The organism is Actinacidiphila guanduensis, assembly GCF_900103985.1.
GTDB lineage: Bacteria > Actinomycetota > Actinomycetes > Streptomycetales > Streptomycetaceae > Actinacidiphila > Actinacidiphila guanduensis.
In genome coordinates this window covers 57,327-172,669 of the sequence record NZ_FNIE01000006.1, presented here as the reverse complement: position 1 = coordinate 172,669, position 115,343 = coordinate 57,327, and the positions used below count along the sequence as shown (strand labels likewise).

Annotated in this window: 91 protein-coding genes, 3 tRNA genes and 2 pseudogenes (2 of these 96 cut by a window edge); 64 read left to right on the top strand and 32 right to left on the bottom strand. The window is 73.3% G+C overall.

Annotated features, from left to right (window positions below; genetic code table 11):
* A protein-coding gene (locus BLR33_RS14935; protein ID WP_093784943.1) for a penicillin acylase family protein crosses the window boundary here: on the top strand, nucleotides 1-662 show its final stretch. The gene continues 2,053 nt to the left of window position 1, outside the view; only the last 662 of its 2,715 coding nucleotides appear in the window; its start codon lies beyond the left edge, outside the window; the stop codon is at nucleotides 660-662.
* On the opposite strand, the gene BLR33_RS14930 is transcribed toward BLR33_RS14935, so the two are convergent.
* On the bottom strand, nucleotides 652-1,269 hold the full coding sequence (locus BLR33_RS14930; RefSeq protein ID WP_093784942.1) for a 5-formyltetrahydrofolate cyclo-ligase: 618 nt from the start codon (nucleotides 1,267-1,269) through the stop codon (nucleotides 652-654). The genes BLR33_RS14935 and BLR33_RS14930 overlap by 11 nt on opposite strands.
* Before the next feature lie 81 nt (nucleotides 1,270-1,350).
* Here BLR33_RS14930 and galU point away from each other — a divergent pair, with 81 nt between their 5' ends.
* From galU to BLR33_RS14885, 9 genes are all read left to right on the top strand, one after another.
* Complete coding sequence (galU, locus tag BLR33_RS14925) at nucleotides 1,351-2,259, top strand: UTP--glucose-1-phosphate uridylyltransferase GalU (RefSeq protein ID WP_093784941.1); 909 nt, start codon at nucleotides 1,351-1,353, stop codon at nucleotides 2,257-2,259.
* Entirely contained in the window at nucleotides 2,256-3,575 is a 1,320-nt protein-coding gene (gene glp / locus BLR33_RS14920; RefSeq protein WP_093784940.1) for a molybdotransferase-like divisome protein Glp, read from the top strand. The genes galU and glp overlap by 4 nt, the downstream gene beginning before the upstream one ends.
* Before the next feature lie 87 nt (nucleotides 3,576-3,662).
* On the top strand, nucleotides 3,663-4,145 hold the full coding sequence (gene moaC / locus BLR33_RS14915; RefSeq protein WP_093784939.1) for a cyclic pyranopterin monophosphate synthase MoaC: 483 nt from the start codon (nucleotides 3,663-3,665) through the stop codon (nucleotides 4,143-4,145).
* Nucleotides 4,142-4,687 carry a MogA/MoaB family molybdenum cofactor biosynthesis protein gene (locus BLR33_RS14910; protein WP_093784938.1) on the top strand — a complete coding sequence of 182 codons (546 nt, stop codon included), beginning with the start codon at nucleotides 4,142-4,144 and terminating at the stop codon, nucleotides 4,685-4,687. The genes moaC and BLR33_RS14910 overlap by 4 nt, the downstream gene beginning before the upstream one ends.
* On the top strand, nucleotides 4,684-5,304 hold the full coding sequence (locus BLR33_RS14905) for a GNAT family N-acetyltransferase (protein WP_093784937.1): 621 nt from the start codon (nucleotides 4,684-4,686) through the stop codon (nucleotides 5,302-5,304). Before BLR33_RS14910 ends, BLR33_RS14905 begins: the two co-directional genes overlap by 4 nt.
* Before the next feature lie 117 nt (nucleotides 5,305-5,421).
* Nucleotides 5,422-6,468 (top strand): divisome protein SepX/GlpR, encoded by a 1,047-nt coding sequence (gene sepX, locus BLR33_RS14900; protein WP_093785186.1) that lies wholly within the window; start codon nucleotides 5,422-5,424, stop codon nucleotides 6,466-6,468.
* Nucleotides 6,469-6,567: 99 nt separating this feature from the next.
* Nucleotides 6,568-6,641 (top strand) — tRNA-Ala (locus BLR33_RS14895).
* Nucleotides 6,642-7,334: 693 nt separating this feature from the next.
* Nucleotides 7,335-7,970, top strand: a complete 636-nt coding sequence (locus BLR33_RS14890; RefSeq protein WP_218136656.1) for a GTP cyclohydrolase II — start codon at nucleotides 7,335-7,337, stop codon at nucleotides 7,968-7,970.
* Between the two features lie 220 nt (nucleotides 7,971-8,190).
* Complete coding sequence (locus BLR33_RS14885; protein WP_176930285.1) at nucleotides 8,191-8,766, top strand: TetR/AcrR family transcriptional regulator; 576 nt, start codon at nucleotides 8,191-8,193, stop codon at nucleotides 8,764-8,766.
* 50 nt (nucleotides 8,767-8,816) lie between these two features.
* On the opposite strand, the gene BLR33_RS14880 is transcribed toward BLR33_RS14885, so the two are convergent.
* The 5 genes from BLR33_RS14880 to BLR33_RS14860 form a co-directional block, all read right to left on the bottom strand.
* Nucleotides 8,817-9,335: a methylated-DNA--[protein]-cysteine S-methyltransferase gene (locus tag BLR33_RS14880; protein WP_093784934.1), complete on the bottom strand. Its 519-nt coding sequence runs from the start codon at nucleotides 9,333-9,335 to the stop codon at nucleotides 8,817-8,819.
* Nucleotides 9,332-10,918, bottom strand: a complete 1,587-nt coding sequence (locus tag BLR33_RS14875) for an AlkA N-terminal domain-containing protein (protein ID WP_407639678.1) — start codon at nucleotides 10,916-10,918, stop codon at nucleotides 9,332-9,334. The genes BLR33_RS14880 and BLR33_RS14875 overlap by 4 nt, the downstream gene beginning before the upstream one ends.
* 52 nt (nucleotides 10,919-10,970) lie before the next feature.
* Nucleotides 10,971-11,285: a GNAT family N-acetyltransferase gene (locus BLR33_RS14870; RefSeq protein ID WP_407639677.1), complete on the bottom strand. Its 315-nt coding sequence runs from the start codon at nucleotides 11,283-11,285 to the stop codon at nucleotides 10,971-10,973.
* On the bottom strand, nucleotides 11,282-11,548 hold the full coding sequence (locus BLR33_RS14865; RefSeq protein ID WP_407639676.1) for a DUF2630 family protein: 267 nt from the start codon (nucleotides 11,546-11,548) through the stop codon (nucleotides 11,282-11,284). The genes BLR33_RS14870 and BLR33_RS14865 overlap by 4 nt, the downstream gene beginning before the upstream one ends.
* A gap of 80 nt (nucleotides 11,549-11,628) precedes the next feature.
* A complete protein-coding gene (locus tag BLR33_RS14860) occupies nucleotides 11,629-12,450 on the bottom strand; it encodes a MerR family transcriptional regulator (protein ID WP_093784932.1) in 822 nt (273 codons plus the stop codon).
* Between the two features lie 201 nt (nucleotides 12,451-12,651).
* On the opposite strand from BLR33_RS14860, the gene BLR33_RS14855 reads away from it, so the two are divergent.
* The 4 genes from BLR33_RS14855 (at nucleotide 12,652) to BLR33_RS14840 (ending at nucleotide 16,369) form a co-directional block, all read left to right on the top strand.
* A complete protein-coding gene (locus tag BLR33_RS14855; RefSeq protein WP_093784931.1) occupies nucleotides 12,652-14,175 on the top strand; it encodes a flavin-containing monooxygenase in 1,524 nt (507 codons plus the stop codon).
* Nucleotides 14,172-15,137: an alpha/beta fold hydrolase gene (locus tag BLR33_RS14850; protein WP_093784930.1), complete on the top strand. Its 966-nt coding sequence runs from the start codon at nucleotides 14,172-14,174 to the stop codon at nucleotides 15,135-15,137. Before BLR33_RS14855 ends, BLR33_RS14850 begins: the two co-directional genes overlap by 4 nt.
* Entirely contained in the window at nucleotides 15,134-16,027 is an 894-nt protein-coding gene (locus tag BLR33_RS14845) for an SDR family oxidoreductase (RefSeq protein WP_093784929.1), read from the top strand. The genes BLR33_RS14850 and BLR33_RS14845 overlap by 4 nt, the downstream gene beginning before the upstream one ends.
* A 117-nt stretch (nucleotides 16,028-16,144) precedes the next feature.
* A complete protein-coding gene (locus BLR33_RS14840; protein WP_093784928.1) occupies nucleotides 16,145-16,369 on the top strand; it encodes a hypothetical protein in 225 nt (74 codons plus the stop codon).
* A 227-nt stretch (nucleotides 16,370-16,596) separates the two neighbouring features.
* On the opposite strand, the gene BLR33_RS14835 is transcribed toward BLR33_RS14840, so the two are convergent.
* On the bottom strand, nucleotides 16,597-20,265 hold the full coding sequence (locus BLR33_RS14835) for a S41 family peptidase (protein WP_093784927.1): 3,669 nt from the start codon (nucleotides 20,263-20,265) through the stop codon (nucleotides 16,597-16,599).
* A gap of 196 nt (nucleotides 20,266-20,461) precedes the next feature.
* The gene (locus BLR33_RS14830; protein WP_093784926.1) at nucleotides 20,462-22,153 is read right to left on the bottom strand and encodes an FAD-binding dehydrogenase; all 1,692 of its coding nucleotides are present in this window, start codon (nucleotides 22,151-22,153) and stop codon (nucleotides 20,462-20,464) included.
* A 562-nt stretch (nucleotides 22,154-22,715) separates the two neighbouring features.
* Here BLR33_RS14830 and BLR33_RS14825 point away from each other — a divergent pair.
* The 3 genes from BLR33_RS14825 to BLR33_RS14815 all read left to right on the top strand — a co-directional run bounded on the left by BLR33_RS14825 (nucleotide 22,716) and on the right by BLR33_RS14815 (nucleotide 26,845).
* Nucleotides 22,716-24,569 carry a glycoside hydrolase family 6 protein gene (locus tag BLR33_RS14825; protein ID WP_093784925.1) on the top strand — a complete coding sequence of 618 codons (1,854 nt, stop codon included), beginning with the start codon at nucleotides 22,716-22,718 and terminating at the stop codon, nucleotides 24,567-24,569.
* Nucleotides 24,570-24,744: 175 nt separating this feature from the next.
* Nucleotides 24,745-26,037 (top strand): serine hydrolase domain-containing protein, encoded by a 1,293-nt coding sequence (locus BLR33_RS14820; protein WP_093784924.1) that lies wholly within the window; start codon nucleotides 24,745-24,747, stop codon nucleotides 26,035-26,037.
* 4 nt (nucleotides 26,038-26,041) lie between these two features.
* On the top strand, nucleotides 26,042-26,845 hold the full coding sequence (locus BLR33_RS14815; protein ID WP_093784923.1) for an SDR family NAD(P)-dependent oxidoreductase: 804 nt from the start codon (nucleotides 26,042-26,044) through the stop codon (nucleotides 26,843-26,845).
* Nucleotides 26,846-26,949: 104 nt separating this feature from the next.
* Here BLR33_RS14815 and BLR33_RS14810 read toward each other — a convergent pair whose 3' ends face one another.
* Complete coding sequence (locus tag BLR33_RS14810) at nucleotides 26,950-28,593, bottom strand: penicillin-binding transpeptidase domain-containing protein (RefSeq protein WP_093784922.1); 1,644 nt, start codon at nucleotides 28,591-28,593, stop codon at nucleotides 26,950-26,952.
* 486 nt (nucleotides 28,594-29,079) lie between these two features.
* Here BLR33_RS14810 and BLR33_RS36120 point away from each other — a divergent pair, with 486 nt between their 5' ends.
* Entirely contained in the window at nucleotides 29,080-29,559 is a 480-nt protein-coding gene (locus BLR33_RS36120; protein WP_245771411.1) for a DUF6193 family natural product biosynthesis protein, read from the top strand.
* A gap of 149 nt (nucleotides 29,560-29,708) precedes the next feature.
* Nucleotides 29,709-29,984, top strand: a pseudogene (locus BLR33_RS14805) (XRE family transcriptional regulator); the annotation flags it as partial.
* A 165-nt stretch (nucleotides 29,985-30,149) separates the two neighbouring features.
* On the opposite strand, the gene BLR33_RS14800 reads toward BLR33_RS14805, so the two are convergent.
* Nucleotides 30,150-31,874: a dolichyl-phosphate-mannose--protein mannosyltransferase gene (locus BLR33_RS14800; protein WP_093784921.1), complete on the bottom strand. Its 1,725-nt coding sequence runs from the start codon at nucleotides 31,872-31,874 to the stop codon at nucleotides 30,150-30,152.
* 116 nt (nucleotides 31,875-31,990) lie between these two features.
* On the opposite strand from BLR33_RS14800, the gene rsmI reads away from it, so the two are divergent.
* From rsmI to galK, 10 genes are all read left to right on the top strand, one after another.
* The gene (gene rsmI, locus BLR33_RS14795; RefSeq protein ID WP_093784920.1) at nucleotides 31,991-32,851 is read left to right on the top strand and encodes a 16S rRNA (cytidine(1402)-2'-O)-methyltransferase; all 861 of its coding nucleotides are present in this window, start codon (nucleotides 31,991-31,993) and stop codon (nucleotides 32,849-32,851) included.
* 282 nt (nucleotides 32,852-33,133) lie between these two features.
* The gene (locus tag BLR33_RS14790) at nucleotides 33,134-34,048 is read left to right on the top strand and encodes a TatD family hydrolase (RefSeq protein WP_093784919.1); all 915 of its coding nucleotides are present in this window, start codon (nucleotides 33,134-33,136) and stop codon (nucleotides 34,046-34,048) included.
* A 136-nt stretch (nucleotides 34,049-34,184) separates the two neighbouring features.
* The gene (gene rsmA / locus BLR33_RS14785; protein WP_093784918.1) at nucleotides 34,185-35,045 is read left to right on the top strand and encodes a 16S rRNA (adenine(1518)-N(6)/adenine(1519)-N(6))-dimethyltransferase RsmA; all 861 of its coding nucleotides are present in this window, start codon (nucleotides 34,185-34,187) and stop codon (nucleotides 35,043-35,045) included.
* Between the two features lie 107 nt (nucleotides 35,046-35,152).
* The gene (locus tag BLR33_RS14780) at nucleotides 35,153-36,067 is read left to right on the top strand and encodes a 4-(cytidine 5'-diphospho)-2-C-methyl-D-erythritol kinase (RefSeq protein WP_093784917.1); all 915 of its coding nucleotides are present in this window, start codon (nucleotides 35,153-35,155) and stop codon (nucleotides 36,065-36,067) included.
* Between the two features lie 444 nt (nucleotides 36,068-36,511).
* The gene (locus BLR33_RS14775) at nucleotides 36,512-38,320 is read left to right on the top strand and encodes an ABC-F family ATP-binding cassette domain-containing protein (RefSeq protein ID WP_093784916.1); all 1,809 of its coding nucleotides are present in this window, start codon (nucleotides 36,512-36,514) and stop codon (nucleotides 38,318-38,320) included.
* Between the two features lie 173 nt (nucleotides 38,321-38,493).
* Nucleotides 38,494-40,356, top strand: a complete 1,863-nt coding sequence (locus BLR33_RS14770) for an outer membrane protein assembly factor BamB family protein (RefSeq protein WP_093784915.1) — start codon at nucleotides 38,494-38,496, stop codon at nucleotides 40,354-40,356.
* Nucleotides 40,357-40,688: 332 nt separating this feature from the next.
* A complete protein-coding gene (locus tag BLR33_RS14765) occupies nucleotides 40,689-41,366 on the top strand; it encodes a helix-turn-helix transcriptional regulator (RefSeq protein ID WP_093784914.1) in 678 nt (225 codons plus the stop codon).
* 481 nt (nucleotides 41,367-41,847) lie between these two features.
* The gene (galT, locus tag BLR33_RS14760) at nucleotides 41,848-42,891 is read left to right on the top strand and encodes a galactose-1-phosphate uridylyltransferase (RefSeq protein ID WP_093784913.1); all 1,044 of its coding nucleotides are present in this window, start codon (nucleotides 41,848-41,850) and stop codon (nucleotides 42,889-42,891) included.
* On the top strand, nucleotides 42,888-43,895 hold the full coding sequence (gene galE, locus BLR33_RS14755) for a UDP-glucose 4-epimerase GalE (protein WP_093784912.1): 1,008 nt from the start codon (nucleotides 42,888-42,890) through the stop codon (nucleotides 43,893-43,895). Before galT ends, galE begins: the two co-directional genes overlap by 4 nt.
* The gene (galK, locus tag BLR33_RS14750; protein ID WP_093784911.1) at nucleotides 43,892-45,043 is read left to right on the top strand and encodes a galactokinase; all 1,152 of its coding nucleotides are present in this window, start codon (nucleotides 43,892-43,894) and stop codon (nucleotides 45,041-45,043) included. Before galE ends, galK begins: the two co-directional genes overlap by 4 nt.
* Nucleotides 45,044-45,239: 196 nt before the next feature.
* Here the strand turns inward: galK and BLR33_RS14745 are convergent, their stop codons facing one another.
* Nucleotides 45,240-45,842 carry a TetR/AcrR family transcriptional regulator gene (locus BLR33_RS14745; RefSeq protein WP_093785183.1) on the bottom strand — a complete coding sequence of 201 codons (603 nt, stop codon included), beginning with the start codon at nucleotides 45,840-45,842 and terminating at the stop codon, nucleotides 45,240-45,242.
* A gap of 97 nt (nucleotides 45,843-45,939) precedes the next feature.
* Nucleotides 45,940-46,956, bottom strand: a complete 1,017-nt coding sequence (locus tag BLR33_RS14740) for an acyl-CoA desaturase (protein WP_407639686.1) — start codon at nucleotides 46,954-46,956, stop codon at nucleotides 45,940-45,942.
* A 267-nt stretch (nucleotides 46,957-47,223) separates the two neighbouring features.
* Between BLR33_RS14740 and BLR33_RS14735 the strand changes: the two genes are divergently transcribed.
* The 6 genes from BLR33_RS14735 to BLR33_RS14710 all read left to right on the top strand — a co-directional run bounded on the left by BLR33_RS14735 (nucleotide 47,224) and on the right by BLR33_RS14710 (nucleotide 52,223).
* Nucleotides 47,224-47,295, top strand: a tRNA-Gln gene (locus BLR33_RS14735).
* A 72-nt stretch (nucleotides 47,296-47,367) separates the two neighbouring features.
* Complete coding sequence (glmU, locus tag BLR33_RS14730; RefSeq protein WP_093784909.1) at nucleotides 47,368-48,813, top strand: bifunctional UDP-N-acetylglucosamine diphosphorylase/glucosamine-1-phosphate N-acetyltransferase GlmU; 1,446 nt, start codon at nucleotides 47,368-47,370, stop codon at nucleotides 48,811-48,813.
* Nucleotides 48,814-49,032: 219 nt separating this feature from the next.
* Nucleotides 49,033-50,010 (top strand): ribose-phosphate diphosphokinase, encoded by a 978-nt coding sequence (locus BLR33_RS14725; RefSeq protein WP_093784908.1) that lies wholly within the window; start codon nucleotides 49,033-49,035, stop codon nucleotides 50,008-50,010.
* A 307-nt stretch (nucleotides 50,011-50,317) separates the two neighbouring features.
* A complete protein-coding gene (locus BLR33_RS14720; RefSeq protein ID WP_093784907.1) occupies nucleotides 50,318-50,935 on the top strand; it encodes a 50S ribosomal protein L25/general stress protein Ctc in 618 nt (205 codons plus the stop codon).
* Between the two features lie 107 nt (nucleotides 50,936-51,042).
* Nucleotides 51,043-51,636: an aminoacyl-tRNA hydrolase gene (pth, locus tag BLR33_RS14715; protein WP_093784906.1), complete on the top strand. Its 594-nt coding sequence runs from the start codon at nucleotides 51,043-51,045 to the stop codon at nucleotides 51,634-51,636.
* 116 nt (nucleotides 51,637-51,752) lie between these two features.
* Entirely contained in the window at nucleotides 51,753-52,223 is a 471-nt protein-coding gene (locus tag BLR33_RS14710; RefSeq protein WP_093784905.1) for a hypothetical protein, read from the top strand.
* A gap of 67 nt (nucleotides 52,224-52,290) precedes the next feature.
* Here the strand turns inward: BLR33_RS14710 and BLR33_RS14705 are convergent, their stop codons facing one another.
* A complete protein-coding gene (locus BLR33_RS14705) occupies nucleotides 52,291-53,109 on the bottom strand; it encodes a trans-aconitate 2-methyltransferase (protein ID WP_093784904.1) in 819 nt (272 codons plus the stop codon).
* A 166-nt stretch (nucleotides 53,110-53,275) separates the two neighbouring features.
* Here BLR33_RS14705 and BLR33_RS14700 point away from each other — a divergent pair, with 166 nt between their 5' ends.
* The gene (locus BLR33_RS14700) at nucleotides 53,276-53,773 is read left to right on the top strand and encodes a MarR family winged helix-turn-helix transcriptional regulator (protein WP_093784903.1); all 498 of its coding nucleotides are present in this window, start codon (nucleotides 53,276-53,278) and stop codon (nucleotides 53,771-53,773) included.
* Here BLR33_RS14700 and BLR33_RS14695 read toward each other — a convergent pair.
* Both BLR33_RS14695 and ppc read right to left on the bottom strand, forming a co-directional pair.
* Complete coding sequence (locus BLR33_RS14695) at nucleotides 53,732-54,535, bottom strand: response regulator transcription factor (RefSeq protein WP_093785182.1); 804 nt, start codon at nucleotides 54,533-54,535, stop codon at nucleotides 53,732-53,734. The genes BLR33_RS14700 and BLR33_RS14695 overlap by 42 nt on opposite strands.
* A 305-nt stretch (nucleotides 54,536-54,840) precedes the next feature.
* Nucleotides 54,841-57,573, bottom strand: a complete 2,733-nt coding sequence (ppc, locus tag BLR33_RS14690) for a phosphoenolpyruvate carboxylase (protein ID WP_093784902.1) — start codon at nucleotides 57,571-57,573, stop codon at nucleotides 54,841-54,843.
* A 519-nt stretch (nucleotides 57,574-58,092) separates the two neighbouring features.
* Here ppc and BLR33_RS14685 point away from each other — a divergent pair.
* Nucleotides 58,093-59,493, top strand: a complete 1,401-nt coding sequence (locus tag BLR33_RS14685; protein ID WP_093784901.1) for a sensor histidine kinase — start codon at nucleotides 58,093-58,095, stop codon at nucleotides 59,491-59,493.
* A gap of 414 nt (nucleotides 59,494-59,907) precedes the next feature.
* Here the strand turns inward: BLR33_RS14685 and BLR33_RS14680 are convergent, their stop codons facing one another.
* From BLR33_RS14680 to BLR33_RS14660, 5 genes are all read right to left on the bottom strand, one after another.
* The gene (locus tag BLR33_RS14680; protein WP_093784900.1) at nucleotides 59,908-60,804 is read right to left on the bottom strand and encodes a DivIVA domain-containing protein; all 897 of its coding nucleotides are present in this window, start codon (nucleotides 60,802-60,804) and stop codon (nucleotides 59,908-59,910) included.
* A 180-nt stretch (nucleotides 60,805-60,984) separates the two neighbouring features.
* A complete protein-coding gene (locus BLR33_RS14675) occupies nucleotides 60,985-63,705 on the bottom strand; it encodes an SUKH-4 family immunity protein (RefSeq protein ID WP_093784899.1) in 2,721 nt (906 codons plus the stop codon).
* 9 nt (nucleotides 63,706-63,714) lie between these two features.
* Nucleotides 63,715-64,725, bottom strand: a complete 1,011-nt coding sequence (locus tag BLR33_RS14670; RefSeq protein ID WP_093784898.1) for an SMI1/KNR4 family protein — start codon at nucleotides 64,723-64,725, stop codon at nucleotides 63,715-63,717.
* A 194-nt stretch (nucleotides 64,726-64,919) separates the two neighbouring features.
* A complete protein-coding gene (locus tag BLR33_RS14665; protein WP_093784897.1) occupies nucleotides 64,920-65,633 on the bottom strand; it encodes a sensor domain-containing protein in 714 nt (237 codons plus the stop codon).
* 183 nt (nucleotides 65,634-65,816) lie between these two features.
* A complete protein-coding gene (locus tag BLR33_RS14660; protein WP_093784896.1) occupies nucleotides 65,817-66,608 on the bottom strand; it encodes a hypothetical protein in 792 nt (263 codons plus the stop codon).
* Nucleotides 66,609-66,914: 306 nt separating this feature from the next.
* On the opposite strand from BLR33_RS14660, the gene BLR33_RS14655 reads away from it, so the two are divergent.
* The 5 genes from BLR33_RS14655 (at nucleotide 66,915) to BLR33_RS14635 (ending at nucleotide 72,443) form a co-directional block, all read left to right on the top strand.
* Nucleotides 66,915-67,424 carry a YwqJ-related putative deaminase gene (locus BLR33_RS14655; protein WP_093784895.1) on the top strand — a complete coding sequence of 170 codons (510 nt, stop codon included), beginning with the start codon at nucleotides 66,915-66,917 and terminating at the stop codon, nucleotides 67,422-67,424.
* A gap of 8 nt (nucleotides 67,425-67,432) precedes the next feature.
* Nucleotides 67,433-67,918: an SUKH-3 domain-containing protein gene (locus BLR33_RS14650; RefSeq protein ID WP_093784894.1), complete on the top strand. Its 486-nt coding sequence runs from the start codon at nucleotides 67,433-67,435 to the stop codon at nucleotides 67,916-67,918.
* A gap of 144 nt (nucleotides 67,919-68,062) precedes the next feature.
* Nucleotides 68,063-68,662 (top strand): TetR/AcrR family transcriptional regulator, encoded by a 600-nt coding sequence (locus BLR33_RS14645; protein ID WP_245771409.1) that lies wholly within the window; start codon nucleotides 68,063-68,065, stop codon nucleotides 68,660-68,662.
* 437 nt (nucleotides 68,663-69,099) lie between these two features.
* Nucleotides 69,100-69,876 (top strand): ABC transporter ATP-binding protein, encoded by a 777-nt coding sequence (locus tag BLR33_RS14640; protein WP_093784892.1) that lies wholly within the window; start codon nucleotides 69,100-69,102, stop codon nucleotides 69,874-69,876.
* Nucleotides 69,873-72,443, top strand: coding sequence for an ABC transporter permease (locus tag BLR33_RS14635; RefSeq protein ID WP_093784891.1), 2,571 nt, complete (start codon nucleotides 69,873-69,875; stop codon nucleotides 72,441-72,443). The genes BLR33_RS14640 and BLR33_RS14635 overlap by 4 nt, the downstream gene beginning before the upstream one ends.
* A gap of 239 nt (nucleotides 72,444-72,682) precedes the next feature.
* Here BLR33_RS14635 and BLR33_RS14630 read toward each other — a convergent pair whose 3' ends face one another.
* The gene (locus tag BLR33_RS14630) at nucleotides 72,683-74,662 is read right to left on the bottom strand and encodes an N-acetylmuramoyl-L-alanine amidase (RefSeq protein WP_143031691.1); all 1,980 of its coding nucleotides are present in this window, start codon (nucleotides 74,660-74,662) and stop codon (nucleotides 72,683-72,685) included.
* A gap of 265 nt (nucleotides 74,663-74,927) precedes the next feature.
* Here BLR33_RS14630 and mfd point away from each other — a divergent pair, with 265 nt between their 5' ends.
* Complete coding sequence (gene mfd, locus BLR33_RS14625) at nucleotides 74,928-78,503, top strand: transcription-repair coupling factor (protein ID WP_093784889.1); 3,576 nt, start codon at nucleotides 74,928-74,930, stop codon at nucleotides 78,501-78,503.
* 6 nt (nucleotides 78,504-78,509) lie between these two features.
* On the opposite strand, the gene BLR33_RS14620 is transcribed toward mfd, so the two are convergent.
* A complete protein-coding gene (locus tag BLR33_RS14620) occupies nucleotides 78,510-80,069 on the bottom strand; it encodes a DUF2079 domain-containing protein (protein WP_093784888.1) in 1,560 nt (519 codons plus the stop codon).
* A 421-nt stretch (nucleotides 80,070-80,490) separates the two neighbouring features.
* Here BLR33_RS14620 and BLR33_RS14615 point away from each other — a divergent pair, with 421 nt between their 5' ends.
* The 13 genes from BLR33_RS14615 to BLR33_RS14555 all read left to right on the top strand — a co-directional run bounded on the left by BLR33_RS14615 (nucleotide 80,491) and on the right by BLR33_RS14555 (nucleotide 94,273).
* Nucleotides 80,491-81,213, top strand: a complete 723-nt coding sequence (locus BLR33_RS14615) for a hypothetical protein (RefSeq protein ID WP_093784887.1) — start codon at nucleotides 80,491-80,493, stop codon at nucleotides 81,211-81,213.
* Complete coding sequence (locus BLR33_RS14610) at nucleotides 81,210-82,781, top strand: serine/threonine-protein kinase (protein WP_093784886.1); 1,572 nt, start codon at nucleotides 81,210-81,212, stop codon at nucleotides 82,779-82,781. The genes BLR33_RS14615 and BLR33_RS14610 overlap by 4 nt, the downstream gene beginning before the upstream one ends.
* A gap of 213 nt (nucleotides 82,782-82,994) precedes the next feature.
* The gene (locus BLR33_RS14605) at nucleotides 82,995-83,708 is read left to right on the top strand and encodes an HNH endonuclease family protein (RefSeq protein WP_093784885.1); all 714 of its coding nucleotides are present in this window, start codon (nucleotides 82,995-82,997) and stop codon (nucleotides 83,706-83,708) included.
* A gap of 132 nt (nucleotides 83,709-83,840) precedes the next feature.
* Entirely contained in the window at nucleotides 83,841-84,524 is a 684-nt protein-coding gene (locus BLR33_RS14600) for a SurA N-terminal domain-containing protein (protein WP_093784884.1), read from the top strand.
* Between the two features lie 176 nt (nucleotides 84,525-84,700).
* Nucleotides 84,701-85,780 (top strand): nucleoside triphosphate pyrophosphohydrolase, encoded by a 1,080-nt coding sequence (locus BLR33_RS14595; protein ID WP_265737035.1) that lies wholly within the window; start codon nucleotides 84,701-84,703, stop codon nucleotides 85,778-85,780.
* A 3-nt stretch (nucleotides 85,781-85,783) separates the two neighbouring features.
* On the top strand, nucleotides 85,784-86,512 hold the full coding sequence (locus BLR33_RS14590; protein WP_093784882.1) for an endonuclease V: 729 nt from the start codon (nucleotides 85,784-85,786) through the stop codon (nucleotides 86,510-86,512).
* A 235-nt stretch (nucleotides 86,513-86,747) separates the two neighbouring features.
* Nucleotides 86,748-88,010 (top strand): cytochrome P450 family protein, encoded by a 1,263-nt coding sequence (locus BLR33_RS14585; RefSeq protein WP_176930271.1) that lies wholly within the window; start codon nucleotides 86,748-86,750, stop codon nucleotides 88,008-88,010.
* A 215-nt stretch (nucleotides 88,011-88,225) separates the two neighbouring features.
* On the top strand, nucleotides 88,226-89,278 hold the full coding sequence (locus BLR33_RS36935) for a LysM peptidoglycan-binding domain-containing protein (protein WP_093784880.1): 1,053 nt from the start codon (nucleotides 88,226-88,228) through the stop codon (nucleotides 89,276-89,278).
* Nucleotides 89,279-89,781: 503 nt separating this feature from the next.
* Nucleotides 89,782-90,477 (top strand): LysM peptidoglycan-binding domain-containing protein, encoded by a 696-nt coding sequence (locus BLR33_RS14575; RefSeq protein WP_093784879.1) that lies wholly within the window; start codon nucleotides 89,782-89,784, stop codon nucleotides 90,475-90,477.
* Between the two features lie 205 nt (nucleotides 90,478-90,682).
* Nucleotides 90,683-91,963, top strand: a complete 1,281-nt coding sequence (gene eno / locus BLR33_RS14570; protein WP_093784878.1) for a phosphopyruvate hydratase — start codon at nucleotides 90,683-90,685, stop codon at nucleotides 91,961-91,963.
* 156 nt (nucleotides 91,964-92,119) lie between these two features.
* Nucleotides 92,120-92,614, top strand: coding sequence for an FtsB family cell division protein (locus BLR33_RS14565; protein ID WP_093784877.1), 495 nt, complete (start codon nucleotides 92,120-92,122; stop codon nucleotides 92,612-92,614).
* 139 nt (nucleotides 92,615-92,753) lie between these two features.
* Complete coding sequence (locus tag BLR33_RS14560) at nucleotides 92,754-93,290, top strand: DUF501 domain-containing protein (RefSeq protein WP_093784876.1); 537 nt, start codon at nucleotides 92,754-92,756, stop codon at nucleotides 93,288-93,290.
* A complete protein-coding gene (locus tag BLR33_RS14555; protein ID WP_093784875.1) occupies nucleotides 93,287-94,273 on the top strand; it encodes a Ppx/GppA phosphatase family protein in 987 nt (328 codons plus the stop codon). The genes BLR33_RS14560 and BLR33_RS14555 overlap by 4 nt, the downstream gene beginning before the upstream one ends.
* Nucleotides 94,274-94,316: 43 nt before the next feature.
* Here the strand turns inward: BLR33_RS14555 and BLR33_RS14550 are convergent, their stop codons facing one another.
* Nucleotides 94,317-94,586: a type II toxin-antitoxin system RelE family toxin gene (locus BLR33_RS14550; RefSeq protein WP_093784874.1), complete on the bottom strand. Its 270-nt coding sequence runs from the start codon at nucleotides 94,584-94,586 to the stop codon at nucleotides 94,317-94,319.
* Nucleotides 94,583-94,855, bottom strand: coding sequence for a type II toxin-antitoxin system Phd/YefM family antitoxin (locus BLR33_RS14545; RefSeq protein WP_093784873.1), 273 nt, complete (start codon nucleotides 94,853-94,855; stop codon nucleotides 94,583-94,585). The genes BLR33_RS14550 and BLR33_RS14545 overlap by 4 nt, the downstream gene beginning before the upstream one ends.
* 283 nt (nucleotides 94,856-95,138) lie before the next feature.
* On the opposite strand from BLR33_RS14545, the gene BLR33_RS14540 reads away from it, so the two are divergent.
* Both BLR33_RS14540 and BLR33_RS14535 read left to right on the top strand, forming a co-directional pair.
* On the top strand, nucleotides 95,139-96,359 hold the full coding sequence (locus BLR33_RS14540) for an acetyl-CoA C-acetyltransferase (RefSeq protein ID WP_093784872.1): 1,221 nt from the start codon (nucleotides 95,139-95,141) through the stop codon (nucleotides 96,357-96,359).
* Between the two features lie 339 nt (nucleotides 96,360-96,698).
* Nucleotides 96,699-97,604 carry a hypothetical protein gene (locus BLR33_RS14535; RefSeq protein WP_093784871.1) on the top strand — a complete coding sequence of 302 codons (906 nt, stop codon included), beginning with the start codon at nucleotides 96,699-96,701 and terminating at the stop codon, nucleotides 97,602-97,604.
* 175 nt (nucleotides 97,605-97,779) lie between these two features.
* Here the strand turns inward: BLR33_RS14535 and BLR33_RS14530 are convergent, their stop codons facing one another.
* Nucleotides 97,780-98,124, bottom strand: a complete 345-nt coding sequence (locus BLR33_RS14530) for a hypothetical protein (protein WP_093784870.1) — start codon at nucleotides 98,122-98,124, stop codon at nucleotides 97,780-97,782.
* A gap of 124 nt (nucleotides 98,125-98,248) precedes the next feature.
* Between BLR33_RS14530 and BLR33_RS14525 the strand changes: the two genes are divergently transcribed.
* Complete coding sequence (locus tag BLR33_RS14525; protein WP_093784869.1) at nucleotides 98,249-98,482, top strand: DUF4287 domain-containing protein; 234 nt, start codon at nucleotides 98,249-98,251, stop codon at nucleotides 98,480-98,482.
* Nucleotides 98,483-98,533: 51 nt separating this feature from the next.
* Here BLR33_RS14525 and BLR33_RS14520 read toward each other — a convergent pair whose 3' ends face one another.
* Nucleotides 98,534-100,492, bottom strand: coding sequence for a tetratricopeptide repeat protein (locus tag BLR33_RS14520; RefSeq protein ID WP_143031690.1), 1,959 nt, complete (start codon nucleotides 100,490-100,492; stop codon nucleotides 98,534-98,536).
* A 281-nt stretch (nucleotides 100,493-100,773) separates the two neighbouring features.
* Between BLR33_RS14520 and BLR33_RS37135 the strand changes: the two are divergent.
* Nucleotides 100,774-101,304: pseudogene (locus BLR33_RS37135) on the top strand (bifunctional DNA primase/polymerase); the annotation flags it as partial.
* Nucleotides 101,305-101,629: 325 nt separating this feature from the next.
* Here BLR33_RS37135 and BLR33_RS14510 read toward each other — a convergent pair.
* From BLR33_RS14510 to BLR33_RS14495, 4 genes are all read right to left on the bottom strand, one after another.
* Nucleotides 101,630-101,716 (bottom strand) — tRNA-Leu (locus BLR33_RS14510).
* Between the two features lie 359 nt (nucleotides 101,717-102,075).
* Nucleotides 102,076-103,413: an SAM-dependent methyltransferase gene (locus BLR33_RS14505; protein ID WP_093784867.1), complete on the bottom strand. Its 1,338-nt coding sequence runs from the start codon at nucleotides 103,411-103,413 to the stop codon at nucleotides 102,076-102,078.
* Nucleotides 103,414-103,638: 225 nt separating this feature from the next.
* On the bottom strand, nucleotides 103,639-105,018 hold the full coding sequence (locus BLR33_RS14500) for an NAD(P)/FAD-dependent oxidoreductase (RefSeq protein ID WP_093784866.1): 1,380 nt from the start codon (nucleotides 105,016-105,018) through the stop codon (nucleotides 103,639-103,641).
* Between the two features lie 428 nt (nucleotides 105,019-105,446).
* Nucleotides 105,447-106,655, bottom strand: coding sequence for an SGNH/GDSL hydrolase family protein (locus tag BLR33_RS14495; RefSeq protein WP_176930270.1), 1,209 nt, complete (start codon nucleotides 106,653-106,655; stop codon nucleotides 105,447-105,449).
* A 240-nt stretch (nucleotides 106,656-106,895) separates the two neighbouring features.
* Here BLR33_RS14495 and BLR33_RS14490 point away from each other — a divergent pair, with 240 nt between their 5' ends.
* A complete protein-coding gene (locus BLR33_RS14490; RefSeq protein WP_093784864.1) occupies nucleotides 106,896-108,284 on the top strand; it encodes a cystathionine beta-synthase in 1,389 nt (462 codons plus the stop codon).
* Nucleotides 108,285-108,609: 325 nt separating this feature from the next.
* Here BLR33_RS14490 and BLR33_RS14485 read toward each other — a convergent pair whose 3' ends face one another.
* The gene (locus BLR33_RS14485) at nucleotides 108,610-109,020 is read right to left on the bottom strand and encodes a hypothetical protein (RefSeq protein WP_093784863.1); all 411 of its coding nucleotides are present in this window, start codon (nucleotides 109,018-109,020) and stop codon (nucleotides 108,610-108,612) included.
* Nucleotides 109,021-109,108: 88 nt separating this feature from the next.
* Between BLR33_RS14485 and BLR33_RS14480 the strand changes: the two genes are divergently transcribed.
* The 3 genes from BLR33_RS14480 to BLR33_RS14470 all read left to right on the top strand — a co-directional run bounded on the left by BLR33_RS14480 (nucleotide 109,109) and on the right by BLR33_RS14470 (nucleotide 114,714).
* On the top strand, nucleotides 109,109-110,440 hold the full coding sequence (locus tag BLR33_RS14480) for an AMP-binding protein (RefSeq protein ID WP_093784862.1): 1,332 nt from the start codon (nucleotides 109,109-109,111) through the stop codon (nucleotides 110,438-110,440).
* A gap of 252 nt (nucleotides 110,441-110,692) precedes the next feature.
* Nucleotides 110,693-112,873 (top strand): MMPL family transporter, encoded by a 2,181-nt coding sequence (locus BLR33_RS14475; RefSeq protein WP_093784861.1) that lies wholly within the window; start codon nucleotides 110,693-110,695, stop codon nucleotides 112,871-112,873.
* A 1,028-nt stretch (nucleotides 112,874-113,901) separates the two neighbouring features.
* Entirely contained in the window at nucleotides 113,902-114,714 is an 813-nt protein-coding gene (locus BLR33_RS14470; protein ID WP_093785181.1) for a MurR/RpiR family transcriptional regulator, read from the top strand.
* 87 nt (nucleotides 114,715-114,801) lie between these two features.
* Here BLR33_RS14470 and BLR33_RS14465 read toward each other — a convergent pair whose 3' ends face one another.
* A protein-coding gene (locus tag BLR33_RS14465; RefSeq protein ID WP_107408882.1) for an LPXTG cell wall anchor domain-containing protein crosses the window boundary here: on the bottom strand, nucleotides 114,802-115,343 show its final stretch. 1,060 nt of this gene lie beyond the right edge of the window; 542 of the gene's 1,602 nt are visible here — the last part of the coding sequence; its start codon lies off the right edge, out of view — the gene reads right to left on this strand; its stop codon occupies nucleotides 114,802-114,804.

Here is a 115,343-nt window from a genome sequence, read left to right as displayed (position 1 = left end):
GGCAGACCGGGCCCGTCGACGACCTGACAGGCAAGGCCAAGACCGTCGAGGAGTGCGGTGAGCGCGACGCCGACGAGGCACAGCCCGACGGTGGGGACCGCTGGTTCGAGGTCGTCCGCAACATCCTTCCCGACGAGCACAACCCCTGGTGGACGATGTCGACGACCGCGTTCTTCGGCAGCGACACCAACAAGGCCGACCACAGCACGCGCGACCAGTTGCTCGCACAGGCCATGAAGGATGCCCGCTACGAGCTGACCGCCAAGCTCGGCAAGGACATCAACACCTGGAGCTGGGGACGGCTGCACAAGCTCACTCTGAAGAACCAGACCCTGGGCACCAAGGGGCCGGGCGTCGTCAAATGGCTTCTCAACCGTGGCCCCTATGAGCTCAGCGGCGGCGAGGCCGCCGTGGACGCCAGTGGCTGGAACGCGGCCGGCGGCTACGACGTCGAATGGGTCCCTTCGATGCGGATGATCGTCAACCTCCAGGACTTCGACAAGTCCCGGTGGATCAACCTCACCGGAGAGTCAGGGCATGCCTACAACGCCCACTACACCGACCAGACGGACAAGTGGGCCGCCGGCGAACTGCTGCCCTGGTACTTCAGCGACGAGCGCGTCGACAAGGCGGCCAAGGCGAAGATGGCGCTCACGCCGTAGCCGCGCCGCCGAGGTGGCGGAAGCGGTGGACGGCCCCAGGGGTGACCACCGCGTCGACGAGGTGGTCGTGCGGTTCGCGAGGAACCGTGTCGACCACCTCGTGCGCGTAGAGGAGCACCACGAGCATGGGATGCGCACCCATGGCCGCCAAGCGCTCCAGCACCCTGTCGTACGAGCCGCCCCCGCGCCCCAGGCGTGCACCTGTGGCGTCGACAGCCAACCCTGGCAGCAGGACGGCCTGCGCCTGGGCGACGGCCTCGACACCCAGGCGTACACCTGCGGGCTCCACGAGGCGTCGGGGACCGGGCACAAGGGCGTCGGGGCCCTCGTAGGCGGCCCAGTCCAGATCGTTGTCGGCGCGGAGCACCGGGAGGAGCACGCGGGTGCCCTGCGTGCGCAGAGCGTCGATCAGGTCGCGCGTCCCGGGCTCGCTTCCTGTCGACACATAGGCGGCGACCGTCCCGGCGGTTGCAAGCGGCGGCAGGTCCCGTACTCTCTCTGCCAGCGCTCTGCTCGCCTCCTGCCGTTCACCGGTGGTCAACCCGCGCCTGGCCTCCAGGAGACGAGCTCGCAACTGTGACTTCTGTTCGCGGATGTTCCCGCTCATACCGTGCGCAACCATTCTTTACCAGTCACAATCCATCAGTTCTTCACCTTGCGGACATTCGCGGCCACTAGGGTGCATGCCATGACGAGTTCACGTACACGGGTCTCCAAGGCTGTCATCCCCGCGGCCGGCCTCGGCACCAGGTTCCTGCCGGCGACCAAGGCAACTCCCAAGGAGATGCTGCCGGTGGTGGACAAACCGGCGATCCAGTACGTGGTCGAGGAGGCGGTTTCCGCCGGACTGTCGGATGTCCTGATGATCACCGGGCGCAACAAGCGCCCCTTGGAGGACCACTTCGACCGCAACTACGAACTGGAGGAGGCGCTCACCCGCAAGGGCGACGAGTCACGCCTCGCCAGGGTGCGCGAGTCGAGCGACCTGGCCACGATGCACTATGTGCGCCAGGGCGACCCCAAGGGTCTCGGGCATGCCGTCCTCTGCGCCGAACCGCACGTCGGCGACCAGCCCTTCGCCGTCCTCCTGGGCGACGACCTGATCGACCCGCGCGACCCCCTGCTGTCGCGCATGATCAGCGTCCAGGAGCAGTACGGCGGCAGCGTCGTCGCGCTCATGGAGGTCGACCCCGAGAGCATTCACCTGTACGGGTCGGCGGCGATAGCGCCCACCGCAGATCCCGATGTCGTACGCGTCACCGACCTCGTCGAGAAGCCGACCACCGACAAGGCCCCGTCCTTCTATGCGGTCATCGGACGGTATGTCCTGGACCCGGCAGTTTTCGAGACGCTGAAGAAGACCCAGCCCGGCCGCGGCGGCGAGATCCAGCTCACCGACGCCCTTCGCGAGTTGGCGCTGCGCGACGACGACGGCGGACCGGTGCACGGCGTGGTCTTCACCGGCCGCCGCTACGACACCGGCGACAGGGGTGACTACTTGCGTGCGATTGTCCGACTGGCATGCGAACGTGAAGACCTGGGGCCCGACTTCCGGACCTGGCTGCGTGAGTATGTCGCTGAGGAGATGCAAGAGTGAGTCATGACGCCGACCGCGTGTGGTCCGTCACCGAACATCTGGAAAGCATCCTGGGGCAACTGTCCCCCCTTGAGCCGATCGAGTTGCAACTTCTCGACGCCCAGGGGTGCGTGCTTGTCGGGGACGTCACCGTGCCGACGTCCCTGCCGCCCTTTGCGAACAGCTCGATGGACGGCTACGCGGTCAGGGTCGCCGACGTCAAGGCGGCCACCCCCGAGCACCCCGCCGTCCTAGAGGTGATCGGGGACGTGGCGGCCGGCAGCGGCGAACTCCCCACCGTCCGCCCCGGCCAGGCCGCCCGCATCATGACCGGTGCGCCCCTGCCGCCAGGTGCCGAGGCCGTCGTCCCCGTCGAGTGGACCGACGGCGGCACCGGGCAGGGCCCGGCCGACACCATGGCGGCGTTCTCCACCGACCCGGCCGGCTCCGGCGGCGAGGTGCTTGTGTACCAAGGTGCCGAGGCGGGCCAGTACGTCAGGGCGCCCGGCAGTGACGTCGGCGCCGGGGAACTCGCTCTTTCCGCCGGCACCGTGCTCGGGCCGTCCCAGATCGCGCTCCTGGCCGCCATCGGGTGCCCCACCGTCACAGTACGGCCGCGCCCCCGGGTCGTGGTCGTCTCCACCGGCAGCGAACTCGTGCCGCCCGGCGAGCCCTTGGCCCCAGGACGCATCCACGATTCCAACAGCTTCGCCCTCACCGCCGCCGCTGTGGAAGCCGGGGCGGTTGCCTACCGCGTCGGTGCCGTCCCCGACGAGGTCGAGACACTGCGCGCCGCCATTGAGGACCAGTTCAGTCGCGCGGACGTCATCGTCACCAGCGGGGGAGTGAGCGTCGGGGCGTACGACGTCGTCAAGGAGGCGCTGTCGTCCCTGGGCGAGGCATTCGGGGAGGGTGCGGACGACGCCGGGCACGTGGAGTTCCGCAAGCTCGCGATGCAGCCCGGCAAGCCGCAGGGATTCGGCAGGATCGGCCCCGACCGCATCCCCCTGCTGGCCCTGCCCGGCAACCCGGTGAGCGCCTATGTGTCGTTCGAGCTGTTCGTGCGCCCCGTCATCCGTACGCTCATGGGCGTCGCGCCCGTTCATCGTGATGTCGTACGAGCCGTGTGCACGCAGGCGATCGACAGGTCGCCCGAGGGCAAGCGGCAGTTCCTGCGGGGGCGGTACGACAAGCGTTCCGGTACGGTCACTCCTGTGGGTGGCTCCGCGTCCCACCTGGTGAAAGCCCTGGCCCACGCAGACGCTCTGATCGTCGTACCGGAAGAGGTGACGTCGGTCGCCGCCGGAAGCGACGTCGAGGTGATCTCGCTGGGCTAGCGCCCGGCGCTCCATGTCGCGGACCGGCGCGCCGGGCCCGGGTACGGGCCGGTACGGTGTCTGCCCAACGGACCGCACGGGAGAACGATGAGCAGCGCGCACCAGCACCTCACCCACATCGACGAGGCAGGCGCCGCCCGCATGGTCGACGTCTCCGCCAAGGACGTCACCACTCGCACTGCCCGAGCCACCGGTCGTGTGCTCGTCGCGCCGCGCGTTGTCGAACTCCTCCGCGGCGAGGGCGTGCCCAAGGGCGACGCCCTGGGTGTCGCCCGCGTCGCGGGCATCATGGGCGCCAAGCGCACACCCGACCTCGTCCCCCTATGCCACCCGCTGTCGATCTCCGGAGTGACCGTCGACCTCGAGGTCGCCGACGACGCCGTCGAGATCACCGCCACGGTGCGCACCAACGACCGCACAGGTGTCGAGATGGAGGCGCTCACCGCCGTCGCCGTCGCCGCGCTCACCGTTGTCGACATGGTCAAGGCCGTCGACAAGGGCGCGGTGGTCACCGACGTGCGGGTCGAGGAGAAGACCGGCGGCAAGTCCGGTGACTGGCACCGGCCGTGACCGCGCAACCGCCCCGGGCACTGGCCGTCACCGCCTCCAACCGGGCCGCCGCAGGGGTGTACGAGGACCGGGGCGGGCCCCTGATCGCTGCAGCCCTCGCGGAGCTGGGCTTCGCCGTGGACGGCCCGCGGGTCGTCCCCGACGGGGACCCGGTCGCCAAGGTGCTCAGGGAAGCCGTCGCCGCCGGCTACGACCTCGTGGTGACCACCGGTGGTACCGGCATCTCGCCCACCGACCGCACCCCCGAGGTGACCCGCGCGGTACTCGACTACGAGGTCCCCGGTGTCGCCGAGGCGATCCGCGCCGCCGGTCGCGCAAAAGTACCCACCGCTGCGCTCTCCCGTGGCGTCGCAGGGGTCGCCGGCCGCACCCTGGTGGTGAACCTTCCCGGATCGACCGGAGGCGTGAAGGACGGCTTGGCCGTCCTGGCGCCGATTGTCGTCCACGCCGTCGACCAGATCCGCGGCGGCGATCACCCGAAAGAGCAGTCGGATCATCACTCGGACGATGATCCGCATTCCGATACTGGGAGACCGAGCTGAACGGGTCCTGGCCGGTTGAGCTGGTGGACGGTGACATCACCCTCCGCCCGATCCGGATGCGCGACCAGCGCGCATGGCGCGAGGTCAACCGCCGTAACCGGGAGTGGTTGCGCCCCTGGGAGGCGACCGTGCCGCCCGCCCCTCCCGGACATGTCGCCCAACGCCCCACCTACCGCCAGATGGTGCGTCACCTCAGGCGCGAGGCGAACGCCGGGCGCATGCTGCCGTTCGTTATCGAGTACCAGGGGCGGCTGGCGGGTCAACTGACCGTCGCGGGCATCACCTGGGGCTCCATGTGCTCGGCGCACATCGGCTACTGGGTGGACGAGGCGGTCGCCGGACGCGGGGTGATGCCCACATCCGTCGCCTTGGCCGTCGACCACTGCTTCCGCCGGGTCGGCCTCCACCGGGTGGAGGTGTGCATTCGCCCCGAGAACGCGCCCAGCCGCCGGGTGGCGGAAAAGCTCGGCTTCCGCGAGGAAGGGCTGCGGCCGCGCTATCTGCATATCGACGGGGGATGGCGCGACCACCTCGTATACGCGCTCACCGTGGAGGAAGTACCCGACGGACTCCTGCGCCGCTGGCGGCAGGCGAGGCCCGAGGCGCAGCAGAAATAAAACTATTGTTCGATGGTAAAGGTGATCGCACAAAAATCTGGCCCTATCAGCCAGATCGTGCGACACACCGAGCCGAATTGCCAATGGCGCGACTCGATCACCCCTACCGTGTACGTCGTGAGCAGTAGCGGCCTCATCTACGCAGTCATTGTCGGGGCCTGGGCTGCCTACCTGGTGCCGATGTGGCTCCGTAGGCAGGACGAGCTCAACGAGGTGCGTCCGACGGAACGCTTCAGCACCGCCATCCGGCTCCTGTCCGGACGTGCGGCGATGGAGCGGCGCGTCGCGAAGGCGCGCGGTGAGAGCGTCGACCCCTCAGCCGACGAACCGGACGACGAGACCGACCTCGGGGAGGCGGTGGACGTCCGGGGCCTTGCCGTGCCCGTCACCGAGGTGCGCCGTCCCCCTGCGCGTCCGGCGCCCGCCGCCATTGCGGCGTCCTCACCCCGAAGCAGCCAGCGCGCCAGGGTGCTCGCCCGCCGCCGCCGTACGACGACGCTGCTCTTCCTCGCGTTCACCGCCGGCGCCATTGCGGCGGCAGTAGGCGGCGTCGTCCTGCTCTGGGCGCCTGCCGTTCCCGCCGTCCTGCTCACGCTCTACATCGGGCAGATGCGCCGCCAGGAGCGCAGGCGCTACGAGGTGCGCCTCGACCAGCGCCGCGCGGCAGAGGCCGCTCGGCGCCTGCGTGCGCCCCGTCCCGGAAAGCCCGCCGCCATGGCGGCGAACCATGACGAGCCTGCCGCGCCCCAGGCACCCAGGCCGGCGCTTCCCGCCGGTCCCGCGTCCTCTGCGCGCAGCGCCGACCGGCGTGCTGTGGTCGAGCAGACCGACCACGCCGAGTGGGTGGACCAGCAGCGTGCGCAGCAGACCGCGGGTGACGGCTGGGAGCCTGTACCGGTGCCCCTGCCCACTTATGTGACCGCCCCTGTTGCGCCCCGTACCTCCAACGGCATCGACCTCGGTGCCCCGGACACCTGGAGTTCGGCTCGTTCCGGTACGACGCCAGGGGAGCGCACCCATGGGCGTGAGGCGCGGGAGGAGCAAGCGCCGCGCGACCAGCCTCGCGAACAGCAGCAGCCGACCGCCCGACGCTCGCGCAGCACCCGCACGCCCCTCTTCGACCAGTACGCCGACCCCGACCGCCCCCGCGCCGCAAACGAGTGACCGGGAGGGCTGCCACAGTGGGCGGCGTGCTCCCGTCGACCTGCCGATATCCCGTTCACGACCACCCTCGCCGGGATGCTAGAGTTTCCTTCGTTGCAAGGGCCTGTGGCGCAGTCCGGTAGCGCACCTCGTTCGCATCGAGGGGGTCAGGGGTTCGAATCCCCTCAGGTCCACAACAGAGCATTCTCGAAGCCTGTGCGGGAATGATTCGCGAGATCCCGGTTGACTGTGACAGTCGGCCGGGATTTGCCGTTTCCGACGTGTGCTCGGAGCGGATCGAGGCCGACGAGCCGCTGCTCGGGGTCGGTTCGCCAGTGGTGCGGGCTGTTGCGGCGAGGCGTGGCGCCGGCCGATAGGGCTCAAGCGCTCGAGTGGGATCCCGTACGCCCTGCACCTGTGCGGCAGTTGGTACGCGGTCCCGAGCGTCGGCCAGGACGCTGCGCTGGAAGCCTTGGGCCTCAGCGAGCGCGAGCCGGTGACTCTCCGTGCGGGTGAACTCGTCGTGTCCCTGGCGCCGGGGAGTTGGGGCCGGGCAGTCGGGTGTCCGGCCACTGCGTCGTCGCCCGCACGGTGTGCGGCAGTGAGTACTTGCCACCTGGCCGGAGTGATACCGGTGTGACGGTCGGCTCGTCGCACCGGGATCGCCGATCGACTCCCGACGCAGGTGTTTTGCGCCCGCATGCGGTCCCTGCGAAGGCAATTGCAGTCTCCTGCTCGTCGTCGCCCGAGCTGCCGTCGCGCGATACCTGCGCACGCAGGGTCACTCGTTCGGGTGGCGTGTGGCGTGAGTCACGGTCCGGGCTGCGGAGAAATAAACGCATCGTCGCGAGAGCTTGAGAGTTCAAGATCTTATGAAGGGGGTCGCGATGACGGTTGACTCGAGCGGGGCACTGCCGGCCGCGAGCGTGCGTACGCAGGTGAGCGTTCCGGTCCGCTTCTCGGACGGATGGTCGACGACCGCCGACGTTTTCACGTTCACCGGGCTGGTGGACGGCAAGGAGCACATCGCTCTGGGGCTGGGCGACTACCGTGAGGCGGATGTTCCGTTGGTGCGACCACACTCGGAGTGCCTTACGGGTGACGTCTTCGGCTCCGAGCGATGCGACTGCGGGCCGCAGTTGAGGGAGGCCGTCGAGCGTATCGCTGCCGTCGGCGGCTACCTGCTGTACCTGAGGCAGGAGGGACGCGGCATCGGCCTCTACGCGAAGCTGGACGCCTATGCGCTCCAGGATCAGGGCCTGGACACCTATGAGGCGAACCTCGCGCTCGGCCGCGGCGAGGACGAGCGCGACTACACGGCCGCTGCCCAGATGCTGGCGGCACTCGGCACCAGCAGGGTGCGGCTGCTGACCAACAACCCTGACAAGTCGCTGCAGCTCGGCGCTCTGGGAGTCGAGGTCGCCGAGCAGGTGCCGACCGGCGTGCACGTGTCGGACTCCAACGTCCGCTACCTGCGGGCGAAGGTAGAGCACACCGGGCACAGCCTGGCGCTGCCCGCCTGATGGACGGCTGTACGGCAGCTGTGAGGGGCGGCAAGCGGAACGTGATGGGGCCCACGATCGAAACGGTGGCGTTTCGATCGTGGGCCGTTTACTCTCTAGGTGTACGGCATCGTTTCGACACAGTCATACAGATGGCCCAGCGCAGCGCCCTGACGATCGGGCGCGATCGGGCCGGTAGGCCAGGAGGGATCAGGACATGTCGCCGGAGACGAGCAGCACCGTGCGGCGCACCCGTCTGACCCCGGAGCGTGAGCAGGAGCTGTACGAGGCAGTGGTCGACCTCCTGCGTGAGGTGGGCTACGAGGCGCTGACCATGGACGCCGTCGCCGCGCGTACGCGTTCCAGCAAGGCGACCCTCTACCGCCAGTGGAAGGGCAAGCCGGAACTCGTCGCGACCTCACTGCGGCAGTGCAAGCCGGTGTCCGTGTCGGACATCGACACCGGCTCGCTCATCGGCGACCTCCACGAACTCGTGCGGCTGCACGACGAGGCCGAAATCAAGCGCGACCAGGAGCTGATGCGCGGGCTGTCGCACGCGGCATTCCAGAACGAGGACCTCTTCCGGGCGCTGCGCGAACTGCTCATCGAACCGGAGCTCGCCAACTTCGCCGAACTCGTCCAGCGCGCCGTGGACCGCGGCGAGTTGGCCCCGGACTGCCCCGCGCGCGACTTCGTCCCCCACATGCTCTTCGGCGGCGCGCTGACCCGCCCGATCATCGAAGGCGTCGATCCCGATCCGGAGTACACGCACCGGTACATCGACGCCGTTGTCGTGCCTGCGCTCGGGCTGTCGTAGCAGACGTCCGATCATCTGCTCGGCGGTGGCCGGCGCCGCGGGGTGCGGGGTCAGATCAGCGTCTGCTGGCCCGTGCCGCGTTCGAAGTCGAGCAGCCACTGCTTCCTGGCCAGGCCGCCGCCGTATCCGGTGAGGCTGCCGTCGGCGCCGATGACGCGGTGGCAGGGGACGATGACGCTGATCGGGTTCCTGCCGTTGGCCAAACCGACAGCGCGTGAGGCGGTGGGCCGGCCCATGGCCTCGGCGAGTTCGCCGTAGGTGACGGTCTTGCCGTAGGGGATGTGCCGGAGGGCGTCCCATACCTGCAGCTGGAACGGTGTGCCCTGGGGGCGCAGCTCGACGTCGAAGGTGGTGCGCTCGCCGGCGAAGTAGGCGGTCAGTTCCTCGATCGCCTGGTCGAACAGGGGGAGGTCGGAGCGTGGGCCGAAGGACTCCTCGGGTGGGCGGTGCCGCTGGCCGGTCATATAGACGCCGGCGAGACAGCCGTCCCTGGCGACCAGGGTGAGTAGGCCGCAAGGGCTGTCCATCGTCGTGTGGACGGTGTCGACCGTCGTCGGGTGGGGGTTCATCGTGTGGTGGTGCCTTCCGCGGGTGACATGCGTTCCGTATGGGCGGTCCGTCGGGTGGGGTGGTCGCTGGGGAGTGTGTTGATCGGATGATCACCTGTCGCCCATAGGTACTGGGTCGCGTAGGCGCGCCATGGCTGCCAGGCGGCGGCGTGGCGGGTGAGGGCGGCAGGGGTGGCCGGCAGGTCCAGGGCCCGCGCTGCGTTCCTGACGCCCAAGTCGGTGGGCAGGAAAGCGTCCGGGTCCCCGAGCGCGCGCATCGCGATGGCCTCCACGGTCCAGGGGCCGAAGCCCGGAAGGGCCGCCAGACGGGCGCGGGCCCGCTGCCAGTCGCTGCCCACGTCCAGGTCCAGGCTGCCGTCCAGCAGGGCGTCCAGGAGCCCCGCCAGGGTGTTCCTGCGGGTCTGCGGCATCGCCAGTGCGGACGGGTCGTGAGCGGCGAGCTGCTCCGGCGACGGGAACAGGTGGGTGAGGCCGCCGTCCGGGTCGCTCACCGGCTCCCCGTGGGCGGCGACCAGGCGGCCGGCGTGGGTGCGGGCGGCAGCCGTGGAGATCTGCTGCCCCAGGACGGCGCGGACGGCGAACTCAGGGCCGTCGGCGACGCGCGGTACCCGTCGCCCAGGCGCCTTGGCCACCAAGGGCGCGAGCCGGGAGTCGGCCGACAGAAGGGCGTCCACCGCCTGCGGGTCCGCGTCGAGGTCGAGCATGCGGCGGCAGCGGCTGATCGCCTGCCCGAGGTCGCGCCAGTCGGCCAGCCGCAGCCGGCAACCGATGTGCTCGGGTTCGGGCCGCAGCTCGACGATTCCGGGGCCGTGCGGCAGCCGCAGCGTGCGGCGGAAGGCGCCGCCCCGCCACTCCTCGACGCCGGGCACCGCGGTGGCGGCCAGGTGGCCGAAGAGGTTGTCCGGGGTGAGGGGGCGGCGGAAGGGAAGCCGCAGGCTCAGTACGCCCGCGGCGGCGCTCGGACGGCCCTTGGCGACCCTGGAGCGCAACTCGCCCGGCGCCAGGGCGAAGACCTCGCGCACCGTGTCGTTGAAGGCGCGGATGCTGGAGAAGCCCGCAGCGAAGGCGACCTCGCCCATCGGCATGGTCGTGGTCTCGATGAGCAGGCGGGCAGTCTGGGCGCGTTGGGCGCGGGCCAGCGCCAAGGGGCCCGCGCCGAGTTCGGCGAGCAGCTGGCGCTCCACCTGGCGCGCGCTGTAGCCGAGCCTGGCGGCGAGTCCCGGCACGCCCTCGCGGTCGACGACGCCGTCGCCGATCAGCCGCATGGCGCGTGCGACGAGGTCGGCGCGCTCGTTCCACTGCGGCGATCCGGGGCTCGCGTCCGGGCGGCAGCGTTTGCACGCGCGGTACCCGGCCTGCTGGGCGGCCGCCGCGCTCGGGTAGAAGACCATGTTCTCGGGTCTGGGCGGCACGACCGGGCAGCTCGGCCTGCAGTAGATGCGGGTGGTCAGCACCGCGGTGAAGAACCAGCCGTCGAAACGGGCGTCCTTGGACTGCACGGCGCGCACACAGGCGTCGAAATCCGTTTGCACCCCACCAGCATCGCCGGTCGTCAGGGTGCCGGTCTGGCGAGAATCCGACATCGAGGTCGGCGCCCCCGGCGGCGGCCCAGGGAAGGGCCCGCCGCCAGGGAGGCTAGTCCGTCACCTTGCTGTCGGGCTCGTACCTCAGGTCCTCGTACTCGGGGTGCTTGGTGATCCAGCCGTCGATGAACGGGCAGATCGCCAGGACGCGCAGGCCCGAAGCGCGGGCCTCGTCCAGGACACCGCGGGCGAGCGCCGAGCCGACACCGCGCCCCTCGTAGGCCGGCTCCACCTCGGTGTGCACCAGGGCGATCAGCTCCGGAGCCCTGAGGTAGGCGACGAAACCCGCGAGGTCGGTGCCGGACCTGGCCTTGTACCGGTGGGCGTCCGGGGCGTCGGTGACGACGATGTCGCCCGCAGCGGTCACGAGCGGTATCCCTCGACGGTGGAGGAGGGGCGTACGCGGGCGCCGCCGGGGTCCTCGCCCGCTTCGGACAGGGCCCTGCGCTGACGCAACAGGTCCCAGCACTGGTCCAGTTCGCGTTCGAGCGCCGCCAGGCGGTCGCGTTCGCTGCCACCGTCGCCCGCCCCCGAGGCGAGCAGGTCGCGCAACGTCTTCTCGTCGGCGACCATCTTGCTGATCCGCCCGAGGATTGCGTGCTCGGCGTCGGCGTCATGGGGTTGCTGCACGGGGCACCTCCTGATCGTTCCTGCGTATCCACTCTCTCAGGTCGCGGGGTGTGATGCGCGCGGGATCCGCGCTTTGACGCTCACGCCTGCGCCGGGGGTTCGTCGCGCGCCTCCATGGGCGCGTGAGGCGCGTCCTCGGCCGCGGTGCCCTGGCTGCCGGCCCGCTCGCGCATCCAGGCATCGACCTCCGCACGCATCCTGCGGTCCATCGCAAGCGACATCTCGGCGTCCACGATGTTCTTCGTCAGCGGCCGCAGCCGCTGCAGCAACTCGGCGGCGCGGTGCGCCTCACCGGGCGGCATGTCCGCAAGGGAGCCCAGCACGTGGGTCTTGATCACCTGGGTGAACAGGTCGGCGATGGCGTCGACGTGGACGCGCACCTCGCGGCCCGCGGCCAGGACGGCGGCCAGGGGGACGCCCTCACGCACCAGGGCGGCGGAGGCGTCCAGGAGGCGGCGGCTGATGTGGACGACCTGCTCGCCGTCGACGGCGATGTAGCCGATCTCCAGGGATGCCGTCAGGTTCTCGGGGCTGACGTCCTCGCCGAAGTAATCGGCGAGCTCCTGGGGGGTGAGCCTTACCGGTGTCTCCTGCGACCAGGGGCCGCCGAGAGCGCCCTCCAGACCGAGCAGCCCCGCGACGCCGTCAAGGGTGCGGCCCTGCTCCCAGGCGGCGATCAGGTCGGCTATGCCACCCAGGGTGTGGCCGCGCTCCAGAAGCGCCGCAATGGTGCGCAGGCGCGCCAGATGGTCCTCGGAGTACCAGGCGATGCGCCCCTGGCGGCGGGGCGGCGGAAGGAGGCGGCGCTCGCGGTAGAAGCGCAGGGTCCGGACGGGGATGCCGGCGGCCTTCGCCAGTTCCTCGACGCGGTACTCGCGCCCGGGGCTGCCGTTGTCGTCCACAACGCCAGCCTATGGGGTGGCAGAACCGTTCTTCCCGCCCGCCGCTCGTGCTGCCTCGCCACCATGGTCGCCAGGGGACGCAGCCGACCTCCCGCGGGGAATCTCCGTACCGACCCCTACCCGAGGTAACCCCTCGTGTCCTACAGTCCGATTGTGCCAGTGATTGCTGGCGTGATTGATCGGCGAACGGAGGGCGGTGCCATGGACGACGGTGTCGAACACGTGCGGGTCGCGGTCATCGGGTCCGGATTCGGCGGCCTGGGAGCCGCGGTGCGGCTGCGGCGGGAGGGGATCACCGACTTCGTGGTCCTCGAGCGCGCCCAGGCCGTCGGCGGCACCTGGCGCGACAACAGCTACCCGGGGTGCGCCTGCGACGTGCCCTCGCACCTGTACTCGTTCTCCTTTGCGCCCAACCCGGACTGGCCGCGCGCCTTCTCCGGTCAGCAGCACATCCGCGCCTACCTCGAGCGGGCGACCGACACCTTCGGGCTCCGACCGCATCTGCGCTTCGGGGCCGAGGTGCGGCAGGCACGCTGGGACGCCGGCGCACGCCGCTGGCACCTGAGCACCGCCGCCGGCGAACTCACCGCCGATGTCGTGGTCTCCGCCACCGGCCCGCTGTCCGACCCGAAGATCCCCGAGATCCCCGGTATCGAGGACTTCCCCGGGCGCGTCTTCCACTCCTCGCGTTGGGACCACGACTACGACCTGCGGGGCAAGCGCGTCGCCATGGTCGGTACGGGCGCCTCGGCGATCCAGATCGTGCCCTCCATCCAGCCGGTCGTGGAGCAGCTGACCGTCATCCAGCGCACGCCGCCCTGGGTGATGCCCCGGGTGGACCGGCCGATCGGCGCCGCCGAGCGGTGGCTGCACGCCGTGGTGCCGGCGACGGCCAAGGCACGGCGCGGACTGCTGTGGCTGATCAGGGAGTTCCAGGTCGGCGCCTTCGTCAAGCGGCCGAAGCTGATGGAAGCGGCCGAACGCATCGCCAGGGCGCACCTGAACCGGTCGGTGAAGGACCCGCAGTTGCGCGCACGGCTCACACCGGACTACACGATCGGCTGCAAGCGCATCCTGCTGTCGAACACCTACTATCCGGCGCTGGTCCAGCCCAACACCGAAGTGGTCGCTTCCGCGCTCACCCAGGTGCGCGGCTCGACCGTGGTGACCGCCGACGGGACCCGGCGCGAGGTCGACGCGATCATCTTCGGAACCGGCTTCCACGTCACCGACATGCCGATAGGCGACCGGGTGATCGGCGCGGACGGCCGCACCCTCAGCGAGCACTGGAAGGACGGCATGGCCGCGCTGCGCGGCTGCACGGTGGACGGATTTCCCAATCTTCTGTTTATCATCGGACCCAACACGGGCCTGGGAAACAGCTCGATGATCCTGATGATCGAATCATCGCTCAACTACGTCGCCGACTACCTGCGCACCCTGGCGCGCACCGGGGCCGCCGCCCTGGATGCCAGGCCCGACGCGGTCGCCACCTGGAACCGCGAGGTGCAGAGCCGCGCCGCCCGCACTGTGTGGAATACCGGCGGCTGCCAGAGCTGGTACCTGGACGCCAACGGCCGCAACACCACCGCCTGGCCCGGCACCACCGCGGAGTTCCGGCGGGCCACGCGGCGGATCGAGCTCTCGGAGTACGACCTGATCCCGCCGCCGGGCGAGGACGAGGGCGCCGAGCACGCGGCGGCGGCGACGGGAGCGGCGTCGTGAGCGCGCCGTACGGGAAGGTCGCCCCGCGCCTGGTCCGCACCGCGGTCTCCGCCGACGGGACGCGGCTGCACGTCGAGGAGTACGGTCCGGCCGACGGACCGGCGGTCGTCCTGTCGCACGGGTGGACGTGCTCGACACTGTTCTGGGCCCCGGTGGTACGCCAACTCTCCGCCGATCATCGGCTGATCGCATACGACCAGCGCGGTCACGGCCGCAGCGCACCGCCCGCCACCCGTGCGGGTTACTGCACCGACGCGCTGGCCGATGATCTGCAAGCCGTACTGGAGGCGACCGTCCCCGACGGCGAGCGCGCGGTGCTGGTCGGACATTCCATGGGCGGTATGACGGTCATGGCGGCCTCCGGGCGGGAGCCGGTGCGCGCCCGTACGGCCGCGGCGCTGCTGGCGAGCACCGGCAGCGGGCGGCTGCTGGGCGCCACCGAGGTACTGCCGCCGCGGATCTCCGCCAAGCGGCTGCGCAGGGCCGTACACCGCGCCCTGCTGGTCTCGCGGATGCCGCTCGGCCCGGTAACACCTCTGTCGAGGGCCGCGCTCAAATACGGGGTGCTCGCGGCCGGTTCCACGCCCGAGCAGGTGGACTTCGCCGCGCGGATCATCCACGCCTGCCGGCCGCGGCATCGTGCGGCCTGGGGCCGGATGCTGACGGTGCTCGACCTGGACGCCGAACTGGCCGCACTGCGCGCGCCCACGGCGGTCCTGGTCGGCACCGCGGACAAGCTGACACCCAGGGTGCACGCCCGCGGCATGGCGGCGGCGCTGCCCAACTGCGTCGGGCTGACCGAGCTGCCGGGCCTCGGCCACATGACGCCCATCGAGGGCGCGCCCGCGGTCGCGGCCGCGATCCGCACCCTGGTCGCCGAATACCTTGAGGCCGGCACCAAGGAGCCTGCCGGTACGACAAGCGGGCCGGAGACGGCCACCGTCGAGGAGAAGAGCGCATGAGCGGATCATCGTTGGACGGGCAGGTCGCGGTCGTCACCGGTGCGGCCAGGGGCGTCGGCGCGCTGCTGGCCCGCAAACTCGCCGCGCGAGGTGCACGGGTGGCGTTGGTGGGCCTGGAACCGGGCGAGTTGGCGCAGGTCGCCGACTCCATCGGCAAGGCGGCGGCCTGGTGGAGCGCCGACGTCACCGACCGGGCGGGGATGGCGCAGGTCGCAGCGGAGGTGGCGGACCGCTTCGGGCGGATCGATGTGGCGGTCGCCAACGCCGGTGTGGCGACCGGCGGTCCGTTCCTCGACTCCGACCCCGATGCCTTCGACCGGGTGATCCACGTCAATCTGCTGGGCAGTGTGGCGACCGCGCGGGCGTTCCTGCCCGCCCTGGTGGCCTCGTGCGGCTATTACCTGCAGATCGCCTCCCTGGCGGCGATCACCCCGGCGCCCTTGATGGCCGCCTACTGCGCGAGCAAGTCGGGCGCGGAGGCGTTCGCGCACAGCCTGCGCGCGGAGTTCGGGCACAAGGGTGTCGGGATCGGCGTGGGGTACCTCAGCTGGACCGACACCGACATGGTGCGCGGCGCCGACGAGGACGAGGCGCTGCGGCAGTTGCGCGGCCGGCTGCCGTGGCCGGCCAACCGCACCTACCCGCTGGAGCCGGCCGTGGAGCGGATCGCCGCGGGGATCGTCCGGCGATCACCCCATGTGTACGCACAGTGGTGGCTGCGCGGGATGCAGCCGGTGCGCGGCATGCTGCCCTCGCTCATCGGCGGCGCGCTCGGCAGGCGCGAAATGCGGCGTGCGGAACCGGCGCTGGCGCGCGGAGCGGGTACGCGGCGAGGGCTGGTCGGCCGCGGCGGCGCCGCCGACGAGTCGTCACGGGCCCACTCTTCGTAACTCTCCGTATCTGTAATCACTTGCTGACCTGGGGTTATTCTCCCGAGATGCGACGGTTGTCGGGCCGTGTCAACCTTGTCGAGGCCCCATCCCCACAAAACTCCAGGAGGAGTAACCATGGGTGCTTTCGATCAGTTCAACGACAAGGCCAAGGACTACGCCGAGCAGGCCAAGGGCTCGATGGGCAACAAGCGGAACAAGTCCGCCGACGGCCAGGGCCAGGAGCGTGCCGAGCGCGGCGTGCAGCAGGAGGGCCGCGAGCGTCGCTCCGGCGTCGAGGACCAGGCGCGCGAGCGCATGGACCGCGAGTCGCACGACGAGTCGCAGGACGACTGGGCCTGACGTCGACTTGAGCTGACCCGGGTGCGACGCACAGGCGTTGCGTAGGCGCCGAGCACGCACCGGACGCGGAAGGGGCGTTCCCGCAAGGGGCGCCCCTTCTGGCGTGCCGTCACCCTCGCCGCCATGGAGGCGGACGCACCTCGCCGCAATGGGCGCCAGGCGCACAGCGCATCCATGGCGGCGAGGTGAGCGTCCGGGGCCAGGGGCCAGGGGCCAGGGGCCAGGCGTCAGCGGCGGGGCCGGGACCGCGGGGGCAGGGGCGGACGGGCCCGGTCGGGGCGCGTGGCGAGGTCCGGCGGAACGGCCGGCGGGTGCTCGTCGAGCAGAGCCAGCGCCGTCCGTACGGCGACGGCGAGTTGGCCGTGGCGGCCCTCCGCCCAGTCCAGCGGGGTGCGCAGGCACTCGATGTCCGGCGGGACGCCCCGGTTCTCCACCGACCACCCGTACGCCTCGAACCAGGCGGCGTTCATCGGAACGGTGATGACGGAGTTGTCGCCCAGGCGGTGGCGGCCCGTCATGCCGACCACACCGCCCCAGGTGCGCAGCCCCACCACCGGCCCCAGGCCGAGGAGTTTGAAGGCGGCGGTGATCATGTCGCCGTCGGAGGAGGTGGCTTCGTCGGCGATGGCGACCACCGGCCCGCGCGGGGCGCTGCCGGCGTAGGAGACCGGTTGCGCGTTGCGTGTGACGTCCCACCCCAGCACCGTGCGGGTGAGCTTCTCGATGACGAGTTCGCTGATGTTGCCGCCGGCGTTGCCGCGCACGTCCACCAGCAGGGCGTCGTAGGCGACTTCCTTGCGCAGGTCGCGGTTGAACTGCGCCCAGCCCGAGCCGCCCATGTCGGGGATGTGCAGGTAGCCGCAGCGCCCGCCGCTCAGGCGGCGCACCACCCGGCGGCGCCGGGCCACCCAGTGCTGGTAGCGCAGCGGCCGCTCGTCGACCAAGGGGACGACGGCGATGCGGCGGGGCGCGCCGCGGCCGCCGGGCGGGGTGAACGTCAGCTCCACGGTGGTGCCGCCGGCGCCCGCCAGCAGGGGGGCCGGCCCGGTGTCCGGGTCGACGCGGCGGCCGTCGATGTGGGTGAGCACCGCACCCTCGCGGATGCCGGTGCCGGCCAGCGGGGAGCGCGCCTTGGAGTCCGAGGACTCGCCGGGCAGGATGCGCGCCACCGTCCAGGTGCCGTCCTTGTTGTGCCGGAAGTCGGCACCCAGGAGGCCGATCGGGCGCTGGTAGTGCGGCGGGCCCTCGTTGCGGCGGGCGGGCTGCACGTAGGCGTGCGAGGTGCCCAGCTCGCCGAGGACCTCGCGCAGCAGGTCGGCGAACTCGTCCGGGGTGGCGACCCGTTCGACCAGCGGCCGGTACTGCGCGAGGATGGCTGGCCAGTCCACGCCGCACATGTCCGGTGCCCAGAAGTAGTCGCGGATCAGGCGCCCGGCCTCTTCGTAGGACTGGCGCCACTCGGCGGCCGGCTCCACCTCGTGCAGGATGCGCCGCATGTCGACGTAGACGGTCGAGTCGTCGTCGCCGCGCTCGGTGGCGGGCAGGACCGCCAGTTCGCCCTCGTCGTAGACGGCCAGGCGGCGGCCGTCGCCGCTGACCTCGTACCAGTCCATGTGGCGCACGAGTTCGGTGCGCTTGGACTTGCCGAGGTCGAAGTGCTCCAGGGTGGGGCGGGCGGAGGGGTCGGCCGGGTTGACGAAGGTCTCGCCCAGGGCGCCGGAGATGGGCCAGCGCAGCCACACCAGGCCGCCCTGGACGGGCTGCAGGGAGCTGTACTTGGACGCCGCCACGGGGAAGGGCGTCACCCTGCTGGGCAGGCCCTCGGCCTCCACGACGACGGGGCCGTCGCCGCCGCCCTCGCCGGGGTCCAGGCCCGCGCCCACGGGGCTGCCGTCCACGCGCAGGGCGAACGGCGAGGGCGTCGCCGAGTTGAGCGGCACCAGGTAGGGCCGGCAGCCGAGCGGGAAGGACAGGTCGCCGGTGTGGACGTCGTACACCGGGTCGAAGCCGCGCCAGGACAGGAAGGCCAGGTAGCGGCCGTCGCGGGTGAAGACCGGCTGCTCGTCCTCGAAGCGGCCGTTGGTGACGTCGATGATCGTACGGTCGACCAGGCGCGCGATCTTGATGGAGCGCAGGGAGCGGCCGACGCCCGGGTGCGACCAGGTCAGCCAGGCGGAGTCGGGAGAGAAGGCGAGGTCGCGGACGGGGCCGTTGGTGGAGCGGATCAGCTCGTCGACGGCGCCGGCCCTGGCGTGCGAGGGGCGCGCCTCGAAGCCGCCGTCCGGATCGCCCATACCGGTGGCGACCAGCAGCAGCCGGCCGTCGTGGGACGCGACGGCGAGAGTGCTGCCGTCGGGGGACGAGGCCATCTCGGTGACGCGTCCCAGGCGGCCGACGCCGAGGCGGGCGTGCGGGGTGTCGGGGAAGACGTCGTGAGGTGCCTGGCCGTTGCCGTCACCGTCACCCGATCCGGTGAAGCGGCCGGTGATCTCGGAGGACAGTCGGACAAGCCGATCGGAAGGGGTGACATCCTGCGCATCCGCCGGTTCGCCGACCATCGCGTCGCCGTCCGACGAGTCACCCCTGCCCGCACCGCTGTCGGTACCGTCACCCGTACGGGTGGCCGGGTCGCCGGCCGGTCGGTGACCGGCCGCCGAACGGGTGCCCGCACCCACCGGTACGGCGTCGGTGTCGGCGTCCGCCTGGGGGGCGAAGCCGAGGTCGGCGGCGAAGTCGCGCGGTACGTCGCCGGTCTCCTCCGGGCCGCGGGTCAGGGCGCGTGAGGCGCGGCCGGGCAGGTGGGCGAGTTCGATGCCGTCCTCGCCCTCCGCGTCCGTCACATAGGCGACCAGGCCGGTGTCGCCCAGCATCTCCGGGAGGCGGACGCGCGCTCCTGGGACGTCGCTGATGGTGCGGGCCGGGCCGTCGCGGTGGGTGAGCCAGTAGAGGCTGCCGCGCACGCACACCGCGCTGGCGCGGCCGGTGCGGTCGATCGCCAGGCCGTCGAGGTTGGCCGCGGCCGGGACCTGGTAGGGGCGGCGGCCGCTGCGGGGGCCGGCCAGGAGGACGTCCAAGCGGCGGGGCCGCGCGTCGAAGGAGGCGAGGTCCTCCACCAGCCACAGGTCGCCGCCGCACTGGTAGACCACGCGCTGCCCGTCGGTGGCGGCGTTGCGGGCGTAGAAGTCGGCGTGGTCGGTGTGGCGGCGCAGGTCGGAGCCGTCGGGCAGGCAGGAGTACAGGTTGCCGACGCCCTCGTGGTCGGAGAGGAAGGCGATGCGCCCGGCGGCGAACATCGGCGAGGACAGGTGGCCGCCGATGCCCGGCACCAGGCGGATGCCGTGCAGCCAGAGGCGGCCGGTCGCGCCGCCCCGGTAGCGCTTCCAGGCATGCGGCTCGTGCGGCGGGGTGCCGGTCAGCAGCAGGGTGCGGCGCTCACCGTCGTCGCAGTCCTGGACGGCGATGTCGGAGACCGGCCCCCAGGGCAGCGGACCGCCCGGGCCGCCGGAGGCCGGGACGCTGTGCGACCAGGTGTGGTAGGCGAAGGGCTGGCCGTGGGAGGAGACGGCCAGGACGTCGCCGTCGGGCGTCCAGGAGCACACCCTGGTGTCGGTGCTGCCCCAGTAGGTCAGCCGCCTGGAGGCGCCGCCGTCGACGGGCACCAGGTACACCTCCGGGTCCAGGCTGCGCCAGGAGGTGAAGGCGATGGTGCGGCCGTCGGGAGAGAAGCGCGGCGCACCCACGCGCGTACGGTCGGCCGTCACCCGCCACGCGCGCCCCGCGGCGCTGCCGGCGGCGCCCAGGGGCGCCACCCAGATGTCGTCCTCCGCGGCGAAGCAGAGCAGGTCGCCGTGCAGGTGGGGGAACCGGAGGTACGCGCCGTCGCTCACCCCTCCCATGGTTCGGCGCACCCGGGGGGCCAGCAACTTTTCACGCCGCCGCAAGCCCCCCGATGCGCCTTTGCGCCCCTGGGACGGAGCCCCGCGCCCTTGTGGCGGTGGAGTTCGCGCCCAGGCGGCGGCCGCAAGTGCCTCGCCGCCTTGGTGTCGAGGGCGGCATCCCTGGAAGTCGGGGCGACCGCCCTCGGCGTGGCCGTTACGCCGTCGCGCGGGCCGCCGCGCGCCCTGCCGTGCGGCCCGAGAAGATGCAGCCGCCCAGGAAGGTGCCCTCAAGGGAGCGGTAGCCGTGCATGCCGCCGCCGCCGAAGCCCGCCGCCTCGCCCGCCGCGTAGAGGCCGGGCAGCGGTTCCCCGCGGCCGCCCTCGCCGCCTGCCTCCCCGGAGGGCGCGGGCCCGGCGAGGACCCGCCCGTCCAGGTCCGTCTCCAGACCGCCCAGCGACTTGCGGGTCAGGATGTTCAGCCGCACCGCGATCAGCGGGCCCGCCGCGGGGTCCAGCAGGCGGTGTGGGGCGGCGATGCGCGCCAGGCGGTCGCCGAGGTAGGCGCGCGCCCCGCGGATCGCGGTGACCTGCAGGTCCTTGGTGTACGGGTTGGCGATCTCGCGGTCGCGGGCCTCGATCTCCCGGCGCAGCTCCGCCTCGTCGATCAGGTCCTGCCCCGTGAGGGCGTTCATGCCCCGTACCAGGGCCGGAAGGTCCCGCTCGACCACGAAGTCCGGGCCGTGCCGTTTGAACGCCTCCACGGGGCCGGGAGCGCCCGGCAGGGCCCGCTTGACGACCTCGCGCACGCTCCTGCCCGTCAGATCCGGGTTCTGCTCGGAGCCGGAGAGGGCGAACTCCTTCTCGATGATCTTCTGGGTGAGGACGAACCAGGTGTACCCGTGGCCGGTGCGCATGATGTGCTCCAGCGTCCCCAGGGTGTCGAAGCCGGGGAAGTACGGCACCGGCAGGCGCCGGCCGGTGGCGTCGAGCCACAGGGAGGACGGTCCGGGCAGGATGCGTATGCCGTGGCGGGCCCAGATCGGGTTCCAGTTCTCGATGCCCTCGGTGTAGTGCCACATGCGGTCGCCGTTGACCAGGTGCCCGCCCGCCGCCTCGGCGACGCCCAGCATCAGGCCGTCCACGTGCGCGGGGACTCCGGACAGGAGCTTGGCCGGCGGTGTGCCCAGGCGCTCGGGCCACGCCGCGCGCACCAGGTCGTGGTTGCCGCCGATCCCTCCGGATGCGACCACCACCGCCTGGGCGCGCAGTTCGAAGGAACCGGCCACCTCGCGGGAGCTGGCCCGGCCCCGCTCGGCCGTACTGGGCGCCAGCACCTCGCCGGCGACGCCGTCCACGGCGCCGTCGGTCGTCGTCAGGGCGGTCACCCGGTGGCGGAAGCGCAGCTCCACGCGGCCGCGGGCGACGGCCTCGCGCACCCGCTGCTCGAAGGGCGCGACGACGCCGGGGCCGGTGCCCCAGGTGATGTGGAAGCGGGGCACCGAGTTGCCCGGCCCCGTCGCCAGGAAGCCGCCGCGCTCGGCCCAGCCGACCAGCGGGAAGAGGCGCAGGCCGCGCTCGCGCAGCCAGGCGCGCTTCTCCCCGGCGGCGAAGTGGACGTACGCCTCGGCCCAGCGGCGCGGCCAGTGGTCCTCGGGACGGTCGAAGCCGGCGGTGCCGAGCCAGTCCTGCCAGGCCAGGTCCGCACTGTCGCGGATGCGCATCCGGCGCTGCTCGGGGGAGTCGACGAGGAACAGCCCGCCGAAGGACCAGAACGCCTGGCCGCCCAGGGACGCCTCCGGCTCCTGGTCGACGAGGATCACCTTGCGGCCGGCGTCGGCCAGTTCCACGGTGGCGACCAGGCCCGCCAAGCCCGCGCCCACCACCACGACGTCCGCGTCCAGCGCCATTCGGCCCAGCTCCTCACCCGTCGTTACCCGTCGGTAAAAGTCGTGGGCAGCACGTTACGTCAGGCGGGGCCCGGCGGGTCAGGGGTCTGCGGGGTGCTCTTCGCCGCCCTGGCGACGGATCGGAGCGTCGTCCGAGGCGCCGGGGCCGCGGTTCGCCGTGTGTCGTCGGTGCCGCAGGAGTCTGCGCTCCCTGGTGGCGCCTCGCGCCCTTGGCGGCGGCCTCGCCTCCCAGGAGGCCGCATACGGCACCCAACAGGCACCGCCTGCACGCCTTGGCGGCCGGCAGCCGTCCAAACACCGCCCCTCGTACATTTTTTGACGGCACGTCACTTCGGCGGACACCGCAGTCGGCCCTGCGCTGCGAGGTATTGCCACGAACGAGCGGCCGCCAGGAGGCATCCGGCTTGTCGTGCTTCAAGCATTGACAGGAGTGGGGGGACTCCCCACTATGGGAGCGCTCCCACATTAAGAGCGTGTAACTGAACAGTGACTCTCTGCACCACCTCCCATGACCGCCCGGAGCACTTCGGCGGTCCATCCCCCCAATGGAGGTCGTTCGCACATGGCAGTCCCGAAACTCCGACGCAGAACCGCTGCGCTCTCGGCAGGCGCGCTCGTCGTCGCCTCCGGCGCCGTGGCGGCCGCGCTGAGCACCACCACGGCCGAGGCGGCGACCGCCGGCTGCTCGGTCAACTACTCGATATCCACCCAGTGGGACAGCGGCTTCACCGCCTCGGTGACCGTCACCAACACCGGCAACGCGCTGACCAGCTGGAAGCTCGGCTGGTCGTTCGCCGGCAACCAGAAGGTGACGCAGGGCTGGAACGCCGCCATCAGCCAGTCGGGCGCCGCTGTCACCGCCTCCAGCCTGTCGTACAACGGGACGGTCGCCTCCGGCGGGACCTTCAACTTCGGCTTCAACGGCAGCTACAGCGGGACCAACGCGGTTCCGACGTCGTTCACGCTGAACGGCGTGGCCTGCGGCGGTGGCAGCACCACCGGCGGCAGCACGACGGGCGGTAATACGACCGGTGGCAGCACCACTGGCGGCAGTACGACGGGTGGCAGCACCACCGGGGGCAGTACGACGGGTGGCAGCACCACCGGCGGTAGTACGACCGGGGGCAGCACCACCGGCGGCACCACCCCGCCGCCCAGCGGCGGCAGCCGGGTGGACAACCCGTACGTCGGAGCCAAGGGCTACGTCAACCCGGAGTGGTCGGCGGAGGCGGCCGGCGACGGCGGCTCGGCGATCGCGAACCAGTCGACCGCGGTCTGGCTGGACCGGATCGCCGCGATCAACGGCGTCAACGGTGGCATGGGCCTGAAGGACCACCTGGACGAGGCGGTCGCCCAGTCCAACGGCCAGCCGCTGACGGTGGAGTTCGTCATCTACGACCTGCCCGGCCGCGACTGCGCCGCCCTGGCGTCCAACGGCGAACTCGGGCCGAACGACCTGGCGACGTACGAGAGCAGCTACATCGACCCGATCGCCTCGATCATGTCCGACCCGGCCTACGCCAACCTGCGGATCGTCAACGTCATCGAGCCCGACTCACTGCCGAACATCGTCACCAACGCCAACGGCCAGGCCGGCGGGACCGACGCGTGCGCGACGATGAAGGCGAACGGCAACTACGAGAAGGGCGTCGGCTACGCGCTGGCCAAGCTCGGCGCGCTGCCCAACACCTACAACTACATCGACGCGGGACACCACGCCTGGCTCGGCTGGGACAGCAACTTCGTCCCCGCGGCCCAGGAGTTCCTGAAGGCGGCGACCACCAGCGGCGCCACCGTCCACGACGTCCAGGGCTTCATCACCAACACGGCGAACTACAGCCCCACCGTCGAGCCCAACTTCAAGGTCACCGACACCGTGAACGGCACGACGGTGCGCCAGTCGAAGTGGGTGGACTGGAACAACTACGTGGACGAGCAGTCCTACGCCGTGGCGCTGCGCAACGAACTGGTCAGCGTCGGCTTCGACAGCAACATCGGGATGCTCATCGACACCGGCCGCAACGGCTGGGGCGGCTCGGCCCGGCCGACCGGCCCGGGTGCCACCACCAGTGTGGACACCTATGTCGACGGCGGCCGCATCGACCGCCGGGTGCACGCCGGCAACTGGTGCAACCAGTCCGGCGCGGGCATAGGCGCCCGGCCCACCGCGGCTCCGGCCGCCGGCGTCGACGCCTACGTGTGGATCAAGCCTCCGGGTGAGTCGGACGGCGCGAGCCAGCCCATCGACAACAACGAGGGCAAGGGCTTCGACCAGATGTGCGACCCGAACTACGGCGGCAACGCGCGCAACGGCAACAACCCGACCGGGGCGCTGCCGAACTCGCCGCTCGCCGGCCACTGGTTCTCGGCCGAGTTCCACCAGCTGGTGCAGAACGCATACCCGCCGCTGTCGTGACCTCGCACACATAGGCGCACAGCGGATCCCCCCACCGGGCCCGTGACGGGGCCGCCCCTGGTCCACCCCGGACCAGGACGCGGTCCCCGTGACGGGCCCGCACCGCGCCCGGGGAAAGGATGTTCGTACGATCGGGTGGGTACGAACGGCAGGGGGCGGTCAGGAGGCGCGGCGGATGGACGGCGGGGAGCGCGCACAAGAGGCGCGCGGGCAGGACGCGGGGCAGCCCGGGGCGCTCGCGGGGTCCGGGGAGGCCGGCATCCAGGGTGACGCCCAGGACGGCGTCCAAGGTGGTGCCGAAGCCGACGTCCAGGGTGACGTGGCCGACGGCTGGGAGCAGGTCCGCGACGCCTTTGCCGACAACTTCGCGCTGCGCGGCGACGTGGGTGCCGCAGTCGCCGTCTACCACCAAGGGCGCAAGGTCGTGGACCTGTGGGGCGGCCGGGCGGAGTACGACGGGCAGGCACCCTGGCGGCGGGAGACCGCGCAGACCGTGCGCTCGGCGGGCAAGGGCGTGGCGGCGGCGTGCCTGCTGCTGCTCCACCAGCGCGGGCAGCTCGACCTGGACGCGCCCGTGGGGGCGTACTGGGCGGAGTTCAAGGCGCGCGGCAAGGACCGCGTGACGGTCCGCGAGGCGCTGGCCCACCGGGCGGGCGTGCCCGCGCTCGACGTGCCGCTCACGCCGCAGCAGGCGCTGGACGGCGTCTCCGGCCCGCAGGCGCTGGCCGCGCAGGCGCCGCAGTTCCCGCCGGGGGCCGCGCACGGCTACCACGCCCAGACCTACAGCTGGCTGCTGGGCGAACTGGTGCTGCGGGCCTCCGGGCGCTCGCTCGGCCGCTTCGTCGCCGAGGAGGTCGCACGACCGCTCGGGCTGGACCTGTGGCTGGGCCTGCCGCCGGAGGAGGCGCAGCGGGTGGGGCGCATCGGCGAGGTCCCCACTCCGGAGCCCCCGGCGTCGGGCGGGCTGCGCGCGCGGCCCAAGCCCAGCGTCCAGCAGGCGTACGCCGATCCGGAGTCGCTGACCAGGCGGGCCTTCGGCGCGATCAGCCCGCTGCCGGACGAGAACGACGCCGCCTACCGGGCCGGCGAGCTGGCCGCCTCGGGGACGATCGCGACGGCCCGCGCCCTTGCCCGCTTCTACGGCGCCTTGGTGGGCGATGTGGACGGCGGGGCGCGGTTGTTCGCGCCCGCGACCCTGGCCGCCGCCCGCACCGCGGAGTCCGAGGGCCCGGACCGGGTGCTGGTGGTCAACACGCGCTTCGGCCTGGGCTACATGCTGCACGGGTCAGCCTCGCCGCTCCTGGGGCCCGACTCCTTCGGGCACCCTGGTCGCGGGGGCTCGCTGGCCTTCGCCGACCCGGGCAGCGGGGTGGGGTTCGGCTACGTGACCAACGGTCTGCAGCGCAGTGTGACGGCCGATCCGCGCGCCCAGGCTCTGGTCAGGGCGGTGAAGCGCTGCCTAACCTGACGCGATGACAGGACGCTTCGACACATACGGCGTGGTGGTGACGGGCGGTGCCCGGGGGATCGGCGAGGCGATAGCGCGCAGATTCGCCGCAGAGGGAGCGGGGGTGCTGATCGCCGACCTGGACGCCCAGGCGGCGGAGCGTACGGCCGCCTCCATTGCGGCGGACGGCGGCAGAGCGGTCGCGGTGGGGTGCGACGTGGCGGACCGGGTGTCCGTCGATGCCGCGATCGCGGCGGCCGTGGACGCTTTCGGGTCGCTGGACGTACTGGTGAACAACGCGTACTCGTGCAGCGAGCACCAGGACGACTTCACCCTGGAGAGTGACGAGGCGTGGGCGCGCGACCTCGACATCACCCTTACCGGTGCGATGAGATGCTCGCGCGCGGCCCTGCCGCATCTGGCAGCCGCACCCGACCGCCGAGGCGCAATCGTCAGCATCGGGTCGGTGAACGGATTGTCCTACTTCGGCAACCATGCCTACAGCGCCGCCAAGGCGGGCCTGGTCTCCCTGACGCGCGGTTTGGCCGTCCAGGCGGCACCCCTGGGGGTGCGCGTCAACCTCGTGGCACCGGGCACCATCCGCACGCCTGCCTGGGCCGGACGCGAGGCGGTGCTGGCGGTGGTGAAGCGCTCGTATCCGCTGGGGCGGGTGGGCGAGCCTGAGGACATCGCGGCCGCGGTGGCGTTCCTGGCGTCCAAGGACGCGTCCTGGATCACGGGCGTCACCCTGCCGGTGGACGGCGGCATCCTCGGCAGCAACCAGGGGTTCCTCGAGGCGCTCGCCGAAGGGTACGAGAAGCTCGGGTGACGGCCCTGTAGTGCGCGGCCCGCAAGGATGACAGTAAAGGCGGTCGGTCCGCACCCATGCTGCCGGCACGGATGCGGACCGACGGTCCGACAAGTGAGGGGCAGTCAGGATGTCGAGGCGAGCACCGAGGCCACGATCGGGCCGGCGGAGTCGACGCCCTCACCACCGTTGAGCACCATGGCGGCGGCCGCCACGTGGTTGCGGTAGCCGGTGAACCAGCCGTTCGTCGTACCGGTGCCGTGCTCGGCCGAGCCGGTCTTCGCGCCCACGGTGCCGCTGAGGGTGTGCATCGCCGCATAGGCGGTGCCGCTGGTGACCGTCTTGTGCATCATCAGCTTCAGGTCGTACTGCACGCCCGCGGGCAGCGGTGAGGTGCCGATGTCGGCGCGGTTCTTTATCAGCCGGGTGTCCTGAAGGATCGTCGGCTGGTGGAAGCGGCCGTCGACGACGGTGGCGGAGACCGACGCCATGTTGAGGGTGGTCATCACGACCTGGCCCTGTCCGATCATCTCCGAGGTCTTCTCGTCGCCCGTGCCCCCGGGGATGGAGCCGTCCGAGGTGGAGACGCCGGTGTACCAGGTGGCGCCGAGGCCGTAGTAGGTGCGGCCGGTGGAGGTCAGGCTGCTCGGGGTCAGATCGTCCGAGAGCCGGATGAAGCCGGTGTTGCAGGAGTTGGCGAAGTCCCAGGCGAAGTCGGCGTTCCGGTTGTCCGGGGTGACGTTGTGGTATGGCTTGCCGCCCTTGGCCGCATAGCCGTCGACGCACTGGGAGTGCGTCGAGGGGGTGACCTTGCCGGTGTTGAGCAGCGCGGTGGCCGTGACGACCTTGAACGTCGAGCCGGGCGCCTCAAGGGACTGCAGGGCGAGGTTCTGGCTGCCGGACGGGTTGAAGGCGACGGCGAGGATGCCGCCGGTGCGGGTGTCGAGCGCGGTCACCCCGGAGTTGGGGTGCGCGGTCACGGCTTTTTCCGCGGCGGCCTGCGCGGCCGGGTCCAAGGTGGTGCGCAGATGGGCGCTGACGCCCTTGCGCAGGGTCACCAGCGCCTTGTCGGGGGTGCCGTCGCCCGCGGCGATGTACGTCTCCACCGGGGGCGTCCCCTGGCCCTTGAGGGTGGCCCCGTAGCGGCTGCGCAACTGGTCGGCGATGTCGCCGAGCGAGGGGTAGGCGGACAGGTCCATCACATGGCCGTTGCGGTCGACGATGTCGACGTCCGGCAGAGAGGCGACGCCCGTCACGATGCTCTCGCCGGGCCCGAGTTCGGGGTGGAGCACCGACGGCTGCCACTTCACGACGACCTTGTTGCCGTAGGAGCGCACCGCCGTGAGAGTCGCGGTGTAGCTCCAGGGCTTCGTGATGCCCTGGGCGGAGACGGTGGCGGCGACGTCGTAGCTCACCTGGTCGCCCGACTCCGTGGTCGGGGTGATCTTCAGGGAAGTCACGTGGCCGTCGCTGCGGTACGACGCAAGGGCGGCGCCGGCGGTCTGCGGTGAGTCCGTGAGGGCCGACGCCTTGGTGTCATCACCCGACGCCCAGGCGGCGAGGAAGGCGGTCGCCGCTGAGTGGACCTCCTTGGCGGAGGGAGGAGCGGAACTGATGGGCGAGTTCATGGCCGAGGGCGAGTTCGCCCCCGGGCCGTCGTCCTTCCCCAGTGCCGACCAGATGTTGTAGGCGCCGTACCCGGCGACCACCAGCATCACGGTGAACACCGAAGCCACGATCCCGGTCTTCGTGCCTCGTGACAGGGCCACGAGAACACCCCCCTCCCCAGTTGAACGCGTTCAAATAAGCGCGCTCCCGGCACTGTAGGTGAAGCGCCTGTGGGGAAGGTCTCGGACCGGGCACGGCTTCGTACTAAAACCACATGACCGAAACCCGCCGCTCGCCCGGCGGCCCACACCGGACCGACCGTACGAAAAGCCGCCCGGCGGCGGCAGCGGCAGCGGCACGTACCGCCGGTCCCAGGCGTCAGATCCAGCTGTCCAGCCACATCCTGGCCTGCCAGGATGGGGCTGGGGATCGTCATGCCCGTGTAGATCGGGAAGAAATGGATGAAGTTGTGACAATCCGGCCTGAGGTGTCAGTGACCGGGAGACTTACCATCGCCAGGGGGCGTATACCCCTCGTAGGCCGTCCGTGGGCCGTCGCTGGCACACCGCTGGCGCCCCCGGACAGGCGTTCTTGATCCTTTTGCCGTCAGAGCACCTGTTCCAAGCTCCAGCCGCGACACTACGACAGTGGACTCGAACAACACGCTCTCCGGGCAACGGTCGCCCCTACCGCCAAGACCGGTTCTACCGGACATCGCCGCGGCCCGCGGCCGTGGGCCCGCTGATGCCGTCGAGGCTCATTGGCAGAGTCTCCGACTCGCCTGGCAGTGGAGACAAGCCGTACATCAGATTCGCTCTCCCGGGCGCCCGTACCCGGGCATCGTTCCACTGCTTGAGGCTGCTGCTGCTCAACCACGGCTCCGGCGGCTGTACCCGTTCACCAGCCACTTCTCCCTGTTCTTCAGCAGCTCCACCAGTTACCCCTGGAGTGTGCAGGCCGGATCGGTAGAGCCTATGGTCACTGGACGGTTCAAGGTGCGCCGGCACAATCCCTCTGTCGTGACCGGCGAGGTCGCTACCGCCGAAGAGGCTGTGCTTCTCGTTATTCAACTCCTGCCCATCAACTCCGAGCCCGTAATTACCGCACACGCCGACAAGCCTGTGTGATCCCCATCAACACGGCACGGTTGGAAACACCCTGTCTACGGCCTTGCGTGTACGCGCAGGGTAAAGCCAGGGCCACTGTGGCCAATGAGAGGGGTGCGCGCGGTTTCGGGTCGAGGTACTGCCGCCTTTCATGCCCGCCCGGGCCTTCGCCAAGTGCGAGAGAGCTGATGGCGATCGCGCTGGCGGATGCCTCAACACTTGCTGCGTGGCAGGCACTCCATACGGGCGTGGTGGAACGAGCCTGGCGGCTCTACGAATTGGCCAAGCGGGCAGCGCAGGATGCTGACGCTCCCATGTACCTGGCTCACGCGATGGCTGAGCGGGCGTACGTGCTGTGCGAGGTCGGACGGCCGGCATTGGGGCTCGATCTCGTCCGAGATGTCCGGCGCGCGGTCGAGGGACGGGAATCGCCACGCTTGACGGCCGGGCAGAGGTTGGTCTGACTTTGATCGCTCTTTCTGCAAGCGGGCCAAGGCACAACTCGGGGCCGTTCCTGGGCCGTCTGCTGACGGCCCACGCCCACCGACAACGACCGAGGGGCCCCGCGCATGCCTTCCGGCGCGGGGCCCCTCGTCATGCTGCAGACCTGGCTAGATCCAGCTGTCCAGCCACATCCTGGCCTGCCAGGAGTGGTAGGGGATCGTCATGCCCGTGTAGATCGGGAAGAAGTAGATGAAGTTCCAGACGATGAGGAGCACCAGGGTGCCCGCGCCCACCGCGCCCCACATCCGGCGGCTTTCGGTTGCCTCCCTGGGGCCCAGGAACGCGCCGATCATCATGGTGACGGCCAGGCACAGGTAGGGCACGAAGGCGACGGCGTAGAAGTAGAAGATCGTGCGGTCCTGGTAGTGGAACCAGGGCAGGTAGCCCGCTCCGGCCGCGCACAGGATGGCGCCCGCCCGCCAGTCGCGCCGGGCGATCCAGCGGTACAGCAGGTACACCAGGGCGAAGCACGCCGCCCACCACAGCAGCGGCGTGCCCAGCGCCAGGATCTCCCGCGAGCACCCGGAAGCTGTGCGGCAGCCGTCCTGGCCGTACTTGGGCGACTCGAAGTAGTACGACACCGGGCGCCCCAGCACCAGCCAGCTCCACGGGTTGGACTGGTACGGGTGGGAGGCGTGCAGGTTCACGTTGAACTGGTAGACCTGGTACTCGTAGTGCCACAGGCTGCGCAGCGGCGCGGGGATCCACGACCAGGTGCCGCCGCGGCCGTCGGCCCAGTGCCGCCCGTATCCGTTGCTCGACATGAACCAGCCGGTCCACGTCAGCAGGTACGTCACCAGGGCGGTCGGCAGCATCGTCAGCAGCGACCAGCCCAAGTCCTTGCGCAGCACCGCGAGGCGCGGCCGCCTGGCGCCCGCCACCCGGCGCGAGCCGACGTCCCACAGCACCGTCAGGATCGTGAAGAACGCCAGGAAGTACAGGCCGTTCCACTTGCTGGAGGCGGCCAGGCCCAGCATCACGGCGGCGGCGATGCGCCAGGGGCGCCAGCCCATGCCGGTGCGCGAGCCCACCGTGTCGTCGGGCCGGGCGAAGCCGTCCTCGTCCACCGGCAGTGCGGCCGCCAGGCGCGCCCGCGACCAGTCGCGGTCGATGAGCAGGCACCCGAAGGCGGCCAGCGCGAAGAACATGATGACGAGGTCGAGCAGCGCGATGCGGCTCATCACGTACTGCAAGCCGTCCACCGACATCAGCAGGCCGGCGATGCAGCCCAGCGCCGTGGAGCGGAACAGGCGGCGGCCGATGCGGCAGAGCATGAGCACCGACAGGGTGCCCAGCACCGCCATCATGAAGCGCCAGCCGAAGGGGTTCAGGCCGAACATCCACTCACCGACGGCGATGATCCACTTGCCGGTCGGCGGGTGCACCACATAGCCGCCCACGTTGGACAGCGGGATGACCTGCGGGTGGGCGAGGATCTCCGGGTTGGACACCTTGCCGTCGGGCCAGGTGCCCTCGTAGCCGTACTGGAGCAGCGCCCAGGCGTCCTTGGCGTAGTACGTCTCGTCGAAGACGACGTCGCGCGGGCTGCCCAGGTGCCAGAAGCGGATCACGCCGGCGAACAGGGACACCAGGATCGGGCCGAGCCAGCCGGACCAGCGCGCCAGGCGCAAGGAGAGCGCCGGGCCGAGGCCGAGCATCTGCCACACCCGGGTGCCGGGCTCGGGGAACGGCGGGACGAGGCGCTCGCGGGTGTCGGTACGCGCGCTCTCGGCGTATCCGAACCGGCGCAGCCTGCGCGCCCAGGCGCTCGGCTCGGCCTGCGCCCCGGTGCCCGTCTCGGCACGTTCCTCGGCCACGGTCTCACTCGTCACCGGGCCATCGTAGGGAAACCGTCTGAGATTGCGATGAGGTGCGCGCCCCGGGGGCGGCTTTGTCCGGTATTCCGGCGGACGGCCGCGGCGGGTGCCCGCGCACCTAGACTCGACGGGTGACCAGCGCAACCGAAGGCGTCCTCATCCTGGCCGGCACCCCGATCGGCGACGTGGGGGACGCGCCCCCGCGGCTGGCCGCGGAACTCGCGGCGGCCGACGTGGTCGCCGCGGAGGACACCCGCCGGCTGCGCCGCCTCACCCAGGCGCTGGGCGTGGAGGTCGCCGGGCGGGTGGTGTCGTACTTCGAGGGGAACGAGGCGGCGCGCACCGGGGAGCTGGCCGACGCCCTGGCGGGCGGCGCGCGGGTGCTCCTGGTGACGGACGCCGGCATGCCCTCGGTCTCCGACCCCGGCTACCGCCTGGTGGCCGCCGCGGTGGAGCGGGGCGTGCGAGTGACGGCCGTACCCGGGCCCTCCGCGGTGCTGACCGCGCTGGCGGTCTCCGGGCTGCCGGTGGACCGCTTCTGCTTCGAGGGGTTCCTGCCGCGCAAGGCGGGGGAGCGGTTGGCGCGCCTGAAGGAGGTCGCCGCCGACCGGCGCACCCTGGTGTACTTCGAGGCCCCGCACCGCATCGACGACACCCTCGCCGCCATGGCGGCGGTCTTCGGCCCCGACCGCAGGGCGGCGGTGTGCCGGGAGCTGACCAAGACCTACGAGGAGGTGCGCCGCGGCCCCCTGGAGGAGCTGGCGCGCTGGGCGGCGGACGGGGTGCGCGGGGAGATCACCGTGGTCGTGGAGGGCGCCCCGGCACCGGGGCCGCGGGATCTGGCACCAGGGGAGCTGGTGCGCCTGGTGGCCGCGCGGGAGGCGGCGGGGGAGCGCCGCAAGGAGGCGATCGCCGCGGTGGCCGCCGAGGCGGGGGTGCCCAAGCGGGAGGTCTTCGACGCAGTGGTGGCGGCCAAGCACGGCACCGCCTGAGCGGCGGGCCGCGCGTCCTGGGGCGCGGCCTAGGGTGTGTCTGGCAAATAGCGGCGTCCGCCCGTGAGGGCGGGGTCGGCGGGGTTTGGTGCGTGCGATCGCAAGGCGGAGGGTGGGGGTACCTCCCGGGCCGCAAGGCCCAGGGGGAGAGAGCGCTGGGGGTACCTCCCTGGCCGCAGGCTCAGGGGGAGGGCTGCGCCGACGACCGACAACGCGGCGAGCGTGCGTGCCAAACCCCGCCGACCAGGCGGGATTTGCCAGACACACCCTAGGATCGGAGCCATGGCGACCGATCAGTCCGAGAAGACCGTGCAGCCCGGGAAGCAGGGGCGCGGCTCCAAGGAGGCGCCGCCCGCACCCGAGCCGCTGCGCGTGCCCGTCGCCGACTCGCACACCCACCTGGACATGCAGTCCGGCACCGTGGAGGAGGCGCTGGCCGCGGCCGCGGCAGTAGGGGTGCGGACCCTGGTCCAGGTCGGCTGCGACCTCGCCGGTTCGCACTGGGCGGCGAAGACGGCCGCCGACCACGAGGACATCTGGGCCGCGGTCGCCCTGCACCCCAACGAGGCACCCAGGATCGTGCACGGCGACCCGGACGGCTGGTCGCGCCAGGGGGAGCGCCCCGGCGGCGGCCCCGCCGCCCTGGACGCTGCCCTCGAGGAGATCGACGCCCTGGCGGCGCTGCCCCAGGTGCGCGGGGTCGGCGAGACGGGCCTGGACTACTTCCGCACCGGCCCGGAGGGCGTCGAGGCCCAGCAGCTCTCCTTCCGGCGGCACATCGACATCGCCAAGCGGCACGGCAAGGCGCTGGTGATCCACGACCGCGAGGCGCACGACGACGTGCTGCGGATCCTCCTGGAGGAGGGGGCGCCGCAGACGGTGGTCTTCCACTGCTTCTCCGGGGACGCCGCCATGGCGCGGGTGTGCGCCGAGCGCGGGTACTACCTGTCCTTCGCGGGGAACGTCACCTACAAGTCGGCGCAGAACCTGCGGGACGCGGTCGCCGCCGCCCCTGTGGACCGGCTGCTGGTGGAGACCGACGCGCCCTTCCTGACGCCCGTCCCGCACCGCGGCCGGCCCAACGCGCCCTACTTGATCCCGGTGACCCTGCGCGCCATGGCGCAGGCCCGCGGCCAGGACGAGGACACCCTGGCGGCGGCGGTGGCGCAGAACACGGCCCGCGCCTTCGGGTACTGAGGCGGCCGAGGTCGCCGAGGCGACCGGGACGACGGTCGCAGGCGGGCGCGTACGCCGAGCAGCCGGGGCGCGTCCGGCGGATGCCGCCCGCCTCGCGCGTACCGGGCCGCTCCGGGCTGCGGATAGCCTTGCCGGTGTGAGTACGACAGACCCCGGCGCCCTGCTCGGGCCCGCCGACGTCCGCGAGCTGGCGGCGGCGCTCGGGGTGCGGCCGACCAAACAGCGCGGCCAGAACTTCGTGATCGACGCGAACACCGTGCGGCGGATCGTGCGCACCGCGCAGGTGCGGCCGCAGGACCACGTGGTCGAGGTCGGCCCCGGGCTCGGGTCGCTCACGCTCGCGCTGCTGGAGGCCGCGGACCGCGTCACCGCGATCGAGATCGACGACGTGCTCGCCGCCGCCCTGCCCGGCACCGTGGCCGCGCGCCTGCCGCAGCGCGCCGAGCGTTTCACCCTGGTGCACAGCGACGCCATGGCCGTGGACGCGCTGCCGGGGCCGCCGCCCACCGCCCTGGTGGCGAACCTGCCGTACAACGTGGCCGTGCCGGTGCTGCTGCACATGCTCGCCGCCTTCCCGAGCATCGAGCGGACGCTGGTGATGGTGCAGGCCGAGGTGGCCGACCGCCTTGCCGCGCAGCCCGGCAGCAAGGTGTACGGGGTGCCGTCGGTGAAGGCGAACTGGTACGCCGAGGTGCGGCGGGCGGGCGCGATCGGGCGCAATGTGTTCTGGCCCGCGCCCAACGTCGACTCCGGCCTGGTCTCCCTGGTGCGCAGGCAGCCGCCTGCCACCACCGCGGCCAGGAAGGACGTCTTCGCCGCGGTGGACGCCGCCTTCGCGCAGCGCCGCAAGACGCTGCGGGCGGCGCTGGCCGGGTGGGCCGGCTCCCCGGCCGCGGCGGAGGAGGCGCTGCTCAGGGCGGGCGTCTCGCCGCAGGCGCGGGGCGAGGCGCTCACCGTCGAGCAGTTCGCCGCCATCGCCGAGCACCGGCCGGTGTGAACGGTGGGGGACCGGTGCGAGCCCGGAAGGGCCGCGCGCGTCCGTAAGGTGGCGCACGTCCGGGCGGCCGGCCGCCCGGAAGGACCGTACGAACCGAGGAGAATCTGATCGTGACCGCCGTCACCGTACGTGTGCCCGCGAAGGTCAATGTGCAGCTCGCCGTCGGCGGGCGGCGGGCCGACGGGTTCCATGACCTGGCGAACGTCTTCCTGGCCGTCGGGTTGTACGACCATGTGACGGCGACGCCCGCCGACCGGCTGACGATCACCGGGGAGGGCCGGGACATCGCCTCGGTTCCCCTGGACGAGAGCAACCTGGCCGCCAAGGCGGCGCTCGCGCTGGCCGCGCACGCGGGTGTCGCGCCGGACGTGCACCTGCACATCGCCAAGGACATCCCCGTCGCCGGGGGCATGGCCGGCGGCAGTGCGGACGGCGCCGCGGCCCTGCTCGCCTGCGACGCGCTGTGGGGACTGCACACCCCGGCCGAGCGGCTGCTCGAACTGGCCGGCGAGCTGGGCAGCGACGTGCCCTTCCCGCTGCTGGGCGGGGCCGCGCTCGGTGTCGGCCGCGGCGAGCTGCTGACCCCGCTGGAGGTCGGCGGCGGCTTCCACTGGGTCTTCGCGGTCGCCGACGGGGGACTGTCCACGCCCGCGGTGTACGGCGAGTGCGACCGGCTGCGGCGGGCGCGCGGCACCGGCGACGGCGTGGCCGACGTACCCGCGCCCGAGGCCGACCCGGCGCTGCTCGCCGCTCTTGCCGACGGCGACGCGGAGGCACTGGCCGCGGCGCTGTCCAACGACCTGCAGGAGGCCGCCCTGTCCCTGCGGCCCGACCTCGCGCACACGATCGAGCGGGGTCTGGGCGCGGGAGCGCTCGCCGGCATCGTCTCGGGCTCCGGCCCGACGGTGGCGTTCCTGACCGCCGACGCGCAGGGCTCGGCGAAGGTCGCGGCCGAACTGGGCGCCTGCGCGCGGGTGGCGGAGGCCCCGGCGGGAGCGGCGGCGGTCCTGGCGCAGCCGTAGCCGGAGCCGTACGAGTCGGCGGGCCGTACGACGTACGGGGGCCGCACGGGCAAGGCGCCGGCGGGCGGGCGGCCGCAGCGGGCGAGGGGCTGCGCCGCCCGGCACCGCGCCCGGTCCCGCGTCCCGCCTGGGCCGTGGGGAGTTATCCACAGGCCGGACCGGGCCCGCCACCCCGCCGTGCGCCACCCCACTACGCTGGAAGCACGGCCGGGCACTCCCGTTCGGCCCCTGGCCCACCGCCCGCACGACCCCTGCCCAGCCACGCCCCTGCCCAGATCCCGCCCCAGACCGGGTGCCGAGCCCCGCCCCGACCACGAACCGACCACCGACCGACAGCCGCCGACCGCCAACCGTTCCGAGCCTTCGAACACCCCGGGACCGGCACCCCCGCCCGCCGCTCGCCCCGACCCACCGCAGTTTCCGCACCCACAGAGAGATCCGTCCGTGGCCGTCAACCTCGTCAACGTCGAAGCCGTCAGCAAGACCTACGGCACGCGGACCCTGCTCGACTCCCTCTCGCTCGGGGTGTCGGAGGGGGACCGTATCGGGGTGGTGGGCCGCAACGGCGACGGGAAGACGACGCTGGTGCGGGTGCTGGCCCGCCTGGAGGAGCCCGACTCCGGCCGGGTCACGCACCAGGGCGGCCTGCGCCTGGGCGTGCTCACCCAGGGCGACTCCCTGGACCCGCTGGCGACCGTGCGCCAGGAGGTCGTGGGGGACCGGCCCGACCACGACTGGGCGGGCGACGCCCGGATCAGGGACGTGCTCACCGGGCTGTTCGGTGCGCTCGACCTGCCGGGCTTCCCCGACGGGCTGGACACGGTGATCGGCCCGCTGTCCGGCGGTGAGCGGCGCCGGATCGCCCTGGCCAAGCTGCTCATCGGCGAACAGGACCTGATCGTGCTCGACGAGCCGACCAACCACCTGGACGTCGAGGGCATCTCCTGGCTCGCCCGCCACCTGCAGGCCCGCCGCTCGGCGCTGGTATGCGTCACCCACGACCGCTGGTTCCTGGACCAGGTGTGCACCCGCATGTGGGACGTGCAGCGCGGCACCGTCTACGAGTACGAGGGCGGCTACAGCGACTACGTCTTCGCGCGCGCCGAGCGGGAGCGGATCGCGGCCACCGAGGAGGCCAGGCGGCAGAACCTGGTGCGCAAGGAGCTGGCCTGGCTGCGCCGCGGCGCCCCCGCCCGCACTTCCAAGCCGCGCTTCCGGATCGAGGCGGCCAACGCGCTGATCGAGGACGTCCCGCCGCCGCGGGACAGCGCCGAGCTGATGCGCTTCGCCAACTCCCGGCTGGGCAAGACCGTCTTCGAGCTGGAGGACGTCACCATCACCGCGGGCCCCAAGGAGCTGCTGCGGCACATCACCTGGCAGCTGGGCCCCGGCGACCGGTTCGGTTTGGTGGGGGTGAACGGGGCGGGCAAGACCTCGCTGCTGCGGGCCCTGGCGGAGGCCGCCCGCAGCGAGGGCGAGGTGCAGCCCGCGCAGGGCAAGGTCGTCGTCGGGCGCACGGTCCGGCTGGCGTACCTCTCCCAGGAGGTCGCCGAACTCGACCCGGAGCAGCGGGTGCTGCAGGCGGTGGAGTCCGTGCGCCAGCGCGTCGACCTCGGCAAGGGCCGGGAGATGACGGCGGGTCAGCTGTGCGAGAAGTTCGGCTTCACCAAGGAGAAGCAGTGGACGCCGGTCGGCGACCTGTCCGGCGGCGAGCGGCGCCGGCTGCAGCTGCTGCGGCTGCTGATGGACGAGCCCAACGTGCTGTTCCTCGACGAGCCGACCAACGACCTCGACATCGAGACGCTCACTCAGCTGGAGGACCTGCTCGACGGCTGGCCCGGCTCCATGCTCGTCATCAGCCACGACCGCTACTTCCTGGAGCGCACCACCGACCGGGTGTTCGCGCTGCTCGGCGACCGGACCCTGCGGATGCTGCCGCGCGGTGTGGACGAGTACCTGGAACGGCGTCAGGCGGCCGCCGAGGCCGCGGCACCGGAGCGGGCGAAGCCGAAGGCGGCCCCCGAGCCGCGCCAGGCCGCCGCCCGCGACACCAGGGCGGCGAAGAAGGAACTGCAGCGGATCGAGCGGCGGTTGGACAAGGTCGGCACTCGCGAGGCAGAGCTGCACGCGCAGATCGCCGAGCACGCCACCGACTTCGAGAAGGTGACCGCTCTGGACGCCGAACTGCGCACGCTCCGCGAGGAGCGCGAGGACCTGGAGACGCGCTGGCTGGAGCTCGCGGAGGACGTGTAGCGGCCCGGTAACGGTACAGCTGCGGACCGGGGTGACAATTGCACCGGGTGATAGAAAGAGTTCCCGCTTGACCGAACTTCCTTTGATCATCCGGTACGAAGAAGGACCTCCTGATGTCGCAGCCGCCCCCGCCCCCCGGTAACCCGCCACAGTACGGGCCATCGGACGGCGCGGTGCCGCCTCCTGCGCCGGGCGCCCCTTCGCCGGACCAGCAGCACAAACAGCAGCAGAGCCCGCAGCACAGTCAGCAGCCCCATCCGCAGCAGGGCCCGCCGCCTCCGCCGTACCCGCAGCCCAACCCCGCCCCGCCCGCGGGCGGTTACGGCCAGCCGGCCCCCGTACCCCCGCCGCCCGGGCCCGCGCAGCCGCCGGCCCCCGGCGACAACCCGTACGCGTCCCCGCCGCCGCCCGGGCAGAACCCGTACGCCTCGGCGCCGACGCAAGCCGCTTTCCCGCCCGGCCAGTTCCCGCCGGGCCCGCCCCAGGCCCCGCCGCCGCCCCCGGGCCAGGCCGCGGCCCCCGGCTACGGCTACCCCGCCCCCCAGGGCTACGGCCAACCCGGTTACGGGCAGCCGCAGTACGGCCAGACCCCGCCGCCTCCACCCGGCCAGTACGGCTACCCGCAGCAGGCCGCCTCGCCGTACGGGCAGCAACCGCCCTACGGCCAGGCCCCCTACGGCGCTCCGGGCGCACCGGGCGGCGGCCGCAACAACAAGATGATCGTCATCGTCGCGGCCGTGGTCGCCGCGGTGCTCGTGGTCGGCGGTGGCGTGTGGTTCGCCACCAAGGGCGGCGGCGACAAGCCGGACCCCAAACCGCAGGCGGACGCCGGAGGCACGGGCGGCCCGACCGCCAAGCCGACCCACAACAGCGCGCTGGCCTTCAAATACGACAAGCCCGCCGACACGGTTGCCCAGAAGGACAACCTCAAGGACGCGCTGGGCATCTGGTTCACCGACAAGTACGTGGTGAAGAACCAGATCGGACAGGTCGTCGGCTACGACATCACCACCGGCGCCAAGGCGTGGTCGATCCCCGCGCCCGGCGGCAGCGAGTGCACCGCGGCCCGCGACACGTACGACAACATGACCGCGATCCAGTACGGCGCCGACTGCGACAAGGTGATGGCGATCGACCTGGCCGCCGGCAAGGAGCTGTGGACGCAGGAGCTGCCCAGCTCCGGCACGGTCAGCAGCAGCACCTTCGACTTCACCGAGATGGCGATCAGCGGCGACGCGGTGGGCGTGGACTGGACCGAGGGCTCGGTCGCCTACAAGCTCAGCGACCACAGCGTGCTGTGGCGCTCGGGCGACGGCGACTGCGAGGACGACGGGTACGCCGGCGGCAAGCAGTTCGTGGGCGTCGTCAACTGCAACTTCGACACCTACAAGGTGCAGGTGATCGACCCGGCCAAGAACGGCGCCGCCAAGTGGTCGTGGACCGCGCCGACCGGCACCGAGGTCAACGCGATCGTCTCCACCGACCCGGTGGTCGTGCTGCTGGGCACCGAGAGCCAGACGTACACCGACGTCGCCGTGCTCGACAACGGGCGGCTGAAGTCGCGGATCTCGCTCGGCACCGACAAGTACCGCATCGACGACGACGGCACCGAGAAGCAGGCCGTGCACAACGTGCTGGTCGACCAGGACAACGTCTACCTCACGCTGGACAGCCAGTCCGACAGCGGCGGCCGCGTGCTCAGCGGCATCGCCGCCTTCGGCCAGGCCGACGGCAAGCAGAAGTGGGTCGCCAAGCCGACCGGCAACTACGACATCACCGGCATCGCCATCCAGGACGGCAAGGTGCTCGCCCTGGAGCCGCCGGACTACGAGAAGCAGGGCCGCATCGTCACCCTCGACCCGGCCACCGGGGCCATCTCCCCGTACGCGACCCTGGGCAGCGACGCGTACGACAAGCTGGAGTCCGGCGGCGGCCTGCACGACTACTACGTCTGGCACGACGACCGGCTCTACCAGGTGACGAAGACGGTGTACGCGGGCGAGAAGGGCCAGACGTACTTCATCTGCTACGGCTGAAGGCGCCTGCGGCCGGACCCCGTCCGGCTGCTCCCGGCGGCCGCGGACTCGCCGGACGCGGCCGTCGGGGGAACCGCCGGGGAACGGCCCGGCGGCCGGGAGGACCGGTTGCCGGGCGGTCGTCCACGGAGCGCCGCCGGCGCGGCCGGAATCGGCCGGGACGGTGGGAGGTAACCACCGGTAGGGGGCGCGCGGGACGGCCGCGAGCGGTATTTTCGCCGCGAGCGCGTGGTCCCGCCCACGGGCGCGGTTGGGACCGGCCCGGCCGCGGTATGGACTGGGGACCGGGACCGGCGGCCGGCCGGACCCCGGGGGGATGGGGGAGACCCGAGATGGGTGTACGGCTCGTCGTGGTCGACGACCACCGGCTCCTGGCCGAGGCGCTCGCCTCGGCGTTGAGACTGCGCGGACACCGGGTGCTGGCGGCGACCGCGCCGTCCGGCGGCGCCGCCGACCTGGTGCTGCACCGGGCGCCGGAGGTCTGCCTGTTCGGCACCGCGGCGCCGGCCGAGCCGGGGGCCTTCGACGCGGTGGCGCGGATCAAGCGGGAGCGGCCCACGGTCGCGGTGGTGGTGCTCGGCCCGGTACCCGACCCGCGCGGCATCGCCGCGGCGTTCGCGGCCGGCGCCTCGGGCTACGTGCGGCACGACGAGCGGATCGAGGGCGTGGAGCGGGCCATGGCCAAGGCCAGGACCGGCGAGGTCGCGGTCGCCCAGCCGCTGCTGCAGGGCGCCTTCGCCGAACTGCTCAACCCCGCCCGTCAGCCCGACGACGAGGGCGCCCGGCTGCTGGACATGCTCACCCCGCGCGAGGTCGAGGTGCTGGTGCGGGTCGCCGAGGGCGAGGACACCCGGGTGATCGCGGCGGGCATGCGCATCGCGCCGAGCACCGCCCGCACGCATGTGCAGCGGGTGCTGATGAAACTGGGCGTCGGCTCCCGGCTGGAGGCGGCCGCGCTGGCCGCCCGCACCGGCCTGCTGGAGCGCGCGGCCGCCGAACCGGTCGAGTAGCCCGCCGGCAGCCCTGCCGTACGGACCCCGCCGACCCCCGCCGACCCCCGCCGACCCCCGCTGACCTCCGCCGATCCCGTGCCGCCCCTGCCGGCCCCGCCGTCCCGCCCACCCCCGCCTTCGGCGCCCCGCGCCCGCAGGCCCGTGCCCCGCTCCGTGCCCCGTCCCGAAGCCGCGTCTCTACGGCCTCGACCCCCGCCGCAACCTTGCCCGCACCCCGCTCCGAACCCGGCCCCGGCCCCCTCCGCAGCCTCACCCGCAGCTCCCGCCCCGCGAACTGTTCGGCTTTGTTTGGTTGTGCCCCACCGTGTCGGGCTGTGTCGCTGTGTCGGGCTGTACCGCGCTGCGCCACGGCGACCCATCGACTCCTCCCTTCACCGAAACCTTCAGGAGTTCATACGGCCCGCGCATTGACTGTACTGTTGCCTCGTGATTCATTGTGTTCGGTTCTGTTGGATGCGTGTGGTGTGAGGTGCCGTAGGTGAAGAAGACGCCGACCCGGCTTGCGGACGGTCGCGAGCTGATCTACTACGATTCGGCCGACTCCGTGGTCCGCGAGGCGGTGGACGAGCGTCCGCTCGACCCCGTCGCCACCACCTCCGAGACCCGCTACGACCGGCTGCTGGGCGACACCGTGGCGATCGCCTCGCACCGCCAGGGCCGCACCTACCACCCGCCCGCCGACCAGTGCCCGCTGTGCCCCTCGCGCGACGGCCGGCACACCGAGATCCCCGCCTCCGACTACGAGGTCGTGGTCTTCGAGAACCGCTTCCCCTCGCTCGCCGGCGACAAGGGCCGCTGCGAGGTGGTCTGCTTCACCTCCGACCACGACGCCTCCTTCGCCTCGCTCACCCCCGAGCGCGCCCGCCTGGTGCTCGACGCCTGGACCGACCGCACCCGGGAGCTGTCCCAACTCCCCTCCGTGGTACAGGTCTTCCCGTTCGAGAACCGCGGCGAGGAGATCGGCGTCACCCTCGGCCACCCGCACGGGCAGATCTACGCCTACCCCTTCGTCACCCCCCGCACGAGCCTGATGCTGCGCTCGCTCGCCGAGCACCGTGCCGCCACCGGCCGCAACCTCTTCGACGACGTCCTCGCCGACGAGCGGTCCGACGGCAGCCGGATCGTGCTGGCCGGCGAGCACTGGACCGCCTTCACCCCGTACGCGGCCCACTGGCCCTACGAGGTGCACCTCTACCCCAACCGCCGGGTGCCCGACCTGCTGGCCCTCGACGAGGACGCCCGCGCCGAGTTCCCGCACCTCTACCTGGACCTGCTGCGCCGCTTCGACCGGATCTTCGGCGACGACCAGCCGCCCACCCCGTACATCTCCGGCTGGCACCAGGCCCCCTTCACCGCGCCCGAGCGGCGGGACTTCGCCCTGCACCTGGAGCTTTTCACCATCCGCCGCACCTCGGGCAAGCTGAAGTTCCTCGCGGGCTCCGAGTCCGGCATGGGCGCCTTCGTCAACGACGTGCCGCCGGAGGCCGCCGCCGCACGACTGCGAGAGGTGGCCGGCCAGTGACCGACTCCCCGATCTCCCCGGAGAACCCGAAGAACACGAAGAAGCTGCTGGTCACCGGCGGCGCCGGCTACGTCGGCGGGGTGGTCGCCGCCCACCTGCTGGCGGCCGGCCACCGCGTCACCGTGCTCGACGACCTGTCCACCGGGGTGCGCGAAGGCGTCCCCGAGGGCGCCGAGTTCGTCGAGGCCCGGGTCCAGGACGCCGCCAAGGTGCTCGACTCCTCCTACGACGCGGTGCTGCACTTCGCCGCCTCCTCGCAGGTCGCCGAGTCGGTGGCCGCCCCGGAGAAGTACTGGCGCAACAACGTCGCCGGCACCATGGAGCTGCTCGCCGCCATGCGCGAGGCGGCCGTGCGCACCCTGGTCTTCTCCTCCACCGCCGCCGTCTACGGCGAGCCGGTCACGGTCCCGATCACCGAGAGCGCGGCGACCGCCCCCACCAACCCCTACGGCGCCAGCAAGCTCGCCGTGGACCACATGATCACCGGCGAGTGCGCCGCACACGGCCTGGCCGCGGTCTCGCTGCGCTACTTCAACGTCGCCGGCGCCTTCGGCCGGCACGGCGAGCGCCACGACCCCGAGTCGCACCTGATCCCCCTGGTGCTCCAGGTCGCCCAGGGCCGCAGGAGCGAGGTCGCGATCTTCGGCGACGACTACCCGACGCCCGACGGCACCTGCGTGCGCGACTACATCCACGTCGCCGACCTCGCCGAGGCGCACCTGCTCGCCCTGGACGCGGCGGGCAGCGGCGAGCACCTGGTCTGCAACCTCGGCAACGGCAGCGGCTTCTCGGTGCGCGAGGTGATCGACACCGTCCGCGAGGTGACCGGGCACCCGATCCCGGCCGCCGTGCGCCCGCGCCGGGCCGGCGACCCCGCGGTCCTGGTCGCCTCCGCCGAGCAGGCCCGTACCCGGCTCGGCTGGCAGCCGCGCCGCACCGACCTCGCGGAGATCGTCCGCGACGCCTGGATGTTCACCCAATCGCTCGGGGAGGGCGACGCATGACGGACACCGCGGACACCGCCGCATTCGAGGCCGCGTTCAAGGACGTCTTCGGCCGCGCCCCCGAGGGCGGCTGGGCGGCCCCCGGCCGGGTCAACCTGATCGGCGAGCACACCGACTACAACGACGGCTTCGTGATGCCTTTCGCGCTGCCGCACACCACGCGCGCGGCCGTCGCCCGGCGCGAGGACGGCCGGCTGCGGCTGCATTCGGCCGACATGGACGGCGGCGTGGTGGACCTCGCCGTCGCCGACCTCGCCCCCGGCACCACCGAGGGCTGGGCCCGCTACCCCGCCGCCGTGCTGTGGACGCTGCGCCGGGCCGGGCACGCCATCGGCGGCGCCGACATCCACTACGACAGCACCGTGCCGGTCGGCGGCGGCCTGTCCTCCTCGGCCGCCCTCCAGGTCGTCACCGCGCTCGCGCTCACCGAACTCAACGGCGTGCGGGGCATCAGCCGCCAGGACCTGGCGGTGCTCTGCCAGTCCTCGGAGAACACTTACGTCGGCGCGCCCGTCGGCGTCATGGACCAGACCGCCTCCGCCTGCTGCACCGAGGGCCACGCCCTGCACCTGGATGTGCGCGGCCTCGCCCAGCGCCAGGTGCCGCTGGACCTGGCGGCCGACGGGCTGCGGCTGCTCGTGGTGGACACCCGCGTCAAGCACGCCCACGCCGACGGGGCCTACGGGGAGCGGCGTGCCGGGTGCGAGGCGGCCGCCGCCGCGCTCGGGGTGCCCGCGCTGCGCGACATCGCCTTCGACGCCCTGGACGACGCGCTGGCCGCGCTGCCCGACGACCGGCTGCGCCGCCTGACCCGGCACGTGGTCACCGAGGACCAGCGGGTGGCCGAGGTGCTGGCACTGTGCGAGGCCGGCCGCACCCGCGAGATCGGCCCGGTGCTCACCGCCGGGCACGCCTCGCTGCGGGACGACTTCCAGGTCTCCTGCCCGGAGCTCGACCTCGTGGTGGACACCGCGCTCGCCAACGGCGCGCTGGGCGCCCGCATGACCGGCGGCGGCTTCGGCGGCTCGGCGATCGTGCTGGTGGACGCCGAGCAGGAGGAGCCGATCGCGGCGGCCGTCACCCGGGCGCTGCCCCAGGCGCGGCACTTCTCCACCACACCCGGCCCGGGGGCGCACCGCCTGTGGTGAGGCGCGCGCGTCCCTGACGGCAGTGCGGGCCGACCCTCTGGGGAGAGGGGCCGGCCCGCACTGCCGTACGGCGGCAGGTGCGCCGGACGCCCGGCCGCGGCCGGGATGGTCGAAGGGAAGGGGTGTGCCGGATTCGGGCGGCGGCCCCGGGCGGGGCGGCCCACTGGAGGCGCCCGGCCTGCGCCCGGTCACCCGTTCAGCTCTTGCGGTGGCCGATCAGCCGCGGCCTCGGCTCCAGGCCGGACAGCCCGTTCCAGGACAGGTTCACCAGGTGCGCGGCCACCTCGGCCTTGCGCGGGCGGCGGGCCTCCAGCCACCACTGGCCGGTCAGCGCCACCATGCCGACCAGCGCCTGCGCGTAGAGGGGGGCGAGTTTGGCGTCGAAGCCGCGCTGGGAGAACTCGTGCCCCAGGATGTCCTCGACCTGGGTGGCGATGTCGCCGATGAGGGAGGCGAAGGAACCGGTGGACTGGGCGACGGGGGAGTCGCGTACCAGGACGCGGAACCCGTCGGTGTGCTGCTCGATGTAGTCCAGCAGGGCGAAGGCGGCCTGCTCCAGCAGTTCGCGCGGGTGGCCGCCGGTGAGGGCGCCGGTGACCATGTCGAGCAGCCGCCGCATCTCGCGGTCGACCACCACCGCGTACAGGCCCTCCTTGCCGCCGAAGTGCTCGTAGACGACCGGCTTGGAGACCCCCGCGGTGTGCGCGATCTCCTCGACGGACGTGCCCTCGTACCCCCGTTCGGCGAACAGGCCCCGGCCGACGTCGAGGAGCTGCTCGCGCCGCTCCTTGCCGGTCATCCGGACCCGCCGGGAGCGCCGGGCCGGGTCCGCCGGCGCGGTGCGCGTGGCCGCCCGAGGGCCTTCGCCGTCTGTGCTGCCGTCGCTCACGCGCCCATCATGCCGCTTGCCGCACCTTGCCCTCGGTCTCGGCGGCGTTCTTGGCGTTCTTGGACTCGTCCCTCTCCTGGCGCCGGGCGGCGATGCGGTCGGCGGTGGGCCAGCGCACGTCGGTCGCCCAGCCGGCCATCTCGAACCAGCGGATCAGCCGCGCGCTGGAGTCGATCTGGCCGCGCAGCACGCCGTGCCGGGCGCAGGTGGGGTCGGCGTGGTGCAGGTTGTGCCAGGACTCGCCGCAGGAGAGCACCGCGAGCCACCACACGTTGCCCGAGCGGTCGCGGGACTTGAACGGGCGCTTGCCCACCGCGTGGCAGATGGAGTTGATCGACCAGGTGACGTGGTGCAGCAGAGCCACCCGGACGAGTGAACCCCAGAAGAACGCGGTGAACGCCCCGTACCAGCTCATGGTGGCCAGGCCGCCGACGAGCGGGGGGAGCAGCAGGGAGATCGCGGTCCACAGCCAGAAGTCGCGGGAGATGCGCCGGATCGCCGGGTCCTTGACCAGGTCGGGGGCGTACTTCTGCTGCGGGGTCTGCTCCTCGTCGAACAGCCAGCCCATGTGCGCCCACCACAGGCCCTTCATCAGGGCGGGGACGGTCTCACCGTAGCGCCAGGGGCTGTGCGGGTCGCCCTCGGCGTCGCTGAACCGGTGGTGCCTGCGGTGGTCGGCGACCCAGCGCACGATCGGGCCCTCGACGGCCATCGAGCCGGCGATCGCCAGCGCGATCTTCAGCGGCCGGTTGGCCTTGAACGCGCCGTGCGTGAAGTGCCGGTGGAAGCCGATGGTGATGCCGTGGCAGCCCAGGAAGTACATGCCCACCATGAGGCCGACATCCAGCCAGCTCATGCCCCGGCCCCAGGCCAGCGGCACCGCGGCGGCCAGTGCGAGGAAGGGGATGCAGATGAACAGCAGCAGGGTGATCTGCTCGATGGACCGCTTGCTCTCCCCGCCGAGCGTGGCGCGGGGCAGCGGTTCCTTTCCTGACGGCCGGGGGTCGCGGGACCCCGTGATCATGTCGGTCTGTGTGGTCATATGTGTCCCTTGCGTCGGAGTGGGTGGGGTGTCGGTCCGCAGAACCTACGGCTCCGTAAGTTCCGTCAGTATTGCAGCGGCTCCCGGTCGGGAACAGGACCAGTCGGGTAAGGGTTGCCTTCCCCGCGTCGGGGCGGACTACCCGTGCGGCCGCCCGCGGATCACCGTCGCGCCCGCGGGGTCCCGTACGGCATGATGGGGGCGTCCGGCCCGGCCGGCCTCCCGAACGGGCGGTCGGAGCGGAGTCGATCCGCCGTGGTGTAATTGGCAGCACTGGGGCTTTTGGTGCCTTAAGTCCGGGTTCGAGTCCTGGCGGCGGAGCAGACGGGGAGAAGTCCACGCCCCCTCGGTAAGCTGCGGATGTCCCAGATCCGAAGCCGAGGAGTCTCCCGCGTGAGCGCCATCCGCCCGGCCGCCGTCGTCATCCTCGCCGCGGGTGAGGGCACCCGCATGAAGTCGGCGACCCCCAAGATCCTGCACCCGATCTGCGGCCGGACCCTGGTCGGCCACGCCGTGGCGGCCGCCCGGGCGCTCGATCCGGAGCACCTGGTGGTCGTCGTCGGCCACGGCCGCGAGCAGGTCGCCGCGCATCTGGCCGAGGTGGACCCGCGGGCCCTGACCGCCGTCCAGGAGGAGCAGTTGGGCACCGGCCACGCGGTGCGCACCGCGCTGGAGGAGCTGGGCCGCAAGGGTGTCGAGCTCGACGGCACCGTGGTCGTCACCTACGGGGACGTGCCGCTGCTGACCGCCGCCACGCTCGCCGACTTCACCGCCGTCCACCGCGCCGAGGGCAACGCGGTCACCGTGCTCACCGCCCAGGTGCCCGACCCCACCGGTTACGGGCGGATCGTGCGCGGCTCGGACGGCCAGGTCACCGCGATCGTCGAGCAGAAGGACGCGAGCGAGGCACTGCGGGCGGTCCGCGAGGTCAACTCCGGTGTGTACGCCTACGACGCGCGCCTGCTCGCCGAGGCCCTGGGCAAGGTCACCACCGACAACGCGCAGGGCGAGGAATATCTCACCGACACCCTGGCGATCCTGCGCGAGGCCGGCCACCGGGTCGGCGCCCATGTCGCCGCCGACCACCACGAGATCGCCGGCGTCAACGACCGTGTGCAGCTCGCCGCGGCCCGCCGGGCGCTCAACGACCGGCTGCTGCGGCAGGCGATGCTGGACGGCGCCACCATCGTCGATCCCGCGACCACCTGGCTGGACGTCACGGCGACGCTCGCCCCCGACGCCGTGGTGCACCCCAACACCCAGCTGCTGGGCGCCACCAGCATCGGCGAGGGCGCCGAGGTCGGCCCCAACTGCACGCTGACCGACACCGTGGTGGGGGAGGGGGCCCGGGTCCGCGACGCGGTCGCCGAGCAGGCCGAGATCGGCCCGCAGGCCACCGTCGGCCCCTACGCCTACCTGCGGCCGGGCGCCCGCCTGGGCCGGGCGGCGAAGGCGGGCACTTACGTGGAGATGAAGAACGCCTCCATCGGCGAGGGCACCAAGGTGCCGCACCTGAGCTATGTCGGCGACGCCACCATCGGCGACCACACCAACATCGGCGCCGCCACCGTCTTCGTGAACTACGACGGCGAGCACAAGCACCACACGGTGATCGGCAGTTACTGCAAGACGGGCGCGGACAACATGTTCGTCGCGCCCCGGGTGATCGGCGACGGCGTCTACACCGCGGCCGGCTCGGTGATCACCAAGGACGTGCCCTCGGGCTCGCTGGCCGTCGCCCGCGGGCAGCAGCGCAACATCGAGGGCTGGGTGGCCCGCAAGCGCCCGGGCAGCGCCGCGGCGCAGGCGGCCGAACGGGCGGCCCGGCAGGAGGAGTGAACAGGACTCCCGGGTCCTGCGGGGCCTGGTGGGACCGATGGGGAATGCGGGCCGGTCAGACCAGGTGAGGCCACGTGAGGGAGGTCTCATCGGGCCGTCCGCAGGTGCACAGGTGCGCCGGATGGGGCGTACCGTGTGTGGTGCACACAATTCCGCCAGCACGCCCGACTCCGGGTGTCGCTGTGTCGAACACCAGTCGAACACCAAGGAGACGGTGCAGTGACCGGGATCAAGACGACCGGTGAGAAGAAGCTGATGCTCTTCTCCGGCCGCGCACACCCCGATCTGGCGGAGGCGGTGGCATCCGAACTCGGCGTGGACCTGGTGCCCACACGGGCCTTCGACTTCGCCAACGGCGAGATCTACGTGCGGTTCGAGGAGTCGGCCCGCGGCGCGGACTGCTTCCTGATCCAGAGCCACACCAACCCCATCAACCAGTGGATCATGGAGCAGCTGATCATGATCGACGCTCTGAAGCGGGCCTCCGCGCGGAGCATCACCGTGATCGTGCCGTTCTACGGCTATGCCCGGCAGGACAAGAAGCACCGCGGCCGCGAGCCGATCTCGGCCCGGCTGATGGCCGACCTGTTCAAGACCGCGGGCGCCGACCGGATCCTCACGGTCGACCTGCACACCGACCAGATCCAGGGCTTCTTCGACGGCCCGGTGGACCACCTCTTCGCGCTGCCCGTGCTGGCGGACTACGTGGGCGCCAAGGTGGACCGGTCCAAGCTCACCGTGGTCTCCCCGGACGCCGGCCGGGTCCGGGTGGCCGACCGCTGGTGCGACCGGCTCGGGGCGCCGCTGGCGATCGTGCACAAGCGCCGCGACCCGGACGTGGCGAACCAGGTGAAGGTCCACGAGGTCGTCGGCGACGTCAAGGGCCGGGTCTGCGTGCTGGTCGACGACATGATCGACACCGGCGGCACCATCTGCGCGGCCGCCGACGCCCTGTTCGCCAACGGTGCGGCCGACGTCATCGTCACCGCCACCCATGGCGTGCTGTCCGGCCCGGCCGCCGACCGGCTGAAGAACTCCCGGGTGAGCGAGTTCATCTTCACCGACACGCTGCCCACCCCCGCCGAGACCCAGCTCGACAAGATCACCGTGCTGTCGATGGCGCCCACCATCGCCAACGCGGTGCGCGAGGTCTTCGAGGACGGCTCGGTCACCAGCCTCTTCGAGGGCGCCAACTAGCCGGCGCCGCAGCACTCCTGGGCCGGAGCGGGCGCCCCCCGCGGTACGCGGGGGGCGCCCGCCGTTTCCGGCCGATTTCGTCCCGGGCCCGCCCGCCGGTTAGGCTTGCCCGCGTTGCTCGGCGAGGGAGGCCCGGCCGTCCGTGTTTGCGGACCCGGTTCCTCCGTGATCGGCGCGCTCCTCGTCATCCGGTGCATCCGGCGTCCCGTTCCGGCGGGGCACGACTCGTGGGACGGCCCGTCGTGGGTCGGGCGACCTGGAACGTCCCCGAAGTCAGCGAAGTCCACACCGTCACGAGGAGTCGGTCATGGCCGAGGTCAAGATCCCCGCGCAGCCCCGTACCGAGTTCGGCAAGGGTGCCGCCCGCCGGGTGCGCCGTGCCAACCAGGTGCCCGCCGTCGTCTACGGCCACGGCGCCGAGCCCAAGCACGTCACCGTGCCCGGCCACGAGCTGCTGCTCGCCCTGCGCACCCCGAACGTGCTGATCTCCCTGGAGCTCGGCGGCAGCTCCGAGCTGGTCATCCCCAAGGCCGTGCAGCGCGACCCGCTGAAGGGCTTCATCGAGCACGTCGACCTGCTGTCGGTCAAGCGCGGCGAGAAGGTCACCGTCGAGGTGCCGATCGTCACCGAGGGCGAACTCGCCCCCGGCGGCAACCTGCTGGAGCACGTGCTCAACGCGCTGCCGGTCGAGGCCGAGGCCACCCACATCCCCGAGTCCTTCACCGTGTCCGTGGAGGGCCTGGAGGCCGGCGCCGCCATCCTCGCCAAGGACATCGAGCTGCCCCGCGGCTCCTCGCTGGCCACCGACGAGGACGCCGTGGTGATCCAGGTCCTCGCCGCGCAGGCCGAGGAGGCTCCCGCGGAGAGCGAGGAGGCCGCCGCCGAGGAGACCGCGGTCGCCGCCGAGGCCCCCGCCGAGGGCTGACCTTCCCGCGCTCCGGGCCGCCGTCGTACCCTCCGGGGTGCGGCGGCGGCCCCGCTCGACCCCGACCCGCCCCCAGCCCTGCCAGCCCTCGCCGTACGGAGACGCGGATGACCGACAGCACAGCGCCGTGGATGGTGGTCGGCCTGGGCAACCCGGGGCCGGAGTACGCCGGCAACCGGCACAACATCGGCTTCATGGTGGCCGACCTGCTCGCCGAGCGGATGGGCGGCCGGTTCAAGCGGGCCCAGAAGGCGCAGGCGCAGGTCGTCGAGGGCCGCATCGGCCCGCCCGGGCCGGCCGGCCGCCGGGTGGTGCTGGCGAAGCCCATGTCGTACATGAACCTCTCCGGCGGCCCGGTGACGGCCCTGAAGGAGTTCTACAAGGTGCCCACCGAGCAGATCGTCGCCGTGCACGACGAACTCGACATCGACTACGCCACCTTGCGGCTCAAGCTCGGCGGCGGCGACAACGGGCACAACGGGCTGAAGTCGATCACCAAGTCGCTCGGCCCGAACTACCTGCGGGTGCGGGCCGGGATCGGCCGCCCGCCGGGCCGGATGGACGTGGCCGCCTTCGTGCTCAAGGACTTCTCCGGCACCGAGCGCAAGGAACTCGACTGGTTCGTCGACCGCGCCGCCGACGCGGTGGAAGCCCTGGTGACCGAGGGGCTGGAGCGGGCGCAGAGCACGTACAACAGCTGATCGGAAGCCGAGTCCAAGCTGATCAGAGCGGCAGGCCCGATGGCCGGCGGGGCGGCAACCGTCCGGGACGCGGACGGAGTTGACCGCATGCCGTGCCATGGCCAAAGATCACCCGCATGGCAAACAGCGGGTCGGGGCTGGCGACGTTCGGGCGGGTGGTCGCGGCCTCGGCGGTCGCGCTGCTGATCCTGGTCTCGGGCGGCTGGAGCTCCTGGCGCACCGCGCAGTACCTGGTGCTGACCAAGGGCCGCGAGCAGGGCACCGTGACCCTCGCCACGTGCGGCGACAGCAGCTGCACCGGCCCCTTCGCGCCCAAGGGCTCGGCGGTGGCCCGGCCCAGCGTCGAGGTGGACCTGCCGGTCCGGCACCGCGTCGGGCAGAAGGTCGACGTGGTGCTCAAGCCGGACAGCGACACCGGAATCCGCTCGGGGACCGGCGGCCTGATCTTCGCCTTCCTGCCGCTGGCCGGCGCACTGCTGCTGGCCGCGCTGGTGGTCGCGCTCGGCCTGCGGCTGCCGCAGGTGGCCGGCGGACTCGCGGTGGCCGGCGGTGTGCTGATGGCCGGGGCCTTCTTCACCCTGCCGTGAACCGCCCGGGTGCGGCCCCGCTCGATCATGATCGGTGGGGACCGCACCGCTCGCGGCGGCGGCCCCGCTACGGCGCCGTGGTGGCCACCGCGAAGATCCGCCGGAACGGGAAGACCGTGCCGTGCGGGCCCGCCGGGTACGCCTTGCGCAGCAGGTCCCGGTACTGGCCGACGAACTCCCGCGCGGCCGCCGGGTCGTCCTGCAGCGCGGTGAGCACCGGCCGCAGCGCGGTGCCCTTCGTCCACTCCAGCACCGGGTCCTCGCCGGCGAGCAGCTGCACGTACGTCGTCTCCCACGCGTCCACCGAGGTGCAGCCCAGCTCGGTCAGCCGCTCCAGGTAGTCGGAGGGGCTGAGGACGTGCACGTAGCGGCGGCCGTGGCCGTCGAGCCGGTCGCGCCAGCGCGGGCTGTCGCACAGCTCGGCGAGCAGGGCGTGGCTGGGGGCGGTGAAGTTGCCCGGCACCTGGAAGGCCAGGGTGCCGCCGGGCGTGACGTGCTCCAGCCAGGCCGGGAAGCGGTCGGCGTGGCCGGGCACCCACTGCAGGGCGGCGTTGGAGACGATCAGGTCGAAGGGCTCCTCCGGGGTCCAGACCGCCGCGTCGGCCCGCCGGAAGTCCAGCGTGCCGCCGCCCGGGGTGGGCCCGGCGTGCTCGGCGGCGGCCGCCAGCATCTCGGGGGAGCTGTCGAAGCCGGTGATCCGCGCCCCCGGCCAGCGCCCGGCGAGCAGCGCCGTCACGTTGCCGGGGCCGCAGCCGATGTCGGCGATCCGGGGCGCGTCGCCGCCCGGCAGGTCGGTGATCCGGGCGAGGAGGTCGAGGAAAGGGCGGGTGCGATGGGTGGAGTGCCGGAGATACTGGTGCGGGTCCCACGTCGGAGCTGCTGGCATCGTTCGTACTCCCTGGGCTGGCTGGCTGGCGGACGGCCGGTGCCGCCGCGCCGGCCGGCGGGCCGGCCGCTGCGGTCGGCGGGGCGCTGCCCCGCCGACCAGCGTCCTCCGACTGATCTCTTGATGTCAAGAGACTTCATGTCGACAGACCTACTACACTGGGGCCATGGAGGACGAGGTCGATCGGCTGGTGGCTGCGTGGCGGCGGGAGCGCCCCGACCTCGACGTGGAGCCGCTGGAGGTGCTCAGCCGGGTCAGCCGGCTCGCCCGGCACCTCGACCGGGCCCGGCGGCTGGCCTTCGCCGAGCACAGCCTGGAGCCCTGGGAGTTCGACGTGCTCACCTCCCTGCGCCGGGCCGGCAAGCCGTACCAGCTCTCGCCCGGCCAGCTGCTCACCCAGACCCTGGTCACCTCCGGCACCATGACCAACCGCATCGACCGGCTCGCCCACAAGCGACTGGTCGAGCGGCTGCCCGACCCCACCGACCGGCGCGGGGTGCTGGTCCGGCTCACCGCCGAGGGCCGTGACCGGGCCGACGAGGCACTGGCCGGCCTGCTCGCCCAGGAGCGGTCGATCCTCGGCGAGCTGAGCGACCGCCAGCGCTCCGAACTGGCCGCCCTGCTACGACAGCTGACCGCGCCGTTCGACAACGTCCCCGGCTGACGGCAGCAGGTCCACCGGCCCGACCCCGGCCCGCCGGGCCAGCGCGACCGCGGCCAGCGTGGAGTGCACCCCCAGCTTGCCCAGCACGTTCTGCATGTGGGTGCGCACCGTGTGCGGGGACAGGAACAGCCGCTCCGCGACCGCCTTGCGGCCGAGCCCCGCCACCATGCACCGCAGCACCTCCTGCTCGCGCGGGGTCAGCGACTCCACCAGCCGCTCGCTCTCGGTGCGGTGCCGCCGGGCCGCGGTCAGCTCCCGCAGCACCCCGGTGAGCAGCGCCGGCGGCAGGTGCGTCTCGTCCCGCAGCACCCCGCGGACCACCGCGAGCAGCCGGGACAGCGAGCAGTCCTTGGCCACCCAGCCCCAGGCGCCGGACTGCAGCGCCCGCGCGGCCCGCACCGGGTCGTCGCGCTCGGCGAGCACCACCGTGCGGGTGCCGGGGTAGGCCGCGCGGATCCGCTCCACCATCGCCAGGCCGTCCAGCACCGGATCGCGCGGTTCCAGCGCGCTGGCCTGGGGCGAACGGCCGTGCGGCACGGCGGCCAGCGCGACCGGCGGCTGCGGCCCGGCGCCGAGGTCGGCGTCCACCAGCAGCACGTCGTAGCGGCGGCCGTCGGCCGCGGCGCGGTCCAGGCAGCGCTGGGCCGCGGCGCCGCTGCCGGCCGCGGAGACGTCGACATCGGGCTCGGCCGCGAGGGCCGCAGCGAGCGATTCGGCGAAGATTCTGTGGTCGTCGACGACGAGGACCCGGATGCGACCCACGGACACCACTCCCGATTCAGGGCACTCCCCCAGTGGCGACGGGGCGTCGGCACCGCTTGGGACCCGGCACCCGGGACCGGGACCGCCGTCCCCGCCCCGGGTGCCGGACCCCGTGCGTCTCGCCCCCTGATCGACGCCGGCCCCCACCGGTGTCGTGGAAAAAGAGTAGGGGTTCGGCGGGGGAATGGAGCCCTGTTGGCGGAAGTTCCCGCGGCCCGCGGGGGGAGGCCGCACGCGGCGGGGCGGGCCGCAGGCGGGAGTCCCCGCCCGCGGCCCGCCCCTTCACGCTGCCGGCCGGCCCGCCCTCAGCCGGTGTTGCGCAGCCCCGCGGCCACCCCGTTGACGGTGAGCAGCAGCGCCCGCGACAGGAGCGGGTCCGGGCTCTCGCCCTTGGCCGCCGCCTCGCGCTGCCGGGCCAGCAGGGACACCTGCAGGTAGGAGATCGGGTCGAGGTACTGGTCGCGGATGTGGAAGGTCTGCGCCAGCACCGGGCTGCCGGCGAGCAGTTCGGACTCGCCGGTGATCCGCAGCACCTCCCGCACCGTCAGGTCGTGCTCGGCCTCGATGGTGGCGAAGATGTGCTTGAGGTGGTCGGGCACCAGGGTGTCGACGTAGTGCCGGGCGATCCGCAGGTCGGTCTTGGCCAGCGTCATCTCGACGTTGGACAGGAAGTTGCGGAAGAAGTGCCACTGCTCGAACGCCTCGTCGATGACGGCGTCCAGGCTCGCCTCCCGGGCCGCCCGCAGACCCGAGCCCACGCCGAACCAGCCGGGCACGATCTGCCGGGACTGGGTCCAGCCGAACACCCACGGGATCGCCCGCAGCCCGTCCAGGCCCGCCCCGGAGTCCGGCCGGCGCGAGGGCCGCGAGCCCAGGTGCAGCTCGCCGAGCTGGTCGACGGGGGTCGAGGCGAAGAAGTACGGCGGCAGGTCGGGGTCCTCGACCAGCTTGCGGTAGGCGGTGTGGGCCGCCTCGGAGACGATGTCCATGGCCGCGTCCCAGCGGGCCAGCGCCTCGTCGGACTGCCGGGGCGCGGTGTGCAGGGCGGACGCCTGCAGGGTGGCCGCGACCGTCAGCTCCAGGTTCTCCCGGGCGAGGGAGGGGATCAGGTACTTGTCGGAGATGACCTCGCCCTGCTCGGTCACCTTGATCTCGCCCTCCAGGGTGCCCCAGGGCTGGGCGAGGATCGCGGTGTGCGAGGGGCCGCCGCCGCGGCCGACGGTGCCGCCGCGGCCGTGGAAGAGCCGCAGCCGCACCCCGTGCCGGTGGGCGACGTCGCGCAGCCGGCGCTGGGCGCGGTGGATCTCCCACTGCGAGGTGGTGATGCCGCCGAACTTCGAGGAGTCGGAGTAGCCGAGCATGACCTCCTGGACGTCCCCGCGCAGCGACACCAGCCGCCGGTAGGAGGGGTCGGAGAGCATCTCGTCCAGCAGCTTGTCGGCGATCCTCAGCTCGTCGGTGGTCTCCAGCAGCGGCACGATGCCGATCTTCGCCACCCCGGCGTGCAGGTCGATCAGCCCGGCCTCGCGGGCGAGCACCGCGGCGGCGAACACGTCGTCGGAGCCCAGGCACATGGAGATGATGTAGGACTCCACGACCTCGGGGCCGAACCGCTCGAACGCCTCCCCGATGGTGTGGAAGACGCCGAGCGTCTTCGCGCCGGCCGCGTCCAGCGGCGCCGGGGTCGGCGCCAGCGGGCGGCGCGAGCGCAGCTCCTTGGCGAGCAGCTTGCGCCGGTAGTCGCGCGGCATGTCGGCGTACCGCCAGGACTCCTCGCCGAGCCGGTCGAAGAGCTGGCCGAGGGCGTGGTGGTGGGCCTCGGCGTGCTCGCGCACGTCCATGGTGGCCAGTTGCAGGCCGAAGGCCGACAGGGTGCGGATCGTGCGGTCCACCCGGCCGTCGGCGATCAGGCCGCCGCGGTGCTCGCGCAGCGAGTCCTGGATCAGTCGCAGGTCGTGCAGCAGCTCGCTCGTGCCCAGGTAGTCCCGGCCCCGCACGTGCGGGGTGCCCGCGGCCAGCCGCTCGCGGGTGTTGACCAGCTTCTGCCGGATGCAGGTGGCCTTCAGCCGGTAGGGCTCCTCGGCGTTGAGCCGCTTGTAGCGCGGGCTGATCTCGGGCAGCGCCACCAGGTCGTTGGACAGCGAGTCCAGCAGCTCCTGGCTGGCGCCGGAGTTGCGGATGGAGTTCGACAGCGCCCCGCGCAGGAAGTCCACCAGTTCCAGGGCGTCGGTGATGCCGTGCTCGTGCTGCAGGATCAGCACGTCCCAGGTCACCTCGGGGGTGACGTTCGGGTTGCCGTCGCGGTCGCCGCCGATCCAGGTGCCGAAGGTCAGCGGGCGGGTCTGCGGGGGCAGCGGCACCCCGACCCGCTCCAGCTCGGCCGCCAGGTCCTCCAGCACGTCGCCGACCGCCACCGCATGCAGCTCGTCCAGGTAGTAGACCGCGTTGCGGGCCTCGTCGACCGGCTCCGGGCGCACCACCCGCAGCTCGTCCGTCTGCCACAGCAGATCGATGTTCTCCGCCAGCCGCAGGTCCGCGCGGCGGCGGTCGCCGGAGGAGACCGGGGCCGCGTCCAGCAGCTCGGCGATCCGGCGCAGCTTGTTGAGCACCGAGCGGCGGGCCGCCTCGGTGGGGTGGGCGGTGAAGACGGGCCGCACGTTGAGGTTCTTCACCGTCTCGCGTACGTGCGCGGGGTCGCCGTCCTTGAGCAGGTCGGCGGTTTGCGCGAGCAGGCTGCCCTCGGTGGCGCGGCGGGCCCGCAGGTCGCGGCCGCGGTGCACCTGCTCGGTGACGTTGGCCAGGTGGAAGTAGGTGGAGAAGGCGCGGACCAGCTTCGCGGCGGTGGCCACGTCGGTCTCGCCGAGCAGGGCTGCGGCGGCCTCGCCGTCGCTGCGGGTCAGTGCGCGGACCTTCTCCACGAGGTCGAGGAGCTCCTGGCCCTCCTGCCGGACGAGCGTGCCGCCCAGCAGCTCGCCCAGACGTCGGATGTCGGCTCTCAGGGCGGTACCGGTGTCCGGTGGGGTGTCGGCGCTGCTCACAGGTGCGGCTCCTTAGGCAGGGGGTGGTCGACGGCTTGGGATACGAGGGATACCGAGAGATAGGTGGGCTCGCGGACCGCGCTGTCCGACCGCTCCAGGATAGGTCGCGGCCCGTCCGGCGAGACGGTCGGCCCGAACGGTGGGACGGAGGGTGCGGGGGTGCCGGGTCCGGGCCGCGTTTGTGCCGGTCCGGGCGGGGACAGGCGGGAGCCGTGCCGGGTCCGGGCCGGGTGCCGGGTGCGCGTACGAGGGGGCGGTGGACGCGGTGGTGGCCGCGGAGGCGTGCGAGGGGGCGGTGGACGCGGCGGTGGCCGCGGAGGCGTACGTGAGGGGTGGTGGACGCGGTGGTGGCCAGGCGGTGGGCGCGGACGTGTGCGGTGAAGAGTGGACGAGGCCGTGGCTGCGTTCGCGTGCGGGCGTGAGGCGCCGCGTCGGCGGCCCTCGTAACCGCCGGGGTCCCGTTCGCCCGGCGCTGACGGGGCCGCCCCGCCGGTTGCCGTACCGCCTACGCTGGACGCCATGAGTACGACGGGGGCGCGCGTACCCGACGAGGAGGCGGCGCGCGCACCGGACGACGGGGTGGGCCGCCGGGCCGCTCCCGCCGGGTCCGGTCTGTGGTGGTGGGCGAGGCGGCGCAGCTTCGCCCTGGACGTGGCGCTGGCCGCGGCCTCGGCGCTGGAGGCCGCCTTCGAGGGCGCGACCTTCGCGGCCAGGACCGGGATCGTGACATGGCTGGGCGCTCTGTTCGGCCTGCTGGTGGGCGCCACCTTGCTGCTGCGGCGGCGGTGGCCGATCGCGGTGGTGCTGGTCGGCGTGGCGGTGACACCCGCGCAGACCGGCTTCATCCTTTCGCTGGTCGGCCTCTACACCCTGGCCGCGTCCGAGGTGCCGCGGCGGATCACCGCGGCGCTGGCCGGGATGAACGGGCTCGGCACCATGCTCGTGGCCTACCTCAACTTCGAGGACAGCCTCAGCCACTCCGGCAGCAGCCGCATGTCGGCGCCCCTGGTGGTGATGGTCTCCCTGCTGATGGCCCTCGGCCTGACCGGGCCGCCGGTGCTGCTGGGCCTGTACGTACGGGCCAGGCGGCGGCTGGTGGAGAGCCTGCGGGAGCGGGCCGACGGGCTGGAGCGCGAGCTGGAGTTGCTGGCGGAGAAGGCGCTGGAGCGGGCCGAGCGGGCGCGGGCGGCCGAACGGGCCCGGATCGCACGGGAGATGCACGACGTCGTGGCCCACCGGGTGAGCCTGATGGTGGTGCACGCGTCCGCGCTCAAGGCGGTGGCGCTCAAGGACCCGCAGAAGGCGTCCGCGAGCGCGGAACTCCTCGGCGACATGGGGCGGCAGGCGCTCACCGAACTGCGGCAGATGCTGGGGGTGCTGCGCACGGCCGCGGACGGGGCGGCGCCGGCCGGGCCCGTGGTGCCGGCTGAGCCGGTGCCGTCCGGGGTGCTGGGCGAGGTGTCACCGGAGGGTGCCCTGGACGGCTCCCTCGACGATTCTTTGGACGGCTCGTCGGCGGAGGCCGCCGGGCCGCGGCTGGCGCAGCTCGCCCAACTCGTGCAGGAGTCGCGGGCCGCGGGCATGGGCGTCGAACTCGCCGTCGAGGGCGAGGAGCGGCCTTGCGGGCACCGGATCGAAGCGACGGTCTACCGGGTCGTCCAGGAGGCGCTCACCAACGTCCGTAAGCACGCGGACGGCGCCCGGGCCCAGGTGCGCCTCGCCTACCGCGAGGCCGAGGTCGCCGTCCTCATCACCAACGGCCCCGCCGCCCCCACCACGGCCCCCGCTCCCTCCCTCCCCTCAGGCGGCCACGGCCTGATCGGCATGCGCGAACGCGTCACCGCCCACGGCGGCGGCTTCGCCGCGGGCCCCACCCCCGACGGCGGCTTCCGCGTGTCCGCAATGGTCCCCCTCACCTGACCCACCCCTTCCCCGCCGACCCGCGCCCGGAGTGGCACGCGGCGGAGCAGATGGGTCGCCGTTGCGTGGGGGCGCGGGGGAAGCGCGGGCCTGCGGCCGGGGGTGGCACGTGGTGAGGCGGACGCGTAGCCGCGGGGCGCGGGGAACTGCTCCCCCAGAGGGGGTGCTCCCGGATGGGGCCACGGGCCTGCGGTCGGGATCGTGCGTGGCGGGGCAGGCGCGTAGCCGTAGGGGCGCTGGGGGTACCTCCCAGGCGAAGCTCTGGGGGAGGAACCGCGCGACCGGCCACGACGGTGTGGCACCCGGGCGGCGGCAGAACCCCTATGGCGGGGGCCGTAACCCCGGAACCCCTACGGCGGGGGCCGTAACCCCCGGAACCCTACGGGCAGGGAGCAGCGTGAGCTGAGCGAGAAGCTAGCCGCGCCCCGTGATACCTGCAAGCGTCGCCCGGATGTGAGCGAGGTGTGCCCGCACTTCGTCCCGGTGCTGCTCGTGCTCCCGCAGCACCCGCTCGGCCTCGCGCCGCACCCGCTCCTCGTGCAGCCGCGCCTGCTCGATGAGCTGGTCGGCACGGGCGTCGGCCTCGGCCTGCCGCCTGCGCAGCATGTCCTCCGCCGCACTCCGTTCGCGCTGCGCCTCTGCCAGGCGCCGCTCGGCGTCGGCGAGCAGACCGTTCAGCCGCCCCTCCACCACCGCCTGCTGCTCGGCGAGTTCGTGCTCCAGCGACTGGAGCCGCCCGCGCTGCTCGGTGTCGGCGGCCGCGGCGTCCTGCCCCGCCTGCTGCCGTACCGCGTCGAGCGCCGCCGCGGCCCCGCCCCGTACCGAGTCCGCCTCGGACCGGGCGGAGCCCAGGATCTCCGCGGCCTGCCCGCATGCCTCGTCCAGCACCCGCTGCGCCTGCTCCTCGGCGGCGGCCAGCCGCGCGGAGGCCGCCGCGCGCGCCTCGTCCTGCAGGGTGCGCCGCGCGGTGTCGGCCGCGTCCCGCGCGTACTGCGCCTCGACCTCGGCCCGCTCGCGTACGGCCGCGGCCTCCTCCTCCACCATCTGCAGCAGCTCCTGCGCCCCCGGGCCGAGCGTTGCGAAGTCGGCCGGGCCGAGCGCCTCCACCTGCCGGCGCAGGGCCGCGCACTCCGCCTCCATCTCGTTGGCGAGGACGGTGAGCCGCGCCGCCCGCTCCCACGCCGCGTCCCGGTCCTCCGACAACTCGTCCAGAAACCGGTCCACCTGGTCCGGCCGGTACCCGCGGCCCCGGGCGGGGGCGAACCCGCCCCGCGTGTGTGCCCTCGCCGATGCGGTCGTCTCGCTGCTCATGGCCTCTGCCCCTTACGACGTCGGGCCGTCTCCTGTCATCATTTACCACTTATGCCCGAATTGTACGAGCCTCGACACTCCGACTCTCTCCTACCCAGGAAACGCCGACGGGCCGGGTGGAGGGCAATCCCTCCTCCCGGCCCGTACTCCGCGGCCGCGGCGATGCGGCGGGCGGCACGCCTACAGCAGGCCGTCCCACATCTGCTCGACCAGCACCGACCACCAGTTGTCCGGCGACGCCACCGCCGCCGGGTCCTGCGCGGCCAACTCCGCCTGGAAGTCCACCGTCCAGCGCCCGGCCTGCTCGGGCGTGAGCCCTATCCGCAGCCGCCACATCCGGCCCAGCAGCGCCAGGCAGCGGGCGAACTCCGGCAGGCTGGAGTTCACGAACTGCGGCGGCACCGGCTGCCCGCCGGGCCCCGCCTCCAGCGGCACCGCGACGATGTGCGCGGTGCCGTACTGCACGCACAGCTGGCGGCCGAAGTCGTTCCCCATCACCAGGTACGACCCGGCGTCCGGGGCCGGCTGCACCCCGCGCTGCGCGGCGAGTTCGGCCAGGGTCGGCACCGGCTGGCCCGGCTGGGCCTGCGCCCAGAAGAACGGCGAGAAGTCGACCGGCAGCCCGGACCACACCAGCGTCTGCGCCACGATGTCCGGCACGCCCTGCCGGGACACCGCGCGCTGGTCGAACCGGAAGACGCCCTGCGGGCCGAACGCCCCCGCGAGCTCCTGGCCGATCACGTCCAGGCCGACCGGCGGCACCCGCAGCACCGCGTGCGGGTCGGGCATCGGCACCCGCTGCGGCTGCGGCCTGGCCGGCGCGCCCGCCACCTGGTGCAGCTCGCCCTGGTGCGTCAGAAGGTGCTGGACGCCCTGGCGGCGGCTCGCGTGGTCACGGCCGTAGGGCGCGGTGTGGCTGATGCGCACCTGCGGCCAGGTCTCGCGGATCATCCGGGTGCAGTAGCCGCCCGGCAGGTCGCAGGACTCCAGCTCGGTGTGGAGTTCGAGCACCTGCTCCGGGCGCACGCCGAGCGAGCGCAGCTCGTGCAGGATCTGCCACTCCGGGTGCGGGGTGCCGGGCGCCGAACGCCGGATGAGCTGCTGCTCGCTGCCGTCCTGGCCGCGGTAGCGCAGCACGGCCATGTAACCGGGGCCCACCGTCGGCACGTTGCCGCCCTGCGGGTAGCCGTAGGCCGGCGGCGGTGGCGGCGCCATCCCGGCACCGGGCGGCGGCATGCCGGGGCCCGCGCCGGGCGGAGGCGGCGGTCCGCCCGCGCCGGGCGGCGGCAGCCCCGGGCCCGCGAGCATCGTCGCCGCGTAGTGCGGGTCGCCCGCCCCGGGCGGCGGGGCGCCTGCCCCGGGAGGCGGCGGGGGACCGCCCGCGCCCGGCGGGGGCATGCCGGGGCCGGCCAGCATGGTGGCCGCGTAGTGCGGATTGCCGCCGGCGGGCGGCGGGGCGCCCACGCCCGGAGGCGGCGGGGGCGGCGTTCCGGCGCCGGGCGGCGGGGGAGTGCTGCCGGGGGTGGCGAGCATGGTCGCGGCGTAGTGCGGGTTCCCGGGCGGGGGCGTGCCCTGGCCCCCGGGCGGCGGGGGCGTGCCCGCGCCGGGGGGCGGCGGCGGGGTGCCGGCGCCCGGGGGCGGCGGGGGTACGCCGGGGCCGGCGAGCATGGTGGCCGCGTAGTGCGGGTCGGCGCTCGCTGGGGGCGGCGTGCCCGGGCCCGCGGGCGGCCGGGGCGTGCCCCCGTACGGCGGCGGCACGCTGCCCGGCGTGGCCTTCGCCGTCTCCAGGTCGGCGATGTCGGCGGCACCGGGGGGCGGCGGGGTGCCCTGCCGGGCGCCGACCGGCGGCGGCAGGGGGACCGAGGGGCCGCCCGGCGGCGGGTACGGCGAACCGCCGATCGTGTGCGGCACCCCGGGACGGGGCGCAGCCGGCTGCTCCTGCTGCTCCTGCTGCGCGGGGGCGATCCGCGTCGGGGGCAGCGAACTGCCGCTCGGCAGCAGTTCGGTGCGCGCCTCGGCGGAGACCGGCGGCTGCTCGGGGATGTCGGCGTCGGTGATCGGCGGCGCGAACACCGTCTCGGGCACCGGCACCGACTGGTGCTCGCCCGAGTCGCTGACCGTCTTGCCCGCCCAGCTCCCGCCGTCCGCGGCGGGAGCGGCGGCCGGACGGCGGAAGTCCACGCCCGCGTGCCCGGGCGTCTGCCCGTCCGGCTCGGCGGACGCGCCCCTGCCCTGCGCGGGCACCGCGCCCGGCCGCAGTCGGTCGACCGGCTGGTCGACCGGCGCTGCGGGCTCGGGGGTGCTGCCGGGCTTGCGGTAGTCGATGCCGCCGGCGCCGGGTGCATCGCCTCGGACGGGCGCGGATTCGGCGGGGGGCACGGCGGCGGCCGCGGGTGTCTCGAAGCCGGCGCCGTCCGGCCGCCGGTAGTCGATCCGGGACGGCTGCGGGTCGGCCGCGCCGGCACCCGGCCCGTCCGAACTGCCGCCCGCCGCACCGGAGGAGCCCTCCCGCTCCTGGGTGCGGCGGTCGGGGATGCCCATCCGGTCGGCGGCGTCCTGCAGCCACTGCGGCGGGCTCAGCAGGAAGGAGGTCGCCTCCAGGTCGAGGCGCCGGGGCGGCTCGGGCACCGCGTCGGTGGGCACCTGGCCGTACTCCTCCTGGTAGCGGCGGACGAGCTCGCCGATGGGCAGGGCGGGCCACAAGGTGGCCTCCCCGGTGTCGCGGGCGATGACCACCCGCACCGAGCCGTCGTCGGAGGACGGGCCGTCCTCCCGGGGCTCGGACCACACGACGAACCCGAGGTCGAACTCGCGCACCCGGATCTCCCGGGTGGCGTACGCCGGAACGTCGGCGTTGATCCAGCGCTCGGCGCGCTCCTGCGCCTGTGCGAACGTGACCATGGCTGCTGCCTACCCCTCCACCGGGACGGCGCCGGCGAAGCCGCCGTCCACCATCAGGTTCGCCACCGTGTCCAGCTCGGGCGGGTTGCCGGCCAGGCGCAGCAGGAACGCGTCGAGCGTGTCGCCGCAGGGCAGCAGCAGTTCGGCCACGCGGTCGGCGGGGGTGGCCCAGCGGTCGCCGTCGCGCACGTCGTCGTAGGCGCAGAACCAGACCGAGCCGGTCCGCTCGCCCCTGACCTTCACCGCGAGCAGGCCGCCCTGCACGTACCCGATCGCGAGGTAGTCCTTGGTCAGGTGGTCGCGCAGGCACTTGTTCACGTACACCACGTCGTTGACCGCGGCCTCGTCGCGGACGGTGAAGAAGGGCTGGTCGATCAGCAGCCCCAACTCCGGGTCCAGGGCGACGCCCTTGGGGGCGCAGCCGCCGGCCGCCTTCAGGAAGGTGCGGTAGGCGCCCGGCAGCCGGTACCCCAACTCCTCCTCCACGTCGCGTACCTGCTGCTCCGTCACCGACAGCGGGTCCTTCGGCAGGCCGAAGTGCACCGGGCGGGTCTCCTGCAGCGGGCGGGTGCCGCGCTTGGCGTGGTCGGCCGCGGAGGTGGCGAGCCCGCCGTGGTGCCGCAGCAGGGCCTTGACCTCCACCGGGATCAGCTCCAGGCGGCGGGTGCCGTGCACGTGGTGCCAGGTCCAGCCGTGCGGGGTGGCGACCGGGGGCAGGCTGCCCCACAGCTCGTGGCCCGCGGCGTGCAGCGCCGCGTTCGCCGACACGTAGTCGGTCAGGCGCAGTTCGTCCACGCCGAAGCCCTCGGGCGGCTCGGCGATCTCGGCGGCCGCGCGGGCGTACGGCGAGAAGTCGGGGTAGCCGTCCTCGTCCACCCACACGCCCTGCGGATGCCGGGCCGCCCGGAGCGGGTCGGGGAAGTGCACGACCTGTCCGGCGTAGGCCGCGTTGGGTGGCGCGGGTCGACCCTCGGCTGCGGGTCCGGGAGGTGCTCCCAACCCCTGCCGGCCTGTCGTCATGGCGGTTGCCCCCTGCTGCGTACGAGCTGATGAGGACCAGCCTAGGGGGTCTGGCAAGGGCCGCGTCCGCCCCGGTCCCGAGCCTGTGGACAACCCGTGCAGGCCGTATGCCCGCGGGGTCCGGCGGCGCCTGCGCCGCCGGCGCCGGAACGTTCCGCCCCGCTTGTGCCCGCGGGCCGCGCGACGGCCCGCTGTCAGCCCGCCTTCTGCTCCGCGCGCAGCTTCGCGGTCTGCTTCAGCGCGATCGCCGGCCGCAGCGCGGCCGCCTTGTGGTCGGCGCGGACCGTCTCGTAGGCCGCGGTGGCATCGCCCGCCCGTACGACGGTGACCAGCACCGTGCCCGAGGCGCCGAGTTTCGGATCGCGCACGGTGTACACGACCTGCTGGTCGCCGAGCCGGGGGCCGGAGGCGCTCCCGGGGGTGACGGTGAAGGTGCTGGTGGCCCCGCCGCGGGTGGTGGAGTAGCCGTGGCAGGTGCGCAGGGCGGCCGCCAGGGCGTCCAGGACGGACTTCGCCTGGCCGGGCTTGTAGAGGGCGATCGCCTCCAGGCTGATCGTCTTGGCGTTCTTGTCCTTGGCCGCGGTGTCGGTCAGCACGCCGCCGGTGTAGACGAGCGGGGTGTAGCGGGAGGGCTTGCTGCTCCACTGGTCGGCCAGCGGCTGGCAGTCGGGCCTGCTCGCCCGCTGGGCGCCGCCGAGCAGCTGGGTGGTGGCGGTGGACGGCGACATCGCCACGTGCGGGACGTCCTTGGAGGTCAGCAGCGACTTGGTGATCTGCTGGGCGGGGGTGAGCGGCTTCTTCGACGAGCCGCAGGCCGCCGTGAGGGCGAGCACGGGCACCAGGGCGGCGGCGACGGGCAGCAACCCGCGACTACCGGTCAGTACGCCGCTGCGAGCACGTATCCGCATCTGTGAGCACCCCTGTCGTGAACGGCCCTTCGGGCGCGGCGCGGTCCCTGGTCCCGCGCGCCGCTTCCGGCGCGACTCCACCGCCCCCGTCCCGGGGCGACGGCCCGCTGCCGCGCGACTCTACGGCACCGGGCCCGCCCCGCCTCCTATGGCGCTGCTCACAGGATGCTCACGAAGCCGCCGCTACTTCCGCGCGGCGAGCGCCGCCCTGAGCTTCTGGTCCTGCTTGCGGGCCACCGCCAGCGGCACCGTGCCCGCGCCGCCCTTGGCGCGCATCGAGATGTAGGAGGTGACGGTGTCGCCGGTGTGCACCACCGTCACCAGGGCGGCGCCGGACTTCTTGTCGGCGGTGTCGTCCATGACGAACGACAGGGCGTCGTCGCCGACCCGGACCGCCGGTCCCTTCGCGATGGTGAAGGGGGTGAGCCCGCCGCCCTCGCTGCGCCCCTTGAAGGAGGTGCAGGCGGCCAGCGCCGAGCGCAGGGAGGCCATCACCTTCTGCGCGTCGCCGGGTGCGTGGGAGGAGATCAGCATCTGGTCGAGCTCGTCGGGGGCGGCCTTCGCCGTGGCGGTCTCCCGCGCGAAGGTGGCGCCGACCGACGCCATGCGGTGGATGCGCGGCTGACTGCTCGTCACATCGGCGAGCGGCTGGCAGTCCGCCTTGTCGGCGACGAGCAGCGACCGGCCGCTGCTGTCGTCCTGGGCGGCGAGGTCGTCGGGGTCGAACTCCTCGGGCGCGGTGGTCTGCGTGCCGTCGTCCGTGGCGGTCATCTGGACCACCCAGCCGGGCACGTCGCTGTCGGTGACGAGCGCGCGGGTCAACTGGGCCAGGCTCAAAGGCGCCCGGCCGTTGACCGCGGCCACCGGTGAGGCGGTGCCGTCGGGCCGGGCGGTGTGGGAGCCGGAGGAGCCTGAGGAGCAGGCGGCCGCGAGCACCAGCACGGGCAGCACTGCGGCGATTCGGGCGATGCGCATGGGTCACGTTCCCTTTGTCTGCGGTGGGGGGATCGCGTGCGGGTTGTGCCGGTCACCGATCCTCCCCGGGCGCGAGGGGCGGCGTCCATGGCGCGGAGGAGCCTGTGGGCACCCTGTGCGGCGTGCGGGTTGTGTGCGGAGGGTGTCCGCGTGGCGTGCGGACCGTCACAGGACGGTGACATGGCCCACACAGAACGGTCGTCGGGGCGCGTTCCGCTTCCCCATGGGATGGCGCGTTTGGCACTCTGAGGCGTCGTAAGGGGGAACAGCCGCCGCCGCGGGCGGACGGAGGGATGCGCGCATAACATGACAACTCACCTACAACCGCCGGGGGCTGCCGACCCCCGGCTGAGCTGGAGCGCCGCGGGGGACCCGGCCGGACCGCCGGTCCTGCGGCACCGCAGGGACGGCATCCTGCCCGCGGTCGGCGCCGCGCTGTCCGTCCGCGACGAGGTGCTGACCTGTACCGGAGCCAAGGGCGAGCAGCCGCCGGTGCTGCACCCGATCGTGCAGGAGTTCCTCGACGCCCTGCCGGTGGCGCAGCGGGAGCGGTTCACCGGACGATGTCCCGAGGCGGTGCTGGTTTCCCGCCACCTGTCGGCGGTCGAGGCCACCCGGAGCAAGCGTGCCTCCCGCCGTCCGATGACTCAAGGCGAGGCCAGGAAGGCGCTGCGCGGCGCCAAGCTGACGGCCCGCCGGATACGCGAGGACGGCGACCCCGCGCACGGCGCCTACGTGCCGCCCTGCCGCTCGTGCGCGCCGCTGCTGGCCCACTTGGGCGTGCGGCCCTTCGACCCCGGCGCCGAGGAGGCCTGAGAGCGGGCATGGCGCTGAGCACCCGATTCCCGGCCGCGGTCGAGGCCGCCCTGCGCACGGCGGGGTGGCGGCCCGGCCGCTGGGACATCATGCAGGCCGAGGAGTGGGCCGACCGGCTGCGCGGCCATGTCTCGCCCGGCGGGCACCGGCACGCCGTCTTCCCCGCCGCCGTCGAGGTGTGGGCGGAGTTCGGCGGCCTGTCCGTCCCCGCCGCGGCCGGCCCCGGACGCCAGGTGGCGCCCGCCGCGCTCGCCCTCGACCCCCTCCGCGGGCTCCACCTGGCCCGCACCCTGGGCGACCTCGGCCGCGCCCTGGAGACCGAGATCAGCCCCATCGGCGAGGAGGCCGGCTCCGGCGCCCTGCTCGCCGTGGACGCCGAGGGCCGCGTCTACGCCGTGGACCACACCGGCGACTGGTACGTGGGCGCCGACATCGACCGTGCGCTGGCCGCCCTGCTCGGCGGGGTGCGCCCGGTCCGCCTGACCACCGGCTGACGCGTCCTTCCGACGCTCCCTCACCTCCAAGGCGTCGCCCCTGGGCACCATGGCGGGCGACCCCGCCCCACCGCCATGGTGCCCGGGCGGCCCGAATGGACCAGGGGGTCCAGAAGGCGCCGCCATGTGTGCGACCCTGGAAGCGTGCAGTCCAGGACACCGAAGCTGACCGCCAAGGGGCGCGCCACCCGCGAACGCATCGTGGCGGGCGCCGCCGCGGAGTTCCGCGCCCGCGGCGTGGTGGCCACCACCCTGGACGACATCTGCCGCGCCACCGCCACCAGCAAGAGCCAGCTCTTCCACTACTTCCCCGACGGCCGCGAGCAGCTGCTGCACGCGGTGGCCCAGCACGAGGCCGACCGGGTGCTGCTCGACCAGGAGCCCTTCCTCAGCGACCTCACCTCCTGGGCGGCTTGGGACGCCTGGCGCGACGCGGTGGTCGCCCGCTACCGCGAGCAGGGCACCTCTTGCCCCCTGGGCGTCCTGACGACATCGCTCACCCGCAGCACGCCCGCCTCCCAGGAGGTGACCGCGCGGCTGCTGGAGCAGTGGCAGCGCAAGATCACCGACGGGATCGTCGCGATGCGCGAGCAGGGCGCCATTGCGGCGGACGTCGAGCCGGAGCAGACGGGCGCGGCCCTGCTCGCCGGCATCCAGGGCGGGGTGTCGATCCTGATGCAGACCGGCCGGCTGACCCACCTCGAAGCGGCCCTCGACGTGGGCATCGCCGCCCTGCGCGGCTGACCGCGCTCGATTAGGCCTGACTGGGCCTCTGACTGGGCCTGACCGCGTCTGATGGGGCGCCAGGGTCCCGCAGCGGCTTCGCACCGGACCTGCAGCGCGGTCGCAACGGGACCGCAGGAGGCCCGTACGAGGCCCGTACGACCGGGGCCGTCGACCCTGAAGCCGATGTGCGACCCAGGTGGCAGACCCCTAGGGGGAGGCACCTACTTCGGGCGATCGGCGGTTCGTTCCGGCGGATGACGATCGCCTCTCCCGCGCTGCATACCTTCGAAGAGCAGACCGCGAGGTGCCGCCTGGCCGGGGGTGGGGACAGCCCCACCCCGAAGCCGGGGACCCGCCCCATCGTGCGGCGGCGGCCCGTCCAGCAGGCTGAAGAACACCGAAGAGCACACCGGACACGCGAACACACCCAACGGGAGACAGAAGTGACGACGGCTATGACGGTTCCCACGGCTGGGGGCAGCGGAGAACGTTCGGCCGTTGCCGCGGCGGGGCGCTCGGTGACCAAGGCGTACGGCGCGGGGGAGACCCGCGTGGTGGCGCTCGACGCGGTCGACGTGGACATCGTCCGCGGCCGCTTCACCGCGATCATGGGCCCCTCCGGCTCGGGCAAGTCCACCCTGATGCACTGCCTGGCCGGGCTCGACACGGTCACCGAGGGCCGCATCTGGATCGGCGGGACCGAGATCACCGGGCTGAAGGACAAGAAGCTCACCCGGCTGAGGCGGGACAAGATCGGCTTCATCTTCCAGTCCTTCAACCTGCTGCCGACGCTCAACGCGGCGGAGAACGTCACCCTTCCGATGGACATCGCAGGCCGCAGGGTCGACCGCGACTGGATGGACCGCGTCGTGGAGACCGTCGGCCTCGGCGGCCGGCTCAAGCACCGCCCCACCCAGCTCTCCGGCGGCCAGCAGCAGCGCGTCGCCGTGGCCCGCGCCCTGGCCGCGCGGCCCGAGATCATCTTCGGCGACGAGCCGACCGGCAACCTGGACTCGCGGGCCGGCGCCGAGGTGCTCGGCTTCCTGCGCCGCTCGGTGGACGAACTCGGCCAGACCATCGTGATGGTCACCCACGACCCGGTCGCCGCCTCCTACGCCGACCGCGTGCTCTACCTCGCCGACGGCCGCATCGTCGACGACATGGCCGACCCCACCGCCGAGACCGTGCTGGAGCGCATGAAGTCCTTCGACGGCCGCGGGAGGACGTCGTGACCGTCATGAAGACCTCGGTGCGCAACTTCTTCGCGCACAAGGGCCGCATGGCCCTCTCCGGCGTCGCCGTCCTGCTGTCGGTGGCGTTCATCTGCGGCACCCTCGTCTTCACCGACACGATGACCGCGACCTTCGACAAACTCTTCGGCAACACCGCCTCCGACGTCACCGTGAGCGCCAAGGAGGTCAAGCACGAGCAGGCGACCGGCATCCCGGACACCGTGCCGGCCGCCCTGCGGGGCACGCTCGCCCACGTCCCCGGCGTCGCCTCCGCGGTGCCCGACGTCACCAGCCAGGACGTCACCGTCGCCGACGCGCACAACGACAGGATCAGCCCGTCCTCGGGCGCACCGACCATCGTCAGCAACTGGGACGCCACCGAGACCAAGGCCGTCGGCCTCACCTCGGGCCACCTGCCCCAGGGCCCCGACGACGCGGTGATCGACGCCGACACCGCCAAGGCCAAGCACCTCAAGCTCGGCGACACCCTGCGGGTCATCGCCCAGCCGGGCGACTTCCGCGTCACCCTGACCGGCATCGTCACCTTCAAGTCCACCAACCCCGGCGCCGCCGTGGTGTACGTGGACACCCCCACCGCGCAGGCCAAGCTGCTCGGCCGCACCGACGCCTACACCGGCTTCGGCCTGACCGCCGCCAAGGGCGTCACCGACGCGCAGCTCAAGGCGAACGTCCAAGCGGTCATCGGCCGCGGCTACACCGTCGACACCGCGGCCGAGACCACCAAGAAGGAGAAGGACGACCTCGGCGGCTTCCTGGACTTCATGAAGTACGCGATGCTCGGCTTCGCCGGGATCGCCGTCCTGGTCGGCATCTTCCTGATCGTCAACACGTTCTCCATGCTGGTCGCCCAGCGCACCAGGGAGATCGGCCTGATGCGGGCGCTGGGCTCCAGCAGGCGCCAGGTCAACCGCTCGGTGCTGATCGAGGCCGTGATGCTCGGCGTCACCGGCTCGGTGGCCGGCATCGGCGGCGGCATCGGCCTGGCCGTCGGCCTGATGAAGCTCATGGGCAAGGCCGGTTTGAAGCTCGACACCTCCGAGCTGACCATCAAGGCGACCACCCCGCTCGTCGGCCTGGCGATCGGCGTCCTGGTGACCGTGGTCTCCGCCTACGTGCCCGCCCGCCGGGCCGGGCGGATCTCCCCGATGGCCGCCCTGCGCGACGCCGGCACCCCGGCCGACGCCCGCACCGGCCGGATCAGGGCCGCGCTCGGCATCCTGGTGTGCGCGGCGGGCGCCCTGGCGCTGGTCGGCGCCTCCCAGGCGGACAAGGCCGCGTCCGGCGGCGGACTGCTCGGGCTCGGCGTGCTGCTCACCCTGGTGGGCTTCGTCATCGTCGGCCCGCTGCTCGCCGGCGTCGTGGTCCGCGCGGTCAGCGCCCTCAGCCTGCGCTTCTTCGGACCCATGGGCCGGCTCGCCGAGCGCAACGCGCTGCGCAACCCGCGCCGCACCGGGGCGACCGCCTCCGCGCTGATGATCGGACTGGCCCTGGTCGCGGGGATGTCGGTGGTCGGCTCCTCCATGGTGGCCTCCGCCAACGACCAGCTCGACAAGTCCGTCGGCGCGGACTTCATCATCCAGGTCGGCAGCAACGGCAACCAGCCCATCACCCCGGCCGCTGCCAAGGCGATCAGGTCGGCCCGTGACATCGCCCGCTTCACCGACTACACGATCGTCAACGCCACCCTGACCACCCCGTCCGGCAAGAAGGTCAAGGACGAGCTCAGCGCCGCCTCCCCGACCTATCCCGAGGACCTGCGACTGGACACCGTCTCCGGCCGCCTCTCCGACGCCTACGGCAAGGACGCCATGTCGGTGCCCGAGGGCTTCGCCAAGGACAACCACGTCAAGGTCGGCGACACCATGACCGTCGCCTTCGTCGGCGGCCGCACCGCGCACCTGAAGGTCGCCGCAGTCACCAGTGACGACACCGCCATCGAGCACGGCACCATGTTCACCGCGATCAGCACCGCCCGCAGCTACCTGCCCGCCGACCGGATGCCCGGCGACTTCATGATGTTCGCCAAGGCATCCGACGGTAAGGCGGCGCAGGCGTACGCCTCCCTGAAGGCGGCCGCGCACGACTACCCGCAGATCGACGTACGCAACCAGGCGGACTACAAGAAACTGATCCGCAATCAGGTCAACCAGCTGCTCTACATGATCTACGCGCTGCTGGCGCTGGCGATCATCGTGGCGGTGCTCGGCGTGGTCAACACCCTGGCGCTGTCGGTGGTGGAGCGGACCCGGGAGATCGGCCTGATGCGCGCGATCGGCACCTCGCGCCGCCAGATGCGCCGGATGATCCGGCTGGAGTCGGTGGTCATCGCGCTCTTCGGCGCGGTGGTGGGCCTGGGCCTCGGCCTCGGCTGGGGCTCCACCGCCCAGCGGGTGCTGGCCTCCCAGGGCCTGGGCATCCTCCAGATCCCCTGGACGACGATCGTGGTGGTCTTCGTCGCCTCCGCGGTGGTCGGCCTGCTGGCCGCGCTCCTGCCGGCCTTCCGGGCCGCGCGGATGAACGTCCTCAACGCCATCGCCACCGACTAGCTGTATTGGCCCACGGCGGGCCCACAGGAGGCCTACGACGGGCCCACGACGGGCCCGGCCCCGCACCACCCCCGGCGGCCCCGGCAGCGCGAAGCCCGCGCAGCCGGGGCCGCCGTCCGCGTGCCGCGCCAGCCTTGCGGGGAACAGCACCTGCGGAAGGCCCCGGAAGGCGCCCGGAGGGCCGCCCAGGGCCCCTCCAAGACCTCCCCGGGCCCCCACCGGGCACGTTCCCTCCCCGCTCAGGGCAGCGCCCGCACCGCCACGTCCGACGCCTTGACGAACCCCAGCCGGTGGTTGAAGCGGATCGGGTAGTACATCGCGGACCCCACCACCCTGGTGTCGTCGCCGGGCGCGCTCTGGTCGATGTTCCGGGCGTAGAAGTAGTCCGCCGCCACGGGCGCGCTCGCCATGTAGTGCTGCCCGGCCGGGATCGTGTAGCCCAGCGGCACCACCGCCTGGGTGCTCTTGGCGGCGACGGGGGCGAGCACCGCGGGGTAAGCGGACGCCTCCGGGTAGGCCCGCCCGTAGACGGGCACCGCCGAGTCGCCCGCCGGGGTGACGGTGAGCCCGCCGCCGGCGGGCACGACGGCGTTGGCGCCGCCCGGGTCGGCGAACCACGCCTCGCGGCCGCCGTACCAGATCGCCGTCCAGTCGCCCTGGACGGCGGCCACCACGAAGGTCTGCCCCGCCTCGGCCTTGTCGGTCAGGTCCGCCGCGTCGGTGGTGCCGTCCGCGCCGTGGTGACTTGCCATCACCGGGTCGCCGATCAGCGGGGCCGTCGGCGAGGGGGCGGCGCGCAGCGGGACGAAGTTCGCCGGCTGGGACCTGCACACCTTGGTGCCGCACCCGGTCACCTGGGGTTCGTTCGCCTGCGTGAAAGGCGGGTCGATCGTGATCGGGCGGCCCACGACCGGGGTGCGGCTGCCGGCCGGGGCGGCGCTCAGCAGGTCCAGGTAGTGCGCCCAGTCCCAGTAGGGGCCCGGGTCCCAGTGCATGCCGGGCAGCTGCGCGGGCTGCGGGGCCGGCACGTCGTCGTGGCCGATCACGTGCGCGCGGTCCAGGGGCACCCCGAAGCGCGCGGCCAGGTAGCGCACCAGGGCGGCGGAGGACTCGTAGAGGGACTCGGTGTACCAGGAGGCGCCCGAGATGGCGAAGCCCTCGTGCTCGATGCCGATCGCGTGCGTGTTGACGTAGTAGTTGCCGGCGTGCCAGGCGATGTCCCTGGTGGGCACCAGTTGCGTCACCAGGCCGTCGGAGGAGCGCACCAGGTAGTGCGGCGCGGCCAGCGAGGCGGGGTCCTGGAAGGACGCCAGGGAGCCGGCGTAGCCGCCCTCGGTGTCGTGGACGACGATGTAGCGGATCGCGTTGCCGTCCGCCGGCCGGTCCGCCAGGTCGTAGTTGCCGTAGCTCGCCTTGTCCTTGGGGTCGTTGAGCCGGTAGGCGGCGGGGACCACGTCGCACGCCAGGCCGGAGGGGCACTCGGGCGCGAAGGCGGCCGTCCCGCCGCGGGTGGCCGCCCGGGCCTCGGCCGCCGCGTGCGGCAGGGCGAGGGCGCGCAGGGCGGAGGTCCGCGGTGCCACCGAGGGGTTCGCCGCCAGGGTGACCTGCCGGCCGTCCGCGGTGGTGCGCGCCATACCCGCGCGCAAGGTGGCGTAGACGCGGTCGGCGTACTGGGCGGCACCCTCCGCGTCGGGGGACTGGCCGAAGCGGGCCACGGCCCCGTACCAGGCGCCCGGGTCGGCCGGCAGGCGCCCGGCGAGCTGCCGCTCGTAGCGCGCCAGCAGGGCGGCGCCCCCGCGCACGTTCTGCCGCGGGTCGCCGCGCAGCGCGGCGGCGCTCTGCCCGATCAGGGCCGCGGCGGCGTCCAGGGTGCGGTAGGCAGGGGCCTGCGGGCGGGCGCCGGCCGCGCGCAGGGCGGCATCGTCCACGTGGACCAGGCCCATCACGCCGTAGTTGCCGGTGGTGCTGGGCAGCCCGTCGTGGCCCTCCCACCGGCTCTGCTGGTAGGCGACCGCCATGAGCAGGCCCTGCGGCACGTGGAACTCCCGGGCGGCGGCCGCGAAGTCCCGCTGCAGGCCGCTCGTGCCCGGTGCGGCCGCGGCGGTGCCGGACCAGGCGAGCGTCCCCGCCGTGAGGGCGGCCACCGCCGCCCATGTCCGCGCCCGCCGCCCCCTGGGGCGCTGCCTGCCCTCGTGCTCGTGCCGGACGTCTGGCCGCAAGGCTCCTCCGCGGTGCTCGGTCGGGCGGGCCGGTGCCCGCGCCCGGAGCGGGCACGGTAACAGCGCGTACCCGGCCGTACGGGCGCGCAACGGCGGTCCGGCGGTGCCTGTCACCGGTACGTCGTACGCTGGGGGGACCCCGGCCCGTGTGACGTGTCGGGCGGTTCGCGTTGCCCGGGATGCCCCGGAAAGCCGCCGCGGCCGCCCGGTCGCCCCGCCGCCGGCCCCGTGCTCCGGCATCGCCTCTTCCCTGGACGGAATCCTGATGAGTCTGAACGGTCTGGTCGACGTCGTCGTCGAGGACGCCGCCCTCGCCGAGGCGGTGGCCGCCGCCTCCTCCGGCACGCGCCCCCAGGTGGACCTGGTGGGGCCGCCGGCCGCCCGCCCCCTGGTGGTCGCCGCCCTTGCCGCGCGCGCCCGCCGCACCGTGCTCGCCGTCACCGCGACCGGCCGCGAGGCCGAGGACCTCGCGGCCGCGCTGCGCTCCCTGCTGCCGCCGGACGCCGTCGCGGAGTACCCCTCCTGGGAGACGCTGCCGCACGAGCGGCTCTCGCCGCGCAGCGACACCGTGGGCCGCCGCCTCGCCGTGCTGCGCCGCCTGGCCCACCCGCGGGCCGACGACCCGGCGGCCGGGCCCGTCCAGGTCGTCGTCGCCCCCGTGAGGTCGGTGCTGCAGCCGCAGGTCAAGGGGCTGGGCGACCTGGAGCCGGTCTCCTTGGCCACGGGCGCCTCCGCCGACCTGCAGGAGGTCGTGGACGGGCTGGCCGCGGCCGCGTACTCCCGGGTGGAGCTGGTGGAGAAGCGCGGGGAGTTCGCCGTGCGCGGCGGCATCCTGGACGTCTTCCCGCCCACCGAGGAGCACCCGCTGCGGGTGGAGTTCTGGGGCGACGAGGTGGAGGAGATCCGCTACTTCAAGGTCGCCGACCAGCGCTCCCTGGAGGTCGCCGAGCACGGCCTGTGGGCGCCGCCCTGCCGCGAGCTGCTGCTCACCGACGAGGTGCGGGCCCGGGCCGCCCGGCTCGCCGAGCAGCACCCGGAGCTGGACGAGCTGCTGGGCAAGATCGCCGAGGGCATCGCGGTGGAGGGCATGGAGTCCCTGGCGCCGGTCCTGGTCGACGACATGGAGCTGCTGCTGGACGTCCTGCCGGCCGGCTCCATGGCGGTGGTGTGCGACCCGGAGCGGGTGCGCACCAGGGCGGCGGACCTGGTGGCGACCTCCCGCGAGTTCCTGGAGGCGTCCTGGGCGGCGTCCGCAGGCGGCGGCCAGGCGCCCATCGACCTGGGCGCGGCCTCCCTGCGCTCCATCGCCGATGTCCGCGACCGGGCCCGCGAGCTGGGCCTGCCCTGGTGGTCGGTGAGCCCCTTCGCGGCCGACGAGCCGGCCGGCCCGGACCGCCCGGCCGGCCCCGAGCTGGAGTTCGGCGACACCCTGCGGCTGGGCATGCACGCCCCTGAGATCTACCGCGGCGACACTGCCCGCGCCCTGGCCGACACCAAGGGGTGGCTGGCCGACGGCTGGCGCGCGGTCTACGTCACCGAGGGCCACGGTCCGGCCGCCCGCCTGGTGGAGGTCCTGGGCGGCGAGGGCATCGCCGCCCGCCTGGCGCTGGACGTGCCCGCGGGAGGCGACCTGGCACCCTCGGTGGTCCAGGTGGCGACCGGCTCCCTGGAGCACGGCTTCGTCGACCCGCAGCTGCGCGTCGCCGTGCTCACCGAGACCGACCTGTCCGGGCAGCGCTCCACCGCCAAGGACATGGGCCGCATGCCCTCGCGGCGCCGCAAGACCATCGACCCGCTCACCCTCACCAGCGGCGACTACATCGTGCACGAGCAGCACGGCGTCGGCCGCTACGTGGAGATGGTCCAGCGCACCGTCCAGGGCGCCACCCGCGAGTATCTGGTGGTGGAGTACGCGCCCGCCAAGCGCGGCCAGCCGGGCGACCGGCTCTTCGTGCCAACCGACCAGCTGGAGCAGGTCACCAAGTACGTCGGCGGCGAGGCGCCCTCGCTGCACCGGCTGGGCGGCGCGGACTGGACGAAGACCAAGGCGCGGGCGAAGAAGGCCGTCAAGGAGATCGCCGGCGACCTGATCCGGCTCTACTCGGCGCGGATGGCCGCCCCCGGCCACTCCTTCGGCCCCGACACCCCCTGGCAGCGCGAGCTGGAGGACGCCTTCCCCTACGCCGAGACCCCCGACCAGCTCACCACCATCGCCGAGGTCAAGTCGGACATGGAGAAGTCCGTGCCGATGGACCGGCTGATCTGCGGCGACGTCGGCTACGGCAAGACCGAGATCGCGGTGCGCGCGGCCTTCAAGGCGGTGCAGGACGGCAAGCAGGTCGCCGTGCTGGTGCCCACCACGCTGCTCGTGCAGCAGCACTTCGGCACCTTCTCCGAGCGCTACGCGCAGTTCCCGGTGAACGTCCGCGCGCTGTCCCGGTTCCAGACCGACACCGAGGCCAAGGCGGTCCTGGAGGGGCTGCGCGACGGCTCGGTGGACGTGGTGATCGGCACCCACCGCCTCTTCGCCTCCGAGACCCGATTCAAGGACCTCGGCCTGGTGATCGTGGACGAGGAGCAGCGCTTCGGCGTGGAGCACAAGGAGCAGCTGAAGAAGCTGCGGGCCAACGTCGACGTGCTCACCATGTCGGCCACGCCCATCCCGCGCACCCTGGAGATGGCGGTGACCGGCATCCGCGAGATGTCGACCATCACCACGCCGCCCGAGGAGCGCCACCCGGTGCTGACGTTCGTCGGACCCTATGAGGAGAAGCAGATCGGCGCGGCGGTGCGGCGCGAACTGCTGCGCGAGGGCCAGGTGTTCTACATCCACAACCGGGTGGAGTCCATCGACCGGGCCGCCGCCAGGCTGCGCGAGATCGTCCCCGAGGCGCGGATCGCCACCGCGCACGGGCAGATGGGCGAGGCGCAGCTCGAACAGGTCGTGGTCGACTTCTGGGAGAAGCGGTTCGACGTCCTGGTGTCCACCACCATCGTCGAGTCCGGCATCGACATCTCCAACGCCAACACCCTGATCGTCGAGCGGGGTGACACCTTCGGCCTGTCCCAGCTGCACCAGCTGCGCGGCCGGGTGGGCCGCTCCCGCGAGCGCGGCTACGCGTACTTCCTCTACCCGCCGGAGAAGCCGCTCACCGAGACCGCGCACGAGCGGCTGGCCACCATCGCCCAGCACACCGAGATGGGCGCGGGCATGTACGTGGCGATGAAGGACCTGGAGATCCGCGGCGCCGGCAACCTGCTGGGCGGGGAGCAGTCGGGGCACATCGCCGGCGTCGGCTTCGACCTGTACGTGCGGATGGTCGGCGAGGCGGTCGCCGACTACCGGGCGGCGCTGGAGACCGGCGGGGAGCCGGAGGAGACGCTGCTGGAGGTGAAGATCGAGCTGCCGGTCGATGCCCATGTGCCGCACGACTACGCGCCCGGCGAGCGGCTGCGCCTGCAGGCGTACCGCTCGATCGCGGCGGCGAACTCCGAGGAGGACGTGGCCGCGGTGCGCGAGGAGCTGGCCGACCGCTACGGCAAGCTGCCCGAACCGGTGGAGAACCTGCTGATGGTCGCCTCCTTGCGCATCCTGGCCCGCAAGGTGGGCGTCGCCGACATCACCCTCCAGGGCGCCAATGTGCGCTTCGGCCCGGTGGAGCTGCGCGAGTCGCAGGAGCTGCGCCTGCAGCGGATCTACCCGCGCTCGGTGGTCAAGCAGGCGACCCGGCAGGTGCTGGTGCCGCGCCCGGCCACCGCGCGGATCGGCGGCAAGCCGCTGGTGGGGCGCGAACTGCTGGAGTGGACGGCGCAGTTCCTCACCACGGTGCTGGACAACTGAGGCGGATCACATCCGGCGCAGCACCACGTACCCCTGGGCGGCGGCGACCTGTGTGTACGTCGCCGCCGGGTGCAGCTGCTTGGCGTAGGCGACCGGGTCGCCGGCCCAGCCCGAGGTGTTGTCCAGGGCGATGTACTGCGGGGTGATGTTCTTGGTGTCGCCCACCCAGTAGACGGTCGTGCGGCGCACCAGGCGGCTGATCGGGCCGACGTTGGCCTCCACCGTGGCGCCGTCCGGGATCTGGTCCAGCACCTTCTCCACCGCCTTGGTGCGCGCGTCCACCTTGTAGGTGGCGGTGTGCTGGAGCGAGGCCAGCGGCAGCGTGAGGGTCAGGGCGAGCGCCGCCCCCGCGACGGCGGCCGGCGCGCCCGAGGCGTAGGAGCGCAGCCACGGCCGCGGACTCCTGCGGGAGTTGGCGGCGGCGTCCACCAAGGCGAGCACCACCACGGGCATCAGCACCGCGCTGTAGTGCCAGTCGGTGCCCCAGTAGTGGTCGTCGTGGGAGACGAACCGCCAGCCGATGGTGGGCAGGGCGGCCAGGAACAGCGGCGAGCGCAGGGCGAGCAGCCCGCTGGTCGGCAGCAGGATCCACAGCAGGGTGTGCACGGCGGTGGCGAAGGGGATGTGGCCCGGCATGGGGGCGCCGTCGCCGCTGAGCTTGTTCCAGTAGTCGTAGCCGCCGGTCTTGTTGAAGGCCGGGATGATCACGCCGAAGGCGAGCGCGGAGACCGCGACGCCGAAGCCGGCCAGGCCGACCGCCCAGGGGCCGTAGCGGTCGGCGTCCGAGGGCTCCCGGGCCGCCTCGCCCTCCTGGGCGTCTTCCTCCGCGCCCTCGGCGGGCTCCTCGGCGCCGGCCGCCGCCCCGGGGGCGTTGGAAGGGCGCGGCTCGCGGGTGCGCCACCAGACGATGACGCCGATCGCCGCGGCCGTGATCCCCATGTCCTCCTTGACGAAGACCAGCGGCACCGCCCACCACATCGCGGCCGCCCACCGCCTGCGCAGCACCGCCTCCAGGGAGAAGGCGAGCAACGGCATCGCGAAGGCGATCTCGTGGAAGTCGAACTCCACCGCCTTCTGCACGCCCCAGGACAGCGCGTAGGCCACGCCGATGGCGAGCCCGCGGCCGCGCCCGAGCAGCAGCCCGGCCACCCTGGTGACCGGGATCACCGACACCGCGAAGAGCAGCGCCTGCGCCACCAGGAGCGTCACCGGGGTCGGGAAGACCCGGTAGAAGGGGGCGATCAGGGCGGTGATGGGGCTGAAGTGGTCGCCCAGGATGTTGAACCCGGGGCCCTTGAGGTCCGCGACGGGCGCGTGCAGGTGCGCGTAGGACTTGACCGCCTGCTCGAAGATGCCGAGGTCCCAGGACATGGTGAGCATCTGCCGGTAGCGGGTCACCGACAGCGCCGTGTAGGCGGCGAAGAAGACCAGGGCCAGCAGGTAGGGGTCCAGGCGGGCGCCCGGCAGCCGCAGCCGCGCCGTGCCCGGTGCCGCCTGCGGTGCGGTGCCCGTGCCGCCCGCGGCCCTGGACTCCTGTGTCGGGAAGACGGCCTCGGCCCTCTCCATCGTCGTCCTCCAGCGGCAGCGGGGTCGGGGTCTGCCGGAAAAGATACGGGACGGGGCTGTGCCGGCGGGACCCGCGCGGCGCCCGCGGCCCCCGGGTGGCCGTAACCGCGCGCCCGTCGGAGCCAGGAAGAGGCCCGGAACGGGCCGGGAGCCAGGACGCAGCGGCGTCGGCGCAGCGTCACGCGAACGTCACCGTACGAAGCCGTCCGTGGCCGGGGACGCCGGGGAACCGTTCGCCCCGAAATAGTTATCCACAGGTGGCGGGAGAGCGGGGGACGGGTGTCGCCCGCGGCCGATACGCTCGCGGTGGGTTCGTCGAGGGGTGGGCGCGCACGGGCGGGGACGTGCGCGCGGCGGCGGACGGCACGGAACTGACCACCTGTCAGACCGCGGATGAGACTCGAACGTCGGGGAGCACGAGATGTACGGCCCAGGTCAGGCGGCGGCGCCGCCCAAGCCCGCCAACTCCTCGGTGGCCGTGCTGCTGCGCGTGGTGTTCACCGTGCTGCCCATTGTGAGCCTGGGCTTCCTCGCCTGGGGCGGGATGCTCTACCTCGCCGTGCTCGGCCGCCGCACCCTCGACTGGCTGGTGCTCGCCGTCACCGCGGGCATGGGCGCCATCGCCTTCGTCTGCTTCGCGGTCTCCGACGACGACAACGACTGGCAGGCCAACACCGGCGGCGGCCTCATCATCACCTGCATGTTCGCCGGCGCGATCTACTTCCTGGCCGCCGACATACGCCGCCGCGGCCCGGACCGCCGCAAGGCGTGGCCCCCGGCCGGCACCGGCATCGGATACCCGGCGGCCAACCCGTACGCCACCGGCCTCGGTATGCCGCTCGGCCCGGCCACCGGCAGCGCGGGCCCCATCGGCCCGCAACCCGGCTACCCGCACGGCGGCTACCCGGTGGCCGGTCCGGTCACGCCGGCCACGCCGGCCACTCCCGTGCCCGGTCCCGCCCTGGCGCAGCCGCACCACCAGCCGCCGCAGCCCGCCGTGCCGCCGATATCCGGTGCGGCGGCCGGCCCGCCGCCCGGGCCGCGCAAGATCGACCAGGTCCGCGCCGAACTGGACGAGTTGAGCGACTACCTGCGCAAGGAGCGCGATCAGGGCGACCGGGGCCGCCGGGAGGACGGCAGATGAGCGGTCGCCTCGTCGCGGGGCGGTACGAGCTGGCCACCGTCATCGGCCAGGGCGGCATGGGCCAGGTGTGGACCGCCTACGACCGCAGGCTCGACCGCAGGGTCGCCGTCAAGCTGCTGCGCCCGGACAAGGTGGCCGCGGGCGAGGACGCCGAGGAGCTGCGCCGCCGCTTCGACCGCGAATGCCGCGTCACCGCCCAGGTGGACCACCCCGGCCTGGTCACCGTGCACGACGCGGGCGCCGACGGCGAGGAGCTCTACCTCGTCATGCAGTACGTCGAGGGCGCCGACCTGAGCGACCACCTCGCCGAGCACGACCCCTACCCGTGGCCCTGGGCGGTCGCGGTGGCGGCCCAGTTGTGCGCGGCGCTGTGCGCGGTGCACGCGGTGCCGATCGTCCACCGCGACCTCAAGCCGCGCAACGTGATGGTCAGGACCGACGGCAGCGTCACCGTGCTCGACCTCGGTGTTGCCTCCGTGATGGACACCGACACCACCCGGCTGACGCACACCGGCTCGCCCATCGGCAGCCCCGCCTACATGGCGCCCGAGCAGGCCATGGGCGGCGCCGTAGGTCCGCGCACCGACCTGTACGCGCTCGGCGTCCTGCTGCACGAACTGCTCAGCGGCCAGGTTCCGTTCGCCGGCTCCACCGCGCTCGGCGTGCTCCACCGCCACCTGTACGAGGCGCCCGCCCCCTTGCGCACCCTGCGCGCCGAGGTGCCCGAGCGGCTGGAGTCCCTGGTGCTGCGGCTGCTCGCCAAGGACCCGCAGCACCGGCCCGACAGCGCCCACGAGGTCTTCGGGGAGCTGGTCGCCCTGCTGCCGGACGGCGGGGCCGCGCGCCCCGCGCCGGGCGGCCCGATGGACCCCACCCGGCCCTTCCTGCGCCCCCAGGCGCCGTGGCCGGACCGCTTTGCGCACCCGGCCGTCCCCGCGCCGCCGGCGCACCCGCCCATCCGTCCGCCGGCCGTGCCACCCGTGGCCGCCGTCCCGGCCGCCTCCGCGGGCCCCGACCTCGCCGCCGCGATCGACGAGGTCAGGCGGCTGCTGGACGCCGGCCGCATCACCCAGGCCGTCGACATGCTGGGCGCGATCCTGCCGGCCGCCGCCGAGAAGCACGGCGAGCACTCCCCGGTGCTGCGCTCCTTGCGCAAGCAGTACGCGGCGACGCTGATGGAGGACGGCCAGTACCGCCGGGCGCTGCCCGAACTGCGGCGACTGTCGGACGAGTTCGCCTCGCAGTACGGCGGCGCCGACCGCCAGGCGCTGCAGTACCGCTACGAGGCCGCCCAGTGCCTGGAGCAGCTCGGCGAGGCCGGCGCGGCCCTGTCGGAGTACCGGGTGCTGCTGCCGTACTTCGAGCGCTGGGCGGCCGCCGACCCCGGCCCGCCGCTGGACATCCGGCGCCGCATCGGCCACCTGCTGCTGTCGGTTGGCGACCGCCGGGCCGCGCGGGACGTGCTCACCCGGCTGCTCTACGACGCCGAGCGGGTGCGCGGGCCCCACCACCCCTTCCCGGTCGAAGTGCGCCGCACCCTGGCCTGGTTGGGCCAGGTCCAGGGGTAGGGCCCGGGGTGGGCCCGGGCATGGCGCCAAGGGGGGCGCACGCCGGGCCGGAGTGAACGCGGGCCGGGGCGCGGGCGGTTCGCCCTCGGCCATGTGGGGGATCTATGCGGTGGCCGGCGTCGGTTCAGCGCTGCTCAAAGGGGCAGTCGATGCCCGGCAGAGGTGCGGCAGGGGCGAACGGCGCCCCGGGACAAGGAAATTCGAGGTGTGTTGATGGACGCGAGGACTCCGCGGGCGGCCCTGCTGTGCGCCGCCGCCCTGGCGGCGGCGCTCGGCCTCGCCGGCTGCAAGGACACCGCGATCGGCTCGGGCCAGAGCGGGAACCAGGGCAGCGCCCCGGCGTCGGCGACCGGCGCCCCCGGCAGCGCCCTCGCCGCGGCCGACGCGCTGACCGTCAAGGGCCGCGCCCCCAAGACGGGTTACTCGCGCGCGCAGTTCGGCCCCGCCTGGGCCGACGTCGACCACAACCACTGCGACACCCGCGACGACATACTCCGGCGCGACCTGACCGGCCTGTCCTACCGCGCGGGCACCAAGGACTGCATCGTCACCGGCGGTGACCTGGCCGACCCGTACACGGGCAAGCGCATCGTCTACAAGCGCGGCGCGAGCAAGGTGGACATCGACCACGCGGTGGCCCTGTCGGACGCCTGGCAGAAGGGCGCGCAGAACTGGACGAAGGCCAAGCGCGAGGACTTCGCCAACGACCCGCTGAACCTGCTGGCCGTCGACTCCTCCACCAACCGCCGCAAGAGCGACGGCGACACGGCGACCTGGCTGCCGCCGAACAAGGCGTTCCGCTGCCCGTACGTCGCCCGGCAGGTGGCCGTGAAGAAGAAGTACGGCCTGTGGGTGAGCGCGGCCGAGAAGGCAGCCATGCGCAAGGTGCTCGACACCTGCCCGAAGGAGCCGCTGCCCGCCGGGTGAGCGGGCCGGGGGCCGCCGCCGCGCCCGCGATCACCTTGCGCCGAGTGCTGGATATCGGCGGGGCGGGGTCAATATCCTCGTGACCGATCATCCGTCATCGCACGCGAGGTTGTTTTCCCGCCGGGAGGCACCATGGTCCGCCGCCGCACCGCCGCCGTCTCGTTCGCCGCAGCCGCCCTGCTGCTGGCCTCGCCCGCGCTCACCGCGTGCAGTTCGGGTCCGGACCACACCGGCGCGGCGGCGGTGGTCGGCGACCACCGGATCACCATCGCCTCCCTGCAGTCCCGGGTCGACGACCTGCGCTCCTCGGCGGCTGCCTCGCCGGCCACCGCGCAGTCGCTGGACGGTGCCACCCAGCTGCCCTCGCACGTGCTGACCTCCCTGGTGCAGGCCCAGGTGGTGGACAAGGCGCTGGACGACAAGGGCCTCTCGGTCTCGGCCGCCGAGGTGGAGCAGGAGCGGCAGAGCGCCCTGCAGCAGTTCGGCGGCAGCGAGCGGCAGTTCGAGGACGCCATGCTCACCCAGCGCGGCATCGCCCCGAACCAGCTCGACAGCCTCTTCCGCACGGTGATCGCCGAGTCGAAGATCACCTCCGCGCTCGGCTACCAGCCCGGCAGCGACGGCGGCACCAAGGCGCTCAACGACTACCTGATCAAGACCGCCACCTCCCTGCACGTCCAGGTCAACCCCCGCTACGGCACCTGGGACGCCAAGACCGGCTCCATCGGCGCCGCCCGCGAGCCCTGGGTCGTCACCAAGACGCAGCTGCCGACCCAGGGCGGCTCCCCGGACACCGGGACCACCGGGGTCGCCTGAGCCGGCCCGCGCCCATGGGCCCGGAGGCCGGCCCCGCGCCTCGGGCCCGAAGCCGGCCTCCGGGCGCCGCGCCCCGGCGAGGTTCGTCTCTCGGCCTGCCCTCCGGCCGCCCGGCCCCCCCGACCGCCGGCCCGGCCCCTGATCCGCGTGGCCGCGCGCCACGGTACGTTCGAGGGGTGAACGACGAGACCGAAGCGGCACCCGGCCGGCTGGTGCTGCTCACCATGAGCCACCGGGTCGCCCCCGGCCAGCTGTCCTGGCCCGCCTGGGAAGTGCTGCGCGGCGCCGACCGCGTGCTGTGCGCGGACCCCGGCCACCCGCAGCTGCCCTACCTGAGGGAGGCCGGGGTGCGGGTCGAGACCGCCGCGCCCACCGGCCAGGAGCTGGTGGACGCCACCGCAGGCGGCCGCACCGTGGTCTACCTGCCGCCGGACGGCGGCGCCGACCGCGCGGTCACCGACGAGCTGTCCCGGCTCGGCGGCTCCGGCCGGGTCGCGATGCCCGACCTGGAACTGCTGCCCGGCTCCTGGGACCTGCCCGGCGCCCGCCTGCTGGACGTGGTGCAGGTGATGGACCGGATCAGGGCCGAGTGCCCCTGGAGCAGCCTGCGCACCCACGAGGAGCTGGCCAAGTACGGCATCGAGGAGATGTACGAGCTGGTCGAGGCGATCGAGGAGGGCGACCGGGCGGCGGTCCGCGAGGAGCTGGGGGACGTGCTGCTGCAGGTCGTCTTCCACGCCGCCATCGCCGAGGGCGACGCCGAGGAGCCGTTCGGCATCGACGACGTGGCCGCGGGCCTGGTCGCCAAGCTGATCCACCGCCACCCGCACATCTACGGCGACGAGGTGGCCGAGACGCCCGAGCAGGTCCAGGCGAACTGGGTGCGGCTGAAGGGTGAGGAGAAAGCCCGCGACTCGGTGACCGACGGGGTGCCGCTCGCCTCGCCCGCGCTCGCGCTGGGCGCCAAGCTCGCCGGCCGGGCCCGCGCCGCCGGGCTCCCGCTGCCGCCCGCCCCGCCCGTCCCGCTCGACGCAGACGAGGCGGCGCTGGGCGACCACCTGCTCGCCGAGGCCGCCGCCGCCCAGGCGGCGGGCCTCGACCCCGAGGCCGCCCTGCGGCACGCCGCCCGCCGCTACCGCGCCGCGATCCGCGCCGCCGAGGCCGGGCGCAAGGGCGCCGTGTCCCCCGCGGCGGAAGGGCCCGACCCGCAGGACACCACCCCCTGGGGCGAGGCGGCCGGCGACGAGGACGCCTGACCCATGCGCGTGGACGACCCCGGGCCCTGGCCGCGCGACGAGGCCGAGGCGCTCGCCCTCCAGGACCGGCTGCGCCCGCTCGCCGACCACCGCGGCCCCGGGCCCGCCGCGCCCCGGCTCGTCGCCGGCCTCGATGTCGCCTACGCGGGCGACGGGCGCGGCACCGGGGACCTGGTCGCCGCGGCCGTGGTGGTGATCGACACGGCGAGCCTGGCCGTCGTGGAGCGCGCCACCGCCACGGCGACCACCGCCTTCCCCTACATACCCGGCCTGTTCGCCTTCCGGGAGCTGCCCGTCCTGCTGGACGCGCTGCGCGCCCTCACCCGCGTGCCCGATCTCCTGCTGTGCGACGGCCACGGCCTGTCCCACCCGCGCCGCTTCGGCCTCGCCTGCCACCTGGGCGTCGTCACCGGGCTGCCCACCGCGGGCGTCGCCAAGACGCCCTTCACCGGGCGCCACGACCCGAGCGCCCTGGGCGTCGAACGCGGCTCCGGGGCCGACCTCCTGGACGACGGCGAGCGGGTCGGCCGCGCCCTGCGCACCCAGAGCGGCGTCAAGCCCGTGTACGTCTCCACCGGCCACCGCATCGACCTGGACACCGCCTGCGCGCACGTGCTCGCCCTGGCGCCGCACTACCGGCTCCCCGAGACCACCCGCCACGCCGACCGCCTCAGCCGCGACACCCTGGCGGCGGCCCTGGGAGCGAGCGCTTGGGACGAGCGTTTGAGGTGAGCACTTGGGGTGAGCCCGTAAGGGGAGCCCCCCTGACGCGCACTGCTTGAAGGGGCCCTTGACGCCCGCCACTGCCGCGCCCCTCTTGAGGCGATCCCCTTGACGCGCGGTCCTGGCGCGCCCCCCGAGCCGTGCCCCTTGCGGCGGCCCCGGGCGCGCGCACCCGAGGCGAGCCCTGACTGCCCACCCCCGACCCGCGCCCCTTGCGCCCGCGCGCTGCGGATACGGTCGGGGAGTGAACGACACGCCCCCCTCGCCCGACGGCCCCGAGCTGTTCACGTGGGAGTTCGCCACCGACCCGTACCCGGCGTACGCCTGGCTGCGCGAGCACGCCCCCGTGCGCCGGACCGAGCTGCCCAGCGGCGTGAGTGCCTGGCTGGTGACGCGCTACGCCGACGCCCGGGAGGCGCTGGCGGACCCGCGGCTGAGCAAGAACCCGGTGCACCACGCGGCGGAGTCCGGCGCCAAGGGGCGCACCGGCATCCCGGGCGAGCGCAGCGCCGACCTGATGACCCATCTGCTCAACATCGACCCGCCCGACCACACCAGGCTGCGCCGCCTGGTCTCCAAGGCGTTCACCCCGCGCACGGTGGCCCGCTTCGAGCCCCGGGTACGGGAGTTGACCGGCCGTTTCGTGGACGGTTTCGCCGCCGATGGCCGGGCCGACCTGATCCACGACATCGCCTTCCCGCTGCCCATCCACGCCATCTGCGACCTGCTGGGCGTGCCGGAGCGGGACCAGGACGACTTCCGCGACTGGGCCGGGATGATGATCCGTCACCAGGGCGGCCCGCGCGGCGGAGTGGCCCGGGCGGTCAAGCGGATGCGGGCGTACCTGGTGGAGCTGATCCACCGCAAGCGCGGCGGCGACGGCGACGACCTGATCTCCGCCCTGATCCGGGCGAGCGACCACGGCGAGCACCTGACGGAGAACGAGGCCGCCGCCATGGCCTTCATCCTGCTCTTCGCCGGCTTCGAGACCACCGTCAACCTCATCGGCAACGGCATGCACGCCCTGCTGCGCCACCCCGCCCAGCGCGCCGCCCTCCAGGCGTCCCTGGCCCGCGGTGAGACCGCCCTGCTGGAGACCGCCGTCGAGGAACTGCTGCGGTACGACGGCCCGGTGGAGCTGGCCACCTGGCGCTACGCCACCCAGGACCTGCGGATCGGCGGGCAGCGGGTGGCCGTCGGCGACCCGGTGCTGGTGGTCCTCGCGGCCGCCGACCGCGACCCCGCGCGCTTCGCCGAACCCGACACCCTGGACCTCGCCCGCCGGGACAACCCGCACCTGGGCTACGGGCACGGCATCCATTACTGCCTGGGCGCCCCGCTGGCCCGCCTCGAGGCGCGCACCGCCATCGCCGCGCTGCTCACCCGCCTGCCCGACCTGCGCCTGGCCGCCGATCCCGCCGAACTTCGGTGGCGCGGCGGTCTGATCATGCGTGGACTGCGGACACTGCCCGTGGAGTTCACCCCCGAGATACGGCCCGGCACGTGACACCCTGTCACCACCGTGATCCCGACGTGACGATCGCTACACCGGCTTGTGATGCGTAGGCCAACACCGCTACGTTCTGCGGTCAACGCGAGGCACGCGACTCCTCGCGGGACGCGCCGCCTCCCACGAGCGGCAGGCCGTCCGCGGGCGGTACGCCGACGTACCGCCGCGGGCCCCGCCGCCGGGCGCGTACGGCTTGAACGAAAGGCGACCGCATGCTCTCGTCCGGTAACGGCCGGCACCGACGCCCCCGGCAGGCTCCGGCGGCCGTGGTGACCGTGGCCACCGCCGCCGCGACAGGTGTCGGCATCGCGCTCCCCCTGATCGGCGCCGGCTCCGCCTCGGCCGCCTCGAACGGCACCTGGGACAAGGTGGCGATCTGCGAGACCGGCGGCCAGTGGGGCGCGAACACCGGCAACGGCTTCTACGGCGGCCTGGCGATCACGCAGGACACCTGGGACACCTACGGCGGCGACGCGTTCGCCAAGCGGCCGGACCTGGCGACCAGGGACCAGCAGATCGCCGTCGCCGAGAAGATCCTGGCCGACCTCGGCCCGAACGCCTGGCCCGGCTGCGAGAGCGACACCGGCCTGCTGAAGGACACCGGCAAGCCCGTCATCGACATCACCGCCACTCCGGTGCCCAACCCCTCGGGCCCCACCGGCATCCAGCCGAGCCCGACCGCCACGCCGACCGATCCCACGGGTACCGGCGACCCCGACGCGACCACCCCGACGACACCGCCGGCCACCCCGGGCACGGACGACCCCACCGCCACCGCCACCACACCGCCCGCCACCCCCGGCACGACCGATCCGACGGGCACCCCGACGGGCACGCCCACGACGCCGGGCACGCAGCCCACCGGGCCGGCCGGCACCGCGAGCACGCCCGCCGGCAGCGGGACGCCGAGCACGGGATCCGGCCGCCACGCCAAGCCGTACGACCCGACCGACGAGCAACTGGCGGCGAACGACCGCGCCACCCGCACCGAGGTCTGGTCGACCACCGGGGACACCCCGGGCAGCGAAGGCCAAAGCGGAAAGAACGACAGCAAGGGCACATCGGGTGCCACTTCCGGCGGCATGTCCAACACCGGTACGAAGAACGCCGATCGGTACACCGTGGGCTCGGGCGACTCGCTGTCGGGTATCGCCTCGGCCGAGCATGTCGAGGGCGGCTGGCACCGGCTCTACGAGACGAACCACCAGCTGATCGGCGACGACCCGAACCTCATCAAACCGGGACAGATCCTCAACCTCGGCTGAAACAAAGGCGCGTGGCGGCCGGGGCGCAAACCGGACGTATCAACTCCCGGCCGCCGCTGCCGATGTGACAAGCATCTCGCCGGACGGCGTGACCGCCCGAGCGCGCAGCGCCGACCGACACCCCTCCGACCTGCGGCGATACCAACCCGCCGATCTTGTGCCGGGAGTTGGCGCCCGATTTCGGAACGTTTGAACAACCCGGCGCGGTGTGCTTAACGTCTAAGCGCTCGCCACAGCGGGCCCCGTCCGGAGCGGAACGCCGAGTCCTGCCGCCGCTCCACGGGTTGCACCCGACGCGAAAGCGCCGCAGGCAGGAGCGGGGGACCCAAGGTCTTTCCGCCGGACCGGCCGTACGACCGCGCAGCACGAGCACGCCGCCGCGCCCCGTACGGCACCGCGTCCGGCTCGGGGTGAAGCCGAAGCGCCGCCACGCGGCCCGGCCGGGCAACTCACGTCCGAACCCGACAGCTGACCTCGCAGGCGTCGGTGAGGGCTCACACATCATGGCTAAGCACCGTCGTGCCTCGAAGAGGCTTGTCCGTATCGCCACCCTGGCCGGCGTCGCCGGCACCGCGATCTCCGTTCCGCTGATCGCCTCCACCTCCGCCTCGGCCGCCTCGGTCGCCACCTGGGACAAGGTCGCCCAGTGCGAGTCCGGCGGCGACTGGTCCATCAACACCGGCAACGGCTACTACGGCGGCCTGCAGTTCTCGCAGTCCAGCTGGGAGGCGGCCGGCGGCCTGCAGTACGCGCCGCGCGCCGACCTGGCCACCAAGGACCAGCAGATCGCGGTCGCCGAGAAGCTGCTCGCGCTGCAGGGCCCGGGCGCCTGGTCCTGCGCGTCGGCCGGCGGCCTGACCGCGGGCGGCCCCGCTCCCGACATCAACACGGGCGGCGGTTCCTCCAGTGCGTCGTCGGCCTCCTCGGCCAGCTCGTCGTCCTCGTCGTCTTCTTCGTCCGCCTCGTCCTCGTCGTCGGGCAGCGCCTCCACCGGCAGCACCCACGCTTCCGGCCACCACTCCGCCACTACCTGGCGGCGCGGCACCGGCAGCTACACCGTGGTGCACGGCGACACCCTGTCGAAGATCGCGGCGAAGCACCACGTCCGCGGCGGCTGGCACAAGCTGTTCCAGCTCAACCAGGACGTCGTCAAGAACGCCGACCTGATCTACCCGGGCCAGCACCTGAACCTGGGCTGACCCCACCGGTCCGGGCCCGCCCGGACCACCGGTCCCGCACCGCGCCGGCCGGGCCCGCGCTCTCCCCCTCGCGTGCCCGGTCGGCGTATTCCTGCGGCCCGCCCGCCCCGTGGGCCGGGCCGACGGCCGACCGCGGCGCCGAAGCCGGTTAGGCTCGTCCCGACACAGACGAGAAGACCGAGATGACATCTCTGAAGGAGACAACGTGCCGTCCATCGACGTCGTCGTAGCCCGGGAAATCCTCGACTCGCGAGGCAACCCCACCGTCGAGGTCGAGGTCGGCCTCGACGACGGCAGCACCGGGCGTGCCGCTGTTCCGTCCGGCGCCTCCACGGGCGCCTTCGAGGCCCTCGAGCTCCGCGACGGCGACAAGAACCGCTACCAGGGCAAGGGCGTGGAGAAGGCCGTCCTGGCCGTCATCGAGCAGATCGGCCCGGAGCTGGTCGGCTACGACGCCACCGAGCAGCGGCTGATCGACCAGGCGATGTTCGACCTGGACGCCACCCCCGACAAGTCCTCGCTGGGCGCCAACGCCATCCTCGGCGTGTCGCTGGCCGTCGCGCACGCCGCCTCCGAGGCGTCCGACCTGCCGCTCTTCCGCTACCTGGGCGGCCCCAACGCGCACGTGCTGCCGGTGCCGATGATGAACATCCTCAACGGCGGCTCGCACGCGGACTCCAACGTGGACATCCAGGAGTTCATGATCGCGCCCATCGGCGCCGAGTCCTTCTCCGAGGCCGTGCGCTGGGGCGCCGAGGTCTACCACACGCTGAAGGCCGTGCTGAAGTCCCGCGGCCTGTCCACCGGTCTGGGCGACGAGGGCGGCTTCGCGCCCAACCTCGGCTCCAACCGCGAGGCCCTCGACCTGATCATCGAGGCCATCAAGCAGGCCGGCTACGCGCCGGGCCAGGACGTCGCGCTCGCCCTGGACGTCGCCGCCTCGGAGTTCTACAAGGACGGCAAGTACCAGTTCGAGGGCAAGGAGCGCTCGGCCGCGGAGATGACCGAGTACTACGAGGAGCTGGTCGCCTCCTACCCGCTGGTCTCCATCGAGGACCCGCTGTTCGAGGACGACTGGGCGGGCTGGAAGGTCCTCACCGAGAAGCTCGGCGGCAAGGTGCAGATCGTCGGCGACGACCTGTTCGTCACCAACCCCGAGCGGCTGCAGAAGGGCATCGACAACGAGACCGCCAACGCGCTGCTGGTGAAGGTGAACCAGATCGGTTCGCTCACCGAGACGCTGGACGCGGTCGAGCTGGCCCAGCGCAACGGCTACAAGTGCATGATGTCGCACCGCTCCGGCGAGACCGAGGACGTCACCATCGCCGACCTCGCCGTCGCCACCAACTGCGGCCAGATCAAGACCGGTGCCCCGGCCCGCTCCGAGCGCGTGGCCAAGTACAACCAGCTGCTGCGCATCGAGGAGATCCTGGACGACGCGGCGGTCTACGCGGGCCGCAGCGCCTTCCCGCGTTTCAAGGGCTGACGCCACCAGGGGATCGGTTCGAGGGCCGGCCTCCCATGGAGCCGGCCGCCTCCCCACGTCCCCGCACGCGGTCCCGTACCGTGGGCGGGGACGTGGTGCCGTGCCCGGGCGGACCGGGTGCGGCGCGGCAGCAGGACGGGAGAGGGAGTGGGGCGCGTGGGGTCGGATCGGTTCGCCACCGCGGCCCGGCTGAAGGCGATCGGGCAGGAGGCGCAGGCGCGCGTGTACCGCGCGGCGGCCCGCCGCCCGGTCCGCCGCAACAAGCTGACCGGCCGCGCCGCCCTGCTCGCCCTCGTCCTGTGCGCCCTGGTGGTCGCCCTGGCCTACCCCACCCGGCAGTACATCGCCCAGCGCTCGGCCATCTCCGACCAGCGCCGCCAGGCCCGGCAGGCCGAGCAGCGGGTGGAGCAGCTGCGCGAGGAGAAGGCCCGCTGGCAGGACCCGGACTACGTGCGCGCCCAGGCGCGCGCCCACCTGCACTTCGTGATGCCCGGCGAGACCGGGTACTCGGTGGCCGGCAGCCCGCAGGACGGCGGGACCGCGGACGCGCGCAGCTCCGCCGACGAGGCGGCCGCCGACCGCCCCTGGTACCACAACCTGTGGGACGGCCTCGACAACGCCGACGCGGCCGACGCGGCGGCCCGCCGCTGACCCCGGATTCGCATTCAGGCCATCGCAGACCGATCGCAGGCCGATCGCAAGCACCGAGACCCGCCCGGACACCGGCCCCGCAGCGGGCCCGGCACCACCCCGGGTCCCAGCATCCCAGCACCCCAGGCAAGAACGGTTCATGGACACCACCCCGGAACACACCCCGCCCACCGAGGCGGACATCGCCGCCGTGCGCGCGCAGCTCGGCCGCCCGCCGCGCGGCCTGCGGGCCGTCGCGCACCGCTGCCCGTGCGGCAACCCCGACGTCGTGGAGACCTCGCCCCGGCTGGAGGACGGCACGCCCTTCCCGACGCTGTACTACCTCACGTGCCCGCGCGCGGCCTCCGCGATCGGCACCCTGGAGGCGGAGGGCGTCATGAAGACGATGACGGCACGGCTGGCGCAGGACGTGGAACTGGCCGCCCGCTACCGGGCCGCCCACGCGGACTACCTGGAGCGCCGGGACGCCGTCGAGGTGCTGTCCGGCTTCCCCAGCGCCGGCGGGATGCCGGACCGGGTCAAATGCCTGCACGTGCTGGCCGCGCACTCCCTGGCGGCCGGCCCCGGGGTGAACCCCCTGGGCGACGAGACGCTCGACCTGCTGCCCGACTGGTGGGCCAAGGGCCCCTGTGTGCAGGTGGGCGACGAGGCGGCGGCGACCGAGGAGGAGCAGTGAGCGGGGCGCGGGGCGGCACGGGTCGCGGCAGGGTCGCGGCGGTGGACTGCGGCACGAACTCGATCCGCCTCCTGGTGGCGGACCTCGACCCCGCGACAGGGGAGGCGGTCGACCTGGACCGCCGGATGCGGATCGTCCGGCTCGGCCAGGGCGTCGACCGCACCGGGCGCCTGGCGCCCGAGGCGCTGGAGCGCACCTTCGCCGCGTGCCGGGAGTACGCGCAGGTGATCCGCGACCATGGTGTCGAGCCCGGCCGCGTACGGTTCGTCGCCACCTCCGCCTCCAGGGACGCGGAGAACCGCGAGGAGTTCGTCCGCGGGGTGGTGGACATCCTGGGTGTCGAGCCCGAGGTCATCTCCGGCGCCCAGGAGGCGGAGTTCTCCTTCACCGGCGCCACCAGGGAGCTGACGGGGGACCAGGACCTCCAGGCGCCCTACCTCGTGGTGGACATCGGCGGCGGCTCCACCGAGTTCGTGCTCGGCGGGAGCACGGTGGCCGCCGCCCGCTCGGTGGACATCGGCTGCGTACGGCTGACGGAGCGCCACCTGCTGCGCGACGGCGCCGTCACCGACCCGCCCGAGCCCGCCCAGATCGCGGCCATGACCGCCGACATCGACGCGGCCCTCGACCAGGCCGAGGCCGCGGTCCCCTTCGGCCGGGCCCGCACCCTGGTGGGCCTGGCCGGATCGGTCACCACCGTCGCCGGCATCGCCCTCGACCTGCCCGCGTACGACTCCGCGGCGATCCACCACTCCCGCATCCCCCTGGAGCAGGTCCGCCGCATCGCCGCCCGCCTCCAGGCCGCAACCCACGCCGAACGGGCCGCGATCCCCGTCATGCACGAGGGCCGCGTAGACGTGATCGCCGCCGGCGCCCTGATCCTCCTGCGCATCATGGACCGCACCTCCGCCGAGGAGGTCCTGGTCTCGGAGCACGACATCCTGGACGGCATCGCGTGGTCGCTGATACCGGCCCCGAGGTGACGGCCGGAGCCCGAAGCGGGCGTCGGCGAGGCATGCGGCCCGGTCAGAGGTTGCGGTACACGTCCCGCCGGTCGCCCATCTTCACGACGAGGATGACGAGTTCACCGTCATTGACCTGGTAGGCGACCCGGTAGCTGCCGACCCGGAGGCGGTAGAGTCCCGACGGCCCGGTGAGCTTCTTGACGTCGGCGTCCTGGCGGTAGGGGTCGTCGCCGAGCGTGGTCAGCGCCGCCAGGATGCGCATGGCGTCGGGCCGGCTGATGGCGCGGAGCTGCCGCTGCGCCGCCGTGGTGAACCGGAAGGCGTACTTCACGCCGCCTCGCCGCCATGGTCGGTGAACAGGTCCGCCAGCAGCTCCGCCATCCCCACCGTGGGAGCGCCCTCGGCGAGGACGGCCTCCGCCTCGCGTGCCAGCATCACGTCGGCCGCTTCCTCCAGCGCTTCGAAGTCCGCGATCGGTACCACGGCCGCGACGGGAGCGCCATTGCGCGTGATGACGGTCGCAATGCCCTCCTCGGCCCGGTTGATGTGGTCCGCGAGGTGCGCGCGGGCTTCCCTTACCGTCACGCTGTTCTCCGTCATGCCGCCAGTGTACGCGTGCGTGTGTACACGAGGATCGGCTGTTGCGGGACGGCATCGCGTGGAGTCTGGTCTGACGGCGGGGTGGGTGCGGGACGTACCATCGCGGGTGAGCAAGCGCTCGGAAAGTAGCCCGTGTCACAGGGGCGGCCTGGTGACTCGCTGCTCTACGCGCGGGTAACTTCGCAGGGGGTCCGCGTGTGCGCCCGACCGGGGCCGGGCGGACCGAACGCACCGGTGCGCGTCGCCCGCGTGCCGTCCGCAGCCTCGACGAGGAGTGTCCGCGATGCCCGAAGCCGTCATCGTCTCAGCCGCCCGCTCGCCCATCGGGCGGGCCTTCAAGGGCTCGCTCAAGGAGCTGCGCCCCGATGAGCTGACCGCCACCATCATCCGTACCGCCCTGGACAAGGTGCCCCAGCTCGACCCGCGCGAGATCGACGACCTGATGCTCGGCTGCGGTCTGCCCGGCGGCGAGCAGGGCTTCAACATGGCCCGGATCGTGGCCGTCCGGATGGGCATGGACCACCTGCCGGGCTGCACCGTCACCCGCTACTGCTCGTCCTCGCTGCAGACCACCCGGATGGCCATGCACGCGATCCGCGCCGGCGAGGGCGACGTATTCGTCTCGGCGGGCGTGGAGATGGTCTCCCGCTTCGCCAAGGGCAGCTCCGACTCCCTGCCGGAGACGATGAACCCCTACTTCGACGACGCCCAGGCGCGTACCGCGAAGCGGGCCGAGGAAGGCGCCGCCGAGTGGCACGACCCGCGTGAGGACGGCGCGGTGCCGGACGCGTACATCGCCATGGGCCAGACCGCGGAGAACCTCGCGCTGCTCAAGGGCATCGGCCGCCGGGAGCAGGACGAGTTCGGCGTCCGCTCGCAGAACCTCGCCGAGGAGGCGCTGAAGAACGGCTTCTGGGAGCGCGAGATCACGCCGGTGACCCTGCCCGACGGCACGGTCGTCGCCAAGGACGACGGGCCGCGCGCGGGCGTCACCATGGAGGGCGTCTCCGCCCTGAAGCCGGTCTTCCGGCCCGACGGCACGGTGACCGCGGGGAACTGCTGCCCCCTCAACGACGGCGCCGCCGCCCTGGTGGTCATGTCCGACACCAAGGCACGCGAACTCGGCATCACCCCGCTCGCCCGCGTGGTGTCCACCGGCGTCTCCGCGCTGTCGCCCGAGATCATGGGCTACGGGCCGGTCGAGGCGTCCACCCAGGCGCTCAAGCGGGCCGGGATGACGATCGGCGACATCGACCTGGTGGAGATCAACGAGGCGTTCGCCGCCCAGGTCATCCCCTCCTACCAGGCGCTGGGCATCGACCTGGACCGGCTGAACGTCAACGGCGGCGCCATCGCGGTCGGCCACCCCTTCGGCATGACCGGCGCCCGCATCACCGGCACGCTCATCAACAGCCTCCAGTTCCACGACAAGCAGTTCGGCCTGGAGACCATGTGCGTCGGGGGCGGACAGGGCATGGCGATGGTGATCGAGCGCCTTTCCTGAAGCCGCCTCACCAAGGCGCTCAGCAAGGCGCCACCAAGCCGCTCGGCAGCCCGTCCGCCGAGCCTTTCATCGCCTTCTGTGACGATATGACTTCACTGTGCACGGAGTGTGATGTAAGTCGCAATCATTTCGCCCCCGGGATGTGATTTTCCCGGGGGCGCCCCCATTTGTGCAGGTCAATGGCGGTGGTTCGGAAAAGGGCTGCGGCGCAGACCCGGTCAATCCATGACGTTCCGCACTGCGCGGGCCAGGGGTTTACCGGCAGAGTGATGGATGGAGGAAGTTTCACCCGCCACTCTGGTGGGCATTGCTCGGGTCGCGTCAGTCGGGAGTACGTCAGTGAGTGCCAACTTCACCGTCCTGCTGGTCGCCGCGGGACTCGCCGTGGCCGCGGGTACCGCAGCCCTGTTCACCGCCCGTGGCGCGCGCCGGGAGCTGACCGCTCTGCGCCGCGACCTGGCGGCCATGGGCGCCGGCTCCGAGGTCCCGGCCCCCAGGGACTGCACCGCCGACATCCGCACCGCCGTCGCCGAGGCGCTCGCCGACGAGCGGGACCGCGAACTCGCCGAGGCCCGCGCCTTCTGGGCCGAACAGGAGGCCCGCGAGGCCGCCGTCGACGGCGGCCTGACGGTACACGGCCCCTACGGTGCGACAGGTGATGTCCTCGGTCCCGACGGACTGGCCGGCCCTGACGCCTTGGCCGCCTTCGACGGTGCGGGCGGCACGGAGGGCGCGGACGGCCCCGAGACGGCCGCGGCCCTGGCCGACTACGAGGTCCCGCCGGTCCTGCCCTACCTGCCCCGCCAGGCGGACTTCGCCGGCCTCGAACCGCTGCTGGACGCCTCGGCCCAGGGCGCGGAACCCGAGGCGCCCGAGGCCGTACTGCCCGCGCCGGGCGCCATCCCGCACCCCTCGGGCCCGGACTTCGCGCCCTCCCCGGTCGTCGCCTCCCAGGACCAGACCGCCGAGCGACTGTCCGACCTCGCCGACGCGCGCATCCCGCTCGCCGACGTCCGCCCCGGCCCGCTCGGCACCCTGGACGTCTACGTGTTCGCGGACGGCACCACGCTGTGCATGACGCCCGGGCACCGCGAGACCGCCCTGCGGCTGACCGAGGCGCTCGACCGCGGCGAGGTTCCCGTGCTGCGCGGCGGCTCGGCGATAGCCGGCGCGTACGCGCTCACCTTCGCCTTCGGTGAGGAGAGTGTGTACGTCCTCGCCGACCGCGTGGTCGCGTCGCTGTAGCGGCGGCAGACGGACGCACCCGAGCCGCCTCGGCAACAGGTCCCGAACAGGTCCCAACAGGCCCGGCTCGGCCCGCAACAGGGCCGTGCTGGGCCTTCCGCGCCCCGTGCGGGGCCCTGGAGCGCCCTCCCCGGCCCCCGTGCCCGCCTGCGGCCCCAGCGGGCCCCGGGTGGGCTCAGCCGACGGCCTTGGCGGTGCGGGAGAGCCGTTCCAGTGCTTCGGCGCGCACCAGCGAGGCCGCGGCGGGCTCGGCGGCTTCGAGGGCGAGCAGCAGATCGTGGCCCGCGACGGCCAGTTGGTCGCCGACCGTGAAGACCCCGTCGTCGGGGATTTCGAGGGGCGCGCGGTCGGGGAACTCCAGTGCCTGCGCCTGCCGGGCGAGCCAGCGGGCAGTGGCCAGCCCCTCGGCCGCCGCCCCGGCGGTCAGGCGGCGCTGCGGCAGCGACCGCAGCCGGCCGGCCAGGCGCTCCACGGCGGCGCGCAGCGCGGTTTCTTCCGGGTGGTCGGCGTACTCGGCCATGACGGCGACCCTACTCCGCGCCCGGCGCCGCGCCTTCGCACCCATATCCGCACCCGCACGATGGTTGCCAACGCCGGTCGGCTCGGGCACGGTGGGGTGACCGGAACGCATACCGGAGGCGCCTATGTACCAGCAGCATTTCTCCGCCGAGACCCACCGGAACCTGCTCGACCGCATCCCGCAGTGCACCGGCCGCGAGGTCAGCGACTGGCTGCGCGACCTGGCCGACGGACCCTCATTCCTCCGCTTCGACGAGAAGGTCAGCTGGCTGCGCAGCGAGCACGACCTGTCCTACGGCCACGCCAAGGCCCTCGTCCACGAGTACGACCTGCGCCGCGCCGCCCGCAACCTCGGCTAGCGCCCCGCCTGGCACCCTTCCGGTCCGCACCCGGGTGCCCGGCCCGCCCGCTCAGCCCCTGCGGCGGCGGAACAGCCCGCGGCGCCGCTGGGGTTCGGCCGGGCCCGGCGCCGGGAGGCGGGACCGGCCCCGCGCCTCGGCGGCCCGCGCCATCTCCCGCGCGCGGTCCCCGGCGCCGGCCGGCACCTCGTCGGCCGAGCGGCGGATCGCCGCGAGCAGGTCGCGGGCGAGGTCGCCGCAGGCCGGCTCCAGCCACGGGCACAGCAGCACCAGCCGGCACAGCGAGCCCAGCACGGTGACCTCGCGGGTGCGGTAGGCCGTGGCGGCGGCGAGCATCCGCTCCGTCACCCGCAGCCCGGCGTCCTCGCGGACCGAGGGGTCCACCCAGGCGGTGGCCACCATGGCGAAGGCCGCCGCTTCGCTCACCCAGTCCTCGGGCCCGTCGAGCAGGTCGAGCAGCACCGAGCGGCGCACCGATCCCACCCATGGCTCGTCGGCCCGGTGGTGGGCCAGGCCCAGGCAGGCGAAGGTCTGCACCGCGCGGATCCACAACTCCGGGCGATGCGCCCGCAGGAAGCGGCCCTGCTGGTCGTCGGGCGGCTCCGGCGGGTGCGCCAGGACGCCGAGCAGGTCGTCCAGCGCGAGCCCGGACAGCCGCACCCCGTGGTCGTAGGCGGCCGGGATGTGCGGCCAGGTGGCCGACGCGGTGTCGCGCACCAGCCGCGCCGCCTCCGGTGACGGGGCCGGCACGGCGGGGTGGGCGGTCAGCCCCTCGTACCGCCACACGGCGCGGCCGACCGGGCGCACCGGCTCGCGCGGATCGGGTTCGCCCACCGATCGGTTGACGATCTCGCCGCGCGGGAAGGCCGCGAGGAAGGCCAGCGACGCGCTGGGCGGCTCGATCATGGAGGCGGCCAGCTGCACGCCGGCCGTGCGGTCGGCGCCCATCTCGGGGTCGTCCAGGATGCGGTGCAGCACGTTGACGGTGGCCTCGGTGGCGGTGGCCACCACGCCGAGCCAGGGCTGCCACTCACTGTGCCGGGCCAGCACGGTGGCGGCGTAGGGGTGGTCGGGGCGGGTGCGCAGGTGGTCGGCGAGCGCCAGCAAGTGCGCCGGGTCGCCGTCGGCGGCGTACCGCACGCCGAGTACCGCGGGCGCGGCCTGCGGGTGCTCCGGGTCGGCCGCGGCGGCCCGCTCGGCCCAGGGCAGGCCGAGCCCGGGGCGGCCGGTGGAGGCGTACAGCTCGGCGATGTCCACCATCAGCGACAGGTCGGAGCCGTCCCGGGCGATCTCCTCCTGCCAGACCCGCAGCGCCTCGTCCGGGCGCCCGGCGGCCCGCAGGGCGTAGCCGAGCATGACGGCGGGGATGTGGTCCGGCTGCAGGCGGTGGGCTCGCTCGGCCCAGGCGACCGCCCGGTCGGTGTCGCCCATGCGGCGGGCCAGGGCGGAGCCGATGGCGGCCAGGGAGGCGTCGCCCCGGTGCTGTTCGACCACGGCGGCGGCCAGGTCGTGGAACGGGCGGACCGCCTCGCGGGCGTCCTCGGGCAGCGGGTCGGGCAGGGCGGTGACCATGTGGGCCAGCGCCTGGGTCACCGCCTGGGGCGGCACAAGGGCGGGCAGCGCCTCCTGGGTGAGCCACGCGACGTGCGACCAGGGGCGCTCGTGGTCGGCCCGGACGGCGGCGGCGACGAGCATCAGCGCCTCCGGCCAGTTCCCGCAGGCGGCCTGCAGGTGGGCGCGGCAGATCAGGGTGCCGGCGAACGGCTCGTCGGGATCGAACAGTTCGAGCGCGGCCTGCGGGCCGCCGGCCCGGCGGGCGAACTCGGCGAGTGCTTCGTGGGCGTCGGGCAGCCGCGGGTCGGCGGCGAAGGCGCCGGCCAGGTGACCGGAGGCGTGCGCGAGGTCGCCGCCGTCCATGACCAGCCGCGCCAGGGCGGTCTCGCCCTCGGCGGCCAGCCGCTCCTCGCCGCCCGCGGACGCCCCGGCGTCCCCTGCGTGCAGTCCGTCCATGTCGCCCCCCATGTCCCCCTCGGTCTTCCCCCATCGCCCCGCACCTGTGTGCCCGGCGGCCGCACCGTCCCCCGGCAGTGCCGACGGTATTACCCCGCACCGACAGTCCGTCAGCGGGGGCGGGCGCGGCCCTCCCTTGCTCCTCCCTTGCTGGTACCTCGCCGCACCCTCGTCTCCCTTCCCGGCGCCCCGCGCGGCGATTCGCAGTGGACGGCGGCCTTCCGGCGCGGTATCACTGAAGGGTGCAGACGAACACCCGTTCGAACAGCAGGGAGCAGGCGATGCCACGCCCCGACCACATCCGTGCCCTGCACGCCGCGCTGCTGACCGCCGCGCGCGGCCTGCCCGTCTTCCCGCTGTCCCGGACGAAGCTGCCGGCGATCCGCTCCCCGCACCGCGACGAGCCCCGGGCGGCCGACTGCCGGGGCGAGTGCGGCCGCCCCGGCCACGGCGTCCACGACGCGAGCACCGACCCGGCCGTCATACGGGCGCTGTTCGCCGTCGCGCCCTGGGCGACGGGGTACGGCGTGGCCTGCGGCACCGCCCCGCACTTCCTCGTCGGCCTCGACCTCGATGTGAAGCACGGTGCGGACGGGGCGGCCGCGCTGGCCGCCCTGGCCGAAAGCCGACGGTTCGCGCTGCCGGAAACCGTTTGCGTGCGCACCCCCTCCGGTGGCCGCCACCTGTGGCTGACCGCACCCGGCCCGGTGCCCAACTCCGTGGGCCGGCTGGCTCCCGGCATAGACGTGCGCGGCGCCGGTGGCTACCTGGTGGGCCCCGGCTCGCGCACCGTGGCCGGCCACTACCTGCTGGAGCCCGGCACCCGGCAGCACCGGTTCGCCGCCGTCCCGCCGGAACTGCTCGCGCTGCTGGAGCCGCCGTCCGCCCCCCAGGAGGCGCGGCACCGGGGATCGCGCCACCCGGCCGAGCGCCGGGCCTCGGCTCTGGTGCGCTTCGTGCTGGACTCGCGGGAAGGGGAGCGCAACGGGCGGCTGTTCTGGGCGGCCTGCCGGGCCTACGACGCGGGGGTGGGGGACGCGCTGGCGCCGGCACTGGTCACGGCGGCGGTCCACATCGGGCTGAGCGAGCGGGAGGCGGCCGCGACGGTGGCCTCCGCCGGCCGCCTCCGGGCGTCCATGGTGCCCGGAGCCGGACTCGAACCGGCACGCCCCCCGAGGGGCAGCGAGGTTTAAGCTCGCCGTGTCTGCGTTCCACCATCCGGGCCGGCGGGGCGCTATGAAAGCGTATCCGGGTTGGGGGTCGCGAACAGGACGGCCAAGTGGCCATGTTGTCTTATTTTAGGGGTTACTGACGGGCCGTCATCTCCGTGCCCGACCTCCCGCCGCACCCCAAGCCGGTATCCCGGCAGCCCCCGCCCGCACGTACACGTGACGTGAATTCGCTCAGCGCAACCGGCGACCGCCCGGCCCCGTCGCCCCTGCGACCTGCAAGTGCAGGGCGCGGGGGCGACGGGGCGGCGCGCGGGGTGGCGCAGCAGCGTGCGGGCGGGGGCCCGGAAGGGCCCGGGCGGTGTCGGCCGGGGTGGCGGTTCACCGCCGTTCGCGGACGCTCCCGGGACGGCTTCAGGACAGCCACGCCGTCCTGGTAGCCGGCAGCCCCGCCAGGCCGCCGGGCTCGGTGCGCACCGCCATCACCTGGTTGACGCCGATGCTGTTGCGTTCGAAGGAGATCGCCGAGGCGGCCATGTAGAGCCGCCACACCCGGGCCCGCCCGGCGCTGGTCGCCGCCACCGCCTGCTTCCAGTGGGCCTCCAGGTTCGCCACCCAGGCGCGCAGGGTGCGCCCGTAGTGCTCGCGCAGCGCTTCCACGTCGCGCACTTCGAACCCCGCCTCCTCCAGCCGGCTCACCGTGGTGCCCACCGGCGACAGCTCCCCGTCGGGGAAGACGTAGCGGTCGATGAACTCGTCGATGCGGTACTCCTCCTCGTCCTGCAGCGGGCGCCGGGCGATCTGGTGGTTGAGCAGCCGGCCGCCTGGCCGCAGCAGGGCGTACAGGGCGCGCGCATACTCCAGGTAGCGCTCGGAGCCCACGTGTTCGGCCATGCCGATGGAGGAGATCGCGTCGTAGGGGCCGTCCCTGACGTCGCGGTAGTCCTGGACGCGGATCTCGATCCGGTCGGTCAGGCCCGCCTCGGCCACCCGCTTGCGCGCGTAGGCGGCCTGCTCGGCCGACAGGGTGATGCCGGTGGCCCGCACCCCGTACTGCTCGGCGGCGTGCAGCACCATGGAGCCCCAGCCGCAGCCGACGTCCAGCAGGCGCTGCCCCTCGCGCAGCCCGAGCTTGCGGCAGACCAGGTCGAGCTTGGCCCGCTGGGCCTCCTCGAGGGTGGTCTCCGGCCGCTCCCACACCGCGCAGGAGTACACCATCGACGGGCCGAGGACGTACTCGTAGAAGGCGTTGCCGACGTCGTAGTGGTGCGAGATCGCCGCCTTGTCGCGGCTCCTGGTGTGCGCCAGACCGCTGCGGCGGCGGGCCTCCTCCGGCGGGGGCGAGGGCGGCAGGCCGGGCCCGGCCAGCGTCAGGGCGCTGCGCAGCAGCCGGTAGGTGGCGGGGTCGCGCAGCGCGGTCAGCGCCTTGCGGGCGCTCTCCGCCCGGCCGGCCGGCGGCTCGGCGGGCCCGCCGGCCTCGGTGCCGCGCTCCCAGATCAGGTCGGAGAGCACGTCGAGCGCGGCGAACAGGTCGCCCTCGATGTCCAGTTCGCCGGCCACCCACGCTCTGGCCAGGCCGAGTTCCCCCGGCCGCCACAGCAGCCGGCGCAGGGCGCGCCGCTTGCGGAAGACCAGGGCGGGTGCGTGGGCGGGGCCGGCCTCGCTGCCGTCCCAGGCGCGGATGCGCAGGGGGAACGGGACGGACAGGGCGTGTTCGGCGATGTCACGGATGCGGTGAGCGGCGTCGGGCATGGCTCCGAGCGTACGACCGGAATTCGCCGCGGGGACCGCTGACGCGCAAATTACATTGCGGATACACCTAGTTGGCCACCTGCTTGCGCCGGAAGGGGCGGTTTGCCCGTGTGCGCAGGTGACCGCGGGAAGGCGCGGCGATCCGGAACCCGAGGACGGCCCCGGACGCGCGGAAGGGCGCCCGCACCACGGATGGCGGACGCCCTTCGGCAGCTGTGCGGCCCCTTAGGAGGCGACCTTCGTCTTGGGTGCCTCGGTGCTGTCGGGCTTCTGAGCGGCGGGCGCCGGGCGGGCGGCCTCGTAGAACTCCTCGCGGGGGTTCTCGATGGCGCCGAGCGAGACGACCTCGCGCTTGAGGAACATCCCCAGCGTCCAGTCGGCGAAGACCCGGATCTTGCGGTTCCAGGTCGGCACGGCCAGGCCGTGGTAGCCACGGTGCATGTACCAGGCCAGGCGGCCCTTGAGGCGGATCTTGCGCTTGCCGACGACGATCATCGCGACGCCCTTGTGCACGCCGAGCCCGGCGACGGCGCCCTTGTTGGCGTGCTTGTACTCGCTCTGCGGGAAGCCGCGCATCCCGGAGACCACGTTGTCGCCGAGCACCTTGGCCTGGCGCAGCGCGTGCTGCGCGTTCGGCGGGCACCAGGCGCCCTCGCCCGCGGCCAGGTCCGGGACCTGGGCGTTGTCGCCCGCGGCCCAGATGTAGTCGGTGCCCTTGACCTGCAGGGTCGGCGCGGTGTCCACGTGGCCGCGCGGACCGAGCGGCAGGCCGAAGCGGGCCAGCGCCGGGTTCGGCTTCACACCCGCGGTCCACACGATGGTGGAGGCGTCGACCTCGAGCCCGTTGGCGAGCACCACGTGCTTGTCGACGCACGACGCCATCGACGTGCTCAGGTAGACCTCGATGCCCCGCTCCTGCAGGTGCTCCAGGCCCCACTTGCCGAGCTGCGGGCCGACCTCGGGGAGGATCTTGTCCGCGGCGTCGACGAGGATGAAGCGCATGTCCTCGCGCTTGACGTTCGGGTAGTACTTCGCGGCGTCGCGGGCCATGTCCTCGACCTCGCCGATGGTCTCGGCACCCGCGAAGCCGCCGCCGACGAAGACGAAGGTGAGCGCCTTGCGGCGGATCTCCTCGTCGGTGGTGGAGTCGGCCTTGTCCAGCTGCTCCAGGACGTGGTTGCGCAGGCCGATGGCCTCCTCCACGCCCTTCATTCCGATGCCGTTCTCGGCCAGGCCGGGGATCGGGAAGGTCCGGGAGACCGCGCCGAGCGCGATCACCAGGTAGTCGAAGGGCAACTCGTAGGACTCGCCGACGAGGGGCTCGACCACGGCGACCTTGCGGTCCTGGTCGATGGTGGTGACGCGGCCGGTGAGCACCTCGGCCCCGGGCAGCACGCGTCGCAGCGGGACGACGACATGCCGCGGGGAGATGCTGCCTGCTGCGGTTTCGGGAAGGAAGGGCTGGTACGTCATGTACGAGCGCGGGTCGACGACCGTGACGGTCGCCTCGCCGTACCGCATCTTCTTCATGATGCGACGCGCCGCGTACAGGCCGACGTAACCGCCGCCTACGACGAGAATCCGTGGACGCTCCGTGGTGCTCATGCTTTGAGTATCCAGTACGCCCGGGGGCGTACCTCGTGAGCCCCTTCACAAGGGTCTGGACACCTTGTGGTACCCTGCGCGCCTTCATGTGGCGGGGGCAAGGGTGCGGCTCGGGTGCCCCGCCGCCTCCCGCCGTTATACACGGCGCTGAGCAGCGCCGATCGGCCCGGGCCCCCGCCGGGCGGCTGCTCCAGGGGTACTGCCGCAACATGGCTGAAACACCGACAGGCCAGTGAATCAAGGGGATTTGGGCCCTGGAGCCTTGGAAAGTTGGGCCACCGGACCGGAACTTCATGTGAAGAGTTTCACAAAGGTTTTCCGGTGTCCGGGTCCCGGACGGCGCGCCAGGACCCGCAGGGGTGCTCACCAGGGGTGTTGTCCTCACACGTGAGCACCCCGGACGGCGTACTCCCCGGGGAGTAGGGACCCTACCGGCCCCGGTGGGTGGCGCCCTCCCCGGCGCCCCGCTCCGCGGAGTCCGCGGCCGGTCCGGGCGCCGGCTCGCCGCCCCGGTCCGGCGTCTGCTCGGGAGGCCGTTCCCCGTCCTGTTCCTGCTCGGGGGCCTGCTCCGCCGCCTGTCCGGCCGCCGGCTGAGGGGCCGGCTCCCCGTGCGGGTGCTCCTCGCCCACCGGACGCCGCCGGCGCCGCTTGAGCAGCGCCCAGCGGCCGCGTGCCTCCGCGGCCTCGGCGTGGGCCGCGGTGACCTCGGTACCGCCCTCGGAGGCCGCCTCCGCGGCCGCCTGGGCGACCGGCAGGAAGCCCTCGCCGCGCTGCACGTCGGGGCGCTCGTCGGCCTCGGGCCACAGCCCCAGCGAGGCGCACAGCGTCGGCAGGACGGCCATCGCGGCGGTCGCGTACCCCTCCGCCGACGGGTGGAAGTTGTCGGGACCGAACAGCTCGCGCGGCCGGGCCTCGAACTCCGGGCCCAGCAGGTCGCCGAGCGAGACCGTCCGCCCGCCCAGGCCCACCACCGCGATGGTCTGCGCCGCCGCCAGCTGCCGGCTCGCCCGCCGGGCCAGCCAGCGCAGCGGCTGGTAGACCGGTTCCACCGAGCCCAGGTCGGGGCAGGTGCCCACGACGACCTCGGTGCCGGCAGCGCGCAGCCGCCGCACCGCGTCCGACAGCAGCCGCACCGAGGTGGCCAGCGGCATCCGGTGCGTGACGTCGTTCGCCCCGATCATCACCACGGCCACGTCCGGGGGCGGCGAGGCGGGGTCGAGCAGCAGCGAGACCTGGCGCTCCAGGTCGTCGGACTGGGCGCCGGGCTGTGCCACGTTCACCAGCCGCACCGGCCGCTCGGCCACCGCCGCCAGTCCCGAGGCGAGCAGCGCCCCCGGCGTCTCCCGGGCCCGCCGCACCCCCTGCCCGGCCGCCGTGGAGTCGCCCAGGAAGCCCAGCCGCAGCACCCGTTCGTCGCCGCGGCGGGCGAACGCCGAGCCGTAGCGGCCGTCGGCCCGCGGTGGCACGTCGCCCGAGCCGCCCACCACCCGCTTGGCCAGCCGCGCCTCGGTCAGCAGCAGCCCGACCGCCGCGCCGCCGAGCAGGCCGATGCCGCCCCCGCCGTAAGCGGCGGCGGCCGCGATCCGCCGCGCCACCCTCGCTCTCGACACCGTCCCGGCCACTTCCAGGGGATTCATCCGCTCACCTGTCTGCTCGCTGCCTGCTTGCTGCCCGCTGCCGTCCGCCTGCCTCCTCGCCGTCCGGGAGACCACTACCCAGGTCAACGCCGATCGCTCCCCAGGCGTTGCGGCCGGGCGCACGCGGGTCCCCGCGGGCCCCGCCCGACCCGCCGTCCCCGCCCGCCCCGCAGGCCGGGCCGGATCCGCCGGGCAGGCCCTAACCTGGGGTCACCATCACGGAGAACCCGGAGACACACGGTGCAGTTTCACGACTCGATGATCAGCCTCGTCGGCAACACCCCGCTGGTGAGGCTCAACAGCGTGACCGAGGGCATTGCGGCCACCGTCCTTGCCAAGGTCGAGTACTTCAACCCGGGCGGCTCGGTGAAGGACCGGATCGCCCTGCGCATGATCGAGGCCGCCGAGGAGAGCGGGCAGCTGCGGCCCGGCGGCACCATCGTGGAGCCCACCTCGGGCAACACCGGCGTCGGCCTCGCCATGGTCGCCCAGCGCAAGGGCTACCACTGCATCTTCGTCTGCCCGGACAAGGTGTCGACGGACAAGATCAACGTCCTGCGCGCCTACGGTGCCGAGGTCGTGGTCTGCCCGACCGCCGTGGACCCGGGCCACCCCGACTCGTACTACAACGTCTCCGACCGCCTGGTGCGTGAGACGCCCAACGCCTGGAAGCCCGACCAGTACAGCAACCCGAACAACCCGCTGTCGCACTACCACTCCACCGGCCCCGAGCTGTGGAAGCAGACCGACGGCCGGATCACCCACTTCGTGGCCGGCGTCGGCACCGGCGGCACCATCTCCGGCACCGGGCGCTACCTGAAGGACGTCAGCGAGGGCCGGGTCCAGGTGATCGGCGCCGACCCCGAGGGCTCGGTCTACAGCGGCGGCTCCGGGCGGCCCTACCTGGTGGAGGGCGTCGGCGAGGACTTCTGGCCGAGCGCCTACGACCGCGAGGTGGCCGACCGGATCGTGGCCGTCTCCGACAAGGACTCCTTCCAGATGACCCGCCGCCTCGCCCGCGAGGAGGGGCTGCTGGTCGGCGGCTCCTGCGGCATGGCCGTGGTCGCCGCCCTGGAGGTCGCCTCGGGGCTCGGCCCGGACGACGTGGTCGTCGTCCTGCTGCCCGACAGCGGCCGCGGCTACCTGTCGAAGATCTTCAGCGACGAGTGGATGGGCTCCCACGGCTTCCTGGACGAGGGCGAGGGCGAGCCCCGGGTCGCCGACGTCCTGGCGCACAAGGACGGCGGGCTGCCCAACCTGGTCCACATGCACCCCGAGGAGACGGTCGGCCAGGCCATCGAGGTGCTGCGCGAGTACGGCGTCTCGCAGATGCCCGTGGTCAAACCGGGCGCCGGACACCCCGACGTCATGGCCGCCGAGGTGATCGGCTCGGTGGTCGAGCGCAGCCTGCTGGACGCCCTGTTCAACAAGCGCGCCACCCTGGAGGACCCGCTGGAGCTGCACATGTCCCCGCCGCTGCCGCAGGTCGGCTCCGGCGAGCCGGTCGGCGACCTGATGTCGGTGCTGGAGGGCGCGGACGCGGCGATCGTGCTGGTCGAGGGCAAGCCGACCAACGTCGTGAGCAGGCAGGACCTGCTCGGCTTCCTCGCCGGACACGGCGGTTCGTGACGGCTTTCGGGCCTTTCCCGAACTGGTACACCCGTGTCACGTCCACGCAGCACGCGCTTAACAAGGCTCCGGCAGATTGAGTGGTGTCGAAAGGCGGACGGTCCACCGGCCGCCCCGGCACACCAGCGGCGCCAAGGCTTCCGGAGCGGCTCCCGGACTCCATGGTGACCCCGGACGCGCGCGCCCGGCCCTGACCCGGCCCGCGTCCCCGGCGAGGACCGCCGTCGTCCCGCCCCCCGGCTACGGCCCGGGGGTGCGGCGGTCCTCGCCCATCCCTTTTTCCGGCTCTCGGGTTTCCGGTTCTCCGGCCCCCCTGCCGGCGGTGTCACGCCCAGTCGTCGTCGTCCTTCTCGTGGGGCCTGCGGGTCAGGCACTGGGCGAGGTTGACGCCCACGATGCCGGCCCAGGCGATCAGCAGGCCCGCGGTGTGGGCGCTGGCGGCGGCGATGGCCGACAGGGGGATGGCCAGCACCAGGGTGACGCCCGCGAAGCCGTAGCGGGCGAAGCGCGGGCTGGACCGCGGGGGACCGATGGGACGGCGGTCCGCGCGGGCGAAAGACGTCTGCTGCTGGGCCAGTTCGCGCCGCACCCGCTGCTCCACACGGCTGTCGACGCGTTCGGCCACCTTGTCCATGAACGAGTCGACGAGTTCCGACTCGTACTCCGCCCCGAGGTCCTTGCGCGCCTGCAAGGTGGCGGAGAGTTCCTTCTTCAGTTCCGGGTCGCGGGCGTCCATGGGGCCACGTTAGGGCGGCGGGCCGTGGCCGACACTGGGGTTAGCCCCCTAATCTCCCTGGGGTCTGCCGTCTGCGTGGAGGACCCCGATGCCGTACGCGCCCCTGCTCACCGCCCTGCACGGGGACACCGACCGGCCCGACGCTCTGCGCCTGTCCGGCCGGACCTGCTCGTACGAGGAACTGCTCGGCGCCGCGGGCGCGGTGGCCCGCCGCGCGGACGGCCTGGCCGCCCTGGCGGTCGAGGCGGCGCCCACCCTGGAGACGGCGGCCGCGGTGGTCGGCGGGCTGCTGGCGGGCGTTCCCGTGGTGCCCGTGGCCCCCGACGCCGGGCCGGACGAGCGCGATCACGTCCTGGGTGACTCGGGCGCGCAGTTCGTGCCCGTCGACTTCGCCGAGCGGGCGGACTTCGCCGCGGAGCCCCGCGGCGGGACCGCGCTCGTGCTCTACACCTCGGGCACCACCGGCCCGCCCAAGGGCGTCCTGGTCTCCAGGGCGGCGATCGCCGCCGACCTGGACGCCCTTGCGGCGGCCTGGGAGTGGACCGCCGAGGACACCCTGGTGCACGGCCTGCCGCTCTTCCATGTGCACGGCCTGGTGCTCGGCCTGCTGGGCGCCCTGCGCACGGGCAGCGCCCTGGTGCACACCGGCCGGCCCACCCCGGAGGCGTACGCGGCCGCGGGCGGCACCCTCTACTTCGGGGTCCCGACCGTGTGGCACCGGGTGGTGCGCGAGGAGGCCGCCGCCAAGGCGCTCGCCCCGGCCCGCCTCCTGGTGTCGGGCAGCGCCCCGCTGCCGGTGCCGGTCTTCGAGGCCCTGCACGCGCTGTCGGGCCACCGGCCCGTCGAGCGCTATGGGATGACCGAGACCCTGATCACGGTGAGCGCCAGGGCGTCGGGGGAGCGCGTCCCCGGCGCGGTCGGCACCCCGCTGCCGGGGATCGCCACCAGGGTGGCGGACCCGGTGGACGGGATCGGCGAGCTGCAGCTGACCGGGCCCACCCTCTTCGACGGCTACCTGGGGCGCCCGGAGGCCACCGCGGCCTCGTACACCGAGGACGGCTGGTTCCGTACCGGGGACATCGCCGCAGTGGCGGCGGACGGCACCCACCGGATCGTCGGCCGTGCCTCCACCGACCTGATCAAGTCAGGCGGCTACCGGATCGGCGCTGGCGAGGTGGAGAACGCGCTGCTCGCCCATCCGGCGGTACGCGAGGCCGCCGTGGTGGGCGCCCCGCACCCGGACCTGGGCCAGCAGATCGTCGCCTACGTGGTGGCCGACGGCGTGGCCGCCCAGGAGCTCACCGACTTCGTCGCCTCCCGGCTGTCGGCGCACAAGCGGCCGCGGGCCGTGCGCTTCCTCGCCGAGCTGCCGCGCAACGCCCTCGGCAAGCCGCAAAAGCGGTTGCTGCCACCCCTGTGACCGCGATACGGATGGGTTCCGTAGCGGGCGGCACGGAGCCGGTACCCGGCCGTTCCGGGCCGATTTCCGGCGGCACGCCGCCGCGGCCGGGGGGCGAACTTGCTCCTTGCCGGTCGGCAAGTAGGATCTGGGCCACAACCCCACCCCATATGAAAACCGCCCGGGCGGCGCGCAGCTCCGCCCGGATCGCCGATACCCGGGTTCCGCTCCGAAGGGTGGCGGTGATACGTCCTGCCATGGAGGCAGCACCGCATGTTCCACCGCATCGGGCGCACCGTCGTCCGCCATCCCGTATGGACGATCGTCGCGTGGCTCATCGCAGCCGTCGCGATCATCGCCACGGCCCCGAGCCTGCCGTCCAACAGTGACGAGAGCAGCTTCCTGCCGAGCAGCTACGAGTCCATCAAGGCGATGGACCTCCAGGAGAAGGCCTTCCCGCAGGCCTTCACGCCGGCCGCCATCGTGCTCTACCAGCGCGCCGACGGCGGGCAGCTGACCGCCGCCGACAAGGCGGACATCTCCCGGATCACCACCGACCTGGGCAAGAAGGGCATCGACCAGGTCCAGAAGGTGGTTGCCGGCGCGCCGTCCAAGGACGGCAAGTACGACACCGCCCTGGTCCAGATGGACAAGAAGTCGACCGGTCAGCCCAAGCAGGCCGACGCCGCCAAGGCGCTGCGCTCCGACTCGACCGACCTCGCCAAGGGCACGCACCTGAAGGTGCAGGTCGGCGGTCAGGCGGCGCAGAACCTGGACCAGCAGGACGCGGGCAAGACGTCCGACGCCGTGGCGCTCGTCGGCTCCCTGCTGATCATCATCGTCACCCTGTCGATCATCTTCCGGTCGCCACTGGTGGCGATCATGCCCCTTGTGCTGCTCGTCGGCGTGGTCTTCACCGTCGCCAACGCGCTCATCGCGGACGCCACGAAGGTCTTCGGCCTCCAGGCGAACAGCTCGATCTCGGCACTGCTCATCGTGGTGGTGCTCGGCGTCGGCACCGACTACTTCCTGTTCCTGATGTTCCGCTACCGGGAACGGCTGCGAGCAGGTGACGAGCCGAAGCAGGCGATGATCAACAGCGTCACCAGGGTCGGCGAGGCCATCGCCTCGGCGGCCGGCGCGGTCATCATCGCCTTCTGCGCCCTGGCGCTGTCCACGCTGAGCTTCCTCACCCAGCTCGGCCCGGCCCTGGCGATCCTGGTGGCGGTCACGCTCCTCGCGGGCCTGACGCTCTTCCCGGCGATCTGCTCGCTGATCCCGCCGCGGGCGCTGTTCTGGCCCGGCAAGAAGTGGAACCAGGAGCCGCCCGGCACCCGCTACGCCTCGGTGGGCCGCCTGGTGGGCCGCAAGCCCGCGCTCGTGGCCGTCGTCTCCGGCCTGGTGATGCTGGTACTGGCGATCGGCACCTTCGGCTACAAGGCGTCCTACGACCTGGCCTCGGGGTCCATCCCCAAGACCAAGGAGTCGATGGTCGTCCAGGACACCCTGCAGAAGGCGTACTCCGCCGGCGCCGCCGAGCCGACCAACGTCTACCTCAACAGCACCGACGGCAAGCCGCTGAACAGCGCGGACTTCGCCACCTTCGAGTCGAAGCTGAAGGGCGCCAAGGGCGTCGCCGAGGTCGCCTTCGACGCGAAGAAGGACGTCAACAAGGCGGGCACCACCGCCAACTACACGGTGACGCTGAAGTACGAGGCGTCCAGCGACCCGGCGATCGCGGCCGTGGGCGATATCCGCTCGGTCGCGCACGCCAACGCGCCGCAGGGCTCCGAGGCGCTGGTCGGCGGCACCTCGTCGGTGTTCAAGGACATCAACGCGGCCGTGAACCACGACTACCGCACGGTCTTCCCGGTCGCGGCCGTCCTGATCATGGTGATCCTGGGGTTGCTGCTGCGCAGCGTGGTCGCGCCCTGGTACCTGATCGCGTCGGTCGGCCTCGGCTTCGGCGCGACACTGGGCACCACGGTGTGGATCTTCGGCCGGGGCGACGGGCTGATCTTCCTGCTGCCGATCATCATGTACCTGTTCGTGGTGGCGATCGGCACGGACTACAACATCCTGATGATCGCCCGCCTGCGGGAGGAGGCGCGCGAGGGCCGGCAGCCGCGTGAGGCGGCCAGCGAGGCGCTCAAGCACGCGGGTCCGACGATCGGCGCGGCCGGCTTCATCCTGGCCGCGACCTTCGCCACGCTGATGCTCTCGGGCAACGACTTCCTGACCGAGATGGGCTTCACCGTCGCGTTCGGCATCGTCGTGGCCGCCTTCGTGATGGCGATGTTCTTCACCCCGAGCCTCACCGCGCTGATCGGGCACGCCGCCTGGTGGCCCGGCCACGCGGACCGCGCGGGGCAGGGCTCGTCGAAGGACGGGTTCGGTCCCGGCTCGGGCGGACCGCGGGGTGCGGCGGAGCTGGACGAGTCGGGACGGCGCTGAGTCGGCATCCGAGCCGGTGCCGGTCGGTTGCCGGTCCGAAGCTTGAAACGAAGCCCGGGGCGGTGCTGACCCGGCGCTGAGCCGGGCTTGACCAGGGCTGTTGCCGGCTGGTGCCGGGTTATCCACAGGGGCCGGGCAGGTGATGATCACCTGCCCGGCCCTTCGGCTACGCTGGCGGAGCCGGGTGAATGCGGAGAGTGATCGTGCGGGCAGAGGGAGCGCGCACGGGGCCTCCGCAGGCCGGCGTTGACGGACGGTGCCGGCAGGCGGCGCCGACGGGAATTCGGTGAGCGGCCCGGGGAGGCTGAGATGGGAGTTGTCACCGCGTCTGCGGGAGGCGGGTCGGCGGCGCTGTGCTGGACGTCCTTCGAGGCGGCGGCCCGGCAGGGGTGGCGGTGCGCGGAATGCCGGCAGGGCGCGCCGGCGGCGCCCATACGCGGGGCCGACGCGCCGGCGCTGCTCCGCCAGGCCGTCACCGTCCACGGCTTGCACGCCGAGGCTGCCGATCCGTACCAACACTGCTCGGGTGTGCGCGCGATATCCGGCCTGGGTCGCGGTGCTCGCGGCCGGGCGCGGGCCCGTGCTTGCCGGACTGCATATCCTCATGCAGAGTCTTGCTCTGTGAATAGATCCACCGGCGGCGCCCGCGGGCGCACCCGCCGGGTGGACCGGACCGGGGATGGGCAGCCATGGGCGGCGTGGACGACGGCAGCGGCGACGTAGGGGACGGGGCGGGGCCGAACACGGCCCCCGGGTCCGGCGCGGCCGCCGGGCACGACGGCGAACAGGCCGGCCGGCGCGGCCGCGCGGGCGGCGGGCAGGGGCACGGCGGCCCGGCACCAGGGGCCCGGCACGGAGTTCGCAGGGAAGGGGCAGCGGGTGGCGAGTGGACGGGAGAAGGGGCCGCGCAGGGCGAGCGAACGGAAGGGGACGAGCGCGGCGATCGGGTCGATCAGGCCGGGCCGGGTGAGCACGGCGGGCAGGGTGAAGGGGCCGGGCCGGGTGAGCACGGCGGCGGCTCCGCGCGGCTGCTGAAGCTCTTCGAGGCGCACCGGCTCACCCCGACGCAGCGGCGGATCGCGCACTGCCTGGTGCGCAGGGCGGACGACGCGCCGTTCCTGTCCAGCGTGGAGGTGGCCGAGCTGGCCGGGGTGAGCCAGCCCTCGGTGACCCGGTTCGCGGTGGCGCTCGGCTTCGACGGGTACCCGGCGCTGCGCCGGCACCTGCGGGAGGTCGCGCCCGCGGCGGGCCCGCCGGGTGCGGCGGCGCTGAACGAGTACCAGCAGGCGGTGCAGGCCGAGATGGAGAACCTGCGGCACCTGTCGGAACTGCTCGCCGACCCGGCGCCGGTGGCCAGGGCGGGCGCGGTGCTGGCCGCGTCCCGGCCGCTGCCGGTGCTCGGGCTGCGGGCGGCCGGCGCGCAGGCCCGCGGGTTCGCCTACTTCGCGGCGAAGGTCCACCCCGACGTGCGGCTGCTGGAGGAGGGCGGCACGATGCTGGCCGACCGGGTGGACGCCGCCGTGCGGGCGGGCGCGAGCGCCCTGCTGTGCTTCGCGCTGCCCCGCCACCCGCGCGAGGTCGTGGACGCGCTCGGCTACGCCCGCGGTGCCGGGCTGACCGTGGTGACCGTCGCCGACAGCGCCTTCGCGCCCGTGGCCGCGCACAGCGACCTGCTGCTCCCGGCGGCGGTCGGCACCGGCCTGGCCTTCGACACCGCCTGCGCCCCGATGCTGCTCGGCCGCGTCCTGCTGGAGTCGATGTGCGACGCCCTGCCCGAGGCGCAGTCGCGGCTGGAGGAGTTCGACGCCAAAGCGGCGGCCCGCGGCCTGTTCGCGGACTGAGCGGGGCTCAGCGGGACGAACGGGCCACGGGCCGCGGTGGCTTGACGCCGCGTTGGGCGCCGGAACGCCGGGCTGCCGGGTTCCGGGTCAGGCGGTGGCGCGGCTCCTGCGGCTGCGGACGACCAGGAAGGCCGCGCTGCCGAGGGCGAGGCAGGCGGCGCCGCTCCAGAGCAGGGTCATCGTGCCGTTGCTGCCGGTGGAGGCGAGCGAACCGGTGGCGCCGGAGTCCGAGCCGCCGGTGCTGCCGCCCGACAGGGCGGTCCGGGTGGCGGAGTCGGTGCCGGGCTGGTTGCCGGTGCCGGCCGAGGCCGCGGTGGTGCTGCCCGTGCTGCCGCCGGTGGTGGTGCCGCCGGGCACGTGCACGGTGAAGTGGCCGGTGCTGTTGTCGGTGTCGGTGTCGTAGGGCGGGCGGCCGCCGTAGGCGAGTTGGGGCACCACTTCACCGGTGGTGGTGGCCGGGGCGTCGGCGTCCACCTTCACGGTGAAGGTGAGCTTCTCGGTGTGGCCGGCGTCGAAGGGCTGGTCGAGGTCGCAGATGTACTGGGGGGCGCCGAGGGCGGGCTCGCCCTTGCCGCCGCCGGTCCACGGGCCGCAGGAGGAGGGCACCTTGGTCGCGGTGGTGCCCTTCG

Bases quoted from the DNA above. Each gene is read 5' to 3' on its own strand.
- BLR33_RS14845 (WP_093784929.1), top strand. From the start codon at position 15,134: ATGAGCGGATCATCGTTGGACGGGCAGGTCGCGGTCGTCACCGGTGCG.
- BLR33_RS14590 (WP_093784882.1), top strand. From the start codon at position 85,784: ATGCGCGTGGACGACCCCGGGCCCTGGCCGCGCGACGAGGCCGAGGCG.
- BLR33_RS14495 (WP_176930270.1), bottom strand. From the start codon at position 106,655: ATGAATCCCCTGGAAGTGGCCGGGACGGTGTCGAGAGCGAGGGTGGCG.
- BLR33_RS14505 (WP_093784867.1), bottom strand. From the start codon at position 103,413: ATGCCCGACGCCGCTCACCGCATCCGTGACATCGCCGAACACGCCCTG.
- BLR33_RS14815 (WP_093784923.1), top strand. From the start codon at position 26,042: ATGACAGGACGCTTCGACACATACGGCGTGGTGGTGACGGGCGGTGCC.
- BLR33_RS36935 (WP_093784880.1), top strand. From the start codon at position 88,226: ATGCTCTCGTCCGGTAACGGCCGGCACCGACGCCCCCGGCAGGCTCCG.
- BLR33_RS14670 (WP_093784898.1), bottom strand. From the start codon at position 64,725: ATGACGACAGGCCGGCAGGGGTTGGGAGCACCTCCCGGACCCGCAGCC.
- BLR33_RS14650 (WP_093784894.1), top strand. From the start codon at position 67,433: ATGGCGCTGAGCACCCGATTCCCGGCCGCGGTCGAGGCCGCCCTGCGC.
- BLR33_RS14640 (WP_093784892.1), top strand. From the start codon at position 69,100: ATGACGGTTCCCACGGCTGGGGGCAGCGGAGAACGTTCGGCCGTTGCC.
- BLR33_RS14605 (WP_093784885.1), top strand. From the start codon at position 82,995: ATGGACGCGAGGACTCCGCGGGCGGCCCTGCTGTGCGCCGCCGCCCTG.
- BLR33_RS14600 (WP_093784884.1), top strand. From the start codon at position 83,841: ATGGTCCGCCGCCGCACCGCCGCCGTCTCGTTCGCCGCAGCCGCCCTG.
- BLR33_RS14710 (WP_093784905.1), top strand. From the start codon at position 51,753: ATGGCAAACAGCGGGTCGGGGCTGGCGACGTTCGGGCGGGTGGTCGCG.
- BLR33_RS14475 (WP_093784861.1), top strand. From the start codon at position 110,693: ATGTTCCACCGCATCGGGCGCACCGTCGTCCGCCATCCCGTATGGACG.
- BLR33_RS14705 (WP_093784904.1), bottom strand. From the start codon at position 53,109: ATGCCAGCAGCTCCGACGTGGGACCCGCACCAGTATCTCCGGCACTCC.
- BLR33_RS14820 (WP_093784924.1), top strand. From the start codon at position 24,745: ATGGACGGCGGGGAGCGCGCACAAGAGGCGCGCGGGCAGGACGCGGGG.
- BLR33_RS14615 (WP_093784887.1), top strand. From the start codon at position 80,491: ATGTACGGCCCAGGTCAGGCGGCGGCGCCGCCCAAGCCCGCCAACTCC.
- BLR33_RS14540 (WP_093784872.1), top strand. From the start codon at position 95,139: ATGCCCGAAGCCGTCATCGTCTCAGCCGCCCGCTCGCCCATCGGGCGG.
- BLR33_RS14655 (WP_093784895.1), top strand. From the start codon at position 66,915: ATGACAACTCACCTACAACCGCCGGGGGCTGCCGACCCCCGGCTGAGC.
- BLR33_RS14610 (WP_093784886.1), top strand. From the start codon at position 81,210: ATGAGCGGTCGCCTCGTCGCGGGGCGGTACGAGCTGGCCACCGTCATC.
- BLR33_RS14855 (WP_093784931.1), top strand. From the start codon at position 12,652: ATGGACGACGGTGTCGAACACGTGCGGGTCGCGGTCATCGGGTCCGGA.
- BLR33_RS14790 (WP_093784919.1), top strand. From the start codon at position 33,134: ATGGCGACCGATCAGTCCGAGAAGACCGTGCAGCCCGGGAAGCAGGGG.
- BLR33_RS14660 (WP_093784896.1), bottom strand. From the start codon at position 66,608: ATGCGCATCGCCCGAATCGCCGCAGTGCTGCCCGTGCTGGTGCTCGCG.
- BLR33_RS14890 (WP_218136656.1), top strand. From the start codon at position 7,335: ATGACGGTTGACTCGAGCGGGGCACTGCCGGCCGCGAGCGTGCGTACG.
- BLR33_RS14880 (WP_093784934.1), bottom strand. From the start codon at position 9,335: ATGAACCCCCACCCGACGACGGTCGACACCGTCCACACGACGATGGAC.
- BLR33_RS14620 (WP_093784888.1), bottom strand. From the start codon at position 80,069: ATGGAGAGGGCCGAGGCCGTCTTCCCGACACAGGAGTCCAGGGCCGCG.
- moaC (WP_093784939.1), top strand. From the start codon at position 3,663: ATGAGCAGCGCGCACCAGCACCTCACCCACATCGACGAGGCAGGCGCC.
- BLR33_RS14835 (WP_093784927.1), bottom strand. From the start codon at position 20,265: ATGGGAGGGGTGAGCGACGGCGCGTACCTCCGGTTCCCCCACCTGCAC.
- BLR33_RS14685 (WP_093784901.1), top strand. From the start codon at position 58,093: ATGAGTACGACGGGGGCGCGCGTACCCGACGAGGAGGCGGCGCGCGCA.
- BLR33_RS14545 (WP_093784873.1), bottom strand. From the start codon at position 94,855: ATGACGGAGAACAGCGTGACGGTAAGGGAAGCCCGCGCGCACCTCGCG.
- mfd (WP_093784889.1), top strand. From the start codon at position 74,928: ATGAGTCTGAACGGTCTGGTCGACGTCGTCGTCGAGGACGCCGCCCTC.
- BLR33_RS14675 (WP_093784899.1), bottom strand. From the start codon at position 63,705: ATGGTCACGTTCGCACAGGCGCAGGAGCGCGCCGAGCGCTGGATCAAC.
- BLR33_RS14740 (WP_407639686.1), bottom strand. From the start codon at position 46,956: ATGATCACGGGGTCCCGCGACCCCCGGCCGTCAGGAAAGGAACCGCTG.
- BLR33_RS14520 (WP_143031690.1), bottom strand. From the start codon at position 100,492: ATGGACGGACTGCACGCAGGGGACGCCGGGGCGTCCGCGGGCGGCGAG.
- BLR33_RS14765 (WP_093784914.1), top strand. From the start codon at position 40,689: ATGGGTGTACGGCTCGTCGTGGTCGACGACCACCGGCTCCTGGCCGAG.
- BLR33_RS14720 (WP_093784907.1), top strand. From the start codon at position 50,318: ATGGCCGAGGTCAAGATCCCCGCGCAGCCCCGTACCGAGTTCGGCAAG.
- BLR33_RS14930 (WP_093784942.1), bottom strand. From the start codon at position 1,269: ATGAGCGGGAACATCCGCGAACAGAAGTCACAGTTGCGAGCTCGTCTC.
- BLR33_RS14875 (WP_407639678.1), bottom strand. From the start codon at position 10,918: ATGTCGGATTCTCGCCAGACCGGCACCCTGACGACCGGCGATGCTGGT.
- BLR33_RS14825 (WP_093784925.1), top strand. From the start codon at position 22,716: ATGGCAGTCCCGAAACTCCGACGCAGAACCGCTGCGCTCTCGGCAGGC.
- BLR33_RS14665 (WP_093784897.1), bottom strand. From the start codon at position 65,633: ATGCGGATACGTGCTCGCAGCGGCGTACTGACCGGTAGTCGCGGGTTG.
- pth (WP_093784906.1), top strand. From the start codon at position 51,043: ATGACCGACAGCACAGCGCCGTGGATGGTGGTCGGCCTGGGCAACCCG.
- BLR33_RS14830 (WP_093784926.1), bottom strand. From the start codon at position 22,153: ATGGCGCTGGACGCGGACGTCGTGGTGGTGGGCGCGGGCTTGGCGGGC.
- BLR33_RS14530 (WP_093784870.1), bottom strand. From the start codon at position 98,124: ATGGCCGAGTACGCCGACCACCCGGAAGAAACCGCGCTGCGCGCCGCC.
- BLR33_RS14485 (WP_093784863.1), bottom strand. From the start codon at position 109,020: ATGGACGCCCGCGACCCGGAACTGAAGAAGGAACTCTCCGCCACCTTG.
- galU (WP_093784941.1), top strand. From the start codon at position 1,351: ATGACGAGTTCACGTACACGGGTCTCCAAGGCTGTCATCCCCGCGGCC.
- BLR33_RS14500 (WP_093784866.1), bottom strand. From the start codon at position 105,018: ATGAGCACCACGGAGCGTCCACGGATTCTCGTCGTAGGCGGCGGTTAC.
- BLR33_RS14700 (WP_093784903.1), top strand. From the start codon at position 53,276: ATGGAGGACGAGGTCGATCGGCTGGTGGCTGCGTGGCGGCGGGAGCGC.
- BLR33_RS14680 (WP_093784900.1), bottom strand. From the start codon at position 60,804: ATGAGCAGCGAGACGACCGCATCGGCGAGGGCACACACGCGGGGCGGG.
- galK (WP_093784911.1), top strand. From the start codon at position 43,892: ATGACGGACACCGCGGACACCGCCGCATTCGAGGCCGCGTTCAAGGAC.
- BLR33_RS14480 (WP_093784862.1), top strand. From the start codon at position 109,109: ATGCCGTACGCGCCCCTGCTCACCGCCCTGCACGGGGACACCGACCGG.
- BLR33_RS14840 (WP_093784928.1), top strand. From the start codon at position 16,145: ATGGGTGCTTTCGATCAGTTCAACGACAAGGCCAAGGACTACGCCGAG.
- BLR33_RS14525 (WP_093784869.1), top strand. From the start codon at position 98,249: ATGTACCAGCAGCATTTCTCCGCCGAGACCCACCGGAACCTGCTCGAC.
- BLR33_RS14575 (WP_093784879.1), top strand. From the start codon at position 89,782: ATGGCTAAGCACCGTCGTGCCTCGAAGAGGCTTGTCCGTATCGCCACC.
- BLR33_RS14745 (WP_093785183.1), bottom strand. From the start codon at position 45,842: ATGACCGGCAAGGAGCGGCGCGAGCAGCTCCTCGACGTCGGCCGGGGC.
- BLR33_RS14560 (WP_093784876.1), top strand. From the start codon at position 92,754: ATGGACACCACCCCGGAACACACCCCGCCCACCGAGGCGGACATCGCC.